The 115,343-nt window shown below is 38.4% G+C and carries 103 protein-coding genes and 2 riboswitches; of the genes, 86 read left to right on the top strand and 17 right to left on the bottom strand.

Features of this window, described 5'->3' with window-relative positions:
• Positions 1 to 105: 105 nt before the first annotated feature.
• From D3H64_RS05730 to rplS, 10 genes are all read left to right on the top strand, one after another.
• Entirely contained in the window at positions 106 to 996 is an 891-nt protein-coding gene (locus D3H64_RS05730) for a Cof-type HAD-IIB family hydrolase (protein ID WP_121565316.1), read from the top strand.
• Positions 983 to 1,993, top strand: a complete 1,011-nt coding sequence (gene ftsY / locus D3H64_RS05725; RefSeq protein WP_121565315.1) for a signal recognition particle-docking protein FtsY — start codon at positions 983 to 985, stop codon at positions 1,991 to 1,993. The genes D3H64_RS05730 and ftsY overlap by 14 nt, the downstream gene beginning before the upstream one ends.
• Before the next feature lie 371 nt (positions 1,994 to 2,364).
• Entirely contained in the window at positions 2,365 to 2,688 is a 324-nt protein-coding gene (gene ylxM, locus D3H64_RS05720; RefSeq protein ID WP_199700144.1) for a YlxM family DNA-binding protein, read from the top strand.
• Between the two features lie 23 nt (positions 2,689 to 2,711).
• Complete coding sequence (gene ffh / locus D3H64_RS05715; protein WP_121565313.1) at positions 2,712 to 4,160, top strand: signal recognition particle protein; 1,449 nt, start codon at positions 2,712 to 2,714, stop codon at positions 4,158 to 4,160.
• A 135-nt stretch (positions 4,161 to 4,295) separates the two neighbouring features.
• The gene (rpsP, locus tag D3H64_RS05710; protein WP_121565312.1) at positions 4,296 to 4,565 is read left to right on the top strand and encodes a 30S ribosomal protein S16; all 270 of its coding nucleotides are present in this window, start codon (positions 4,296 to 4,298) and stop codon (positions 4,563 to 4,565) included.
• Positions 4,566 to 4,594: 29 nt separating this feature from the next.
• Complete coding sequence (locus tag D3H64_RS05705; RefSeq protein WP_121565311.1) at positions 4,595 to 4,843, top strand: KH domain-containing protein; 249 nt, start codon at positions 4,595 to 4,597, stop codon at positions 4,841 to 4,843.
• Between the two features lie 69 nt (positions 4,844 to 4,912).
• On the top strand, positions 4,913 to 5,407 hold the full coding sequence (rimM, locus tag D3H64_RS05700) for a ribosome maturation factor RimM (RefSeq protein WP_121565310.1): 495 nt from the start codon (positions 4,913 to 4,915) through the stop codon (positions 5,405 to 5,407).
• Between the two features lie 2 nt (positions 5,408 to 5,409).
• The gene (gene trmD, locus D3H64_RS05695) at positions 5,410 to 6,168 is read left to right on the top strand and encodes a tRNA (guanosine(37)-N1)-methyltransferase TrmD (protein WP_121565333.1); all 759 of its coding nucleotides are present in this window, start codon (positions 5,410 to 5,412) and stop codon (positions 6,166 to 6,168) included.
• Between the two features lie 321 nt (positions 6,169 to 6,489).
• Positions 6,490 to 7,722, top strand: a complete 1,233-nt coding sequence (locus D3H64_RS05690; protein WP_121565309.1) for a glycosyltransferase family 4 protein — start codon at positions 6,490 to 6,492, stop codon at positions 7,720 to 7,722.
• 158 nt (positions 7,723 to 7,880) lie between these two features.
• Positions 7,881 to 8,228, top strand: coding sequence for a 50S ribosomal protein L19 (gene rplS, locus D3H64_RS05685; protein WP_121565308.1), 348 nt, complete (start codon positions 7,881 to 7,883; stop codon positions 8,226 to 8,228).
• Positions 8,229 to 8,527: 299 nt separating this feature from the next.
• Here the strand turns inward: rplS and D3H64_RS05680 are convergent, their stop codons facing one another.
• Positions 8,528 to 8,902 (bottom strand): hypothetical protein, encoded by a 375-nt coding sequence (locus D3H64_RS05680; RefSeq protein ID WP_121565307.1) that lies wholly within the window; start codon positions 8,900 to 8,902, stop codon positions 8,528 to 8,530.
• 454 nt (positions 8,903 to 9,356) lie between these two features.
• On the opposite strand from D3H64_RS05680, the gene D3H64_RS05675 reads away from it, so the two are divergent.
• Complete coding sequence (locus tag D3H64_RS05675; RefSeq protein ID WP_121565306.1) at positions 9,357 to 10,175, top strand: Cof-type HAD-IIB family hydrolase; 819 nt, start codon at positions 9,357 to 9,359, stop codon at positions 10,173 to 10,175.
• Positions 10,176 to 10,230: 55 nt separating this feature from the next.
• Entirely contained in the window at positions 10,231 to 11,199 is a 969-nt protein-coding gene (locus tag D3H64_RS05670; RefSeq protein ID WP_121565305.1) for an asparaginase, read from the top strand.
• Between the two features lie 302 nt (positions 11,200 to 11,501).
• On the opposite strand, the gene D3H64_RS05665 is transcribed toward D3H64_RS05670, so the two are convergent.
• Positions 11,502 to 12,338 carry a Cof-type HAD-IIB family hydrolase gene (locus D3H64_RS05665; protein ID WP_121565304.1) on the bottom strand — a complete coding sequence of 279 codons (837 nt, stop codon included), beginning with the start codon at positions 12,336 to 12,338 and terminating at the stop codon, positions 11,502 to 11,504.
• Between the two features lie 146 nt (positions 12,339 to 12,484).
• On the opposite strand from D3H64_RS05665, the gene D3H64_RS05660 reads away from it, so the two are divergent.
• The 9 genes from D3H64_RS05660 (at position 12,485) to D3H64_RS10220 (ending at position 23,244) form a co-directional block, all read left to right on the top strand.
• Positions 12,485 to 13,240, top strand: coding sequence for a prolyl oligopeptidase family serine peptidase (locus tag D3H64_RS05660; protein WP_121565303.1), 756 nt, complete (start codon positions 12,485 to 12,487; stop codon positions 13,238 to 13,240).
• Positions 13,241 to 13,367: 127 nt separating this feature from the next.
• Positions 13,368 to 13,664: a metal-sulfur cluster assembly factor gene (locus D3H64_RS05655; RefSeq protein WP_233554895.1), complete on the top strand. Its 297-nt coding sequence runs from the start codon at positions 13,368 to 13,370 to the stop codon at positions 13,662 to 13,664.
• 740 nt (positions 13,665 to 14,404) lie between these two features.
• A complete protein-coding gene (locus tag D3H64_RS05645; protein WP_121565300.1) occupies positions 14,405 to 15,796 on the top strand; it encodes a Y-family DNA polymerase in 1,392 nt (463 codons plus the stop codon).
• Positions 15,762 to 16,127 (top strand): hypothetical protein, encoded by a 366-nt coding sequence (locus tag D3H64_RS05640; RefSeq protein WP_121565299.1) that lies wholly within the window; start codon positions 15,762 to 15,764, stop codon positions 16,125 to 16,127. The genes D3H64_RS05645 and D3H64_RS05640 overlap by 35 nt, the downstream gene beginning before the upstream one ends.
• Positions 16,128 to 16,387: 260 nt before the next feature.
• Entirely contained in the window at positions 16,388 to 19,003 is a 2,616-nt protein-coding gene (gene clpB, locus D3H64_RS05635; protein WP_121565298.1) for an ATP-dependent chaperone ClpB, read from the top strand.
• A 346-nt stretch (positions 19,004 to 19,349) separates the two neighbouring features.
• Positions 19,350 to 19,525: riboswitch (Lysine riboswitch) on the top strand.
• 85 nt (positions 19,526 to 19,610) lie between these two features.
• On the top strand, positions 19,611 to 21,224 hold the full coding sequence (locus D3H64_RS05630; RefSeq protein ID WP_121565297.1) for a Na+/H+ antiporter NhaC family protein: 1,614 nt from the start codon (positions 19,611 to 19,613) through the stop codon (positions 21,222 to 21,224).
• Between the two features lie 311 nt (positions 21,225 to 21,535).
• Positions 21,536 to 21,874, top strand: coding sequence for a hypothetical protein (locus D3H64_RS05625; protein WP_121565296.1), 339 nt, complete (start codon positions 21,536 to 21,538; stop codon positions 21,872 to 21,874).
• Entirely contained in the window at positions 21,861 to 23,087 is a 1,227-nt protein-coding gene (locus D3H64_RS05620; protein ID WP_121565295.1) for an MFS transporter, read from the top strand. The genes D3H64_RS05625 and D3H64_RS05620 overlap by 14 nt, the downstream gene beginning before the upstream one ends.
• A gap of 4 nt (positions 23,088 to 23,091) precedes the next feature.
• Positions 23,092 to 23,244 carry a hypothetical protein gene (locus tag D3H64_RS10220; RefSeq protein WP_158589236.1) on the top strand — a complete coding sequence of 51 codons (153 nt, stop codon included), beginning with the start codon at positions 23,092 to 23,094 and terminating at the stop codon, positions 23,242 to 23,244.
• Positions 23,245 to 23,514: 270 nt separating this feature from the next.
• Here the strand turns inward: D3H64_RS10220 and D3H64_RS05615 are convergent, their stop codons facing one another.
• Positions 23,515 to 25,449 carry a fructose-1,6-bisphosphatase gene (locus D3H64_RS05615; protein WP_121565294.1) on the bottom strand — a complete coding sequence of 645 codons (1,935 nt, stop codon included), beginning with the start codon at positions 25,447 to 25,449 and terminating at the stop codon, positions 23,515 to 23,517.
• A 346-nt stretch (positions 25,450 to 25,795) separates the two neighbouring features.
• On the opposite strand from D3H64_RS05615, the gene tgt reads away from it, so the two are divergent.
• From tgt to D3H64_RS05580, 7 genes are all read left to right on the top strand, one after another.
• On the top strand, positions 25,796 to 26,938 hold the full coding sequence (gene tgt, locus D3H64_RS05610) for a tRNA guanosine(34) transglycosylase Tgt (RefSeq protein WP_121565293.1): 1,143 nt from the start codon (positions 25,796 to 25,798) through the stop codon (positions 26,936 to 26,938).
• Between the two features lie 135 nt (positions 26,939 to 27,073).
• Positions 27,074 to 27,445: a preprotein translocase subunit YajC gene (gene yajC, locus D3H64_RS05605; RefSeq protein WP_121565292.1), complete on the top strand. Its 372-nt coding sequence runs from the start codon at positions 27,074 to 27,076 to the stop codon at positions 27,443 to 27,445.
• Positions 27,432 to 27,713: a hypothetical protein gene (locus D3H64_RS05600; RefSeq protein ID WP_121565291.1), complete on the top strand. Its 282-nt coding sequence runs from the start codon at positions 27,432 to 27,434 to the stop codon at positions 27,711 to 27,713. The genes yajC and D3H64_RS05600 overlap by 14 nt, the downstream gene beginning before the upstream one ends.
• A gap of 76 nt (positions 27,714 to 27,789) precedes the next feature.
• Positions 27,790 to 28,956: a DNA polymerase IV gene (gene dinB, locus D3H64_RS05595; RefSeq protein ID WP_121565290.1), complete on the top strand. Its 1,167-nt coding sequence runs from the start codon at positions 27,790 to 27,792 to the stop codon at positions 28,954 to 28,956.
• 197 nt (positions 28,957 to 29,153) lie between these two features.
• Positions 29,154 to 30,458, top strand: coding sequence for a DRTGG domain-containing protein (locus tag D3H64_RS05590; RefSeq protein WP_121565289.1), 1,305 nt, complete (start codon positions 29,154 to 29,156; stop codon positions 30,456 to 30,458).
• A 15-nt stretch (positions 30,459 to 30,473) separates the two neighbouring features.
• A complete protein-coding gene (locus tag D3H64_RS05585; protein ID WP_121565288.1) occupies positions 30,474 to 31,436 on the top strand; it encodes a bifunctional oligoribonuclease/PAP phosphatase NrnA in 963 nt (320 codons plus the stop codon).
• A 166-nt stretch (positions 31,437 to 31,602) separates the two neighbouring features.
• On the top strand, positions 31,603 to 31,905 hold the full coding sequence (locus D3H64_RS05580) for a nucleotide pyrophosphohydrolase (RefSeq protein ID WP_121565287.1): 303 nt from the start codon (positions 31,603 to 31,605) through the stop codon (positions 31,903 to 31,905).
• 43 nt (positions 31,906 to 31,948) lie between these two features.
• On the opposite strand, the gene zwf is transcribed toward D3H64_RS05580, so the two are convergent.
• Positions 31,949 to 33,373: a glucose-6-phosphate dehydrogenase gene (gene zwf, locus D3H64_RS05575; protein WP_121565286.1), complete on the bottom strand. Its 1,425-nt coding sequence runs from the start codon at positions 33,371 to 33,373 to the stop codon at positions 31,949 to 31,951.
• A gap of 129 nt (positions 33,374 to 33,502) precedes the next feature.
• Between zwf and D3H64_RS05570 the strand changes: the two genes are divergently transcribed.
• Complete coding sequence (locus tag D3H64_RS05570; RefSeq protein ID WP_121565285.1) at positions 33,503 to 34,264, top strand: DUF1189 family protein; 762 nt, start codon at positions 33,503 to 33,505, stop codon at positions 34,262 to 34,264.
• Between the two features lie 285 nt (positions 34,265 to 34,549).
• Here D3H64_RS05570 and D3H64_RS05565 read toward each other — a convergent pair whose 3' ends face one another.
• Positions 34,550 to 35,863, bottom strand: a complete 1,314-nt coding sequence (locus D3H64_RS05565; protein ID WP_121565284.1) for a DEAD/DEAH box helicase — start codon at positions 35,861 to 35,863, stop codon at positions 34,550 to 34,552.
• Positions 35,864 to 36,027: 164 nt separating this feature from the next.
• Between D3H64_RS05565 and D3H64_RS05560 the strand changes: the two genes are divergently transcribed.
• A complete protein-coding gene (locus tag D3H64_RS05560; protein ID WP_121565283.1) occupies positions 36,028 to 38,220 on the top strand; it encodes a penicillin-binding protein 2 in 2,193 nt (730 codons plus the stop codon).
• Positions 38,221 to 38,265: 45 nt separating this feature from the next.
• Here the strand turns inward: D3H64_RS05560 and D3H64_RS05555 are convergent, their stop codons facing one another.
• Both D3H64_RS05555 and D3H64_RS05550 read right to left on the bottom strand, forming a co-directional pair.
• Complete coding sequence (locus tag D3H64_RS05555) at positions 38,266 to 38,760, bottom strand: endolytic transglycosylase MltG (protein ID WP_121565282.1); 495 nt, start codon at positions 38,758 to 38,760, stop codon at positions 38,266 to 38,268.
• Positions 38,761 to 38,770: 10 nt separating this feature from the next.
• On the bottom strand, positions 38,771 to 39,427 hold the full coding sequence (locus tag D3H64_RS05550; RefSeq protein ID WP_121565281.1) for a hypothetical protein: 657 nt from the start codon (positions 39,425 to 39,427) through the stop codon (positions 38,771 to 38,773).
• 356 nt (positions 39,428 to 39,783) lie between these two features.
• Between D3H64_RS05550 and rpmG the strand changes: the two genes are divergently transcribed.
• The 4 genes from rpmG (at position 39,784) to D3H64_RS05530 (ending at position 42,099) form a co-directional block, all read left to right on the top strand.
• Entirely contained in the window at positions 39,784 to 39,936 is a 153-nt protein-coding gene (rpmG, locus tag D3H64_RS05545; RefSeq protein ID WP_121565280.1) for a 50S ribosomal protein L33, read from the top strand.
• Positions 39,937 to 40,008: 72 nt separating this feature from the next.
• Positions 40,009 to 40,689 (top strand): rhomboid family intramembrane serine protease, encoded by a 681-nt coding sequence (locus tag D3H64_RS05540; protein ID WP_121565279.1) that lies wholly within the window; start codon positions 40,009 to 40,011, stop codon positions 40,687 to 40,689.
• Positions 40,690 to 40,710: 21 nt separating this feature from the next.
• Positions 40,711 to 41,694 (top strand): ROK family protein, encoded by a 984-nt coding sequence (locus tag D3H64_RS05535; RefSeq protein WP_121565278.1) that lies wholly within the window; start codon positions 40,711 to 40,713, stop codon positions 41,692 to 41,694.
• A 3-nt stretch (positions 41,695 to 41,697) separates the two neighbouring features.
• On the top strand, positions 41,698 to 42,099 hold the full coding sequence (locus tag D3H64_RS05530) for a rhodanese-like domain-containing protein (protein WP_121565277.1): 402 nt from the start codon (positions 41,698 to 41,700) through the stop codon (positions 42,097 to 42,099).
• A gap of 216 nt (positions 42,100 to 42,315) precedes the next feature.
• Here D3H64_RS05530 and D3H64_RS05525 read toward each other — a convergent pair whose 3' ends face one another.
• Positions 42,316 to 42,465 carry a DUF4044 domain-containing protein gene (locus D3H64_RS05525; RefSeq protein WP_121565276.1) on the bottom strand — a complete coding sequence of 50 codons (150 nt, stop codon included), beginning with the start codon at positions 42,463 to 42,465 and terminating at the stop codon, positions 42,316 to 42,318.
• 114 nt (positions 42,466 to 42,579) lie between these two features.
• On the opposite strand from D3H64_RS05525, the gene gndA reads away from it, so the two are divergent.
• The 3 genes from gndA (at position 42,580) to D3H64_RS05510 (ending at position 46,398) form a co-directional block, all read left to right on the top strand.
• Positions 42,580 to 44,019: an NADP-dependent phosphogluconate dehydrogenase gene (gndA, locus tag D3H64_RS05520; protein WP_121565275.1), complete on the top strand. Its 1,440-nt coding sequence runs from the start codon at positions 42,580 to 42,582 to the stop codon at positions 44,017 to 44,019.
• 91 nt (positions 44,020 to 44,110) lie between these two features.
• Complete coding sequence (locus tag D3H64_RS05515; protein WP_121565274.1) at positions 44,111 to 44,812, top strand: response regulator transcription factor; 702 nt, start codon at positions 44,111 to 44,113, stop codon at positions 44,810 to 44,812.
• Positions 44,812 to 46,398, top strand: coding sequence for a cell wall metabolism sensor histidine kinase WalK (locus tag D3H64_RS05510; protein WP_121565273.1), 1,587 nt, complete (start codon positions 44,812 to 44,814; stop codon positions 46,396 to 46,398). The genes D3H64_RS05515 and D3H64_RS05510 overlap by 1 nt, the downstream gene beginning before the upstream one ends.
• 241 nt (positions 46,399 to 46,639) lie before the next feature.
• Here the strand turns inward: D3H64_RS05510 and yidC are convergent, their stop codons facing one another.
• Positions 46,640 to 47,551, bottom strand: coding sequence for a membrane protein insertase YidC (yidC, locus tag D3H64_RS05505; RefSeq protein ID WP_121565272.1), 912 nt, complete (start codon positions 47,549 to 47,551; stop codon positions 46,640 to 46,642).
• A gap of 76 nt (positions 47,552 to 47,627) precedes the next feature.
• Complete coding sequence (locus tag D3H64_RS05500; RefSeq protein WP_121565271.1) at positions 47,628 to 47,906, bottom strand: acylphosphatase; 279 nt, start codon at positions 47,904 to 47,906, stop codon at positions 47,628 to 47,630.
• 108 nt (positions 47,907 to 48,014) lie between these two features.
• On the opposite strand from D3H64_RS05500, the gene D3H64_RS05495 reads away from it, so the two are divergent.
• The 12 genes from D3H64_RS05495 to queA all read left to right on the top strand — a co-directional run bounded on the left by D3H64_RS05495 (position 48,015) and on the right by queA (position 64,381).
• On the top strand, positions 48,015 to 50,375 hold the full coding sequence (locus tag D3H64_RS05495) for a DNA translocase FtsK (protein WP_121565270.1): 2,361 nt from the start codon (positions 48,015 to 48,017) through the stop codon (positions 50,373 to 50,375).
• Between the two features lie 56 nt (positions 50,376 to 50,431).
• A complete protein-coding gene (locus tag D3H64_RS05490) occupies positions 50,432 to 51,295 on the top strand; it encodes a helix-turn-helix domain-containing protein (protein ID WP_121565269.1) in 864 nt (287 codons plus the stop codon).
• A 7-nt stretch (positions 51,296 to 51,302) separates the two neighbouring features.
• On the top strand, positions 51,303 to 51,875 hold the full coding sequence (gene pgsA, locus D3H64_RS05485; protein ID WP_121565268.1) for a CDP-diacylglycerol--glycerol-3-phosphate 3-phosphatidyltransferase: 573 nt from the start codon (positions 51,303 to 51,305) through the stop codon (positions 51,873 to 51,875).
• 83 nt (positions 51,876 to 51,958) lie between these two features.
• Positions 51,959 to 53,194 (top strand): competence/damage-inducible protein A, encoded by a 1,236-nt coding sequence (locus D3H64_RS05480; RefSeq protein ID WP_121565267.1) that lies wholly within the window; start codon positions 51,959 to 51,961, stop codon positions 53,192 to 53,194.
• 58 nt (positions 53,195 to 53,252) lie between these two features.
• Positions 53,253 to 54,311, top strand: coding sequence for a recombinase RecA (gene recA, locus D3H64_RS05475; protein ID WP_121565266.1), 1,059 nt, complete (start codon positions 53,253 to 53,255; stop codon positions 54,309 to 54,311).
• Positions 54,312 to 54,460: 149 nt separating this feature from the next.
• Positions 54,461 to 56,026 carry a ribonuclease Y gene (gene rny / locus D3H64_RS05470; RefSeq protein ID WP_121565265.1) on the top strand — a complete coding sequence of 522 codons (1,566 nt, stop codon included), beginning with the start codon at positions 54,461 to 54,463 and terminating at the stop codon, positions 56,024 to 56,026.
• 235 nt (positions 56,027 to 56,261) lie between these two features.
• On the top strand, positions 56,262 to 59,066 hold the full coding sequence (gene mutS / locus D3H64_RS05465; RefSeq protein ID WP_121565264.1) for a DNA mismatch repair protein MutS: 2,805 nt from the start codon (positions 56,262 to 56,264) through the stop codon (positions 59,064 to 59,066).
• Positions 59,059 to 61,080, top strand: coding sequence for a DNA mismatch repair endonuclease MutL (gene mutL, locus D3H64_RS05460; protein ID WP_121565263.1), 2,022 nt, complete (start codon positions 59,059 to 59,061; stop codon positions 61,078 to 61,080). The genes mutS and mutL overlap by 8 nt, the downstream gene beginning before the upstream one ends.
• A gap of 121 nt (positions 61,081 to 61,201) precedes the next feature.
• Positions 61,202 to 61,636 carry a peptide-methionine (R)-S-oxide reductase MsrB gene (msrB, locus tag D3H64_RS05455; RefSeq protein WP_121565262.1) on the top strand — a complete coding sequence of 145 codons (435 nt, stop codon included), beginning with the start codon at positions 61,202 to 61,204 and terminating at the stop codon, positions 61,634 to 61,636.
• Positions 61,637 to 61,715: 79 nt separating this feature from the next.
• Complete coding sequence (gene ruvA, locus D3H64_RS05450; RefSeq protein WP_233554894.1) at positions 61,716 to 62,306, top strand: Holliday junction branch migration protein RuvA; 591 nt, start codon at positions 61,716 to 61,718, stop codon at positions 62,304 to 62,306.
• 10 nt (positions 62,307 to 62,316) lie between these two features.
• Complete coding sequence (ruvB, locus tag D3H64_RS05445) at positions 62,317 to 63,330, top strand: Holliday junction branch migration DNA helicase RuvB (RefSeq protein WP_121565261.1); 1,014 nt, start codon at positions 62,317 to 62,319, stop codon at positions 63,328 to 63,330.
• Between the two features lie 13 nt (positions 63,331 to 63,343).
• Positions 63,344 to 64,381, top strand: a complete 1,038-nt coding sequence (gene queA / locus D3H64_RS05440) for a tRNA preQ1(34) S-adenosylmethionine ribosyltransferase-isomerase QueA (protein WP_121565260.1) — start codon at positions 63,344 to 63,346, stop codon at positions 64,379 to 64,381.
• A 58-nt stretch (positions 64,382 to 64,439) separates the two neighbouring features.
• Here queA and D3H64_RS05435 read toward each other — a convergent pair whose 3' ends face one another.
• A complete protein-coding gene (locus D3H64_RS05435; RefSeq protein ID WP_121565259.1) occupies positions 64,440 to 64,634 on the bottom strand; it encodes a YjzD family protein in 195 nt (64 codons plus the stop codon).
• A 90-nt stretch (positions 64,635 to 64,724) separates the two neighbouring features.
• Here D3H64_RS05435 and D3H64_RS05430 point away from each other — a divergent pair, with 90 nt between their 5' ends.
• The 12 genes from D3H64_RS05430 to D3H64_RS05375 all read left to right on the top strand — a co-directional run bounded on the left by D3H64_RS05430 (position 64,725) and on the right by D3H64_RS05375 (position 77,723).
• A complete protein-coding gene (locus D3H64_RS05430) occupies positions 64,725 to 68,042 on the top strand; it encodes a DNA polymerase III subunit alpha (RefSeq protein ID WP_121565258.1) in 3,318 nt (1,105 codons plus the stop codon).
• A gap of 121 nt (positions 68,043 to 68,163) precedes the next feature.
• Positions 68,164 to 69,129: a 6-phosphofructokinase gene (gene pfkA, locus D3H64_RS05425; RefSeq protein ID WP_121565257.1), complete on the top strand. Its 966-nt coding sequence runs from the start codon at positions 68,164 to 68,166 to the stop codon at positions 69,127 to 69,129.
• A gap of 109 nt (positions 69,130 to 69,238) precedes the next feature.
• Positions 69,239 to 70,996 carry a pyruvate kinase gene (pyk, locus tag D3H64_RS05420; protein ID WP_121565256.1) on the top strand — a complete coding sequence of 586 codons (1,758 nt, stop codon included), beginning with the start codon at positions 69,239 to 69,241 and terminating at the stop codon, positions 70,994 to 70,996.
• 125 nt (positions 70,997 to 71,121) lie between these two features.
• Complete coding sequence (locus D3H64_RS05415) at positions 71,122 to 71,973, top strand: S1 RNA-binding domain-containing protein (protein WP_121565255.1); 852 nt, start codon at positions 71,122 to 71,124, stop codon at positions 71,971 to 71,973.
• 12 nt (positions 71,974 to 71,985) lie between these two features.
• Entirely contained in the window at positions 71,986 to 72,444 is a 459-nt protein-coding gene (locus tag D3H64_RS05410) for a Fur family transcriptional regulator (protein ID WP_121565254.1), read from the top strand.
• Positions 72,445 to 72,447: 3 nt separating this feature from the next.
• Positions 72,448 to 73,350, top strand: coding sequence for a site-specific tyrosine recombinase XerD (xerD, locus tag D3H64_RS05405; protein WP_121565253.1), 903 nt, complete (start codon positions 72,448 to 72,450; stop codon positions 73,348 to 73,350).
• A 105-nt stretch (positions 73,351 to 73,455) separates the two neighbouring features.
• Positions 73,456 to 74,283: a purine-nucleoside phosphorylase gene (locus tag D3H64_RS05400; protein ID WP_121565252.1), complete on the top strand. Its 828-nt coding sequence runs from the start codon at positions 73,456 to 73,458 to the stop codon at positions 74,281 to 74,283.
• 60 nt (positions 74,284 to 74,343) lie between these two features.
• Positions 74,344 to 74,709: a GNAT family N-acetyltransferase gene (locus D3H64_RS05395; RefSeq protein WP_233554893.1), complete on the top strand. Its 366-nt coding sequence runs from the start codon at positions 74,344 to 74,346 to the stop codon at positions 74,707 to 74,709.
• The gene (locus D3H64_RS05390; protein ID WP_121565251.1) at positions 74,710 to 75,444 is read left to right on the top strand and encodes a segregation/condensation protein A; all 735 of its coding nucleotides are present in this window, start codon (positions 74,710 to 74,712) and stop codon (positions 75,442 to 75,444) included.
• 8 nt (positions 75,445 to 75,452) lie between these two features.
• A complete protein-coding gene (scpB, locus tag D3H64_RS05385; protein ID WP_158589235.1) occupies positions 75,453 to 76,106 on the top strand; it encodes an SMC-Scp complex subunit ScpB in 654 nt (217 codons plus the stop codon).
• A gap of 1 nt (position 76,107) precedes the next feature.
• Entirely contained in the window at positions 76,108 to 76,818 is a 711-nt protein-coding gene (locus tag D3H64_RS05380) for a pseudouridine synthase (RefSeq protein ID WP_121565249.1), read from the top strand.
• Positions 76,819 to 76,947: 129 nt separating this feature from the next.
• Positions 76,948 to 77,066: riboswitch (FMN riboswitch) on the top strand.
• A gap of 84 nt (positions 77,067 to 77,150) precedes the next feature.
• Positions 77,151 to 77,723: an ECF transporter S component gene (locus tag D3H64_RS05375; protein ID WP_158589234.1), complete on the top strand. Its 573-nt coding sequence runs from the start codon at positions 77,151 to 77,153 to the stop codon at positions 77,721 to 77,723.
• A gap of 156 nt (positions 77,724 to 77,879) precedes the next feature.
• On the opposite strand, the gene D3H64_RS05370 is transcribed toward D3H64_RS05375, so the two are convergent.
• Positions 77,880 to 78,107, bottom strand: coding sequence for a ferredoxin (locus D3H64_RS05370; protein WP_121565247.1), 228 nt, complete (start codon positions 78,105 to 78,107; stop codon positions 77,880 to 77,882).
• 25 nt (positions 78,108 to 78,132) lie between these two features.
• On the opposite strand from D3H64_RS05370, the gene D3H64_RS05365 reads away from it, so the two are divergent.
• The 14 genes from D3H64_RS05365 to D3H64_RS05300 all read left to right on the top strand — a co-directional run bounded on the left by D3H64_RS05365 (position 78,133) and on the right by D3H64_RS05300 (position 93,252).
• Positions 78,133 to 79,158 (top strand): helix-turn-helix domain-containing protein, encoded by a 1,026-nt coding sequence (locus tag D3H64_RS05365; RefSeq protein ID WP_158589233.1) that lies wholly within the window; start codon positions 78,133 to 78,135, stop codon positions 79,156 to 79,158.
• Positions 79,149 to 80,561 (top strand): RecQ family ATP-dependent DNA helicase, encoded by a 1,413-nt coding sequence (locus tag D3H64_RS05360; RefSeq protein WP_121565245.1) that lies wholly within the window; start codon positions 79,149 to 79,151, stop codon positions 80,559 to 80,561. The genes D3H64_RS05365 and D3H64_RS05360 overlap by 10 nt, the downstream gene beginning before the upstream one ends.
• Before the next feature lie 106 nt (positions 80,562 to 80,667).
• The gene (locus tag D3H64_RS05355; protein WP_121565244.1) at positions 80,668 to 81,288 is read left to right on the top strand and encodes a LysM domain-containing protein; all 621 of its coding nucleotides are present in this window, start codon (positions 80,668 to 80,670) and stop codon (positions 81,286 to 81,288) included.
• 18 nt (positions 81,289 to 81,306) lie between these two features.
• Positions 81,307 to 81,966, top strand: coding sequence for a (d)CMP kinase (cmk, locus tag D3H64_RS05350; protein WP_121565243.1), 660 nt, complete (start codon positions 81,307 to 81,309; stop codon positions 81,964 to 81,966).
• Positions 81,967 to 82,078: 112 nt separating this feature from the next.
• Positions 82,079 to 83,350 carry a 30S ribosomal protein S1 gene (gene rpsA, locus D3H64_RS05345; protein ID WP_121565242.1) on the top strand — a complete coding sequence of 424 codons (1,272 nt, stop codon included), beginning with the start codon at positions 82,079 to 82,081 and terminating at the stop codon, positions 83,348 to 83,350.
• A gap of 111 nt (positions 83,351 to 83,461) precedes the next feature.
• On the top strand, positions 83,462 to 84,769 hold the full coding sequence (gene der, locus D3H64_RS05340; RefSeq protein WP_121565241.1) for a ribosome biogenesis GTPase Der: 1,308 nt from the start codon (positions 83,462 to 83,464) through the stop codon (positions 84,767 to 84,769).
• Positions 84,770 to 84,974: 205 nt separating this feature from the next.
• Positions 84,975 to 85,253, top strand: coding sequence for an HU family DNA-binding protein (locus D3H64_RS05335; RefSeq protein ID WP_121565240.1), 279 nt, complete (start codon positions 84,975 to 84,977; stop codon positions 85,251 to 85,253).
• A gap of 168 nt (positions 85,254 to 85,421) precedes the next feature.
• Positions 85,422 to 86,699: a lipopolysaccharide assembly protein LapB gene (locus D3H64_RS05330; RefSeq protein ID WP_121565239.1), complete on the top strand. Its 1,278-nt coding sequence runs from the start codon at positions 85,422 to 85,424 to the stop codon at positions 86,697 to 86,699.
• Complete coding sequence (locus D3H64_RS05325) at positions 86,683 to 87,222, top strand: YpiB family protein (RefSeq protein WP_121565238.1); 540 nt, start codon at positions 86,683 to 86,685, stop codon at positions 87,220 to 87,222. The genes D3H64_RS05330 and D3H64_RS05325 overlap by 17 nt, the downstream gene beginning before the upstream one ends.
• Positions 87,212 to 88,426, top strand: a complete 1,215-nt coding sequence (locus tag D3H64_RS05320; protein ID WP_121565237.1) for a CCA tRNA nucleotidyltransferase — start codon at positions 87,212 to 87,214, stop codon at positions 88,424 to 88,426. Before D3H64_RS05325 ends, D3H64_RS05320 begins: the two co-directional genes overlap by 11 nt.
• A gap of 41 nt (positions 88,427 to 88,467) precedes the next feature.
• Positions 88,468 to 90,732 carry an exonuclease domain-containing protein gene (locus D3H64_RS05315; protein ID WP_121565236.1) on the top strand — a complete coding sequence of 755 codons (2,265 nt, stop codon included), beginning with the start codon at positions 88,468 to 88,470 and terminating at the stop codon, positions 90,730 to 90,732.
• Positions 90,733 to 90,750: 18 nt separating this feature from the next.
• On the top strand, positions 90,751 to 91,230 hold the full coding sequence (locus D3H64_RS05310; RefSeq protein WP_121565235.1) for a hypothetical protein: 480 nt from the start codon (positions 90,751 to 90,753) through the stop codon (positions 91,228 to 91,230).
• 15 nt (positions 91,231 to 91,245) lie between these two features.
• Positions 91,246 to 92,544, top strand: a complete 1,299-nt coding sequence (gene asnS, locus D3H64_RS05305; RefSeq protein WP_121565234.1) for an asparagine--tRNA ligase — start codon at positions 91,246 to 91,248, stop codon at positions 92,542 to 92,544.
• Between the two features lie 36 nt (positions 92,545 to 92,580).
• Positions 92,581 to 93,252 (top strand): DnaD domain-containing protein, encoded by a 672-nt coding sequence (locus D3H64_RS05300; RefSeq protein WP_121565233.1) that lies wholly within the window; start codon positions 92,581 to 92,583, stop codon positions 93,250 to 93,252.
• Between the two features lie 141 nt (positions 93,253 to 93,393).
• On the opposite strand, the gene D3H64_RS05295 is transcribed toward D3H64_RS05300, so the two are convergent.
• Entirely contained in the window at positions 93,394 to 95,820 is a 2,427-nt protein-coding gene (locus D3H64_RS05295) for a transglycosylase domain-containing protein (RefSeq protein WP_121565232.1), read from the bottom strand.
• Complete coding sequence (gene recU / locus D3H64_RS05290; RefSeq protein WP_199700143.1) at positions 95,810 to 96,412, bottom strand: Holliday junction resolvase RecU; 603 nt, start codon at positions 96,410 to 96,412, stop codon at positions 95,810 to 95,812. The genes D3H64_RS05295 and recU overlap by 11 nt, the downstream gene beginning before the upstream one ends.
• Before the next feature lie 204 nt (positions 96,413 to 96,616).
• On the opposite strand from recU, the gene tig reads away from it, so the two are divergent.
• From tig to D3H64_RS05235, 11 genes are all read left to right on the top strand, one after another.
• On the top strand, positions 96,617 to 97,900 hold the full coding sequence (gene tig, locus D3H64_RS05285; protein ID WP_121565230.1) for a trigger factor: 1,284 nt from the start codon (positions 96,617 to 96,619) through the stop codon (positions 97,898 to 97,900).
• Between the two features lie 87 nt (positions 97,901 to 97,987).
• Complete coding sequence (gene clpX, locus D3H64_RS05280; protein ID WP_121565229.1) at positions 97,988 to 99,247, top strand: ATP-dependent Clp protease ATP-binding subunit ClpX; 1,260 nt, start codon at positions 97,988 to 97,990, stop codon at positions 99,245 to 99,247.
• Between the two features lie 142 nt (positions 99,248 to 99,389).
• Positions 99,390 to 99,980: a ribosome biogenesis GTP-binding protein YihA/YsxC gene (yihA, locus tag D3H64_RS05275; protein WP_121565228.1), complete on the top strand. Its 591-nt coding sequence runs from the start codon at positions 99,390 to 99,392 to the stop codon at positions 99,978 to 99,980.
• Between the two features lie 2 nt (positions 99,981 to 99,982).
• A complete protein-coding gene (dnaG, locus tag D3H64_RS05270) occupies positions 99,983 to 101,821 on the top strand; it encodes a DNA primase (protein ID WP_121565227.1) in 1,839 nt (612 codons plus the stop codon).
• A 4-nt stretch (positions 101,822 to 101,825) separates the two neighbouring features.
• Positions 101,826 to 102,968, top strand: coding sequence for an RNA polymerase sigma factor RpoD (gene rpoD / locus D3H64_RS05265; protein WP_370448452.1), 1,143 nt, complete (start codon positions 101,826 to 101,828; stop codon positions 102,966 to 102,968).
• Positions 102,968 to 103,684: a tRNA (adenine(22)-N(1))-methyltransferase TrmK gene (locus tag D3H64_RS05260; RefSeq protein WP_121565226.1), complete on the top strand. Its 717-nt coding sequence runs from the start codon at positions 102,968 to 102,970 to the stop codon at positions 103,682 to 103,684. The genes rpoD and D3H64_RS05260 overlap by 1 nt, the downstream gene beginning before the upstream one ends.
• Positions 103,653 to 104,678 carry a Nif3-like dinuclear metal center hexameric protein gene (locus D3H64_RS05255; protein WP_121565225.1) on the top strand — a complete coding sequence of 342 codons (1,026 nt, stop codon included), beginning with the start codon at positions 103,653 to 103,655 and terminating at the stop codon, positions 104,676 to 104,678. The genes D3H64_RS05260 and D3H64_RS05255 overlap by 32 nt, the downstream gene beginning before the upstream one ends.
• Positions 104,679 to 104,794: 116 nt before the next feature.
• The gene (gene pepT, locus D3H64_RS05250; protein ID WP_121565224.1) at positions 104,795 to 106,021 is read left to right on the top strand and encodes a peptidase T; all 1,227 of its coding nucleotides are present in this window, start codon (positions 104,795 to 104,797) and stop codon (positions 106,019 to 106,021) included.
• A gap of 70 nt (positions 106,022 to 106,091) precedes the next feature.
• Entirely contained in the window at positions 106,092 to 109,487 is a 3,396-nt protein-coding gene (locus D3H64_RS05245; RefSeq protein ID WP_121565223.1) for a PD-(D/E)XK nuclease family protein, read from the top strand.
• Positions 109,480 to 113,160: a helicase-exonuclease AddAB subunit AddA gene (gene addA / locus D3H64_RS05240; protein ID WP_121565222.1), complete on the top strand. Its 3,681-nt coding sequence runs from the start codon at positions 109,480 to 109,482 to the stop codon at positions 113,158 to 113,160. Before D3H64_RS05245 ends, addA begins: the two co-directional genes overlap by 8 nt.
• Before the next feature lie 89 nt (positions 113,161 to 113,249).
• The gene (locus D3H64_RS05235; protein ID WP_121565221.1) at positions 113,250 to 114,014 is read left to right on the top strand and encodes a hypothetical protein; all 765 of its coding nucleotides are present in this window, start codon (positions 113,250 to 113,252) and stop codon (positions 114,012 to 114,014) included.
• A 79-nt stretch (positions 114,015 to 114,093) separates the two neighbouring features.
• Here D3H64_RS05235 and D3H64_RS05230 read toward each other — a convergent pair whose 3' ends face one another.
• The 3 genes from D3H64_RS05230 to D3H64_RS10570 form a co-directional block, all read right to left on the bottom strand.
• Entirely contained in the window at positions 114,094 to 114,678 is a 585-nt protein-coding gene (locus D3H64_RS05230) for a hypothetical protein (protein WP_121565220.1), read from the bottom strand.
• A 323-nt stretch (positions 114,679 to 115,001) separates the two neighbouring features.
• A complete protein-coding gene (locus tag D3H64_RS10500; protein WP_158589232.1) occupies positions 115,002 to 115,175 on the bottom strand; it encodes an ATP-binding protein in 174 nt (57 codons plus the stop codon).
• A 7-nt stretch (positions 115,176 to 115,182) separates the two neighbouring features.
• Positions 115,183 to 115,343: ATP-binding protein (locus tag D3H64_RS10570; RefSeq protein ID WP_158589231.1), on the bottom strand; the 161-nt coding region annotated here is incomplete at its 5' end.

The following is a 115,343-nucleotide window of genomic DNA, read 5'->3' as shown; positions in this document are numbered from 1 at the left end:
TAAAAAGGATCTTTGACATAAAATAAAGATCAGGGAAATGAATGAATTGGAAGCTTTATGAAAGTCTTGTATGAAAAAGCAGATAAGTAAAAAGGGGAATAAGGGATGGAAGAAAAGAAACAGCTCAAATTATCGCAAGAAGAGCTGGATAAAGAATTGGCTTTAGTTGAGCTTATCGCCATCGATCTTGATGGAACTTTGCTCAATGGGAAAAAAGAAGTGACAGATGCCAATAAAAAAGCTATTTTAATGGCAAAAGAAGAGGGTATTCATATAGTTATTTGCAGTGGCCGTCCTTTACAAGGGGTGACGACCCTTCTAGAAGAACTAGAATTAATGGAGGATAAAGATTTAGTTATTACCTATAATGGTGGCTTGATCCAAGAAACCGTTAGTGGCCGTGTGTGGTCAAGACAGGGGCTATCCTATGATGAAGTAGCTGAATTAATTGATTTAGCAGAAAAAATTGAATTACCTTTAGTTGTTTTAGACGAAGAAAATGGTTACCAATTCGATACAGCAAAAGGGAAGAAGTCGGACTATCTTCAAATGATGCCTGTCTTCGATTACGAAGTGAAGGAATTGAAGGATTTTAGAAGGGATCATCATTTTTGTAAAGCTTTATTAGCTTATGAATTAGATGAATTAGATCAGGCTATTGCAAAAATTCCCGCCGAGATGAAAGAAAAATATAATATGTTTAAGTCTCGGCAAAGCTTATTCGAAATGGTGCCTAAAACGGTAGATAAGGGACAAGCTTTGAGAAACTTATCACGCTTATTGGATATGCCTTTATCTAAGATGATGGCGATCGGCGATCAAAGCAATGATTTGCCGATGCTTAGGGTATGTGGATTTCCTGTTGCTATGGCTAATGGGATCAGTGAAGTGAAAGCTGTTGCTAAATTAACGACAGGAGATAATGAACATTCTGGAGTTGCCCAAGTTATCCAACAAGTGATAGGAGCTAGGAGGAAAAAAGATGGGATTATTTGACCGTATTAAACGAGCTTTTACTGGGGGAGAAGTTGATACGCCAGAAATAGCTCTTCAAGAAGAGAAAAAGCTTCAGTTGAAGGCTTATGATCAAGGTATGGAGAAGACCAGACAAAGCTTTTCAAGTAAAATTAATGCCTTAATGGCAGATTTTCGGGCTGTGGATGAAGAGTTTTTTGAGGATTTAGAAGAATGCTTTATTTCAGCTGATGTTGGCTTTGATATGACTTTAGCTGTAACTGATGCGGTACGTGAACGGGTGAAATTAGCTAATGCGAGACGACCTGAAGAAGTGAAAGATGTTATCGTCAAAACATTGGTGGATATTTATGAACATCAAGAGACTGCTCCAGAAGCGATGAAGATGAATCCTGATGGACCAAGTGTTTTTCTCTTTGTTGGGGTTAATGGGGTAGGTAAGACGACTACGATTGGGAAATTAGCTCGCTACTATCAAAATCAAGGTCTATCGGTGATACTAGCTGCAGCCGATACTTTCCGTGCAGGTGCTATTGAACAATTAGAAGAATGGGGACGTCGAGCTAATGTACCAGTTGTTAGCGGTAAAGCCGGTGGAGATCCCGCTTCTGTTGTCTTTGATGCTCTAGATAGGGCGGAAAAAGAAAAGATCGATATTGTCTTAGTTGACACAGCAGGTCGCTTACAAACTAAAGTAAACCTAATGAAAGAGTTAGAAAAAATCAACCGTATTATTGAACGAAAAACCAAAGGGCCAGCTCAAGAAGTTCTTTTAGTTTTAGATGCAACAACTGGGCAAAATGCTTTGATTCAAGCCAAACAATTCCAAGAATCTGTGCCAATTACTGGGATGATTTTAACTAAGTTGGACGGAACTGCCAAGGGGGGCGTTGTTTTAGCTGTTCGTCAAGATATGGATATTCCAGTAAAATTTGTGGGTCTAGGGGAAAAAATTGAAGATTTACGTGTCTTTGACCCTGAATATTACATCTTAGGATTAATTAAAGATCTTTTGTAAGGGATAAATATACTTTCTACAGTAGCCTTATGGTGTTTCAAAGCTGACATAGTGAAGAAAAGATAAAGTGTAAAAGCTGAAGGCAGGATCTTCAGCTTTTTTATCAAGAATAGAGGCCAGAGAAGGATAGCTTTATATCAGTTTTTTTTAGGAAGGGATCTTGCTATTTTCTAGATCTTAAAGAGGAAGAGAAATAGCCAACATGATTTGAGTGTTGATGGTCAATCTAACTTCCTAGATCTTAAAGAGGAAGAGAAATAGCCTAGATAATTGGATAAGCTTGGCTATTTCCAGCAACTATTCAAATTTGTTATAATAAAAGGGTATAAACTGCTTTAAGGCTCTAAATGGCTAGGAATTGAGGAAGACTGATGCTGGAAAAAACCAAGACCATGAATCGCTTGCTAGATAGCTATGGAAAATTGCTAACGGACAAGCAATTGGCTTATATGCTTGATTATTATGAAGAAGACTTTTCTCTTGGAGAGATTGCAGAAAATTATAGCGTATCTCGTCAGGCGGTTTATGATGCAATAAAAAAAGCTGAGCAACTCTTAACTCACTATGAAGAAGTAGTCGGTTTTTTAGAGTTGGAAGCCCGTAAACAAGAAGCTATAAAAAAATTAAGAAGCTATCAAGAAGAAAACTATCCAAAAGATCTAGAACTTGCTACTCTTATTGATGCTTTAGGGTAATTATCATATTAAAGGAGATTATTATGGCCTTTGAAGGATTAAGTGAAAGACTACAGAATGCGGTATCTACAGTTGGAAAAAAGGGAAAATTAACGGAAGCAGATCTAAAACAAATGATGCGGGAAGTTCGTTTAGCTCTTTTAGAAGCTGACGTCAACTACCAAGTTGTAAAAAAATTCGTTAAACAAGTTAATGAACGAGCGATTGGCTCTGATGTCCTACAAGCATTATCTCCAACTCAACAAGTCGTTAAGATTGTTAATGAAGAGTTGACCGAATTGATGGGGGGACAACAAGTTGATTTAAATTTCTCTACTAAACCCCCAACGATTGTTATGATGGTCGGCTTGCAAGGGGCAGGTAAAACGACTACAGCTGGGAAAATTGCTGCCTTGGTGAACAAAGAACGTCATATGCGGCCACTTTTGATTGCGGCAGACGTTTACCGACCAGCTGCAGTTGACCAATTGAAAACGATTGGGCAACAATTAGGCTTTCCTGTCTATGAGGAAGGGACTTCTGCTAAGCCAGTAGATATTGTTCGACGAGGCTTGGAAAAAGCTGCAATGGATGGAAGAGATTTTGTCCTAATTGATACAGCAGGCCGTTTACATGTCGACCAAGTCTTAATGGACGAATTAAAGGATATTAAGGCTCTTGCTCAACCAGATGATATTCTCTTAACGGTTGATGCCATGACAGGGCAAGATGCTGTTAATGTCGCACAAGCCTTTAACGATCAATTAGGCATTACTGGTTTGGTGTTGACTAAATTAGATGGCGATACTCGTGGTGGGGCAGCCTTATCTATGCGTTCTATTACAGGGCAAGCCATTAAATTCATAGGGTCAGGGGAAAAATTGACGGATTTGGAACGCTTCCACCCCGATCGAATGGCCAATCGTATTTTAGGGATGGGGGATATGATGACCCTCATCGAAAAAGCTCAACAAGACTTTGACCAAGCTGAGGCTGAAAAGATGGCAGAAAGGATCAAAGAAAACACCTTTGATTTCGATGACTTTTTGGCACAGATGGATCAAATGGCTAATATGGGGCCTTTAGAAGATTTAATTAAACTCATTCCAGGAATGAATAAGCTCCCAGGGATTAATGATGTGAAAATGGATCCGAAAGATATGGCGCATATGCGGGCTATTGTCCTTTCCATGACCAAAGAAGAACGTAGTAACCCTGATATGATTAGTCAAAGTCGTCGAAAAAGGATTGCCAAGGGGTCAGCACGACCTCTAATGGAAGTTAATCGATTGATCAAGCAATTTAACCAATCCAAACAAATGATGAACCAAATGGCGAATGGTAACATGTCCGGTATGGAAAAACTCATGTCAGGCATGGGCGGTATGGGGGGAGGCAATGGCCTCTTCAAAGGCGATAAGTTAGCCCAACTAGCTATGAAACGCTATGCCCGTAAGGTTAAGAAATTAAAAAAGAAGCGCCACAAAAAGTAAGTGGAAAGATTGAGTAAAAGAGAATTTGGAAAAATCTTGAGAAAAAATAGCCTGTAAGGAAAAAAAGCTTTACACCTCTACTTTAATTTGATATAGTAGCAAAGTAATTAAAAATATTCTTGGAGGAATACCAATATGTCAGTAAAAATTCGTTTAAAACGCATGGGTTCTAAAAAATCCCCATTCTATCGTGTTGTTGTAGCAGATTCTCGTTCTCCTCGTGACGGACGTATCATTGAAAAAGTTGGGACTTATAACCCACTTGTTCAACCAGAAGCTGTTGTCTTGGATGAAGAAAAAGTTTTATCTTGGTTAGCTAACGGGGCTCAGCCATCTGATACAGTTCGTAACATCCTTTCTCGTCAAGGGATTATGAAGAAATTCCACGAATCTAAACAAAAATAAGCGATTGAAATAGATAAAGGGTGAGCATTATGCCAGATGTGGAAGAACTAATCTTAACGATTGTCAAGCCACTCGTTGAACATCAAGACGATGTGGAATTAAAGAGCCTTCCTGGTGGACGCTATACAGAATACGAATTATCAGTACATCCCGATGATATTGGTCGGGTGATTGGTAAAAAAGGACGCGTCGCACGTGCTATCCGTACTATTGTTTATAGTGTTCGGGCTAAGGATGGCAAGAAAGTACGTTTAACCATTTTGGATCCGAATGAGTAATGCGAAGGAGTCGAGGCGATCTGTCTCGACTTTTTTACAATCTAAAAGTTAAGGTAAGGAGGGAAATGAATGAACCGGCTGAAGCTTGGGACAATTGTTAATACTCAAGGATTGAAGGGTGAAGTCCGAGTGAAATCTGTGACCGATCAACCTGATCAGCGCTATAAGGTGGGGCAAACTGTTTATGTAGGCAATTTGCCATTAGTGATTCGGTCTTATCGGCAACACAAAAATCTTATTATAATTGCCTTTCAAGAATATCCGACAATTAATGAAGTAGAAGGCTTTAAAGGGCAAGATATATTTGTAGATATTTCTGATGAGCAAGTAGATGAAGATGAGGGACTTTATTATCATCAAATCATTGGTTTATCTGTCGAAACGACATCAGGTGACCTTGTGGGGAAAATTACTGCTATCGAATCTCCGGGAGCAAATGATATTTGGATGGTTAAAGGGGAGAAGAAAAGCTATGCCATTCCAGCTATCAAAGAGGTTATCCGTGAAATAAAACTCCAGGAAGGGAAAGTCATTATTGAAGTTATGGAAGGATTGTTGGATTAATGATGAAGATTGATGTCATTACCCTATTTCCAGAGATGATCGAAGGGGGCTTAGGCTCTTCTTTAATTCACCGTGCAGAAGAAGCTGGACTAGTTCAAATTCGCCCACGTAACTTCCGTCAATTTGCGGTTAATAAACATGGTCATGTAGATGATTATCCCTATGGTGGAGGAGCAGGAATGTTACTGCGGGTAGAGCCTTTAGTTAAAGCTATTGAAGAAGCTAAAGCAGATGCTAGAGGCAGTAAATCTTTGACTATTTTGATGGATCCAGCTGGAGAAAAGTTCGATCAAGCTATGGCCATTGATTTTTCCACTTATGACCAATTAATTTTTGTTTGTGGTCATTATGAAGGCTATGATGAACGTATAAAACCCTATGTCGATAAGGAAGTCTCTATTGGGGATGTGGTTTTAACTGGTGGGGAATTGCCAGCTATGGTGATGATCGATGCCACTGTACGTTTATTGGATGATGTATTAGGGAATGCTGATTCTACTGTAGATGAATCTCATATGGGAGGCTTGTTAGAATATCCTCAATATACAAGGCCGAAAGAGTTCAGAGGGGAAAAAGTACCGGATGTGCTTCTAAGTGGTCACCATGAAAATATTGCCAAATGGCGGCATCAGCAGTCTTTGTTAAAAACAGCCAAGAAGCGCCCTGACCTCTTAGCTAGTTATCCCTTAACGGAAGAAGATCTAGCCTTTTTAGCTGACCACGCTATCTATTTAGCTGATCAAGCTCATTCTAAGGATTGATTAAAAAGCAAAATCAGTTTTTATTCTTTAAAAAGACTTTATTGAAGAAGATTCTTTTTAAGGGGGAGTGAAGACTTGCATAAATAGGGGCTCTCGTATCGACAGCGATCAGTTTAATCATTTACTTCGAATTGAAGCCGTAATTGGCTGAAAAGTTTAGTTCTAAATTCTGCTTAAGATATCATTGGCTACAAAATCTGTCCAATTGTTGCTGCAGTAAAGAGAAAGGCTAGGTATTTTTCGCTTAGTAGAGCGCGTTCTTTTTAGAGCGACCTTTCTTTTGACAAAAAAAGTAAAGGCTTACTTTAGGAGGGGGATAACTTGAAAATTTTACATGTTATAGCGCAATTACCAATGAAAACTGGCTCAGGTGTCTATGCAAGTAACTTAATCGAAGGTTTAGAGGAAAAAGGATATGAAAATGCGGTCATTTATGGAATACAAGACCCATTTAAGGCTGAATTTAGTGAAGCTATTCAAAAGTATCCAGTGAAATTTCTAACGGAGGAATTGCCTTTTCCTATTGTTGGAATGAGTGATGATATGCCCTATACTGCCAGTCGATATAAGGATTTAAAGGATGATCGATTTTTTAGTTGGAAAAGGGCTTTTTTAGGCCAATTGGAACGAGCCAAAAAAGATTTTTGCCCAGATCTTGTTATCAGTCATCATTTATGGTGTTTAACTCGATTGGTGAAGGATGTTTTTTTTGATCGTCCGGTAATAGGGATTTGCCATGCAACAGATCTTCGTCAAGCGCAAAATAATCCACTTCTAAAAAAAGCCTACGCGAATGATTTTAGTGACCTCAGTCAGGTAATCGCTCTTAGTCAAAAGAACATTCCTTTAATAGGGAAAACTTTTGGAGTGGATCCTTCTAAAATTCGTATTATTCCAGGAGGATTTGATCAGTTGCTATTTTATGAAGCTAAGGATGAGGTGGAAAGAGAAGAGATTAAGATCTTTTATGGGGGCAAAATTTCCCATGCTAAGGGCGTTTTTGAACTAGCGGCCGCCTTTAAACAGATCAGCCAAGTTTTTGAAAAGGCGCATTTATATATTGTAGGGAATTGTAGTCAAGAAGAGGAAGATGAATTATATCAATTAGCGGGCCAAACAGATAGGATCCATTTTGCCCCAGCAGTTGAGCAAAAAAAATTTGCAGCTTATTTAAGAGAAATGGATATTTTTGCCCTAGCTAGTTATTATGAAGGAGTGCCATTAGTGGCTATTGAAGCTTTAGCTTGTGGAACTCGTGTAGTTGTATCAGCTATAGCTGGATTGATAGAAACTTTAGAGGATGATATTAATGATTCGTCTCTTATCGAATATGTAGATTTGCCAAGGATGATCGGCGTAGATGTGCCGCATCCAGAAGATATAGATGATTATATAGACCGACTAGCGCTTGCTTTAAGTCGTCAAATTATTCGCATTCAAGAAAAGGAAGTTGTTCCAAAGAAGGTCAAAGAAGCAGTAGAGGGACATTCTTTCGGACGAACCGTAAATGCTTTTAGTGATCTTATACAAGGGCTTAATTTGGAAACTAGATAATAAGTGTATGGTGAACAGGGAAAAATTAGAAATAAAGGAAAAAAGCTTTACAGATGATCTTTTCTATGATAATCTAGTTCAGTAAGTCATAAATGACTACATAAAACGCTATTCCGCTGTGAATGAGACAAGAATAGTTGTTGGAAGGAGAAACAAATATGAGTAAATTGATCGAAGAATTGACACAAAGCCAATTGCGTAGCGACATTCCTGCATTTCGTCCAGGGGATACTGTTCGTGTCCATGTAAAGGTTGTCGAAGGTTCTCGCGAACGTATTCAGTTATTTGAAGGTGTTGTGATCAAACGCCGTGGGGCTGGCATCAGCGAAACTTACACTGTTCGTAAAGTTTCTAATGGTGTTGGTGTTGAACGTACTTTCCCATTGCACACTCCTCGTGTAGCTAAATTGGAAGTTGTTCGTCAAGGTCGTGTACGTCGTGCTAAATTGTACTACTTGCGTGAACGTCACGGTAAATCTGCCCGTATTCGCGAAATCCGTCGTTAATGAAAGAAAAGCCTCCGCTGTGAAGTGGAGGTTTTTTGAATTATTATAAGCTAAATTCCCCCAAATTTATCCAATGCTCAAATGGTGGATAAATTTTGGGGGAATTTAGCTTAGTAGAAGCCTCACTAAGCACATTTTATAAATAAAAAGAGAGATAAGCACTAAAAGCCTGAGCATCTCTCTAAAAATAATATGAATAACTTTATCTAGGTTAAAAATAGCTAAAGAATCCTGACAGGAAATATCAAGTGTGTTTAGCAGTAAATGGAGCACGAAAGGCAAGTCCTATAGCAAGTGTTTTATATGTCATTTAGAATTTCTTGGAAGAGTTCTTTTACTTTCCCTTCTTCTTGAGCTTCTTCTAAAGCATCAATGGTAGCGGGATCTAAGTGAACAAGATTAGCTAAATCGCCATTAGGGAGAAGGGCAACAACAGCTTCACCATCTTGGCTTCCTTGGAAAGATCGTTCGGCATTGCCATAATGATCTTTAAATAAAGCAAGTAATTCTTTAGCCCAATGTTCACGTTTAGGGAGATAGGAACGAGCGTCTTCTTGAGAAAAGAGATAATTTTCAATGTTGATATAACGGCCACCATCGGCATATTCTTTAATAGGATATTTCTTTACTAGTTCCTCGATAGCTTCTGGTGTCATGCCATAACTATTGGACAATCACAACACCTCCTAGTTTTTTTGGCAGTACTATTCCATTTTATCATACCAATTGCCAAGTGTCAGTTTTAAATGATGAAAAAAGTTTATGAAAGCCCTTTATGATAAGGTTTTTATAAGCAATTAATGGATAAAGAAGGAATTATTGGGATTTTTAAAGAATTAAATTTTAGGAAAGAGGACTGATGGAGTGCCAGCTATAAGAGGAGATAAGCTAAACTTTTTACGGAATAAGATGAATCGCTTTCTATAAATCGCTAGATTATTGTGGTTATATAGTCTCTTTTTTTATAGGATAATGTTTAATTCAGATGATTTCTTTTCATCAGATAGTAAGTTAGTTAATTCTTTATTTTCTAGTGATATTCTCATGGATAACTTAACAAGAAAGGCTTTTCATTTTTTTAGACTTGTGGTTTACTTAGAGATGAAAAGACTTGAAGGGATGAAGTAAATGATTAAACTGATCGCTGTCGATATGGATGGGACTTTTTTAGACGAAAAAAGCCAATATAACCGACAAAGGTTCTATAAAATATATAATAAATTAAAAGATAAAGGCATACGATTTGTTGTTGCGAGTGGCAATCAATATGAACAAATCATTTCGTTTTTTAAAGAGATAGAAGATGACTTAATAATTGTTTCTGAAAATGGGGCACTAGTGAGGAATAAACAGACCAAGTTTTATCATGCAGCCATGCCTCCTGAACACTATCAATTTATTGTAGATTGGTGTCAAGGCTTTGATGATGTTGAGGCGGTGGTGAACGCTTTGCATGCATCGTATGTAGAAGAAGGCTATTCCAAGGAAGCAAAAGAATTTGCAGCAACCTATGCTTATAATCTTAAAGAAGTTACTTCTCTTTCAGCAATTGATGATACGATTTTTAAAGCCTGCTGTCATGTGCCTATAGAGCATTTAAAAGACTATATAGATGATTTTAATCGTAGAGCTCCTCAAGGATTGATTGCGGTGAAAAGTGGTCATGCTGATATGGACATGATGATCAAAGGGGTTAATAAGGCGACGGGATTGGCTCATCTGCTCAGTTTGTATGGGATTAGAGCTAATGAGTTGATGACTTTTGGTAATTCGCATAATGATCTAGAAATGATTCAATTGGCTCAATATGGATTTGCTATGGCAGATGCAGATCCTGAAGTAGTCGACGCTGCAGATTACCTTGCTCCCTCCCATTGTAAAGAAGGAGTTTTAGAAGTTTTGGATGCCTATTTAGAGACAGGAAATATAGAACGCTTTGCCAAATAATGTTTATAGGAAATAAATCTTTTGAAAATAAAGATAAAAAAAGGGGCGTAACAAAATGGCTAAGATTTTGATTATTAATACAGGTGGCACAATATCGATGAGTGCAGATCAAACGACGGGTAAGGTCGCACCGACTGATAAAAACGCCTTGGACTCTAAGACAAGTATCTTTCAACAGTATGCTGATGTAACGGTTTCGGATATCATGCAACTACCGTCACCTTTTATGACTGGAGAAAGGATGCTAGAATTAAGGGACTATATCCTTAGCCAGTATGAGCAGTATGATGGAATTGTGATCACTCATGGAACAGATACGCTTGAAGAAACAGCTTATTTCTTGGAATTGACCTTAGACTTACCTATTCCTGTTGTTGTGACTGGAGCAATGAGATCTATTAATGAAATGGGCTCAGACGGTTTAGCCAATCTTAGAAGTGCTATTTTTGCTGCTTCAGCTAAGGAATCTCGTGGTAAGGGAGTCCTTGTCGTCATGAATGAAGAAATCCATTCTGCTACCTATGTAACCAAGACCCACACAACTAATTTAGCTACCTTTAAGACACCAACGTTCGGCCCTTTAGGTTTAATATCAAAGAATCAAGTCATTTATTTCCAAGAACTTTTACGTTCAGAACATTACAGTGTAACGAGTCTGGATAAGAAAGTAGCTTTGGTTAAGGCCTACGCTGGGATGGAAAAGGATATTTTAGAAGCTATTCTTCATAATGATTACGCGGGAGTGGTGATAGAAGGCTTAGGGGCAGGTAATCTTCCACCCGCTGTTGTGCCAACTTTAGAAGAATTGCTGAAGAAGATACCTGTGATTATGGTATCGAGAGCCTTTAATGGGGTTACTGAAGATGTTTATGACTATTATGGTGGAGGTAAGCAACTTCATCAAATGGGTGTTATCTATACTTTAGGTCTATCGGGTATTAAGGCGAGGATTAAGTTAATGATTTTGCTAAATGCCAAAGAAAAAGTCGATGTCAAGGAAGCTTTCCGTCATGAGGTAGGGTAGATCAATAGCTAGTAGTTAAGGCAAACGATATTTAGGTCTATTGTGAGATAAAGAGAGAGCATGTTTTTTTAAGGTATCACAGGCTCTTATCTTTAGTGTGTTGGTATAGAGAAAAGTTAAATTTTCCCAAAACAATTGATGGTCTAGGAAGTTAGGATTACCGTGTAAGAATTATATAGAAAGTGAAGAAGCAAGATTTCCTTTAAAGTAGAAAATCTTGCTTCTTTTAAATGAATAGCTTCTTAATGAGTAGATGACATCAAGGCTGGCTATTTTTTTGGTCAGGGACTTTATCCAATTTTTTAATTGAGACAGAAGTCTAAATCGTTTAATTTGAAGTAATCGATGAGATATAAGGCGAGTCCATCTTCATCGTTACTATAAAGAGTGACATCGTCTGCTAGCTCTTTCAATGAATCAATAGCATTAGCCATTGCAACACCTCGTCCAGCCAGTTGTAGCATTTCTCTGTCGTTATCTTCATCCCCAAAAGCTAAGCTATAGCATGGATCGATATCATAGTACTCGGTGAGATGTTTGAGGGCTAAACCTTTTGTTACCCCCTTTGATACCATTTCTAGGCAAGGCATAACCCCACCCCAAGTTCTGACATCGACATCTCTTCCATAGAGGCTTAAAAGTTTGTCTCTAGTAGTGGCTTGATCTTCATCCTTTGTAAAAATGGTGACAGCAGTTGGATTAGCTTTTAAAGCCTTATCGGTCAAGATAATGGGTGGGTGTTTTTCCATGTTAGGGAAATACTCATTTTGAGGGAGATCCAAACTCGTAGAAAAAATATGGTCTTTTTCTTCTACAATGATTAAGCTACTTTTGAGTTCTTTCCTCCTTCTAGAAGTATCTAAGGCGATAAAACGATCTAAACCAATATGGTAGCTACCCTTCCAATTTGGATGATTAGGGTAGTGGCACAAAGCTCCGTTAAAATTAACCAAGGGCTGATCAATAGCAATAGTTTCATAGATGTGTTTAGCTGAACGATAGGGACGACCAGTAACGATAACAATGATATGGCCTAGTTGGTCTAAGTAACGTAAGACGTTAATTGTTAATTGGGAAACAGTGGAATCATTTGCCAAGGTTGTCCCGTCTAGATCAAGAGTAATTAAATGTCTCTGCATAGTTTTCTCCATTATTCTATTGGTTATTTATGATACAATGAGTTACACTAAGTAGAAAAATGATAGCCTAAAAATTTTAAGCATATTTGCTTTATTTTAGCATATTTTACTTACTCTTCAAGGGCTGACTGAAGGAGGAATGGAGAATGATCTGTTTAACAGAAAAAGTGTTAGAAGGGATTCCTTTAATAGAAGCTGTTAGTGATCACTTGGAAGCTTCAACTGCTTTGCCGACCATTGTCCTATTTCATGGATTTGAGAGTCGTAGAGAATCGATGATGAATTGGGCAGTAGAACTCTGCCGTTTAGGGGCTCGTGTCATAGTTCCACTTGCAATCTATCATGGAGATAGAAATCAAAAAGATGTAACTTTTGATGATTTATGGGAGATAGTTGACCAGAATACAAGAGATTGTGAAGTGATCTATTCTACTTATCATCGACAAGGGTTAATTAAGGGCTTTGCTGTTGGCGGGCAAAGCATGGGCGGAATGACAACAGTAAAATGTATGTTGGCGCATCCTTTTATAGATGCGGGAGTGTGCCTAATGGGGTGTTTAGATCCTCTTGCTTATACAGTATGGGTGAGGGAAGTCTTGGCTACTAGTATGAAAACGATGGAGGCAAGTGAGCTTTTTGCTTTATTGGAACATTTGAGAGAAGCTTCTCTTCTTGACCATCCAGAAGCCTTAAGAGGGAGGCCTTTTTATATTTGGCATGATCAAGAGGATCCTTTAGTGCCTATTCGCTATAGTAAGGATACATTTGAACGCTATAAAACATATCCAGCCTTTGCTAGGACAAGCTACCATGAAAGTAGCGGACATGGACATCATGTGCCTTTTAGCGTTCTGGCTAGTGCTAGTCAATTTTTAGCAGAACATTTGAACATGAAACACTAACGGAAATAAGGAAAGAAAGGGGTATGAATTAATGGCAGAAAAAAAGAGTAATTCTCTTAATGGAGAACGTCATGATGAGGTTAAAGAGCACATTGCAGGAGCACGGTCTAAAGAAGAAGCAGTTGAAATGCGCGAAAAACTTTTAGCAGCTTTGGAAGCGGTGATTGATCCTGAACTAGGCGTGGATATTGTTAATTTGGGGTTGATTTATGGAGTGGATTTGAATGAAGAAGGCTTGTGTGAAGTCGAAATGACCTTAACCACCATGGGTTGTCCTTTAGTGTATGTTCTAACTGATCAAGTCAATAAAGCCCTAACCGCTTTGCCAGAAGTGAAAGATACTTCGGTTAAATTAGTTTGGTATCCAGCTTGGACACCAGAACGCATGAGTCGCTATGCAAGGATTGCTTTAGGGATTCGCTAAATAAATTTAGCTTAAGACTAGAAAAACTGCCTCTTATAAAGGGCGGTTTTTCTTTTCTGAGCGCTCAAGCTCGCACTTCTGTTGTCGTGTTCGATGTCGCAGCTCCTGTGGCCTAAGTCGCTTTTTTATGCCGGGCTTATTGCCCGTCAACAAAAGTTCCTTAGTGCTCGGAGCTAACCGCGACCTCTCACACTTCTGTTGTCGTGTTTGCTTGAGCAGGAGTGGCGTCCACTTCGCTATTTATCAGCGAGCGATTGCTTCGCTCTACTGCTAAATGCTCCAGTGATCCACTCCTAAACGCTCAAGCTCGCACTTCTGTTGTCGTGTTCGATGTCGCAGCTCCTGTGGCCTAAGTCGCTTTTTTATGCCGGGCTTATTGCCCGTCAACAAAAGTTCCTTAGTGCTCGGAGCTAACCGCGACCTCTCACACTTCTGTTGTCGTGCTTGCTTGAGCAGATCGGACGTCCTCTTCGCCTTTTGTCTGAAAGGTCTTTGTTGACCTTTCGCCAAAAGTCTCCAGAGTTTCCGATCTGAGCGCTCAAGCTCACACTTCTGTGTCGCAGCTCCTGTGGCCTAAGTCGCTTTTTTATGCCGGGCTTATTGCCCGTCAACAAAAGTTCCTTAGTGCTCGGAGCTAACCGCGACCTCTCACACTTCTGTTTTTTCACAGTTTGTTCGCTTGAAAGGAGGGAGAACGTATGTTCTAATGAATATAGAACATACGTTCTCCTTTTTGGGAGGTGATTGAAGTGGAGAATATTCAATTTGATTATGCGCTAGAACCTTCTCGAGATATTTTATGTATTGATTGCAAGAGTTTTTATGCGTCGACGGAATGTGTATTGAGAGGTTGGGATCCTTTAAGGACAGAATTGGTGGTGATGAGTTATCCTAGTCATCGTATGGATCAGAGAGCTAGTGGCTTGATTTTGGCTTCGTCTCCTGCAGCTAAAAGGGCTTATGGCATAGGCAATGTCAGTCGAGCAAGGGATCTCCCCTTTCCATATCCTCCTAGTTTAAAGATCGTTCCGCCTCGTATGCGTTTATATATGAAGATGAACCAGAAAATTAATCGTATTTATAAAAGTTATTGTGATGAAGAAAATCATCATGTGTATAGTGTGGATGAAAGTTTTTTGGATGTGACGAATGTATTGAAGTTATTTCAAGTAGATTCTCCTTTTGAATTGGCTCGGATGATACAGAGAGATGTCTTTTGCCAAACGGGTATTTACACGACAGTTGGCATAGGGGATAATCCACTTTTAGCGAAATTAGCCTTGGATAATGCAGCGAAAAAGAATGCAAATATGAAGGCTGAGTGGCGCTATCAGGATGTAGCTAGGACTATTTGGAAGATTCCAGAATTGACTGATTTTTGGGGTATTGGAAAAAAACAGGCTAAACGCTTAAACAACTTGGGGATTAGAAGTATTGATCAGCTCGCTCATAGCAATTATTTTTACTTGAAAGAGAGGATGGGAGTGATTGGCGCTCAATTATATGCCCATTCTTGGGGGATTGATCGAAGTTTTTTAGGGGAGACTTACGAGCCCAAGAGTCATAGTATTGGACACCAACAAATTTTACCTAGGGATTATGATAAAAAAGAAGAACTGGCGGTTGTTATAAAAGAAATGGCTGATCAAATTGGAACTCGTCTAAGGAAAGATGGACTAAAGGCAGAAGGGTTGACTTTACAGCTTATTTTTTCAAAGGGATATATAGATGAGGGGGATAGGACTTACCTTAAAAGACATATGACTTTAGAAGCTACTGCTCAAAGAAAAGACTTGATGAAAGTAGCCATGAAAATGTTTGATTCACTTTATCGAGGACAGGTTATTCGAGCGGTTGCTTTAACTGCAGATCGTCTGACTCGGAAAGAGTACCAACAATTGGATCTATTTACGCCTATTGAGTTGATTGAACAGGCTAAGAAAGTCGATGAGATAGTTGATCGTATTAGGCAACGCTATGGATTCAAGAAATTAGTGTATGCCCATTCCTTAAAAGAAGGTGGGCGAGCTATTGAAAGAAGTAGCCTAGTGGGTGGCCATGCTGGTGGGCTGTCTGGTTTAGAGGAGGAAAAGAATTTTGGGAAAAACTGGGAAAAGCTTTATCGACTATAATGTTTATCATGACCGTCCATTTGGTGTAAAGTGGGGAACTGCTTATGCGATGGAGGAATTGCTTTCGGCCATTGAGCTAAACCATCAAGAGGCTATTGCTGAAAGTAGTTTAGAGCCGGCTATGTCAGAAGAAGAGCTAGATCAGCTACTAACAGCCGCTTATTTAAAAGGAGAAGGGGTAGTGGTGTATCTTTTGGAAAAGGATGAGTTGGATCATCATAAGAAAGTTATTATTGGAGAGGTGAGAGGAAAAGTATCCGCAGACCAATTGATGATCGGGGATCAGCTAGTCGATTTTGAAGATATTTATCGGGTAGAGCGATTAAAGTAAGGCTAGGGAAGTTGGTAAAAATTTACCATTCTTGTTAGAAGGAAGAAGTAGACCAATTAAAGTCGTGCAAGCTGAGTTTGACCTTTAAAGGGAGATAATCTAAGATCTTATACCTTAGTTTGATAGATAGCGATGATAATAGTTGATACAACAATATTCTAGGACTTAAGACGGATTTTTTTAAAATGATATTTGATTAATCTTGACCTTTGACCTTAACGTGATATACTGTAAACAAGAAGAGAAGGGAGGATGATAGGATGGCGATTGATCAAATGACAACGACAATGCAACAAGCAATGGGGGATGCCCAACAAGTTGCGATAACTCGTCACCATCAAGCGATTGATATTCCGCATCTGTGGAAGATTTTTCTACAGCCAGATCATTTTGCTGCTCGCCTTTATGAGCGGGCTGGTGTGGACAAAGATTCCTTTACTCAAGTGGTGGACCGAGCTCTAGATAGAATTCCAGAAGTTGCTGGAGAATCTGTTCAATATGGGCAAACAATGAGTTCATCTTTATATCGCTTATTAACTGATGCTGATCAAATAAAAACAAGTTTCGAGGATGAATATCTTTCAACAGAAATTGTTCTCTTAGCTTTGTTTGATCAAAAGAACTCTGACTTGACTAAGTTTTTGGAGAGTCAGGGGCTAACAAAAGAAAAATTCAAAACATTGATTGAAGAAGTAAGAGGAGGCGAGCGTGTGGTCTCAGCTAATCAAGAAGAACAATACGAAGCTTTGAAGCAATATGCCATTAATTTGAATGAGCAAGTAAAGAGTGGCAAGCAAGATCCGGTGATCGGTCGTGATGCTGAAATTCGTGATGTCATTCGTATTTTGTCCCGTAAGACTAAAAATAATCCTGTTTTAATTGGGGCTCCTGGTGTAGGGAAGACAGCTATTATTGAAGGCTTGGCTCAACGTATTGTTAGGAAAGACGTCCCAGAAAATTTAAAAGGGAAAACAATTTATTCTTTAGATATGGGAGCTTTAATAGCTGGAGCTAAGTATCGTGGGGAATTTGAAGAGCGCTTGAAGGGTGTTCTAAAAGAAGTAAAGAAGAGCGAAGGGGAAATTATTCTCTTTATTGATGAAATTCATACTATAGTGGGTGCTGGGAAGACAGAAGGATCCATGGATGCAGGGAACTTGCTTAAACCAATGCTTGCACGTGGAGAACTTCACTGCATTGGGGCAACGACTTTAGATGAGTACCGGCAATATATGGAGAAAGATAAGGCACTTGAGAGACGGTTCCAAAAGGTTTTAGTTCAAGAACCTTCAGTAGAAGATACAATAAGTATTTTAAGGGGATTGAAGGAACGTTTTGAAATTCACCATAGTGTGAATATCCAAGATAACGCCTTAGTTGCTGCAGCAGTATTGAGCCATCGCTATATTACAGACCGTTACTTACCAGATAAGGCCATAGATTTAGTCGATGAAGCTTGTGCAACCATTCGGGTTGAAATGAACTCTATGCCATCAGAATTAGACCAAGTCACCAGGCGCTTGATGCAGTTAGAAATTGAAGAAGCTGCCTTGAAGAAGGAAACTGATGAAGGTTCTAAACGGCGCTTGGAGGCTCTTAAAGAGGAATTGGCTGATCTACGTGAGGAAAGCAATAAGCTAAAGAATCAATGGGAAGTTGAAAAACAAGCGGCTCAAAAATTGCGTGATAAACGGAAAGAATTAGATACAGCCCGTCACAATCTTGAAGAAGCTGAAGCCGACTATAATTTGGAACGTGCGGCAGAATTGCGTCACGGGATTATACCTCAATTAGAACATGAACTAAAAGCTCTTAATGATAAGGGTAAGGATGAGAACGTCGAACGTTTAGTTCAAGAATCTGTTTCGGATGATGAGATTGCTCGTGTTGTTGGACGACTGACCGGTATTCCTGTTAATCGTTTGGTAGAAGGCGAAAGAGAAAAATTATTGCATTTGTCAGATGATTTGCATAAACGGGTCATTGGGCAAGATGAGGCTGTACAAAAAGTTAGCGATGCAGTTTTACGCTCAAGGGCTGGTTTGCAAGATCCAAATCAACCAATTGGCTCATTCCTCTTCTTGGGTCCAACAGGGGTAGGGAAGACGGAATTAGCGAAAGCATTGGCAGAAAATCTTTTTGATGACGAATCCCATATGGTACGTATCGATATGAGTGAATACATGGAGAAATTTGCCGTGTCTCGTCTAGTTGGAGCCCCTCCAGGATATGTGGGTTATGAAGAAGGAGGTCAATTAACGGAGGCTGTTCGGCGTAATCCTTATACTATTGTCTTGTTGGATGAAATTGAAAAAGCGCATCCAGATGTCTTTAATATTCTTTTGCAGGTTTTGGATGATGGGCGCTTAACGGACTCTCAAGGGAACGTGGTAGATTTTAAGAATACTGTCTTGATTATGACAAGTAATATAGGTTCTCAATATCTTTTAGATGGAGTAGAAGCAGATGGCAGTATTTCTGAATCCAGTCGCCAAGAGGTTGAAAAGACTTTGAAACAAACCTTTAAACCTGAATTTTTAAACAGAATTGATGATACCATCTTCTTTAGCCCGTTAACGGAAGATAATGTGACTGGGATAGCTAAGAAGATGACTAAACTTTTAGCTGACCGCTTAGAAGATAGGAACATTCACTTAAGCTTTACTGATGCGCTTTATCATTTTATTGTTGAAAATGGATATGATCCAATTTATGGGGCTCGGCCAATTGCTCGCTTTATAACGAAGGCGATCGAAACGCCATTAGCGAAAGCTATCATCAAGGGGGATGTCTTACCTGAAACAAGTGTTGAAGTGGACGTTAAAGACGGAAAAGTTAGTTTTGTCACAATAGCAGATGCTGAATTAGAAAGTTAATCGTTATAACGTAAAAAAATACTTCACTCCTATGTCAATCAAGTCCAAAGAGGTGGATCTTGTATTTTCCCTCCCTCTTTGAGAGATGAATAAAGGGAGTGAAGTATTTTGGCTTTTGAAGGATGATAGAAAGACGAGTACATAATAAATCTATTCGAAAATTAGCCGATATTTTAAAGGATTTTACCTAAATTCTTTATGGAAGGAGAAGCATTACAAATAGTGAAGGAGAAGATAAGAGGGAAAAAAGGAATAATTAGACTAGTTTATTTTTAATAAATACTTGATATTAAATTAAAAAAAAATTATAATGAATCAAAAGAAATCACTAACGCTTGAAATTAGTCGACATGATAGAGGTGCGTGTTTCATCAGTAACTTTCATCTCTGGCCAACAGATGAAGGAGAAAGGGAAACACGCCGAGGGTTAAGTTGTTGAGGCCAAAGCGACTTAATACCGGGCCGTTGTAGAATATACTGCGGACTGTCGTTCTTTCAGTAGAACGTTGAGCTGTCATGCCTTTTGGGTTTTTCTTAATGGAGAGATTCAAAAGCCATGATGCTATCATGGCTTTTTTTGGGTAAATGGAAGAAAGGAAGATTTTTCATGACCACAAATAGAAATCTCGTTGGAGCGCTGATACTGGGACTTGTTGCTATAGGAGGGAGTTATGCTGTAGCGGCAAGTGGAATACCAACTCATGCCACATTTTGGGCGCTTGTCCCGCCTATTGTCGCTATTAGTTTGGCTTTGATCACTAAAGAAGTTTATCCTTCTTTGTTTACAGGTATATTGGTTGGAGCCATATTGGCCAGTAAGGGCTCTTTAGCTAAAACAATGGATCATGTTGTTAATGACGGCTTGATAAAGGCTGTTTCTGGGACAGCAGGTATTTTTCTGTTTTTGGTTCTCTTAGGGATGTTAGTTGCCCTAATTAACAAAAGCGGGGGAACTAATGCTTTTGGAGAATGGGCATCAAAGCATATTAAATCCCGTCGTGGCGCGCAGTTTGCAACATTTTTACTGGGAATATTAATTTTTATCGATGATTATTTTAATTGCCTTACAGTAGGCAGTGTGATGCAACCTATAACCAGCCGTTTTAATATTTCTCGTGCAAAATTGGCCTATATTATTGATGCAACTGCAGCACCAATATGTATGATTGCCCCAATTTCCTCTTGGGCAGCTGCAGTTTCTGGTTATGCAGAGGGGACGGGTATGAGTGGGATTACCATGTTTGTGAAAGCTATCCCCTATAATTATTATTCTCTCTTAACTTTGGTGTTTGTTATCGTGTTAATTTGGAGAAGAGACGATTTTGGCTCTATGCTTTCCTATGAAGAAAAAGCTATTCAAGGAGAGGATAGAAGTGCCTTAGTGGAGGAAGTTGAAATACAAAAGGGCGTTGATGCAGCTCACGTATTAGACTTAGTTTTACCTATCCTAGTTTTAATTGTAAATTCCGTTTTAGCTTTAATATATGTGGGCGGATTCTTTAATCCTAAGAGCGAATTTGTAGGAAATTTTGTAGGAGCTTTTGGAAATACAGATGCGACAGTTGCCTTGCCATGGGGAGCTATGATTACACTTCTCTTTACCATATCTTATTTACTAATAAGACGAGTTCTTAATTTCGATGAAGCCATGAATTGTTTAACACAAGGTTTTAATGCCATGGTATCCGCTATGATTATTTTGACGATGGCCACTTCCTTAAAAAATATTTCTAATGAATTATTGGGAAGTGCGGAGTTTGTAGGTCATGTCATGAGCGGAGTAGCAGGGAACTTGCAACTTTTCTTACCAGTTTGTATTTTTGTTGTAGCTTGCTTGTTAGCCTTTGCAACAGGGACAAGTTGGGGAACATTTGGTATTTTGATTCCAATTGTATGCTCGATGTTTACGGTAGAAGAACCACTATTCTTTATTAGCTTATCTGCCTGCTTAGCTGGGGCGGTTTGTGGGGATCATTGTTCACCTATCAGCGATACGACGATTATGTCTTCAGCTGGTGCAGCTTGTAAGCATGTGGTTCACGTATCCACTCAATTGCCTTATGCCTTGACCGTTGCTCTCGTGTCTGGAATGTGCTATATCATTGCCGGCTTTGTTCAAAACCCCTATATACCTTTGTTAGCAGGTATTTTAATGATTGTTGGGATATTAACTTTCTTAAAAGTTAAAGCAGGTGAAGATCCGGTTCGTGCAAAATTATAAGAAATTCATCTTGATGATTTAAACTATAAAAGACGTCATTTATGTCAAAGAAGTAATAGGCTTTGACTTAGATGGCGTTTTTTATCTATTAAGACTATATAGATTAATAATTGATGATGGCTATAGAGGGAATATAGAAAATAGATGAAAAAATAAGAATAAATAATTAATAAAAAGTATAGACATCTCATTTTTTTAAGTGTATACTTTAAAAAAGTATAAAGGAGGCTAGACAAAGAGGCTTATTCATTGCTAGAGATCTAAGTGCGGAGAGTTCTGTTTTAAAAGTACCTATTATCTCTAGAAATCAATTGCTTGTAGAACTTGAGTACAAGGGGAAAAAAGTAAAAACACTCATTGATTTAGCTGCAAATAGGTCGGTTATCTCTAAAGAATTACTTCAGAATAAGGAAATAGTTCGCTGTAGAAGAACGATTGTTTTAGGAATCAATGGGATTTATTTTCGTAAAATTCCAGAACTTAGAAATGTTAGATTTAGATTTGGAAAAGCTGATATTGTGATGGCGATGATTGATGTGAAAACTTTTTATTATCAGTGGCTCTTAAAATTAGGAATAGATGCCTTTAAAAAATATAAGCTCTATTGTGATAACAAGAAAAGGGAGGTTGTGTTGATTGAATCAGAATAAGTCTAAATTAATGTTGTTAACGGGCAATGCCTTAGGCCAATTTGGAAGTAGTATACTTTCTTTTGTTTTGGGCTTGTATATACTAAAAAAGTTAAAATCAGTTCTATTATATAGTGTTTCACAAATGATTGGCCCTTTAGCGGCTTTAGTTTTGTTACCTGTTTTAGGGGCTATAGTGGATAAATATAATAAAAATAGAATTATACGTGTATCCCAAATGATTAGTTGTTTAGCTATCATTAGTTTTATCTTAATCAATCGTTTAGGATATACTCAATTCATTTCGATTGTTTTACTGCTTATTGTTTTAAAATTATCAGATCAATTTTTATCCACGACATTAAACTCAGCAACAATTAGTATAGTCCAGGAGTCTGAGATCCAATCTTTTCGATCATCCTTACAGTTGATGCAGGCGCTAAGTATGGTGCTAAGCCCTATCATTGCCGTATTTATTTACGATAAATTTGCTTTGCTTGGTGTACTGTTGGTAGAAGTAGTCATGGAATTTTTAGTTCTGGTCATTTATTGGGGAATTGATTTCCGCCATCAAGAGACGAGAGAAGAGATTAAAGAGCAGAGTCTCCTTGCACTATTTAAATCAGGAATTCGCTTCATAGCTCAATATAAAAAAATTGTCTTTGGATTGGTTTTTGTTCTAGCGATAAACTTTATACTTGGTATTGTTAACGTAGGCTTGCCATTTTTACAGCTGAATATCCTAGCTTTATCGAATAAAGCTTTTGCCATTAATGATAGTATTTTAGCTATTGGTTTATTGTTAGGATCATTACTAACAGCTAAAATCCGATCCCAAAGAACGCTTAATATTGCTAGGCATGCGATTAGCTTAATCGCTTTAGCGACATGTGTATTAGGCTTATTTTTGCAATTAAATTTATCCAAAAGTATTTGGCCAGTAGTGATAGGGGGTTATTTCTTTATTCTAGGATTAGCTATTACTACCTGCAACATTCTTATATCTAGTTGGTCAATGGTGAAGATTCCACAAGAATTTCAAGGAAGAGTTTTTGCCGTCTTAAACGCACTCACACAGGTTTCTTTACCCCTAAGTATGTTGCTATTTGGCTACCTCTTTGATCTTGCTTCTAGTGTAGATATTTTTCTGACATCAGGTATTGCTTTATTAGTTGTCACATTTTTACTTCCTGGCTTATTTGGAATCAATTTACGTAGCGATGAATTGGAGTGATAGGATGAAAGTTAATGACATCTTACGCATTCTCGCTATTTCTCAGGATGAATGGGATTATTTTTCTCGATTGCTAGATATAAAAGCTAAAGAAGCATTGATGGATCATCTGCCATTTTTAAGCAAAGATAGCCTTGTGTGTTTAGCAAAAAAATAGGAGGAAGAAATAACTACGCTTCCTTTAATTTTAGATATTGGTCGAATTATATCAATTTTTATGCAGATATTTGTAGAAAATACCTTGCTTAGGAGCTTTTAGAATACTTTTACTCTGTGAGTAACGTCAGATAGCAGTTTTTAAAACTTGTAAATAGTAATAAGTTATTAAGGTCAAGATAAAAGCACGCTTTTTACCCATTCAGATGAGTGAGTAGCAAGCGTGCTTTTGCATTCTGTTGTCTATTGAGCTTTCTAGTGTTGCGCCTATTTAGATTAAATGTTCATCCAATAGGGCTTCTAGATCGCTTAATTGTTCCTGCAGTTGCTGACCTATAGTGGTATCTTTAACCAGTTTCCTTTTAGCCACATGATCAACAACTCTTCTGGTATTTAAGACATCGATTTCGGATTCAACGGCTTTTTGTAAGGATTCAAAAGGCTTATGAGTGGCGATTTGTAAACCATAAGAGTTATACAATAAAGTATACCCAGCTATACCCGTTTTAGCTTGATAGGCCTTAGAGAATCCACCGTCGATGACAATCACTTTGCCATTTGCCTTGATCGGGCTTTCGCCTTTTATTTCTTGAACAGGAGTATGACCATTGATTAGGTGGGCATCTTCTGGTACCAAACCGAAGTCCCAAAAAAGCTTGTTGGCAAATTCTTCAGAATTTCGCCAAACATAGTAAGGGTTCTTTTCTTCTACATGGGTAGATTTATCTTTAATGTAGTATCGTTCAAAGGTCTTCATGGCTCGTTTACCAAATAAAGTAGAGCCTTCCCCTGTCCAAAGGTACCAGCAAACATCTGTAGCATAGTCATCAGTTATTTCAGGATGTTGGTAAGCATAGAAAACATATTCTCGATACTTATCCATTAAAGCACGACCTTTGTAGCAATGCCCTTCAAGGCAAACGGACATGTAGTCACGATCCTCATTCATTGGGATGCAGCCGTGCAAGAGGAGGTTACCATTGTAAATAGTATAGAGGTCACCCTTTTGGAAAAGGAAATCCATATGTTTTTTGAGTAGGGGACTATGTTGAAAGCGCCGCAATAGTCCTTCCATTAAACTATTTTCTTCGCTTGTTAACTCAAGCGGATGGTCCGGGTCAACGGTTGGAAAGTGTGATAGGTCTATAGGATGAATTTTGCCATCAATGGATATTTCTCCCTTTTTGAAATTGATGCGAGAGAGGAGGTCACGATTTTCCATTTTAAATTCTGGGCGTCGTTTGATAATATGCCCCTCTAATTTGAATTGGATGACGGCCATTGCTCGTTGGAGTTTGGCTGCTCTTTCCATTTCTTCTTGATCGAAGCTGCTTTCATAGGCATTAGATTTAGGGATAAAGTCTGGGTGAACGCTATAATATTTTTCGGCAAATAGGAAAAGAGGGCGTAAGTTAATCCCATAAGCATCTTCTAGAATACCGAGATTTTGATAGCGAGCACATATCCGAACGACATTGGCCAGGCAGACTTTAGATCCAGCATAAGCTGCCATCCAAATCATATCGTGGTTTCCCCATTGAATGTCTAAGGAATGATAGTTGATTAAGGCCTCCATTATTTTGTCTGGATAAGGGCCACGATCGTAAATATCTCCTACGACATGCAAATGGTCGATGACGAGACGTTGGATGACATAGGAAAGACAGGTAATAAATGATTTGCCATGACCTAATTGAATTATGTCATCAATTATTTGCTTATAATAAGCTTCTTTATCAGCTATGCGTTTGTCACAGTATAAAAGTTCTTCTATAATATATTGATAACGATCAGGTAAAGCTTTCCGTACTTTTGAGCGTGTGTATTTGATGGAACAAAAACGAGTAAAATCAATTAAGTGGTCAATAATAGTTGCGTAAAAGTCTTCCAATTCTTTTTTTGACCTGCTATTTTCTTCTACTAGAGCTAGCTTTTCTTCGGGATAAGCGATTATAGTAGCTAAGAGTTGTTTCTTACTTTCAGTCAGTTGGTCTTTGAACAAATCATCTATTTTTCCACGAATACTCCCAGATCCATTGCGGAGAACATGATTAAAAGCATCATATTCACCATGGATATCACTGAGGAAATGTTCTGTCCCTTTTGGAAGCTTAAGAATAGCGTTTAGGTTAATAATTTCGGTAAAGACATCTTGTTGACTTTTGAATTGACTAGCGAGATAACGCAAAAATGGACGGTAAGCCATTTAAGAACCTCCTTTTAGTAAATCTGACCAAAGTATAACACAAGTAAATAGGAAACGCTCTCAATTAAAAAGGGAAAAAGTAGAGAGAAAATAGGGCTCTTGTTGTTAGCATAAGCAATTTCCTGAAAAGGATTCACAAAAATTATTTTTCAATGAATAAAGCATGCGATGTATGGCCGTTTTCTCATTAAGCTAAGCAGGTTTTGTAGAAGAGGTGGATTAGGCGGATGCCTGACTTTTTGCTATAATATAAGGGATCAAGCAATGTCTTAAAGAGCTTGTTGTAATTTTGTGTAGAAAAGTCTAGGATTAAAGGGCTTATTTAGATAGTAGAGAGGGGAAAGATATGGAGCATGCCATAAAATACCGATTGATCAAAAAAGAAAAACATACTGGTGCACGTTTAGGGGAATTAATTACGCCTCATGGGACTTTTGAAACACCGATGTTTATGCCAGTGGGGACATTGGCGACTGTTAAGGCTGTTTCTCCAGAAGAATTGAAGGCGATGGGGGCGGGAGTCATCCTGAGTAATACCTATCATCTGTGGTTGCGTCCAGGACCAGATATTGTAGAAGAAGCTGGTCACTTACATCAATTTATGAATTGGGATCAAGCTATTTTAACGGATTCTGGTGGTTTTCAAGTCTTTTCATTAAGTGATAACCGCCAATTAACAGAAGAAGGCGTGCATTTTAGAAACCATTTAAATGGGGCTAAGATGTTTCTGTCTCCTGAAAAAGCCATTCAAATCCAACACAAGCTAGGGTCTGATATTATGATGTGTTTGGATGAATGCCCGCCATTCGATAGTACGACAGATTACATGCGACATTCGATTAATCGGACGACAAGATGGGCCGAAAGGTGTTTAAGGGCGCATGACAGACCTGAAAAGCAAGGTTTATTTGGTATTTTGCAAGGTGGCGGAGATAAGGAACTTCGTTTGCAACATGCTAAAGATATGATAAGTTTGGATTTCCCAGGTTATTCTATTGGAGGCCTTTCAGTAGGGGAACCAAAAGCTGATATGTATCGGGTTTTAGATTTCTTAACGCCAGTTATGCCAGAAAATAAGGCTCGCTATTTGATGGGGGTAGGGTCGCCTGATGCCTTAGTTGAAGGAGCTATAAGAGGAATTGATATGTTTGATTGCGTTTTGGCAACTCGTATTGCTCGAAATGGAACCTGTATGACTAGTCGTGGGCGTTTAGTGGTGAAAAATGCAAAGTTTGAACGAGACTTTACGCCGATCGATGACCAATGTTCCTGCTACACTTGCCAGCATTATACGAGAGCCTATGTTCGTCACCTCTTTAAAGCAGATGAAACTTTTGGCTTGAGATTAACCAGTATTCACAATCTTCATTTTTTATTGAATCTTATGAAACAAGTACGTCAAGCCATTCGAGAAGATAATCTTCTTGAATTTAAAGAATATTTCTTTGAACAATATGGCTTGAACGTGGAAAATCCTAAGAATTTTTAATATATAGATAGAAGGCCTTATTTTATTTGCTTAGAGAAGTAAATAAAGCCAATGGTCTAGTAACAAAGCTAGTAATTTCTTTTGATTTTTGCTAGCATAGAGATGTATTACAGTCTAATTGAGGAGTTGTTGTTGATGAATAGAACCTTATACACACTAGTTATGTACGCTTTGCTATTTTTGGGATTGTACTTTTTCCTGATTCGTCCTCAAAAGAAAAGGGTAAAAGAAGCTCAAAATATGTTGAATGAGTTAGAATTAGGGGATACTATCGTGACCATCGGAGGCCTTTATGGGGTGATTTCCGAAATTGATGAAACAGCAGGAACAATTGTTTTAGAATGTGATGGGATCTATTTGACCTTTGATCGTCGAGCTGTTCGTCAAGTCATCAGCAAAGCAGAATCTAAACGGACAACTTCTGTAGAAGATTTGAAACCTGAAGAAGACCAAGACGCTAAAAGTGAAGGATCTCCTTCTGTAGCTGATGAAGATGAACAAGACTAAAAATGAAGATTGGCCACTTCTCATGGAATGGTTGGCCTATAAAGCAAAATGTTGGCAAGCTGCAGGCCATACTGATGCCACTGTAGAGGGTTTAGAAGATTGGCTGAAGTACAAATGTCAAAAGTTAGAGAGAGGAGATTTTTCTGAATTAGTAGGAGAAATAATCCTCTTGACTCCAAACTCTTGGCATGATTATGTGGCCTTGTCTTTTCAAGTTTTAGATGTTCCTCGATTGGAGGACATGGACTTGTCTCAATTATTGTCTTAGCCAGAATGGGTCATTCTGGCTTTTTTTAGTGGCTGTATCGAACTTTTGGATAGTCTGAGAAAGGGAGCTTGTGAGCATGGAGGATAATAAAACGAATTTTCAATACGGCATCTTATCTTTTCCATTGCCAGATAAAGCCAGTCATCGACGCATTTTGCATGTGGACATGGATGCTTTCTATGCCTCAGTTGAGATCCGTGATAATAACAGTTTAAGAGGAAAGGCTGTTGTGATTGCTAGACACCCTAAAGAAACAAATGGGAGAGGTATAGTGAGTACCTGCAACTATATTGCTCGTCAGTATGGGATTCATTCGGCTATGTCAGCGCAGGAAGCCTACGAAAGATGTAAAGAGGCAGTCTTCATTCCAACACGTCATGCCTATTATCGAGAGGTAAGTCAACAAATCAGAGAGATTTTTAAGAGATTTACAGACAAGATAGAAGTGGTGTCCGTGGATGAAGCTTATCTTGATGTCACGACAAATTTTTATCAAGAAGCTTCTGCGCAAAAGATTGGTCAAAAAATTCAATATGATATTTATAAGGAATTACACTTAACTTGTTCAGTCGGCGTCTCCTATAATAAGTTCTTAGCTAAAATAGCTAGTGATTATGAAAAACCAGCTGGCCTTACCGTTATTCCAGCTGAAACAGCTGAAGAATTTCTTGAAAAATTAGCTATTGGCAAGTTCCATGGAGTAGGGAAAAGCTTGGAAAGTAAACTTCTTCAGGCAGGTGTTACTAGTGGGAAAGAGCTTAAGGCTTTGTCTTATGCTGATCTAGTGGATCACTATGGGAAAATGGGTAGAGATCTCTTTTTTCGGGTGAGAGGCATTGATAGAAGAGAGGTAAAAGCTAGTCGAAAAAGGAAATCCATTGGAAAAGAAAGAACCTTTGCCCCTATTCTCTTGACTCATGAAGAATTGTATCGAGTCATGAAAGAGATGACGGAAGAGGTTGAGGCTTTAGTCGATAAATATCAAGTGAATTATAAGACGGTGGCCATTAAGTTTCGCTATAAAGATTTTTCAACCCATAGTAAGCAAACCCCTTTTGTCTTCTGGGGAGAAAGGCGTTGGCAACTTTATCGTGTGGCAAAAGGCTTGATTGATGAAGTGATAGATGTTAATAGAGGCATCCGACTTTTAGGAGTCACTGTGATGGACTTTGATGAGCTAATTGAAGAACAGGTCAATTTGCCTTTAGACGACAAAAGAGATACAGATTTCACAAAAAAGTAACTACAGAATACGCGTATTATCTTATTTTATAATGAAGCGTAATCAAAAAAAGCATGGAACATTTTGACACATGGTGACATGCTTTTTTTTAGGTATAGGACTTATGAAATTTGACAAAAAAGTCATAGAAACTTGATAAGAAAGGGCTTTTGTTTTATGATGGATTTATCGAACATGCGAAAGCAAGGAGTAGAAGGATGTCAAAACACCATCAAATTTTAGAATATATTGAATCTCTACCAGTTGGCAAAAAGATCTCTGTTCGATCTATCGCTAAAACGATGGACATGAGTGATGGTACAGCATATCGTGCCATTAAAGAAGCAGAGAAAGAAGGCTTAGTTTCGACCATAGAACGAGTGGGAACTATTCGGATTGAGTCAAAAAAAGATCGGTTAATTGAACAATTGACCTTTGAAGAAGTGGTTAACATTACCGATGGAGAGGTTTATGGGGGGCAAGTCGGTCTTAAGCAACCCTTGGAACGTTTTGTTATTGGTGCCATGACAGTCGAAGCCATGGAACGCTATTTAATAGAGCATGGGATTATGATTGTCGGTAATCGCAGAGATGCTCAGCGCAAGGCTTTAGAAAATGGGATGGCAGTTCTCATCACTGGGGGATTTGAACCCGATCATGATTTAATCGATCTAGCGAATTTAAAGGGCTTACCTATTATTGGAACAGCCTATGATTCTTTTACCGTTGCATCAATTTTGAACAAGGCTATGATGAACCAATTGATCAAGAAAAAGGTAGCCCTTGTATCGGATATATATACTCCTTTAAAGGATACTGCAGTTTTATATCCAGATGATACAGTTAAAGATTACCATCATCTGAGTATGACGACTGGCCACTCTCGTTTCCCTGTAGTTCATCATGATAATCGTTTGATTGGTATTATTACAGCCAAAGATACAGTAGGTAAATCGAATCGCACTACCTTGGATCGTGTCATTACGAAAGATCCTGCTTATACCAAAATGACCTCTACAGTTGCTAGTGTGGCGCACTTGATGATTTGGAATAGTTTAGAATTGCTACCTGTTGTCGAGGATAAGTTAACTTTATTGGGGATTCTTTCTAGAGAAGATGTCATGAAAGCCATGCAAACCTCACAAAGGCAACCTCAAAACACCAATACTGTAGAAGAATTGGTAATGGAAAGTCTTAGTAATCCACAGCCCGATGCTATGATTTATAACTACCATGTTACCCCACAAATGACCAGTCAGATGGGCACCTTATCCTTTGGTGTCTTGTGTGAGTATGTAGCTATTGCAACGCATGAACAAGTTTTTCAAAGCTTTACCGCGCGTTCTGTGATTGATGAAATGTCAATTCACTATTTCAGAATGATTCAAATTGATTCTGATGTAAGGGTGAAATTAGGTGTTTTAAATACCTCTAGACGGGCGATTCGCTATGATGTTGATATATTTGTGAACAATGAATTGCATGCTAAAGGATACGTTAGTGTACAATTAATGGACAAGTAGAAAGTGAGAAGATGTATGACAGATACAAAAGCCTTAGAATTAGCTATTTTTCAAGCTATAGAATCTTACAATACCATTATTATCCATCGGCATGTAAGACCTGATCCAGATGCTTTGGGCTCTCAAGGTGCTTTAGCTAGTGTGATTCGAGCCACTTATAAAGACAAGGCTGTATACACTGTAGGAGAAGGAACTGCTGATTTACCTTTTATGCAAGTAGAGAGTGATGATATTTCTGAAGGTCATTACCAACAAGCTTTAGTTATCGTCTGCGATTCTGCAAACCAAGAAAGAATAGATGACCAACGTTATCTTTTAGCTGAAAAGATTATTAAAATTGATCATCATCCTAATACTGACCCTTATGGTGATATTAGCTGGGTGGATCCAAGTATGAGTTCGGCGAGTGAAATGGTCGCTAAGTGGTGTAAGGACTTCGAGGATCAATTGATTATTCCTCAAAAAGCAGCTCAACAACTCTATTATGGCATTATAGGAGATACTGGTCGCTTTCTTTACGATGCAACGAGTGATCACACCTTCGAAATGGCCGCCTATTTAAAGAGAAAAGGGGCAGATCCAGCAAGTGCCGGAAGAGATTTAGACCAAATAAGTCCAGAAGTTGCCCAATTGTTGGCCTATGTTCTTGAAGAAGCGAAGATTAGCCCTAATGGTTTGGCCTATGTGACTTTGACAGAATCACTTTTAAGGCGGTTCAAAGTTAGCGAGGCTGATTCTAGTCAAATAGTTCCTTATTTAGGGAAAATTTCTACGGTTAAAGCCTGGATTGTATTTGTGCAACAAAAAGATGGTTCAACTCGTTGTCGGATGAGGTCAAAAGGAGTAGTCATTAATGACATTGCTAGTCAATTTCGTGGGGGAGGACATCCTTTAGCGAGTGGGGCGAAAGTTTTAAATGATGAAGAGAAGAGAGCTATTATAAAAGCAGTAGACAAGAAGTTGGCTCAAGAAGTCTAAGGGATTTGTCTATTCATTTAACCAAATATAAAGAGCCATAAACATCAAGTATGGCTCTTCTTATCTGTATAAAAGAAATATGCGGAAATGATTAGCTCCTTCAACAAGAGTTAGTTTAAGAAGATTCCTTGAACTTGTAAGGATAAAGAAAGAAGAAGGCCTAAGTATGGATATAATGGAGGAAATCAATAAATTTAGAGATGAAAGGAATTGGCGACCTTTTCACAATGAAAAAGATTTAGCCCTATCTATCTGTTTAGAGGCAGCGGAATTACTGGAAATTTATCAGTGGAGGACAGCTGAAGAGGGTAATCAGGATTTGGAGCATTTGAAAGAAGAAATCGCGGATGTCCTGATATACACTTATATGATGGCTGATAATCTAGGGCTTAATAGAGATGCCATCATTCGCGAAAAATTAAAGAAGAACGCTATTAAATATCCTGTCGATGATTGTGATTTAAAATAACTAAAAAAGAGTGCTGGGATCTGCCATGCACTCTTTTATTATTTTACAACCAATATCTACCGTCTTTTTTGAGCAAATCTTGACTGGCTTTTGGGCCGTCAACAAAATCTTTGTATAAGTATAAAGGAGCATTTCCTTTTTTCCAAGCTTCCAGAAGGGCATCGATATAGAGCCAAGAAGCTCTAACTTCTCCCCAATGAGTGAAGTTTGTATTATCTCCGATCAATGCATCATGGATTAATCGCTCATAGGCTTCTGGACTAGCGGTTTTCACTTGATCAGGATGCATGCTCGATAGAGAGCTTTCTTCCAATTTGGTGGATTGGCCTTCTTCTTTGGTGTTTAAACGCAAAGTAAAACCTTCGTAAGGGGAGATATGGATGGTAAGAACATTTGGAACAGGTTGGCTCTGGCTAAAGAGGTTACTTTCTACGTTTTTGAAGACAACGTGGATAGTCGTCTCTTTTTGTGCCATCTTTTTACCTGTTCGAACATAGAAAGGGACTCCAGCCCAACGGAAATTGTTGATTGCTAATTTAGCAGCCACAAATGTTTCTGTTTGGGAGTTTTCATCTACACCTTGTTCTTTGCGATAGTCTTCATATTGCCCACGAACAGTGTTTTTTAAGAAGTCTTCCGGGCTAGGGAGTTTTAAGGCGTTGAGAACCTTTACTTTCTCAGCTCTGATATCTTGTCCGGAAAGGCTATTTGGAACCTCCATGGCTAACAAGGAAAGAATTTGAAAAATATGATTTTGAACCATATCGCGCAAGGCACCACTTTTATCATAGTAGCCAGCTCTTTCTTCTACACCTATTTTTTCACTCAAGGTAATTTGGAAATGATCAATATAGTGGTGGTTCCATAAAGAAGTGAAAATAGAATTCGCAAAGCGGACTGAAAAAATATTTTGAATCATTTCTTTGCCTAGGTAATGGTCAATACGGAAAATTTCTTCTTCATCAAAGTGTAAGGCAAGTTGATCATTCAGTTCTTTGGCTGAAGCAAAATCGTGGCCAAAAGGTTTTTCGATGATTAAACGAGTATAACCGGATGTTTCTGTAAATCCCATATGATCCAAGTAATAAGTAATAGTCCCGAAGTGTTCAGGGGCCATAGCCATATAGAATAGACGATTGCCTGCTAAAGAAAATTGTTGATCTAATTGATCAACCTTACTTTTTAAAATAGTATAATGGCTTTCGTCATGAATATCATGAGATTGATAGAAGAAATGCTCGGAGAATGCTTTTCGATCCTCTTGACTACCTGCTTCTTTAGAGATAGATTCCACAACTTTTTCTCGGAAGTAACTATCTGACCATTGGCGACGAGCTGTTCCCAAAATGGCAAAGTGCTTGTTGAGGTAGCCCTTTAGAAATAGATTATAGAGGGCAGGGTATAGTTTACGTGAAGCTAAATCCCCTGTAGCCCCAAATAGGACGATCAAGGTATGATGTTCAGACATATATCACTGGGCTCCTTTCTTTTTGATCAGTAAATAGTTTAAACAAAAAATGACGCTTGGTCAATCTTTCTTGCTTGGGAATTGCAATCTCTCACCAAGTTAGCTAAACTATTGAAGAAAGGAGATAATATGCTAAGACTAATTCGTATAATATTGATGCAACCTCATCGTTTGAATGAAGCACTAGTACAAGTGAAACCTACATATCGTCAGCTCTTTTTCCGATTAGTATTGGTAATGATGCTGCCTATTCTTGTTCAAAGCTATCAAGTGACAGAACATATAAAATCCGATATTGGGCAAATCCAGCAAACGATACCGGCTTTTACTTTAAAAAATGGTGAACTTTCTTTTAATAATCCCAAACAAAAGCCTTATGTATTTTTAGGTGATTACTTTAATTTGCTGTTTAACCCGTCTGACAAGAATGTTCGCCTTTTACATAAGGATAAACAAGCGAGTATTATTTTTACAAAAGAAAAAGTGATGATAGAGCCGGCGGGGAAAAGTTATGTTTATAAAGACTATCCTCGTTTGACAGATGGAATGTTGAGGCAGATGTTAGTGTTGCTGAAAGAAAGTTCATTCGAGTATCTCTTTTTCCTTTTGGGGATAGCCTTTGTCCTTTGCTATATTAGTATGATCTTCTTGCAATTTGTTTATCGGATGCTCTTTACTTTTATTGCGATGACTTTGGGGATGAGAGCTGCTCCATTTATTGTGCAAAGGATGACGGCTTCCTTGAGTATTTTACCCATCATACTTGTTTCTATTTGGAATTGTTTCTTCCATATGTCCTGGTCTTATTTTGGAGTAGGGCTTGTACTGTTTGCTCTAACTTGCTACTATGTCCTATTCAAGACGAGAAAATATCAGATCAAGATGAAATAAGAATCAATTATCCAAAGACTTGCTGTCATTGAAATAGATTGTATTTAGATGATGAATAAACTTCTGGATGACCGATAGAGGTCTTGATATAGAAAACTGTATCTTTCAATTGAACATCATCTTGGAGCAATCAGTTATAACTAGTAGTAAAAACGAAAGAATATAGATCAAAAAACGCATGACTCTTCTCTATGACTTTACTTTTCTAAGTGAAGTCATGTGAATCATGCGTTTATTTTGTCTATAGTTCTAGCAGCTAATCAAGAGACAAAAGGAAGTCTTAACTTACTTTCCCCTTTTCTTTCTTAATCGTCTGTTTTTCCTTTTTTCATTTTCAACTTTTAGAGTGATTTTCCGCTTGTAGCCAGGCTTAATGTTTTTCTTTTTCTTCTTAATGAAGCCACGAGTTTCAGTTGAAAGGTCATCCAAGGCTTGCCTTCGTGTTCTTTCGCGATTATCTCTTAGGCTGACTTTTACTAATTCATTATTTTTCCATTCGACATGTTGAAAGACTATACCTTTAGATTCTAGCCATTGAATATCTTTTTCGTCGTCAGGGTGGAAGAAGGTGTATGCAGTTCCTTGCAAGCCTAAACGCCCGGTCCGGCCTACTCGATGAATAAAGAATTCTAATTCTCCAGGTAAATCAACATTAACGACATGGGAAATCTCTGGGATATCCAAGCCTCTTGAAGCTAAGTCACTAGCGACGACATATTGGAAGTCTAATTGCCGAATACGCTTCATTATTCTTTTGCGTTCACGATTATCTAAATCACCATGCAAAGTGGCAACGGTCAAGCCTCGTTCTTTTAGGGCTTTTGCGACTTCATTCACTTTTTTGATAGTGCTAGCGAAAATAATGACCAAAAACGGGTGCCCCATTGTTAAGAGTTGATAGAGTAGATCCATCTCGTTATGACCTTTTGTGTGGACAAGGTAGTTGCTGACAGGACAAGCAACTTGATTTACTCCTTCTGAACGAATGATTTTTGGACGGTTCATGTATTTGTCTAAAAATTGCTGTAAGGCTTGAGGCATGGTGGCGCTAAAAGCATAGAAATGAACATTAGCTTTTAATCGACTAGCAATAGCATCTAAATCGTCTAAAAAACCCATATCCATGGTCATATCTGCTTCATCAACAACAAAATGGTCTGCGTATTGAATGAGAAGGGCGTTTTCTTTCATCAGATCTAATAGACGACCGGGTGTAGCAATGACAACATTAGGAGCTTTTTTGTTTAAACGATCGATTTGTTTTTGTTTATCCACTCCGCCAACGCAAAGTTCAATTGAAATGGCTTCTTGTCGAAAAGAGGCTAATTCATTAGCCATCTGGTAAAGTTGTTCTGCTAATTCACGGCTTGGTGAGGTAATAACTAGTTGACAATGGGGTAATTGAGGGTCAATTTGGCTCAAAAGTGGCACTAAGAAAGAGTGAGATTTCCCAGACCCAGTTTGAGATTGCCCGATTAAGGAGTGTTGCGCCAAAATTTCTGGGATAACAGCTTCCTGAATAGGGGTTAATTCTTCAAAATGAAGAGAGCGCAAAGCCTCTTGCATAAATTCAGGTAAATCGAGTTCTTTAAATTTCATTCAGTAAAATCCTTTCGCTAAAATCTTTCCTAACTAGCTTGGCCTTATAAGGGTCATTATAACATTGCCATTAAGAAATCTCAAAAGACTCTTGATCAAGCGTTTTTTTTTGCTCAATTTTTGATATACTAATCAAAGTGAACAAACAAATGAGGGACAAATACATGAACATATCTAACCGATTACGTGACCATCGAAATGATAAGCGACGTTCGCATATTCCTTTTCGATTAAATTTACTTTTTCTTATCGTGTTCATTTCCTTTTCTCTATTGATTATCCGGCTAAGCTATCTCCAAATTGTTAAGGGGACAGAATTCACTGCCTTAGTGGAGCGTACTGAGACAACAGAATCCTCTATTTCAGTACCTAGAGGCTTAATTTATGATGCTAAGGGCAGGGTAATGGTTGGGAATGAACCTAAATTATCGATCATTTATACTCGGGCAATGGATCATAGTCCAGCTAAAATTGCGGGTATTGCCAAAGATCTAGCCCAATTAATCACTGTGGATATAAAAGGATTAACCAAACGAGATCTAAAAGATTATTGGGCAGCAACACATGAAACTGAGCTACAAAAAAGAACACCTGCTTCTTTTAACCGTTTAACAGGAAGTAAACTGTATTTAGAGCAATTGAAACTTGTAAAAGATAAGGATATCCTCTATTCGGATAAAGAGAAAAATGTTATTGCTATTTTTAAAAAAATGGCGGCAGCCTATTCTTTGTCAACGGTAACAGTTAAAAATGATGGAGTGACCAATGAAGAAGTAGCTCTAGTGAACGAGAGACTGTCTCGACTGGATGGGGTGAATGTGGCAACAGATTGGACTCGTCGCTACCCAGAAGGCAACCTTTTGCGCACTTTGTTAGGGAATGTCACTCAGGAATCAACCGGTTTGCCAAGAGATAAAATGAAAGAATATTTGAATAAAGGCTATTCTTTGAACGATCGTATTGGGAATTCTTATATCGAAGAACAATACGAATCTGTTTTGTCAGGGACTAAGAAGAAAATCATTAATACAACTAGCAATACGCAAGATGTTGTGGATCAAAAAGAAGTCTATCAAGGGAAAAAAGGGGATAATTTAGTCCTTTCAATTGATATGAACTTCCAAAAACGTGTAGAAGAGATTACTGAAGAGACTTTAAGACAATTACCAAAACCTTTAGCGGATCGAGCTTATATTGTGGCGATGAATCCTAAGAATGGCGATCTTTTGGCTGTTGCTGGGAAACGTATGGCTCGTGAAGGAGAAGAATCCGAAAATGGCATTGTAGATGATGCATTAGGAGCCATTAATTCTAGCTTTGGGATGGGATCTTCTATTAAAGCTGCGACAGTATTAGCAGCTTATATGGATGGGGTGATCACCCCAGATAAGAATACGATCACAGATGAAGCGATTGTCTTCCAAGGTTCTAAACCAAAAACTTCTGTCTTTAACCGAGATGGGGGGAAGATTCCTTTAACTGATATACAGGCCTTGGAAAGGTCGTCTAACGTTTATATGATGCGCCTTGCTATGATGATGGGAGGGCAAAGTAACTATGAGCCGGGTGGATTGTTGGATATTAATCCGACAGTCTTTGATAAGTTGCGTAATTATTATGCGCAATTTGGACTTGGTGTAAAAACGGGTGTAGATCTACCGATGGAAAGCACTGGTTTTAAGGGGGTTTCAAGGGAAACTTTCTATGCGCTAGACTTTTCATATGGGCAGTACGACTTGTACACCCCCTTGCAATTAGCCAGCTATATGTCGACGATTGCTAATGATGGGGTTAGAGTATCTCCACGTTTTGTCCGATCTATTCGTGGTACCGATAAAAATGGGAATTTAGGCGCTCTAGAAACGCCTGTAGCACCTACAGTTATGAATCATATTCAATGTTCTAAAGCGATCATTGAGCATGTTCAAAACGGTCTGTATCAGGTGACTCATGGTGCAAATGGGACGGCCAATGAATTTGCAGCCTTTAATATTCCTGTTGCAGGTAAAACAGGGACTGCGGAAGCCTTTTATGATGGTCCTATTGAAGCTGAGAAAGGTCGGAATGTGATTAACTCAACTTTTGTTGGTTATGCACCTTATAACAATCCTGAGATAGTGGTAGCAGTCGTTTTGCCTTACCAAAATGCGTCAGGAGAAGATGTTTTGGCTAAAAAGGTTGCTTTAAGAGTCTTTGATTTGTATTTCAATAAAAGATGGGATCAAACAGGTGAGGATACGCCTAATCCTCTAGAAACACCTCAGCCTAACCAGGTCAATGGTAGAGGAGAGGATAATCTCAACCCGTCCTTAACAAATGGAAGCAATCCATCTGCAAATCAAACAAATGGGCAATAATAAAAGGAGGTGGGAAATCCACCTCCTTTTATGTATAAGTTAGACTTATTGTTGACCAGTAATAATAGCTCCAATTTGTTCATAAGACATTTCGTTAGACAATTTGTAAGTTCCTGGGAGAATCTTACCGTCTAATCCGTTTGATTGCATGTAATTAGTGAAGACACTAGCGTCGTCTAACAGTTTTGCTTCTGCCATGCGAGAGATAACAGAGCTAGAAGCTTCTCCTTCATTAATAGTAAAGCTTCCATCTTCGTTTAATCCCTTCGCTTTTGAGGATGAGTCATCTTTTTTATCGGATGTCCCATCTTTCTTTTTGTCAGATTGTTCTTTTAGTAGGGCGATTTCATGTTCGGCGTTTTTCTTGTAATCTTCGTATTCTTTCTTTAGGGCTTGGTATTGTTGAGAAGACTGACCAGAATCTGTATTAATGAAACGAGCAATGGGTTCTGGTAAGTATGATTTTCCAAAAAACAAAGCAGCAATAACCATAGCGGCCAATAAAAAGCCGATACCAATAGACCGAAATACAGTTTTCATAAATAGCCTCCTATTTGACCGATTGCTCTTCTAAATAATTATCAATGACCAATTGAACAGTTGTTACTGGAACGTCTAATTTATCCGCTATAGTTCCTAAAGCTTCCCCTTGATTATATAAGGAAATGATTTGATCTTTGGTTGAAGGGCCTTGATCATTTGATTCATAGTTATAGTTGTTATAAGAGTCGTCAGCAGAATAGTAGTCATCTTCGTCAGGTACAAAATCACCTTTATGGAAAATTTGCGTTGCGCTAGAGAAAGAACTTCCATCTGTTTGATCATAAGTATAATCATCGTTTAAAGAATAAGTTGATGAAGAGTTACTTGAAGGGCTATCGTAATCTTCTGCACTATATAAATCCTCATAAGTAGATGAGAAATCGTTCTTAATGTCAGTGGTATTGTCGTAGCCACCAATTTTTAATCCTTCAGGTTCGATTGTAGATTGATAAAGTTCTTTTTCGGACAAGGGTTGTTGTGGGTTAATTTGGTCTTCCAAGTCCTGAATTTGCTTTTTGAGTTGGTAAATTTCGCGATTAGCCTCCAATAAGGCTTCTTCTGCTTCGCTATCTTGGTCATCGTAGCTGTTATCTCTTAAGATGAGGGAGATAAGGAAGCATAAGATGGCAAGAATGAGTAGAACAATTATCATTGTCCATTCCATGCGGAACACCTCTTTCGTCTATTTAAAAGTAATTTTATCATAGGCTAGCCAAAAGGATAATTCAAGGGCAATTCTATGACAATTCAGTTAAATTAATCATAGCGAAAAAGCTTGTCAGAATCAAGTTTTGGACTACTTTTCAAAAAAGAATTTCCTCTATGTTGACTTTTGGTGATCTAAGCGTAGCGAGATATTTTTTTTACTTGAACTTGACTAGAGTCTAATCCAAGCTTTCAAACGAGATGAGTAAGGACTTTCTATATATCCAGTAAAAAAAGCTAGATTCTCCCCTTTAAACATGATACAATAGCGTCTGTTGAAGTATTAACCTAACGAATATTAGAGGAGGGAATAAGATGCGTACACATATTATTCTTGAATGCACAGAATGTGGCGATCGTAACTACCTAACGACTAAAAACAAACGGAACAATCCTGATCGTTTGGAAGTTAAAAAATATTGTCCAAGATTACGGAAAGTGACCTTGCATCGCGAAGTTAAAAAATAAAGCTGAAAGACGGTCACCTTGTCCGTCTTTTTCTTATAGGAATAATAATGAGATAGAAGCGGGAGTGTCGATATGAGAGGTTCTATGAATATCAAGTGGAATCATAATGCTGTCACCTCTTTCTTTTTATTGGTACAAGTGCTTGTTTTTCTTGCTATGGAGCTTGCTGGAGGGTCGACTAGTGGTCTTGTTTTGGTGTTCTTTGGAGCCAAGGTAAATAGTCTTATTGCTACAGGGCAATGGTGGAGGTTGGTCAGTCCTATTTTTTTACACATTGGCTTAGTGCATTTATTGATGAATAGTCTGACCTTGTATTATATGGGACAACTAGCTGAATCTTTTTTTGCTAGCTTTCGCTTTGCCTTACTATACTTATTAAGTGGTATCATGGGTAATGTAGCTAGTTATGCTTTTAGCCAAGATTTATCTGCAGGGGCTTCAACATCTTTATTTGGCCTTTTTGCAGCTTTTGTTCTCTTGGGATATATTTTTCCAAGGGATTATTATCTAAAAGCTGTTTCCAGAAATTTTAAAATGCTTGTGCTAATGAATGTGTTTTATGGCCTTATGTCAAATGATGTGGACAATTATGGCCACTTGGGTGGCTTTATAGGTGGTGCTTTATGGACAATCATATTTGCCTTTCCAAATAATTATCGACATGCTCGTTTGTATAGAGGTTTAGCTTTACTGGCTTATATAGCCCTTTTAGCCCTTTTGTATGCTAAGGGAAGCCAAGTATCAGGTGTTTAAGCAAAGGATAGGAGGAAGAGGATGGGAGATCAATTAATTGGCATTGACTTAGGTGGAACAAGCTGTAAATTTGCTCTTGTAACTGTTGATGGACAAATCCTTCATCAATGGGCAATTCCAACACGGATTGAAGATAAGGGACAACACATTGTTTCAGATATGATTCAGTCGATTAAAGAAGAGTTTAGTCGGAAAAATTTTGATTTAGGCAAGGTGATCGGTATTGGTATGGGGTCACCAGGGCAAATTGATCGCAAAAATAGAACAGTTATTGGAGCCTATAATTTAAATTGGCAAGAGCTTCAGTTGTTAGGTCAACAATTTGAAGAAGCCTTCCACCTTCCTTTCTTTATGGATAACGATGCCAATGTGGCGGCTTTAGGGGAACGTTGGTTAGGTGCAGGGAACCAATCTGATAACATGATTTTTGTAACTCTTGGCACAGGTGTTGGCAGTGGTTTGGTAACGGATGGACATCTTTTGCACGGAGTCCGTGGTTCTGCTGGTGAAGCAGGGCATATTACAGTTGAACGAGATAAAGCATTTGCATGTACTTGTGGGAAAAAGGGTTGTTTAGAAACGGTAGCTAGTGCAACGGGAATTGTGAATTTGGCGAAAAGGGCTTTACAAGAGACTTCTGCTTCATTTGCTGATCCTCATTTGCTAGCGTGTGGAAATGACTTTACGGCTAAAGACATATTTGATGCAGCTAAATCTGGCGATAGATTGGCTGAAGAAGTTATCGATGAATTTGCTGACTATTTAGGCCTTGCACTCAGCCATTTGGCTAACACTCTCAATCCAGAAATTGTGGTCATTGGCGGAGGGGTATCTAAGGCAGGAAATTATTTGTTGGAGAAGCTTAAGCCAGCATATGAAAAGAATCTGTTCCCGCAAGTTTTGGAATCCTCTACTCTTAAATTAGCGCAATTAGGGAATGATGCGGGTGTTATTGGGGCAGCAGCCTTAGTTTTAACAGAATTTGTTCAAAAGGAGGCTGAATAGCTGATGACCCTATTAAAATTGATTAATACTGTTTTATTGTCTGTCTTATTGTTAATGCTAATTTGGCTTTTATATTTACGTTATAAGCGCAAAAAAGTAGCTAAAATTTTGACCAGTCATGATTTCAATGAGGATTTAAGACGTACGCAGATCATTGACTTGCGTGAAGTAGATGAATTCAAGGCAGAACATATCTTAGGCGCTCGGAATATTCCATTTAGTCAGTTTAAACTGCGTTACAAGGAACTTCGGATGGATACCCCAATTCGTTTATACGGAGAAGGGATGGCACTTCCTACACGCGCGGCAATTCAATTGTATAAAGCTGGCTATCGTGATATCGCTATTTTAAAGGGTGGCTATAGCGAGTGGACAGGTAAGACAAAAAAAGCTGAACACAAATAAGAGGTCAAGCTTGTTACTAGCTTTTAAGGGGCTAAGAATTAGCTCTTCCTTAGTCCATGATGAAGAAGTATTAGATGAACCAATGCCTATGATGACAAGTGGCCAGTAGAATTTTTTGAAGTGGCTGTTTGTAATGCTTTTTTGCCTATCTATAATAAAAGAGACTAGGAGCAAGTCCTAGCCTCATCAGTAAACAAATTGCTTTAAAGTGGTCGATTAATTGAAAAATTGAGATTTTAAGGCGATAACCATAGTGATCACTAGGGTACCAAGCATGGCAAAGAGCATGAGCCAGACAACCACTGAGGTAATACGTTCCATTTTGGTTTTTGGCTTCACTTGTTTGAATTTTTTGCTACTATTCATTTTACATCCCCCTGTCAGTATTCACTCACCAATTGTACAGATTTCAAAGAGGATTGTAAATAATAATTTAAAAAAGGCAAGTAGGTATAGAATAAATACAAAGGAGTTTTGCAAATGACAAAAGCAAATATCGGGGTTGTAGGTATGGCTGTTATGGGAAAAAACCTAGCCTTAAATATCGAACGCAATGGCTATACTGTAGCACTTTATAACCGTACGGCGTCTAGAACTTTTTCTGTGGTAGAAGAAAACCCAGGGAAGAAACTTGTGCCGACAGAAACTCTAGAAGAATTCGTAGCTTCTATCGAAAAACCCCGTCGTATTATCTTGATGGTAAAAGCCGGTTTTGCAACGGATGCAACTATTCAAGCTCTTCTTCCGCTTTTAGATAAAGGAGATACTTTAGTTGATGGTGGGAATACTTTCTTTAAAGAAACCATTCGTCGTCATGAAGAATTAAAAGAATCTGGCATTCATTTTATTGGAACTGGCGTTTCTGGTGGGGAAGAAGGAGCTCTCTATGGTCCGGCTATTATGCCAGGCGGTCCTAAAGATGCTTATGAACTTATTGCTCCTGTCCTTGAAAAGATTGCCGCAAAAGCTGAAGATGGTCAAGCGTGTGTAACTTATATTGGTCCGGATGGTGCAGGTCATTATGTGAAAATGGTTCACAACGGTATCGAATATGGAGATATGCAATTAATTGCTGAAGCCTACGACTTATTGAAACGCTTATTAGGGTTATCTAATGAGGAAATTGCTGAAATTTTTGAAGAGTGGAAAACAACAGAATTAAACAGCTATTTAATTGATATTACAGCGCATATTTTGAAACAAAAGGATCCTCTAAGCGGTGAACCAATTGTGGACAAGATTTTGGATCGTGCCGGAAATAAGGGGACTGGGAAATGGACTAGCCAACAAGCTTTAGATCTAGGGACACCATTGCCACTTATTACGGAATCTGTTTTCGCTCGCTTCCTTTCTGCACAAAAATCTGAGCGTCTAAAAGGGGCAGCTGCCTATCGATCAATAGAAGTTGAAGGAAAGCAATTGAACAAGGACGAATGGATTGAAAAAATTCGTCAAGCACTTTATTTCTCAAAAATCATGTCTTACGCTCAAGGCTTTGCTCAAATGCAAGAAGCTAGCCAACATTTTAATTGGGATTTAAAGCTGGGAGAAATTGCTAAAATTTTCCGAGCTGGTTGCATTATTCGAGCTCAATTCTTGCAACGGATTACAGATGCTTTTGAAAAGCAAGCGGATTTATCTAATTTATTGTTGGATGATTACTTCAAAGCTCAAGTTTCAGCAAGTCACCAAGCTATTCGTGATTTAGTAGCTGCCTCTGTACAAGCTGGCTTACCTTGCCCATGCTTTAGTTCTGCGATTGCATACTTTGATGGTTATAGAAGTGAAAATCTCCCTGCTAACTTAATACAAGCACAACGGGATTGCTTTGGAGCGCATACTTATGAACGGACAGATCGAAAAGGCCATTATCACTTCTATTGGGATAAAGGGACAGAAGAAAAGATCTCAGAAGACTAAAACTATCTATTCACCTACTATTAAATTTATAAATTTATGATAAAATAAACGTAGGACTTTTGAAAAATAGTGAGATAAGAGGGATGTGTCTATGCCAAATCATAATTATCGCATTTTAATTATAGAAGACGAGAAAAATTTAGCTCGTTTTGTTGAGTTAGAATTGCAACACGAAGGATACGAGACTGCTGTCGCATATAACGGACGTTCTGGTTTGGATAAAGCGCTCAATCAAGATTGGGATGCTATTCTTCTTGATTTAATGTTACCAGAACTCAATGGATTAGAAGTATGTCGCCGTATTCGTCCAACTAAGGATACGCCTATTATCATTATGACAGCCAGAGATTCTGTCATGGATCGGGTAGCAGGTTTGGATCAAGGGGCAGATGATTATATCGTGAAGCCTTTTGCTATAGAAGAACTCTTAGCCCGACTTCGTTCGCTTTTCCGTCGTGTCGAAATTGAGGAAGACGTACGGGTGAATAAACAAACTGTCGTGACCTTTAAAAACTTGACGATTGAAAAAGAAAATCGTGTGGTTCGTCGTGGGGATGAAGTGATCGAATTAACCAAACGGGAATATGAATTGCTGTTGAACTTGATGGAACATGTCAATGTAGTCTTGTCCAGAGAAGTTCTTCTAGATGAAGTTTGGGGATACAAAAATGAAGTAGAAACGAACGTGGTGGATGTCTACATTCGTTATTTGAGAAACAAAATTGACCTACCTAACCAAGACAGTTATATTCAAACAGTTCGCGGGACAGGCTATGTCATGAGGGAAAGTTAATGGCTGAATCGCGTTGGTATAAAGTTAAACGCGATCGTCCGCAAGGCTTGATGAAAACATGGTGGCTGCTGTTGTCGGTTGCCATGTTTCTTCTATTTATGACGGTTTCATTGCCTATTGTTTCCGTTATGCTGAAGAATTCTTATGATAGTCAGGTGACGAGAGCGAAGGAACGAGCAAATTTCCTTGTATCTACTTTAGCAGATACAAACGTATTAACTAGTCGGACTGTCCCCGAACGCTTTCTGACATCTAATCAAGAATATTTGGAACATCTCCCTTATCCTGAAGTCAATAAAGATCGCATGCAATTTCGTGTTTACGATCGTTCAAGGAATGTGATTTTTTCCAGTATGGCTATCCCTATGGAAATGGAATTTGTTAGTTCCGATCATAGCGAAAGTGTCAATTGGCAGTCGAGGCAGGTCTATCATTTTTACGGGCCAATTTATCGAAGAGACTCCTCTATTCTATTAGGCTATTATCAGATGGTAGATTACTTAGATGGTTACCAAAATTTTAAAAAGCAGGTAGAATTTTGGTATGCCATTTCTATTGCAATAGCTTTAGGGGTTAGTGTGGCTGTAAGCTTCGTCTTGGTTAACATTTTGTTGACACCTATTAGACGCTTATCTAGAAGGATTACCTCAGTAGATGAGGAAAATATCCATAAAGTATTTATACAAGAACCTAAGCGACGTAATGAGTTTTCTGAGATCGTCTACCATTTAAATCATTTATTGAAACGTATAGCTTACTATTTAGACCAGCAAAAACGATTTGTAGAGGACGCCTCTCACGAATTAAGGACGCCTGTAGCGATTGTTGAAGGCCATTTAAAACTTTTAAATCGTTGGGGAAAAGAAGACCCTGAAATATTGGACGAGTCTCTAAAAGCTTCTTTAACAGAAATACAGCGGATGAAAAATTTGGTTCAAGAAATGCTCGATTTACAACGAGCTGACTTAGAAATGGGTAAATATCTCAATAAAACGACTGAGGTATCAGCCAAGTTAACTTCTATCCATCAAAATTTCCAAATGATTCATCCTGACTTTTTATTCTTCTTGCATAATGATTTGTCAGCCACTGTCAAAGCAGCTATATATGACAATCATTTTGAACAAATATTGGTTATTTTATTAGATAATGCTGTAAAATATTCTACCAATCGTAAAGAAGTTCATTTGTCTGCATCGACGGATGGTCGCAATGTCCTTATTGCCGTCCAAGATTTTGGTGAAGGCATGAGTCAAGAAGATCAAGAAAAAATATTTTCACGTTTTTACCGTGTAGATAAGGCGAGATCTCGGGAAAAGGGTGGGAATGGATTAGGGCTATCTATTGCCAAGCAGTTAATTGAAAATTACTCTGGGAGTATTGGAGTCGAAAGCGTTGAAAAATACGGGTCAATTTTCCGAATCTCTATTCCGATTGCTCGGCATAAAACGAGCGAAAGTGAACAGGATAAGGAGAATAGACAAGTTTATAAAAATGAAGAGTCGAGCTCTCAAAAGAAGATCGATAAAGCTTCAAATAGGAAAGTAGAAGACTCAAGTCAAAAGAAGCCAAAAGAAACCAGCTGATAAATGGAGTTTCCTCTTACTCACTATAAGTAAAAGAATAGAATTAAAAAGCAGATCAGAGTTCTTTCTGCCTTCTAAAAGTTGATCTTTAACTATAACTTTAGGAGGTATACGGAATTTGGGGTCTGCTTTTTTGCTATATACTTTTTGATAAGGGTGAAAGAGATTGATGTTGGGGTAGGCATGTAATATAAATCATACAAAAATAGGTCTCCCGATAAGGAAGACCTAAAATATAACATTACTTGCGTCTCTTTTGCTTCACGTTCCGGTTGCGACCTTGATTTAATTTCAAGGGGATGGACTGACTGGATTTTACTGACGGATGAATTGCTTTAGCTGTTTTTCTCGGTGTTTTGAAGGCAGGGTTTTCTGCAATTTCCTTATCGATAGCTTCCTTAATTCGAGGACGAAGATAGGTATTTTGAATAAAGGTTTGTAGAACCCCGATGAGCCCACCAGCGATCCAATAAATGGCTAAGGCTGCAGGTGAACTAGCGCTAAAGAACCCGATCATCATTGGACTCATCAAATTCATCATTTTCATCTGTTCACGTTGTTCTTCAGGAATAGATTGAGTCATCATTTGACTTTGCCAGTAGTAGATTGCTCCTGCAATTAAAGCTAAGAGAAGATTCTTTTGACCTAAATGGATGCCTAGGAAGCTGGCGTGTTCAAGTCCAGGTGCTAGTCGCACAGCATTGTATAAGGCAACGAATATTGGCATTTGTAAAAGTAGAGGCAGGCAACCTAAGCCACCCATCATTTTTATGCCATATTTTTTGTAAACCATGGACATTTCTTGAGAAGCTGCCATTTTTTCTTCTGGGCTAATTGCACTTTTCATGCGTTCTTGCAAGGCTTCGATTTCCGGCTTTACGCGTTGCATTTTTTCTTGAGTAACCATCTGACTCTTCATTTGAGAAAAAGTGATCGGCATCAAGATGAGTCGAACGACCAAGGTAATTAGGATGATGCTTAAACCGTAGCTCCCTGTTACTTTAGCCAAGGCTTCTATGGAATGAATGGTTGGGATAACCAATTTTTCGTAGATAAAGCCGTAAGGTTTCCCATCTTTAGTCTGCTGCATACAGGCAGTTAAAAATGGGGCAAGTGTCATGAGGGGGAGCAAGCGTTTTGCAAACTTATTCATTTGATTTCCTCGCAATCTTTTATCGTCATACAAGGGTCATAGTATCGAAATTAGGCTGAATAATCAATAGCTAAAATTATAAAATCTTAAAGTCTATCCACTTTTCTCCAAGCTTTAGGGGAAGATCCTTCACTTGATAGTGATCAACATGTCCGAATCGAGTTGGAGAAGCTATGATTTCTTGAAGAAAAAGAGCTATAGCATTATCTGGAGCAATGGCATAAATTTCTACTCCGCCATCCAGCATATTACGGACTGAACCTTTTATAGAGAGCTTATCGGCACACATTTTACTGGTGTAGCGAAAACCAACTCCTTGTACTCTGCCATAAACAATCAGATGAACACATCTCATGGAGATTCCTTCTTTCCTTTTTCCTTTCATATAGAATGACTGTAGCATGTTACCTAATAATTGGCAAGCATGGTATACTAACAGAAGTAGCGATAAAGGAGTTATATCATGCCAACTAAAAAGACAAATTCGTTAGCTAAAAGAAGACAAAGAAAAAAGAAATCTGGCCTCCAGCTTTCTAAAGAATTTATTTATTTGATTTGGTCGATTGTTTGGACGATTGGATTATTTAAATGGGGGGCAGTAGGGAAATTTATTCAGTTGTTTTTGGCTTCCATAGTTGGACAGCTGTATCTATTGGCTTTACTTGCCTTATTAGCTTACAGTATCAAAAGGGTTATTTTCAGAAACAAATCGTTTTTCTCCCCTAAAATAGTTTTTGGCTTGACTTGTTTAATCTTAGCAGCGCTGGTCTTTTTGCAAGTATCAGTGGCAAGTGATACGGCTAGGGTCAATATTTTTCAGGAAGCAGTTGGACAAGTTAGGTCGATGTGGAAGCTTGGTCGTGTTATTTCAAGCATTGGAGGCGGTTTGGCCGGGGGAGCGCTCTATAAATTGTCCTACTTTTTATTTGCTAAAAAAGGGAGTATCTTAGTGGCTTTGCTTTTGACTGCAACTGGACTTTTGACCATTGCTAATACGGACTGGAGTGATGTGATTGCGCTTATCCATCAGTTAGGTCAGAAAATAAATCAAAAGCATAGGGATAAGAAAGAAAGCCAATCAAGGTCGAGTCAGTCAAATAAGAGGAGAGATTGGATGGCTTATTTGAAGAATCTTCTTCAAACGAGCGCCAGTCATATGAAAGAAGACCAGATTCAAGCTAGTATAAGACAGGAAAAAGAAACGGAAAATACGACTTCTGAATTTGAAAAAAGAGAAGAACAAAGGCATTCATTAGACGCTTCTCGTGCCATTGATAAACTTAAAGCAGAAAGAGAAGCTTATGAAGCAGCTAGGCAACAGGATGAGGAAGAAGAAACTAAAATGATGGATAAGGAAGCTTCCATCCAAGATATTCGTCAGTTAAAAAATCCTGACTATCAATTACCTCCCCTTGACCTATTAAATCCCGTTGAAAAAACGGATCAATCTGGTGAATTTGATGTGATTGAAAAGAACATTCTTCGCCTAGAAGAAAGTTTTAGAAGCTTTGGAGTAGATGCTTCTGTTGTCAATGCCAACCTAGGTCCAGCTGTAACGAAGTTTGAAATTAAACCTGCAGTTGGAGTAAAAGTCAATAAAATTGTGCATTTAGAAAATGATTTAGCCTTAGCCTTGGCAGCGAAAGATATACGGATTGAAGCACCGATTCCAGGTAAACCTTATGTAGGCATTGAAGTGCCAAATGCTTCAATTTCAACCGTAAGTTTTAGAGAAATCGTGCAAGATGCGATGGAATCTAGCGATTTATTAACGGTTCCTCTTGGGAGAGGGGTTAGTGGGCAAACTATCTGCGCCAATCTAGCAAAAATGCCCCATTTATTGATAGCGGGTGCTACAGGTTCTGGGAAATCAGTTTGCATTAATGCGATTATTACATCTCTTTTAATGAAGACCAAGCCTAATGAAGTCAAACTGATGATGGTTGACCCCAAAAAAGTTGAGCTAGGTGTATATAATGATATCCCTCATCTTTTGACACCGGTTGTAACTAATCCCAGAAAAGCTGCTCAGGCTCTTAACAAGGTTGTATCTGAGATGGAGAGGCGTTATGAGCTTTTTGCGGCGACTGGAACAAGAAATATAAAGGGTTACAACCAAGCTGCACTATCTTATGAAAAAGAAAGCGGAGAGGCGCAAGAAGTTTTGCCTTATATTGTAGTGGTTGTTGATGAGTTAGCTGATTTAATGATGGTAGCTAGTAATGAGGTAGAAACGGCTATTACGCGACTAGCGCAAATGGCAAGAGCGGCTGGGATACATATGATTTTAGCCACACAACGGCCTTCAGTTGATGTGATCACAGGTATTATTAAGGCTAATGTCCCTAGTCGAATTGCTTTTTCTGTCTCTAGTGGTATTGACTCAAGGACTATTATTGATACAGTAGGGGCAGAAAAATTGCTTGGAAAAGGTGACATGCTATTTATGCCAATGGGCGAAAGTAAACCTAGTCGCATTCAAGGTGCGTATATTTCGGATGAAGAAGTTGAGCGGGTTGTTGATTTTGTTAAAGCGCAAGAAGAAGTGAGTTATGTTGAAGAGATGAACCCAGATCTATCGAATGATAAACAAGTGGAAGAACCAGAAGACGAACTCTTTAATGAGGTCGTAGAAAGTTTATATGGTGAAGAAAGCACCAGTATTTCTATGCTCCAAAGGAAATTTCGCATTGGTTATAACCGTGCTGCTCGTTTAATTGATGAGTTAGAAAATCGAGGATACATAAGCGGACAAGATGGAGCAAAAAAACGGAAAGTTTTACTCCAAGATCGTGAAAATAGCATGGAAAAGGGGCAAGACTAGCTAAGATTGCCCTTCTAGCTCATTTTTTGGTATAATACAAAAAAGTAGGTGATGATGTGAAACAACTAGGAGATGTCCTACGAGAGGCGAGGCTTCAAAAAGGCTTTTCTTACGACGATCTGGAGAAGATAACGAAAATTCAGAAACATTATTTAGAAGCCATCGATAGGAATCAATTGGACCAGTTACCCAGTCAATTTTATGCACGGGCTTTTATTAAACAATACGCCAAAGCCGTTAATGTAGATGGGGATTGGCTCTTAAATGCCTTTGAATCTAAAATGTCGGACTTAGCTGATGAAACAAGCGAAGAAGAAATAATCCCTTTGCCATCTAGAAGTCGAAAAGAGGGAGTTTATCAGTCTACTCTTAAATTGGTACAACAAACCATTCAAAACTTCTTGCCATTGTTCATCTTGTTATTTTTTGTTCTTATGCTTATTCTCTTGTTAATGTCAGCTTTTAATGAAACTGAGCAAAAGAAAAAAGCAGAATATCAAACAGAGCAAAAGATTAAAGATGAGACGAGTATTCAAGAAGAGAAACCATCTCTTAAAACAGCAAAAGTTAAGAAACGTGGCGAATCTGACTACATGGTTGAGTCCCAAGATGGACCTAATTTATTTCTTTCTAGCAAAGATGTCGATTTGCCTGCCAAATTAACTTTGAAGGCTAGTGAAGATGGTCAAAGTTGGATCGGTGTGAATGTGGATGGTCAGTTGCTTTATCAAGGGCTGATTGGTTATGGGCAAAGCGTAGATTTGACCATACCAAAGGGCACTACGAGCTTTTCTGTCAACATGGGTTATGCGCCAGTGGTCAATATTTCCATTAATGGGCTCCCATTTAGCCCGCCTGATGATTTTAAAGAGATGACAACGCAATATATTGAGTGGACATTGTCTAAGAAGGGTAGATGAGGGATTAGTGAATTTACCAAATAAATTAACTGTAATACGTATGGGACTTATTCCTGTTTTCTTATTGGTCATGGAATTAAGCGTTCAAAGCAATAATTTAGCGATGCCTTACCCCAATCAATTGCGCATCTTAGCAGCTGTAATTTTTGCGATTGCTAGTGCAACGGATTGGTTTGATGGGCAAATTGCCAGAAAGTATAATCTTGTTACCAACTTTGGGAAATTTGCCGACCCTATGGCGGATAAAATGTTGGTCATGTCGGCTTTTATCCTCTTGGCAGCTTTAGGTGAAGCGCCAGGTTGGGTAGTAGCTATTATTGTCTGTCGTGAGCTAGCTGTAACTGGATTGCGAACGATTTTAGTTGAGCAAGGACAAGTTTTAGCAGCTGGTAAAGCTGGAAAATGGAAAACAGCTACTCAAATGTTATCGATTATTTTCTTGATTCTGAAGGATTGGCCTTTTAGTCTGTGGCATTTCCCAATCGGAGATGTGCTCTTATATCTTGCTTTATTAGCTACCATCTATTCAGGCTATGAATACTTTAAGAATAATTGGTCTGTCTTCAGTCGATCCATGTAAGCAAAAAGTTGGGGAAATCCCAACTTTTTTAATTATGTAAATCATTTAAGTCATCTTTAGCGTAGTTTATTTTAGGAGGAAACATGAAAGCTGAAATTATAACAGTTGGGACAGAATTATTACTTGGACAAACTCTAGATACGAATAGTCAACTTATCAGCCAATATTTAAACGAGTGGGGGGTAGATGTGACTTTTCGTCAAACGGTAGGGGACAACAAACAAAGGCTTCAGGCAGCTTTTAAATTAGCCTTATCCAGGGCAGATATGGTTGTTTTATCTGGTGGTTTAGGGCCTACAGAAGATGATCTGACTAAAGAGATAGTTTCTCAAGTTTTGGGGATATCTTTATTAAGAGATTCATCCGCTATAGAAAAGATTCGACTGCACTTTGAACAAGGGCATCGCAAGATTGCTGAAAATAATTGGCAGCAAGCGGATTATCTTGAAGGAGGCTATCCATTAGAAAATAAGGAAGGTTTAGCTGTGGGGAGTTATTGGGAACAAAAAGGGAAAATAGTGGTTCTACTTCCAGGCCCCCCTAAAGAATGTCAATCTATCTTAGAGGGGGCTTTAAGAAGTCAAATGCTTGAACGCTTTAAAGGGCAAAAAGTTCTTTACAGTCGCTATATTCACCTCTATGGTATTGGAGAATCTGAAGTGGCTAGTCGATTAAGGGATTTGATTCATCAGCAATCTGATCCAACCATTGCACTTTATGCCAAACCAACGGAAGTCTGCATACGCTTGTCCACTAAAGCTTCCTCGCAAGAAGAAGCAGATGAAATTTTTAAGTCGCCGGCTCAAATCATCCAGAAAGCTTTATCTCAATTCATCTATGCAGAAGGAAAGTCAACTTCTTTAGCTAAAAAAGCCATGAAATTATTGCAAGAAAAGGATCTAAGTTTAGCGGTTGCTGAAAGTTTAACAGGGGGGTTAATGATGGGGCAGTTAACTGCTATACCAGGTGCTTCCATTGTTTTAAAAGGTGGCGTGGTGTCCTATGCTAGTGAAGTAAAAAGAGATCTACTAGGCGTTTCAAAAAGCATTATTGATGCCTATGGTGTAGTGAGTGAGCAATGCGCACGAGAAATGGCAAACCATGTAAGAAAATTATGTCGAGCAGATATTGGTATTGCTTTAACAGGTGTGGCAGGGCCAAGTCAACAGGAAGGAAAAGCAGTCGGTACAGTTTATATAGCCATTGCCTTGGCAGAAAATACCTATGTCTTAGAAAATAATTTTTCAGGGAACAGAGAGAGAATTCGCCAACATGCTATACATAAAGCTTTATTTGAACTATTACATTTGCTACAATAGATACGAAAGTATGTTCCCCTTCTTTTGCGGGGTAAAAAAGAAGTAAAGGAGAACCAGTATGGTGGATAAAGAAAAAAGAGAAAAGGCTCTAAATGAAGCGTTGAAAAAAATTGAACGAAGCTTTGGTAAAGGAGCCATTATGAAATTAGGGGAGAAGGCTGATACGAAAATATCTACAGTTTCTTCTGGCTCTCTCCAATTAGATGTTGCTTTGGGCGTAGGTGGCTATCCAAGAGGACGTATTATTGAAGTCTATGGCCCTGAATCCTCTGGGAAGACAACAGTGGCTTTACATGCTGTAGCAGAAGTTCAAAAGAGAGGCGGAGTAGCAGCTTTCATAGATGCGGAACATGCCTTAGATCCTATTTATGCTGAAAATCTAGGGGTAAATGTGGATGAATTGTTACTTTCTCAACCTGATACAGGAGAACAAGGTTTAGAAATCGCCGATGCTTTAGTGTCTTCTGGTGCGGTTGATATTGTGGTTATTGATTCGGTGGCTGCCTTAGTGCCTCGTGCAGAAATCGATGGAGAAATGGGAGATACGCATGTCGGCTTGCAAGCGCGATTAATGTCACAAGCTTTACGGAAACTATCAGGTTCTATCAATAAGACAAAAACGATTTGCATTTTTATCAATCAAATTCGTGAAAAAGTAGGGGTTATGTTTGGAAATCCAGAAACTACTCCAGGTGGTAGAGCTTTAAAATTTTATGCGACTATCCGTTTAGAAGTCAGACGAGCGGATCAAATTAAAGAAGGCTCCGAATTTATTGGGAGCAAGACTAAGATTAAAGTGGTTAAGAATAAGGTTGCTCCGCCATTTAAACTAGCTATGGTAGATATTATGTATGGGAAAGGGATCTCTCAGTTGGGTGAATTAGTGGATATGGCCGCTGATTTAGACATTATTAAAAAGGCTGGGGCATGGTATAGCTATGGCGAAGATAGAATTGGTCAAGGTAGAGAAAATGCCAAGAAATATTTAGCAGATCATCCGGATATTCAAGCGGAAATTGATAAGAAAGTACGGGAACATTATCAAATTGCAAGCGATGGTCAAAAAAATGATGAAGAGAAAAGTATAGTTAGTAAAGAAGAAGACAAAGAAGTATAAGCTATGTCTTTGCCTTGCTTATGTCTAAAGTGCTAAGTCCCTCGCCCTTTATATTGACAGATTAGGAATTTAAGGGTATCATTAACCATGTGCCTATTATAAGCATATAATGTTTGAAAACTTAAAATCACAGGGACGGAGGTGACTACATGAACGTCAACGTAATGACAGTGGCCTTCGCGATCATCACTATGATTTTAGGATGTCTAATAGGGTACTGGTTACGAAAAACGCAACATGAGAAAGAAATCTTAGGCGCTGAGAAATCTGCTGCTGGAATCTTAAATAATGCCATGAGAGATGCAGAACGGTTGAAAAAAGATGCGTTAATTGAGGCAAGAGATAAGTTACACAAGTACAAAGATGAAGCAGAATCAGAACTTCGAGAACGCCGACAAGATGTCGCTGCTCAGGAAAAGCGATTAAGTCAACGTGAAAGCAATATTGACCGGAAAGAGTCTAATTTAGAAAAACGGGAGAGCTTACTTGAGAACAAGGAACAGGCCTTTATGACGCGTACTGAAGCCTTAAAGCTTAAGGAAAAAGAAGCGGAAGACCTTGTAAATAAGCAAGCTGATGAATTAGAACGTATTTCCATGTTAACTCGTGATGAAGCTAAGCAATTAATGATGGCTACACTCGATCAAGAACTCGAACATGAAAAAGCCGTGCATATTAAAGAATATGAGCAAGAGGCTAGGGATGAAGCAGATCGCCGTGCACAATCAATCATTTTGGACGCTATCCAACGTTCTGCGGCTGATACTGTATCTGAACGAACAGTTTCTGTACTCACTTTGCCAAACGACGACATGAAGGGTCGCATTATTGGTAAGGAAGGTCGGAATATTCGAACGCTAGAAGCATTGACTGGTATTGATATTATTATTGATGAAACACCGGAAGCGGTCGTCTTGAGCGGCTTTGATCCTGTAAGAAGGGAAATCGCTCGGATGGCCTTAGAAAAATTGATCTCTGATGGGAGGATTCATCCAGCGCGTATTGAAGAAATGGTTGAAAAAGCGCGCAAGGAGATGGACGCCAAGATTCGAGATATGGGTGAAAGGGCAATTTTTGAAGTAGGGATTCAGTCTTTGCATCCAGACTTGATCAAGCTCTTAGGTAGAATGTATTATAGAACCTCTTACGGGCAAAATGTCTTGAATCATTCGATCGAAGTTGCCAAGTTGGCAGGAGTTTTAGCGAGCGAATTGGGAGAAGATCCTCAATTAGCTAAGCGGGCTGGCTTGTTGCATGACATTGGTAAGGCTGTCGATAGAGATTTAGAAGGATCCCACGTAGAAATTGGGGCTGAACTAGTCCGTAAATATAAGGAACCAGATATAGTAGTGAATGCTGTTGCTTCCCATCATGGGGATGTGCCTGCGCATTCGATTATCGCTGTTTTAGTAGCAGTGGCTGATACTTTATCTGCTGCTCGACCAGGAGCACGCAATGAATCCTTAGAAAATTATGTTCATCGATTGGAACGATTAGAAGAAATTGCTAACCAAGAAGATGGCGTTAAGAAGAGCTATGCGATTCAAGCAGGTCGGGAAATTAGGGTCATTGTTGAACCTAATAAGATTAGTGATGCTAAAGCAACCATCATTGCTAGAGATATCAAGAATAATATCGAAAACGAATTAAGTTATCCTGGACATGTTAAAATTACAGTAATTCGCGAAACACGTGCCATTGAGTATGCTAAGTAAGTTCTAAAAAGTTATCTGCTTAGATGATTTGTACGTGGTCTAGTGAATATGGACTATTTATACTTCAAGTAGTCCTTGAAATTTGGTCCAACCTCATTTAGAGGTTGGACTTTTTCTGTTCCGGCACTCACTGTAGAGTCTTCTTCCTATTAGGTTAGCGCTAGTTACTATTCATTCAAACTTTTAACTTAACTGTATTTCCGTTACAATAGACGATAAGAAAGGGGGCTTTTTGTTGGCAAAACAAACTCCAATGATGGCTCAGTATCAAGCTATCAAAGATCAATACCCTGATGCTTTTTTATTTTACAGGCTAGGAGATTTTTATGAATTATTTAACGATGACGCCTTGAAAGCATCTAGAATTTTAGAAATCACCTTAACGAGTAGAAATAAAAATTCTGAAACAAGCGTACCCATGTGTGGCGTACCTCATCATGCCGCACATGATTATATCAAAACCCTCGTCCAACAAGGTTATAAAGTTGCAATTTGCGAACAAATGGAAGATCCTAAGTTAACAAAGGGCATGGTTAAACGAGAGGTCGTGCAAGTTGTCACTCCAGGGACTTTCATGGATGATGAAGATCATCAACAAAGGAGCAATAATTATTTGCTAGCTTTTTGTCCAAGTGGGGATAGTTATGCTTTAAGTGCGGTTGATTTAAACACTGGGGAGTGGCTGGCAAGTCTTTTGACGAAAGAAGAAGTTGCTGTTGAAATTGCTACTTTAAAGCCTGCTGAAATTCTTTTACCAAAAGAAGTCGATGCTAGTTTCTTGCCATCTTTTTCTCGAGATGTTTTACTTAGTCGGACGGAATTTAAAGATAAGCTTCCAGCGATCGTTTATGAAAATGAAGAGACGCCAAAAAGCTTGAAAACGGCTTGTCGCTTGATTATGTCTTATTTAGTTCAAACCCAAATGAAGCAAATTGCTCACTTACAGCCAGTTCGCTTTTATAAGCCTTCCCAATACCTTGCAATCAGTGTTGAAGCTTTAGAACAGTTAGAATTAGTAGAAAATAGGCACCATGGTCGCCAAAAGGGGACTTTATTGGCCTTTTTAGATAAGACACAAACCGCTATGGGTGCACGTCTTTTGAAGCAATGGTTGCAAAAACCTTTAATAGACGAGAAAGCTATTAATAAACGTTATGATGCTTTGGATTTATTAATGAACAATTATTTTTCGCTTTTAGATATTGGGGAATGCTTGGGACAAGTTTATGATTTAGAAAGATTAGTCGCACGTTTGGCCATGAATGAAATAAATCCTCGTGATATGATGCGTTTATCTCAATCGCTAAAAGTTTTCCCTAAGTTACGAGAAATCTTATCGTCTATGGATAGGGCTAATGTTTTAATGGAGCATTTAGATGACTATCAAGATTTGAAAGAAGTTGCAAAAGCCATTGATACTGCCTTAGCAGATGACCCTCCAGCTATTTTCAAAAATGGAGGGGTGATAAGAGCGGCCTATAATGAACAGTTGGATCAGTATCGTGAAACCTTAGATCATGCAAATGAATGGTTGTTGGATATTGAGGAAAGAGAGAAAGAAAAAACAGGCGTTAAGAAACTTAAGATTGGTTACAATAAGGTGTTTGGCTACTATATTGAAATATCTAAAGCTCAACTAAGAGACGCCCATACGGACCATTTAGATCGGAAACAAACTTTAACGAATGCCGAACGATTTATTTCATCAGAATTAAAAGATTTAGAAACTAAAATAGTAACGGCTACGGATAATGCTTTGGCTTTAGAAGAAGAACTTTTTAATGAATTGAAAAGACGTTTATTGCCATACCGTGATTTATTGCAAAGTTATGCTAAAGATATGGCGCAATTAGATGTCTACCAAGCCCTTGCTCAAGTTGCCTTAGATCACCAGCTGGTTCGCCCGAAGATTAGCCTAAGTGACCGGACTTTAGCAGTGAAACAATCAAGGCACCCTGTTGTTGAAAGTGTCTTAGAAGCCGGAACTTTTGTTTCCAATGATGTTTGCCTTGGTCAAAATCAACGTATTCAATTGATTACTGGGCCTAATATGGCAGGGAAGTCGACCTATATGAGGCAAATAGCTTTGATAGCAATTATGGCTCAAATGGGGTCTTTTGTCCCAGCTGAAGCAGCACAGCTACCTATTTTTACCAAATTATTTACCCGAATAGGAGCTAGTGATGACCTCTATTCAGGTAAATCAACTTTTATGGTGGAAATGATGGAAACAAAGGAAGCCTTGTTGGAAGGAGATGCGTATAGTCTTTTGCTCTTTGATGAGATCGGGCGTGGGACAGCTACTTATGATGGAATGGCGCTAGCTCAAGCGATTATTGAGTATTTAGCGGAAGAGATGAAAGCTGTCGTTTTCTTTTCCACTCATTATCATGAATTGACCGATTTAAGCCAAAAGTATTCTTGTATTCAAAACGTCTATATGGAGGCCATTGAACGTAATGGTCAACTGTCTTTTAGTCACTTGGTAAAAGAAGGAGCTGCTGATCGATCTTATGGGATTCATGTCGCTCGATTAGCAGGTATGCCAGAAAAAATTGTGCAAAAGGCTGATAAAATTTTGACGCATTTGGAAGACGAGGGAAAAGACAGGCGTCAACCCATAAAAGGGCAGGAATGGGATGGAAGAAATGGCTTGAAGGGAAATATGGACGATCAAGCTGATGGGGAAAATGGTGAAGCTGATCAAGAAAATAAAAGCCTTCTTCACATTAAGACGAACAATAAAGTAGATGGATCTGTTCTAGAGAATGAAAAAACTTGTATTCAAGATTTATATAGTGAATTAATTAGAGACGATCATGGAAAGATTGAAGAGCAAAGATATGGGCAATTAAGCCTAGAAGGGCTTCAAGAGGAGGAAGTCCCACTAGAGATGAGTGCAGCTAAAGAGCGCAAATACAAGAGCAATTTTCATCGATTAGTTGGTCAGATACAGGCTATTGATTTATGGCAAATGAGCCCTATAAAAGTGCTAGAAACCATTAAGTCAATTCAGGAAGAGTGGCGAAAGTATGAGTAAAATTAAAGAATTAAGCTTGGAAATTACTAACCAAATCGCTGCTGGCGAAGTCGTGGAAAGGCCTGCCTCGGTTGTGAAAGAATTAATGGAAAATGCCATTGATGCAAAGAGTAAACGTATTGTCGTTAAGATTGAAGAAGCGGGTTTGAAAGAAATTGAAGTTATTGATGATGGGGAAGGGATGGATCGCGAAGATGCTGTAAAGGCTTTGGATCGATATGCAACGAGTAAAATCGATTCAGGGACGGATCTCTTTAGAATTCGCACTTTAGGATTTCGTGGAGAAGCTTTACCTAGCATTGCCTCAATTAGCCATGTGTTAATTGTTACCTCTAATGGAGAAGAGGGGACGGAAGTAAAAGCTGAATTTGGTCAAGTGATTTCTAAACGTGAAATAGTTAAAGCTAAGGGGACGACAATTAAAGTCAGTAAATTGTTCAATAATACACCGGCGCGTTTACGTTTTATGAAAAGCCTAAATACAGAGTTTTCTAAAATTGTCGATGTGCTTAATCGTCTTGCCTTGAGTCATCCTACTATACAATTTGAACTGTGGCATAATGGCAAATTAATGCAAAAAACACCAGGTAATGGAGAATTGATTCAAGCCATTGCTGGTATTTACCATAGCAAGACAGCTCGAACTATGCGACATATCTCTGGTCAAAATAGTGATTTTAAAATTGATGGCTATATCAGTGAGCCATTAGAAAGCAGATCCAACCGTCATTACATTTCTTGCTTTATCAATGGGCGTTACATTCGTCATTATCCTATTAGTCAGGCCATCATTAAAGGCTATGGGTCAACTTTAATGATCAATCGTTATCCAATTGCGATTTTGTCTATTGAAGCAGACCCGCTTTTGGTAGATGTAAACGTCCATCCAAGTAAATTAGATGTTCGTTTGAGTAAAGCGGATAAATTGGAGCAACTGATCATTGAAACGGTAGCTAAAGAAATCGGCAATCAAATACGTATTCCAGATACCAGTGATTGGACGCCTTTAAGTCAGCGTCAAGCAAAAGAAAGTAACGATTATGTGCCTAAAGGTCGCCAATTGGATGATTTTTGGGATAAAAAAGCTCAGGAAAATAATTCTTATTTACATGAAATAGAAGGATCAAGTCATAGAGAAGAAAGCCCTATAGGAAAGGATAGCTTCCAAGTGAATGATGCTCTAGATAGTTCTTTCTCTTCTGATGATCAATCTACTGACTATGTAAAAAAGAAAATAGATCAAGTGGATGAATCGTTTTTGCCACATGGATTAGCAGGAGTTAGTCAAGAAGTAACATCTCATTCAATCCACATGAGGGATATAGGGGGAAAAGAAGCTATTCCTTTAGGAAAAAATGAATTGAGTGAACATGTGCTATCTCACGAAGGGACAGAAAAAAATCAGGAGGAGGCAGACTTAGGCGATCTGTTAAATGAAGTTGAATATGTTGGGCAAATACATGGCACCTATCTCATTCTTCAAGCTGTAGATGGTTTTTATTTAATGGATCAACACGCAGCACAGGAAAGAATTCGTTATGAAAAAATATTAGCTTCTCTTAGCCATCCTTCTTTTGAGCAACAATATTTGCTGATACCAATAACCTTGAATTTTTCAGCAGATCAGATTTTATCTCTAGGTCATTTCCAAAAAATATTTAACGAATTTGGCCTCAAATATGAGCTATTTGGAGATCGAACTATTATTTTTCGAACTTATCCAACTTGGATGGGGAAGGTTGAGATAGAGGATGAGTTGACGATTATTGTTGATCAAATTCTTTCTGGGCAATTAACTTCTCTAGAAGATTATCGCAAGGATACTGCAGCGATGAAGTCTTGTAAGGGGGCAATAAAAGCCAATCAATTCCTATCGCACAAAGAAGTGGCAGATTTATTAAAACAGTTGGCTGAATGCCAAAATCCTTATAACTGTCCACATGGACGACCAGTTATGGTTTTCTTTTCTAACTATGACATCGAACGACTTTTTAAACGGATTCAAGACCACTAATTGGCTAGCCTGTCATGATTAATTTCTAAAAAGTAGTATCTGGCTAGACCCTAATGCATTCCTTAGCTATAATAAATAGAGACCAAACATTTGTTCAGTCTCTTTAAGGAGGAATATGATTATGGCAAAAAAAGATTATCAAAAAAATATTGATCAATTAGATGACTTGTCTTATAAAGTGACACAAGAGGCCTTTACCGAACGCCCTTTTTCTGGAGAATATGATGAATTCTTTCAAAGAGGCATTTTTGTAGATAAAGTGTCTGGAGAGCCTCTTTTTTCATCTAAGGATAAGTATGATTCTGGTTGTGGCTGGCCGGCTTTTACAAAGCCAATACAGGAGAATTCTCTGAGCGAGCATATAGATGATTCGCTTGCAATGAGAAGGATTGAAGTAAAGAGTAGGTCTGCTGAAAGTCATCTTGGTCATGTTTTTAATGATGGGCCAGTTAGCGAAGGCGGTCTCCGTTATTGTATTAACTCCGCTTCCTTACGTTTTATCCCTTATGAGGACCTGGAAAAAGAAGGTTATGGGAATTACAAGGATCTCTGCTAAAAAGAGTAGAGACAGATGGGTGTTTTTATTATGCTGCTTTAGGCGGAAGGTTCAAAGGGAAGCAAAAGGCAGGTAAAAAATGATTTATGATTATCTTAAAGGACAGTTGGTTCGTGTAAGGCCTCAAACGATTACCATAGATGTGAATGGGGTTGGTTATTTGGTTCACATGGCTAATCCTTTTCAACTATCAAATAACTTGAATGAGGAATGCTTAATCTTTATTCACCATGCTCTACGTGAAGACGATGAAAGTCTATATGGCTTTGTTGATGAAGAATCAAGGCGCCTTTTTGAACTCTTATTAAGTGTTTCAGGGATAGGGGCAAAAAGTGCTTTAGCTATTTTAGCGAGTGAGCATGTTGCGGGATTTGTGGAGGCAGTGGAATCTGAGAATCAAAAATTTCTAACAAAATTCCCAGGTGTTGGGAAAAAAACAGCAGCTCAAATTATTCTTGACTTAAAAGGGAAGTTAACTCTTCCTGAAAAAGCTCAAGAAGTGAACAAGGGCAATGAAGCCTTAGAAAGAGCCAATGAAGCCCTTAGAAGTTTAGGCTATTCTGTAAGAGAAATAGAGGCAATTCAAGCAAGATTAGAAAAAGAAGCAATGTCTGGTGCAGAAACGGAACTTCTCTTAAAGATGGCCTTTAAATTGTTATTAGATCGATAGGAGGAAACAGATGGATAAATGGATGGAACATGTGGTGGATCCTACTGTCGATGAGAGGACTGGTGAGGCAGAAGAGGAACTCACACTTAGACCTCAGTATTTGAAAGATTATATTGGTCAGCAAAAGATTAAAGATGAATTATCTGTATATATACAGGCCGCTAAACAAAGAGGAGAATCTCTTGACCACACTCTTTTTTATGGGCCTCCCGGACTTGGAAAAACAACTTTAGCTCATGTTACAGCTAATGAGATGGGGGTAAGAGTTAGAACAACCTCTGGACCTGCTATAGAGCGGACGGGAGATTTGATTGCTATATTAAGTGACCTAACTCCCGGAGATATTTTATTTATTGATGAAATTCATCGATTACCCAAGTTGATTGAAGAAACACTCTATAGCGCTATGGAAGACTTTTTTGTGGACATTGTGACTGGGTCTGGGCCTACAGCTCAAAGCATTCATTATCCTTTACCCCCTTTTACATTGGTTGGAGCTACAACGAAGGCTGGAGCTTTGTCTAGTCCTTTACGCAATCGCTTCGGTATTGTCCTTCATATGGATTATTATACGATTGAGGATTTAGAACAAATAGTGGATCGGACAGCTAGTGTTTTAGATACAAGTATTGACGAGAAAGCCAAGCATTTGATTGCCTTACGTTCGAGAGGGACGCCACGTATTGCCAACCGTTTGCTTAAACGAGTGAGAGATTTTTCTCAGGTCAAGGATGAAGATAGTATTTCTAATGACACCGCTCAAGAAGCTTTAGATATTTTACAAGTAGATGATGAGGGGTTAGATGCATTGGATCGTAAAGTCTTGCTGACCATGATTCAACATTATCAGGGAGGACCAGTTGGTTTAAGAGCTATTGCAGCTAATATATCTGAAGATGTTGAAAGTTTAGAAGATATGTATGAACCCTATTTAATTCAAAAAGGATTTATTAGACGAACCCCAAGAGGACGGGTTGTTACCGAAAAGGCTTATGCCCATCTAGGACAGCCATTGCCAAGTTGAAGGAGATATTGAAGTGACCTATACTACAGAAGATTTTGATTTCGATTTACCCGAAGAATTGATTGCGCAAACCCCCTTAAAAGATCGGTCTAGTTCTCGCTTGTTAGAAGTGAATGTGGCGGATCATAGTTACAAGGATAGAGTTTTTACTGATATTCTGGATCTCCTAAATAAAGGGGATGTTTTAGTGTTAAATGATACTAAAGTCCTTCCGGCCCGCTTACATGGAGTAAAAGAAGGGACTGGAGCGCATATTGAGTTGTTACTCTTGCACCAAGAAGAAGGGGATGTTTGGGAAGTCCTTGCTAAACCTGCAAAAAGAGTAAAAGTAGGCTCGGTCATCGATTTTGGGGATGGGGTCTTAAAGGCGAAAGTCATTGAAGAAATGGAACAAGGGGGTCGAAAAGTCGAATTTGCTTATCAAGGTGTTTTCTTGGAACGGCTCGATGAATTAGGTGAAATGCCCCTTCCGCCTTATATTAAAGAAAAATTGAAAGATCAATCACGCTATCAAACAGTTTACGCAAGGGAAGAAGGTTCTGCAGCGGCTCCAACAGCAGGCCTACACTTCACTAAGGATCTCCTTCATCAAATAGAGGCTAAGGGGGTAGAGATTGCCTATGTGACCCTCCATGTTGGCCTAGGAACTTTTCGCCCTGTGTCCGTAGATAATATTGAAGATCATGTGATGCATTCCGAATATTATCATGTGGATCAAGCCACAGTAGATTGTTTGAACCGAGCTAAAGAAGAAGGTAGACGAATTGTGGCATGCGGTACGACCTCCATTCGTACCTTAGAGTCTATCGCTTCGCTTTTCCCAGATCACTTAGAAAAAACTTCTGGCTGGACCAATATCTTTATCAAACCAGGCTATCAATTTCGATTGGTAGATGCTTTTATCACCAATTTCCATTTACCTAAATCTACACTGGTTATGTTAGTGTCTGCCTATGCCGGTAGGGATTTTATTTTGGAAGCCTATCGGCACGCTGTTGATGAAAAGTATCGCTTCTTCAGTTTTGGGGATGCTATGTTTTTACATCGATAAAAAAAGCCCTCAGTCCTTCATGTGAACGGGCTGAGGGTTTATTCTAAAAGCATAAAGCTTATTTAGGATGCTGTTTAGGCTTTCCTTGAAACCAGTGTAATAAATCAGAGATAATGACCACGAGTAGCCATTCGAGGATTGCTGTTACACAGGCTTCCGTAAAGGAATATGGAGATCCCATTAAAGAAGAGCCAAGGAAGAATGTCATTTGGGTTAAGATAAATGCCCAAACGAGTAAAACGATATATTTCATATCTATCCTTCTTTCCAATCATTCAGGTTAGTTGAACCAACCTATCCTTAAATATTCTACCGCATAATTTATGAAAAAGGAAGTGATTCTATGACGATAGCTCTTGATGTGAAAAGCCATTATTCCTTTCTATCTAGCACCTTATCGATTCCTTCATATGTGAAGGAAGGGAAAGAAAGGGGGTATAGGACTTTAGCGCTTGCGGACGATCATTCGATGATGGGAGCCATTGAATTTTATCAAAGCTGTCAAATGGAAGAGATTAACCCCATCTTAGGACTTAGAATGGCTTTATCGGTGCAGTCTATTGTTCCAGAAGTTTTATTAACGCTTCCTTTCCTTATTTTTGCCAAGAATGAAAAGGGCTACCGAGATTTATTGGAAATAGCTTCTGGATCTGACGAGGATCTTTTTTCGAAATGGATGGGTCAGGATGTGTATTCTACAGAAAATTCGGCCTTTATCATTAATCTCACTCATGAATTAAGCCAGCAAAGTTTCGAGCGTTTGGGGAATTATTTCGAGCAAAGGCAAAAAAGCCTTTATATTGGCTTGGATCCCTTTTTATTGCGAGAAGAATATATAAGTCATATTCAAAATGCTTTTAGCCAGTGGGTCTATGTCAAACCGATCGCGATGAGAAAGTTACGCTATCTAAAAGCTAATGATGGACCTGCCTTATCAGTCTTGCATGCTATCAAACGATCGGAAGAAGTCAATATACAGCAATTGAGGCCCGGTAATGATTATTTACGAGAGCCTAAAGATCTAGAGCATATTTTTGATAGTCCAATATTAGAAAAAGCGAGAATCAATTTAGAAAATCTCCTAGAGGAATGCCATGTCACTATTCCATTACATCAACAACTCTTGCCAAGATTTTTTAAAGAGGATCAAAGTCACGAATTAGCGAGTCAGAAATTAAGAGCTTTATGCCAAAAGGCTTTAGTCTTGAAAAACTGTCCTTCTAAAGACTATCAAGAACGTTTGGATATGGAACTTTCCGTTATTGACAGCATGGGCTTTTCCGACTATTTTCTAATTGTTTGGGACATTATGCGCTATGCTAGAGAATCGAAAATTATTACCTCTCCGGGACGTGGGTCAGCGGCAGGAGCTTTGGTCACCTATCTTTTAGATATCACCACAATAGATCCATTAAAGAATCATCTTCTTTTCGAAAGATTTCTTAACAAAGATCGTCGAACTATGCCGGATATTGATTTGGATTTTCCAGATCTGCGGCGTGAAGAAATCCTTCGCTATGTCTTACACAAATATGGTAGAGAGCATGTGGCTCAGATCTCAACGGTAGGTACTTTCCAAGTAAGGCAGGCGCTTAGGGATGTTGGGCGTGTGGCTGGACTTCAAGCTAAAGACTTAAATCAACTCACTAAACAAGTTCCCAATCGTTTGGGCATTACTTTATTAGAAGCTTTTAAAGAATCTGTCGGTCTTAGACGTTTGGCTGAGCAGTCCCCCTATAAAGAAATTTTGGGAATTGCTAAGAAAATTGAAGGCTTAGCTAGACATCCATCCACTCACGCAGCAGGAGTTATATTATCAGAGGCTCCCTTAATCCACTATACAGCTTTATTTCAAAAAGAAGCTGAGCAATTATCCGTTAGTCAATTGCAAATGCGGGATATAGAACAAGTCGGGTTATTAAAAATTGACTTTTTAGGCTTACGTAATTTAACCACGGTAGAACTGACTTTGAAAGCTATTAATCGAAAAAAAACATTTGCCTTGCAAGATATTCCAATGAATGATAAAGAAAGCTTTCATCTTTTTCAAGAGGGGGATACAACTGGAATCTTCCAATTTGAATCTGATGGGATTCGTCGAGTCTTAAAAGGAATGTGTCCAGAAAGCATAGAAGATTTAACAGCGGTAAATGCTCTTTATCGTCCAGGGCCTATGGAGCAAATATCTACTTTTATAGAACGTAAAAAAGGTAAAAAGCCTATCGAATATGTGCATCCTTTGCTTGAACCCATTCTTTCTTCTACTTATGGGATTATGGTGTATCAGGAGCAGGTCATGCAGGTAGCACAAGCGGTGGCAGGTTTTAGTCTAGCTCAGGCTGACCTTTTAAGGCGAGCTATGAGTAAAAAGAAGCATGACTTAATTGCCAAGCAGAAAAAAAGTTTCCTTTCTGGAGCCTTGAAGAAGGGCTTAACAGAAGAGGAAGCCGAGAAAATCTTTCAGTTTATTGAGCAATTTGCTAACTATGGATTTAATCGCTCCCATGCTATGGTCTATTCTCTATTAGCCTACCAAATGGCTTACCTGAAATGTCACTATCCTCTTGAATTTTATGCGGCTCTTTTGGAGAGCGTCTCCTTAAAATCCGATAAAGGACGTCTATACATAGCTGAGATGCGACGTCGATCTTTACAGATAAAAGGGCCTGATTTAAATAGTTCATCGCTTAAAGATAGTATAGATGGAGAGGCTATTTGTATGGGTTTGGCGAATATTAAACGTCTCCCGAGAGAGTTAATGGAACGATTGATTAGTCATAGGAAGGAATTTGGCCCTTATAAGCAGTTAGAAGATGTGGTTCTAGCTGCAGGCAAAAAATTTCTTAACGCCAGTTATTTTGAGGCCTTAATTTTATCTGGAAGCTTAGATTTTCTCGGTGAAACTAGACAAAGCCTCCTTGAAACGCTCCCATCTATTTTGCAACATGTTAGTTTTTTCGGTTACCAACTGAATTTATTAGAAGATGATCCAGAAATGTCGATTACTTATTCACATGCTGAGGAGATGCCTCTTTTAAAGCGTTTAGAAAATGAATTAGAGTATCTTGGCTTAATGGTCACACAAAATCCAGTGAGCCCTTATCAGCAAATGGCAAAAGACGAAAAATGGGGGACTCTTTTAGAGATAAGTTCTAAAAAAGCCAATTATAGTGAATGGGCACTATTTACTCTTCACCAAATAGAACGAATTAAAACGAAAACAGGTGAACTAATGGCCTTTTTAGTCATTAGTGATCAGGGCTGTTTAACTCAAGCTATTGTCTTTCCAAAACTCTATTATCGATGGATGAGTTTGTTAAAAGAAGGGCAAGTCTATTTGGGAAAATTTAAAGTCGGACAAAGCAAAGGCAGAGAAAAGAGCCTTTCCCTACAAGAAGTATCAGACATCAATGAAGTGGAAAAGGTCTATAAAGCAAAGCATACAACTCTTTATATCAACCTTCTTCCGGAAAATGAAGGAAAGGTCAATCAGATAAGACGACTCATTTATAATAATAGGGGGCAAACGCCAGTTGTTTTTGTTAAGCAACCGCAACGAATGGCTTTCCGAGATCCTAAACTATCCCATGTTTTTCTTTCTCAAAGCTTGATTAATGAATTAAAAAGATTAATAGGAGATGAAAATATCCGAATTCAGTAATGTTTTGATTAACTTTTTTTCATGAAAACGATTTAAGATAAGAAAATAAAGGACACTTCATTAAAAATTTGGTATGATACATACAGGCAAATAATGAAGTGTTAGATAAGGAGTTAAAACAATGAAAAGAATTGCTGTCTTAACTAGTGGCGGGGACGCTCCAGGCATGAACGCTGCTATCCGTTCTATTGTACGGAAGGGTATCTTTGAAGGTTTTGAAGTTTATGGCATTCGTTATGGTTTTGCTGGTTTAGTCGCCGGTGATATTCGCCGTTTGGATATTAACGATGTATCTGATAAGGTAGGCCGCGGGGGGACCTTCCTCTATTCAGCGCGCTATCCAGAATTTGCGGAAGAAGAAGGCCAAGAAAAAGGGATTGCACAACTGAAGAAATTCGGTATTGAAGGGCTTGTTGTTATCGGGGGTGACGGCTCATATAAAGGTGCTGTTGCTTTGACAAAGAAGGGCTTCCCAACTATCGGGATTCCTGGGACTATCGATAATGACATTGCCGGGACAGAATTTACAATCGGCTTTGATACAGCGATTAATACTGTTTTGGAATCTTTAGACCGCTTAAGAGATACAGCAACCAGTCACGTCCGCACTTTTATCGTTGAGGTAATGGGACGGAACGCTGGTGATATCGCACTATGGACTGGCATTGGTTCTGGCGCTGAACAAATCATTATTCCTGAACACAAATTCGATATTAAGAAGATTATTGAAGAGATCGAAGCGGGACGGAAACGTGGGAAGAAACACACCATTATCGTCTTGGCTGAAGGGGTAATGGGCGGCCATGATTTTGCTAAGCTCTTATGGGATCAAGAAGAAAACTTCCATACTCGGGTATCTGTATTAGGCCATATCCAACGTGGGGGAGCTCCAACTGCCCGTGACCGGGTTATTGCAAGTTTGATGGGTGCTAAAGCGATTGAACTCTTGAAGCAAGATATCGGTGGCGTCTGCGTTGGTTTGAAAGAAGATAAGATCATTTATGCGGATATTGTTGAAACGTTAAACGGGCCTAAACATAAGCCTATGCTTGACTTATATCAATTAAATCGCGAAATATCTTATTAATAAAGACGAAAAAGAAAGCAACTTTTTCAAATTAAAGAAGTAGTTTTTTACCAATAATAAGCAAACAATAGCTTGCTTATTAAGTAATACTGGAATAGGAGTGGCAACTTTGAAAAAAACTAAAATTGTATGTACCATTGGCCCAGCTAGTGAGTCTGTCGAAACTTTGACGAAATTGATGAATGCCGGTATGAATGTGGCTCGTTTGAATTTCTCTCACGGAAGTCATGAAGAACACTTGCAACGTATTAAGAATATTCATGAAGCAGAAGCCAAGGTAGGTAAAACTGTTGCCTTAATGTTGGATACTAAAGGTCCTGAAATTAGAACACATGACATGGAAGATGGCAAAATCCTTTTAGAAAAGGGTGCAGAAGTACGTGTTTCCATGAAACAAGTTTTGGGAACGAAAGATCGCTTCTCCATCACCTACCCAGAATTAATCCATGATGTCAAAGAAGGCTCTCGGATTTTGATTGATGATGGTTTGGTTGAACTTCGGGTTACTGGTATCGATAAAGAAAATGAAGATATCGTGGCTACAGTTGTTAACTCAGGGGTAATTAAGAATAAGAAAGGGATTAATGTCCCTGGTGTTCAAACTAAATTACCAGGCATCACAGAAAAAGATCGTGAAGATATTATCTTTGGTTTAGGACAAGATATCGATTTGATCGCAGCAAGCTTTGTTCGTAAAGCTGGCGATGTGTTAGAAATCCGCGAATTGTTAGAACAACATAACATGTCTCATGTTCTCATTTTGCCAAAAATCGAATGCCAAGAAGGCTTGGATAACATCGATGAAATCTTAGAAGTGTCTGATGGTTTGATGGTCGCTCGTGGTGACTTAGGTGTAGAAATTCCTGCTGAGGAAGTTCCAATTGAACAAAAACGTTTGATTAAGAAATGTAACATTTTAGGGAAACCTGTTATCACTGCAACTCAAATGCTAGATTCTATGCAAAGAAATCCACGTCCTACACGTGCGGAAGCAGGTGACGTGGCTAATGCCATCTTTGACGGGACAGATGCAGTAATGCTATCTGGGGAAACAGCAGCTGGTGATTGGCCAGTTGAAGCTGTGACTACTATGGCAAACATTTGTGTTCGTACTGAAGCTGAATTAAGCAATACGCATAACTTCAAGATGAAGACATTCTCTGAAACTGATGTGGCTGAAGCTATTGGTCGTTCAGTTGGTCATACTGCACGTAATTTGAAGATTGCTACAATCGTTGCCGCAACGGAATCTGGTCATACTGCACGCATGATCTCTAAATACCGTCCAAACACTAATATTGTGGCTGTTACTTTCTCTGAACGTGTTAAACGTAGCTTGATGGTTTCATGGGGTGTACAACCTTACATGGCTAAGAAACCTGCTACCACAGATGATATGTTTGAATTGGCAACCCAAGTAGCAACCAAAGAAGGTTTTGCGACTGAAGGGGATCTAATCTTGATTACTGCAGGTGTTCCTGTAGGTGAACGTGGTACAACTAATATCATGAAGGTTCAAGCTATCAACACAGAATTACTTCGTGGGAATGGTGTTGGTCGTCATTCTTATGTCGGAAAAGCTGTAATTGCTCATTCAGCTGAAGAAGCTAATAGTAAGCTGTCTGACGGTGGTATTCTAGTAGTTGAAAACACTAATAGTGACTATACAGAAGCTATTCGCCGTTCTGGTGGGGTTATTGTTGAAACTGGTGGCTTAACTAGCCATGCAGCTATCTTAGGCATTGAATTACATATCCCTGTTATTGTTGGGGCTAAAGATGCTTGCCAGTTAATCGAAGACGGTGGCTTGGTGACTATTGACCCTCGTCGTGGTATTGTTTACAAGGGTAAAACAACTGCTTTCTAATTCATATAAGTGAAAAGAAATCAAAAAATGCTTCACTACTGTTCCAGTGGTGGAGCATTTTCCTTATAAAAATAAAGAAAAAATGTGATAGAATGAAAGAAGGTAGAATCGAAAGGAGGGCGCAAATGAACGGAGAAGTAATAAATGCCTTTGTTACCGATTGGAACGATTTAGAAGTTATGGTTCAAGCGTCAGGGATTACCTATAAGGTGAACCAAGATGAATGGATTGGGTCACCAGAATTAGGGCAAGCTGTTGAAGGTTTTGCTTATAAAAATAAGAAAAATGAATGGAAACTCACTTTAACTATTCCAGAAGTCAGTAAAAGTCAATTTGCTTTTTGCCCAGTCATCGATCGCCGAAACGATCTAGGTGTTTTTGTAGATATTGGGCTAAAAGATAAGGATGTTGTCGTATCCTTAGATGATTTACCTGATGATAAGAAAGAATGGCCCAACAAAGGAGATTTCCTCTATGTCTGTTTAACGAGTGATAAAAAGGATCGACTATGGGCTAAACCAATTCGCTTAGATCAATTGAGGAAATCATTTCGTTTTGCTAGCAAGATGCTCTTGAATCAAGAAGTCTTGGCCACGATTATTGCTATTCGTCCTGCTGGAGCCTATGCCTATACAAATGATCGCAATTTCTGCTTTATTCATCCTAATGAATTTTTAGGACCTGTTCGTTTGGGGATGAGGCAAAGTGCTCGGGTTATTGATGTGAAAGCTGATGGTAGTTTAAATATTTCCTTTAAGCCACGTGCATATGAAATGATAAGCGACGATGCGGCTATGATTTTAGCTATGCTTCAACATACTCCCCATCAATTTTTGCCTTATCATGATAAATCTGATCCAGATGAAATCCGTCATGTGTTTGGGATTTCTAAGGGGCAATTTAAGCGAGCTATCGGCCATTTGTATAAGGAACGTTTCATTTCTATTGATGCAGATGGGATTCATTGTTTAATATAGGAGGAAGTTAGAATGAAAAGGCGGTCTTTGCAATCTATACAAAAGCAATTGCAGTCTTCTAGCTATAAATTAACTCCTCAACGACAGATGACTTTGCAAGTTTTGCTTGAAAAAGATGACAGCCATATGAGCGCTGAGGAAATTTATATTCAGCTGAAAAAGAAATATCCGAGTATAGGTTTAGCTACTGTTTATCGTACTTTAGATATTTTGACAGAACTCGGTGTGGTTTATAAGGTCACATTTGAAGATGGCATCTCTCGTTATGATTTAAAAATGGAGGGGAATGAGCATTTTCACCACCACTTGCTTTGTTTAGAATGTGGTCGAGTTGAAGAAATTGCAGATGATTTATTAACAGATATTGAACCTTTAGTAGAGCAAGAGTTTCAATTTAAAATTTTGGATCATCGATTGACTTTCCATGGAATTTGTCATGATTGCCAGCTAAAGAAAAAGGGAGAAGAATAAATTTTGAAGGAAAGCCTAGAAGACTTATGGCAAGATTTTCATCACTTTATGCAATTTGATCGGCAATTGAGCGATAATACTATAGTGGCCTATCGTATGGATATCGAAGCTTTTTTATCTTTTTTAAATCAAGTAGGTCTAGACCTCAAAAGTTATACAGAGGAGACTTTACTCCTCTTTTTTGCAGATAAAAATGCTAAACACTATGAAAGGGCTAGCCTATCACGATATCTTTCTAGCATTAGTCTCTGGACAGATTTTTTAGTTGAGCAAGGGATTCGGAAAAATAATCCTTGTCGCATTGTGGATTTACCTAAAAAAAGATCGGAACTACCTATCTTTTTGACAGATGAGGAAATTAATCGTTTATTGAAAGCACCGGATATTAGTCATCCCATAGGCTTTCGTGATCGGGTGATCTTTCAATTAATGTTATCGACTGGCCTACGAGTATCAGAAGTCATTGCTTTGAAACTTGACGATATCCATTTAGATGATGCTTTTATTCGAGTGATAGGGAAGGGGAATAAGGAGCGTATAGTTCCTATTACAGATGTCCTTTTAGATTGGTTAAAAACCTATATTGAAGATAAAAGACCCTTATTGGTTAAAAAATTAAATGGTATAGAGATGCATTTGTTAGTTAATCAGTGGGGGAGGCCTTTTACTAGGCAGGGCATTTGGAAAAACCTTAAAAAATATGTGCAGTTAGCTGCTATTTCTAAGAATGTGACACCCCATACGCTAAGGCATTCCTTTGCCAGTTCACTGATCCAAAATGGGGCGGATTTAAGGATTATTCAAGAATTGCTCGGGCATAGCGATATTTCTACAACACAAATTTATACTCATTTAAATACAAGTCATTTGAGACAAGTTTATCAAGATGCTCACCCAAGAAAATGACTGGGATACTTATCCATTGCTTAATCATGTATATTTTGTTGATGTGGTCTTTTAAGAAGCCTATATTGGATTGTTTTGTGGCTAGTATCTGCCTAGGAGGTTATGATGAATCCATTACTAGATAAATTACAGGCAGCTTTGGCTTATTTACAAAAAGAATTAAAAGAATTGCCTACTTTAGCTATTGTGTTAGGATCAGGATTAAATAGTTTAGAAGAAAAATTACAAGATAAACAGGTCATCCCCTATAAGTCTATCCCCTATTGTCCAAAAGCAACGGCAATCGGTCATAAAGGTGAATTATTAGTAGGGAAACTAAAAGGGCGCTCAGTTTTAATGATGAATGGCCGTTTTCATTATTATGAAGGTTATTCTATGGATGAGGTGACTTTTCTCATCAGGGTATTTGCTCTTTTAGGGGTTGAGCAACTCATCCTCACCAATGCAGCAGGTGGATGTTCCTTGAACTTTTCAGCCGGTGATTTAATGTTGATTAAAGATCATATTAACTTTTTTGGAACAAATCCCCTAATAGGACAAAATATTGACCTTTTAGGCCCTAGATTTCCTGACATGTCAGAGATATATACATTAGACTATCAAAGGCTTGCTAAAGAAGTAGCTAAAAAAGTAGGAATAAAGCTTCAAGAAGGTGTTTATATGGGGTTTAGCGGGCCGAGTTATGAAACGCCAGCTGAAATTCGGATGGCTCAAACTTTAGGGGCTAGTGCAGTAGGGATGTCTACTATTCCAGAAGCTATCGTTGCCAATCATGCAGGGATGAAAGTGTTAGGGATTTCCTGCATCACCAATTTGGCAGCAGGTTTAAAAAAACATTTGTCTCATGATGAAGTTTTGGCAACAGGCAAAAGAGTAGCAGAAGATTTTAAAGTTCTTATCGAAGGAATAGTAGAAGATCTCCCACTTTGTTAGCTTGCTATATTTTAGGGAATTTGCTATATTATCAGTATTCATAAGAAGAGTAAAAGAGGTGTGACTTTGCTAGTCAGATGCCGAGATGATCAGATGAAAATTGCTATGGGCTTATTGTCTTTTATCAGCGATTTTAAAGACTTTGATCGGTTAAACAAGCTGTGTGAAAAATATCAAAATGAAGACAACAGAGCCCTTTATCTTTGGAAAGATGAGGACACTGAGAATTTTATTGGAGTGATTGGGGTAGAATTTGACGATGAAGATGTTCTTGTTCGTCAGATTGCTGTTAATCCTTCTTTCCGACACGAAGGAATAGCACATAAGATGCTCGATGCTGTGCAGGAGATTAATCGGAAGAAAAGTTTAATGGGAACACTTGAGTTAACCTCGATATTGACCCATTGGAAGGAAGCTCCAAAGTAGATGACAATTAAATCAGATCAAATGGAAATTAGAGTGGGTCAATTTGAAGGCCCACTTGATTTATTGCTATCTTTAATTAAAGAAATGAAGATGGATATTCATGAGTTGCGAGTAGCGGAAGTCACTCAACAATATCTGGCTTATGTTCAAAAGATGAAAGATTTATCCTTAGAGATTGCCAGTGAGTATTTGGTGATGGCAGCAACTTTAATTGAGATTAAGGGACGGGAACTCTTGCCTGTTGAAGAGGAAGAACTCGACTTAGAAGATGATCCTAAAGAACAATTGATCGATCAGTTGATCTTGTATGAGCATTATAAAGCTGCTCTACCCGCTTTTCGGGAATTGGAAGAGGAAAGAAGCAAGATTCACCATAAGCAAGCGAGCGACCTATCTTCTTTTGTTGAAAAAGTCCCGCTTTCTCCTAATAGCTACGAGCTGAATGACCTTCTATTAGCCTTGACAAAAATGTCCGCAAAATGGCGGAAAAGTCAACCCATGCAAAGGACTATGGCAAAGGAACAAGTTTCTATTGAGGATTGCCTCCTAGATATTAAAGATAGACTTCCTAAGTCCGGGGAACGTATGGCTTTATCATCTGTTTTAAAGGATTGGAATAGGTCAACTCTAGTGGCATATTTTTTAGCATTCTTACAGTTGGTGAGAGAGGGTGAAGTTGTTTTTTCTCAAGATGAATTATTTGAAGAAATATGGTTGCAAAGGAAGGGAGAGTAAACAGCTTCATGAACCCCTACGCTCTTATAGATGCCTTGCTTTTTGTAGCTGGGCAAGAAGGCCTTACCGTTAAGGAATTAGCCGAAGCTTCACAATTACCTTTAGGGACAGTATATGAGGTTTTGGAGGAGATGCAAAAAGAGGATGAAAAATCCGGAATAGTTCTAGAAACTTTTCAAGACAGTTATCGCTATGCTACAAAAATCGAAGCAAATGCAGCAATAGAACGTCTAGCTCAAACTCCAGCTATGATGAAATTGACACAAGCAGCCTTGGAAACGCTCATTATTATCGCCTATCGTCAACCGGTCACACGGGTGGAAGTTGATTATATTCGTGGGGTTAATTCATCAGCTGCTTTACAAAAATTGGAATGGCATGAATTAATTGAATCTTGTGGGCGTTTAGACCAACCTGGTAGACCCAAACTCTATCAAACAACTAATAATTTTCTCCAAGTTTTTGGTCTAAATTCACTGGAAGAATTGCCAGTTTTGAAAGAAGATATCTCTCTTGAACAAGCCAAAGATTTACTCAATTTTACCCACTTTGATGAAAAGGCTCAGCAAGGTAATTTATTTGATTTTAGAGAAGATAATCTAGAAACAGCTAAAGGTAAGACATCAAGCGAAGAGGTCTTAAGAAAAGGAGAAGAACAATAAGTTGGAACGTTTACAAAAAGTTATGGCACATGCCGGTGTAGCTTCTAGAAGGAAATGTGAATCAATTATCGAAGAAGGCCGTGTAAAAGTTAATGGGCAAGTGGTTACAGAGTTAGGAGTGAAGGTTTCATCTTCTGATAGAATTACTGTTGATGACATTCCTATAGGGAAAGAAGAACGGGTCTACTATCTTTTTTATAAGCCTCAGAATGTTCTTTCCAGTGTGTCGGATGATCGGGGTAGGCCAGTTGTGACGGATTACGTAAAAGTGGATCAACGAATTTACCCAGTAGGCCGACTCGACTTTGATACGACTGGCGCACTCATTATGACCAATGACGGGGATTTTTCTCATTACATGGCTCATCCAAGCCATGAAGTGGATAAGGAATATCAAGCTACTCTAGAAGGCTTAATAACGAATGAGGCTTTGAAACAGTTACGTTTAGGTGTGCGTTTGGAACAGGGAGTGACTTCACCTGCAAAAACGAAGTTGCTTAAACGGGATCCAAAGAAAAATATATCTGTTGTCAATATCACTATTCATGAAGGATGGAATCATCAAGTTAAGTTGATGTTTCAGACAGTAGGTTTTCCGGTAAAACGACTACATCGAATCCGCATAGGTCATTTGAAATTAGATGGAATGATCCCAGGTGAATATCGAAGAATTAAACCTTTTGAGTTGAAACAATTGCGTGGTGAAGCATAAGGTTTGAGAAGGATAGGGGAAGAAATGTCTAGCTAGGAGTATGGCGACTTTCTTTCTACTTACCTTAAGGGTGTTTTCCTTGCTCTTAAGATTGCTTTGTGTTAGATTATAGATAAATAAAATATGTAGATTCGTCTTCAGGGGCGGGGTGTAATTCCCCACCGGTGGTTAAAGTCCACGAACTCTTTATAGAGCCGATTCGGTGAAAGTCCGAAACCGACAGTATAGTCTGGATAAAGAAGATGGGGTTTATTTAATGAACTCTATTTCTCTCTTGAAATGGAGTTTTTTTAGACCTTTTTCTGATGAGGAATCTCAGAGGAGGAAGAAAAATGAAACAACATAGACAATGGGTTGGGGCAAGTGTATTTGGTGCAGTGGCGGTTATTTTGATGCTCTTTCAATTCCCGCTTATCCCTGGTATTTCTTATCTCAAAGTCGATTTTTCGGATCTAGCCATTTTAAGTTCAGCGGTTATTTACGGGCCAATAGCTGGATTTGTTTCGCTATTGATTAGAACTCTACTGCACTATATACAAACTGGTGGAGATATGGGTTATCCAATAGGGGATATTGCTTCTTTAGTGGCTTCTTTGTCTCTAATCACACCGATCTATTACTTTACGTTAAAATCTTGGACAGCTAAACGTTTTATAATTGGAGCAGGCATAGGTACCTTGACACTCACATTGGTCATGGCTATTTTGAATTGGCTAGTGTTAACGCCACTTTATCTAGCTCTTTTCCATATGAATTTAGGAAATTTGAGGGAGGTCATCCTGCTTGGGGTAGTCCCATTCAATTTAGCTAAAGGCCTTGTTGTGTCAACAGCGGTCTATCTAGTAGTTGGCAAATTATTGCCACAACTAAGCCGTCGTCGCATGGAAGGTCAAGCGCATTTATAAAAAAATAATCTATTAAAAATGAAGAAGGTCAACAAGTTCATGAGCGAATTATTTATACTACTATAGTTGCTAAAGTAGTAAAGTTCATGAAGAGTTGACCTTTTTCGCCATAAAAGGCCAAAAGATAGGTTATAATAGGCATAGATAAAGCCTCAGCTATAGGTCGCTGAATGGCTTATTGCTATGTTGAATTGCTCCAACTGGGCAACGCTTTGCAGCTGTTGTTAAGAGGGTATTTTCATCAGCTTGATAGTCTTTTTTTCCTAAATTTTGATCTTTTATGATGCTAGCAATGCCCTCCTCGTCGTAAGAAATAAGTTGCTTGGCGCAGAGTTGGCATAGTCCACAGGCGATGCATTGTTCTCGATCAATTTTAAAATACATAGGATCACTTCTTTCGGAGGTAAAGATGCAATTTACTGAGTTTTTAATCGTGGGTAGTGTAAAGGAACATCCTGTTAAGATCAATACCCTTAAACATATTTTGTTAGGGAAAAGAACTTCTTTTCAACTTTTAGAGACTTTAACCAATCGTCAATTAGCTTACTTTGGTAGTTTACCATATTCAAGAAGTCAAACCTATGGAAAAGAGATGCAAGGGCTTATAGAAGAGGGTAAAATTTACCTCAAAGATCAACAATTATATTTAAGTGACACAGGCAAAAAATGCTACGAAGAATCAAAGATTTTGTATAGACTGGGAGACTATTCTTTTATGCGCTATAGCGCTATTCAAAAAAATCTTTTGGAATTTTACAAACTTTTCTTACAATATCTTTCTTATAAGAAGAAGGAGAAGCCCTTTAATCGACATATCCCAGCATCTTATTTCACCTTACAAGTTTTAAGACGCTTTTGTAAGGAGGAGCCAGACTTTGACACAGACCAGTTCTTACAGGAATTGTATACTGCTTTTGATAGTTTTTATAATGAGTGGGGAGATATTTTCTGGGGGCAAATTTCAGGTTTTGAAATAGCTGGGCTAAGTGATCAAGTGCTCAGTTATTTTTCGCCACTTATCGAGGAAAGTTCAGATTGGTTTTTTTTACAAGTACTCTTAAAGCTCGAAAGAAAATGTCCAAGCGTGAAAAAAATCAATCAATTTTTGTTAAGATTTTTCCCGCTAGTTTCGGAAACAGTTTTATCGACATCTCGATTATATAGGCAAGGAATGAGTGTGAACGACATATGCCAATTTAGGCGAATTAAGCCATCAACAGTTTACGACCATCTATTTGAATATCAATTTTTTTATCCAAACTTTACTTTTATATCTTCACACGATAAAGGCATTATTCAAGAAATTCAAAAGCTAGAAGAAGCTGGTAAGTTATCTTTTGATCAATTAAAGGAAGCTCTTTCCTATCCCAAACTGCCATATAGTTATGTTCTGTTTGCCAGAATGGAAACTAAAGGAGGGGTACCATGGATCTAAACAGATTTTTAAAAGAAAGATTTCATTATCAATCCTTTCGTAAGGGGCAGGAAAAAGTAATCAAAGGCTTATTGGCAGGGAAACACATTTTAGGGATTTTTCCAACAGGTTATGGTAAAACTTTGCTTTATCAATTCATTGGAGCTTATCAAAAGAGACCAGTTGTTATTTTTTCCCCGTTAAAAGCGCTAATGATTGATCAGGTCAATCGTCAACAACGGTTAGGTTTAGGGAAAGCCGTTGCGATTAGTTCAATGTTAACAAATCAGGAGAAAAGAATGATTTATAAGAGGAGAGAGGACTACCGTTTTTTTTATTTATCTCCTGAAATGGCCAAAAACTCTCTAGCCAAAGAATTAATCGCAAGTTTAAAGGATCCACTTCTTGTTGTAGATGAAGCTCATTGCATCTCGCAATGGGGGAGAGATTTCAGACCCGAGTATATGGATCTTTTATCCGTCAGAAAGGATTTAAACTATCCGCAAACACTAGCATTGACCGCTACGGCTACTCCTCAAGTGATTGAAGACGTGAAAGGCTTAGTTTATAGGCAAGATGAACAGGTGACATGTTTTCGTTGCCCCAATGAGGAAAAACAACTTCATCTTGCTATTATTCCAGAAGCTAAAGAAGGCTGGAGAGAAGGGGAAAAGGAAAAAGCCCTTTTAGCTACTCTGAAAGAAATTGCTTTCCCAGTCTTAATTTATACAGCCTTTCGTAAAAAAGCAGATCAGTTAGCGCAAATCTTACGAGACCATCATTACCTTGCCCTGAGTTATCATGCTGGATTATCCGATCAGGAACGTTATAAGATTCAAGATATGTTTTTAGATAATCAAATTGATTGTGTAGTTGCTACCTCTGCCTTTGGAATGGGGATAGATAAAGCCAATATAAGAACTGTGATTCATTTTCATCCAAGCCAAAGTATTGAAGCCTTCATCCAAGAGAGCGGACGTGCAGGAAGAGATGGTTTGCCTTGCCAGAGCATATCTATAGAAGATCAGGCTTATCTGAATTGGCTAGATGGTCTTTATAGGACTTACGTTAAAAACTTGCAAGAAAATACCCTCGATCTATCGCAACTCTTTGATCAAGAAGGGCAGCAATTAGTGTATGAATTTTACCAAGATAAAGGAATCAGTCCAAAAGATATTCGGCAGATTTTTATCAAGCAATACCAGTATAAGAATAAACAATTACAGATGGTAAAAGCTTATTTAAAAGGCATTGAACATCCAGAAGTGACTATGCAGAATTATTTAGAAACAGGAAAATGGATAGCGAAAGAGGGCTCAATCGTGCCGATAGAAAAGATGCAAGAGGATAAAAGCTGGCAAAGAAAGCCAATTCCGATACATTGGAAAGATCGATTCGCTTCTTTGTATGGCAAAGATGACTAATTTTTCAATTTTCAAGAAAGCTAGCAAAATGATGGTTTATTTTAAGGTATTATTCAAGTCTTTATGCTAAAATAGAACAGGATTTAGTTTTGGAGGAGGTGTCGAAATGGCAGATAAAAAGTTCAACGATGATCAACCATGGTCTTCGACTTTCGGTGAGGAAGATAACGAAGAAAAGCATCAATTTTCTCGTACGGCAAAAAACTACCAAAAAAAGGACGCGTCCCCAGTGACGACTACATTGCTAGTGCTCTTTATCTTTTTGTTTACTATTCCGATCGTTTGGTATTTCTATGATAACCATCGTTCCAATCAAGAATTAAGCTCTAAATCTTCGGAAGAAGTGATGGTATCAAAAGCTGCTGAAAATGAGCAAAGGCAAGCACTAAAAGAAAAGAAGGAAAAAGAACGTAAAGAGCAAGAAGAGGCCGAAGAAGAGCAAAAGAAGGCAGATGCTAAAGAAAAAGAAAGACAAGCTGAGCAGGCTCGATCAGAAGAACAGGCTCGTCAACAACAAAATCAACAAGATTTAGCTAAACAAAATGCTCAGTCAGAAGGCCAAGGTCAACAAGACTCTGCGGGTTACAATAATAGCTATACTGTTCAAGCAGGAGATAATTTATATCGGATTGCTGTAAATCATGGGATGACTTTAGATGAATTGAAGCAGGTCAATGGTCTAGCGAACAATGATGCGATTATTGGGATGACGTTAAAAGTGAAATAAGTTTAAGGGAGATTCTGTGTGAATATTGCGATTGATGGACCAGCCTCATCTGGAAAAAGTACTATCGCCAAAAAGTTAGCTAAAGAGTTTGGTCTAACTTATTTGGATACTGGTGCAATGTATAGAAGTTTAACCTATCTAGTTCTTTCTCATGGCCTGTCTAAAGATGATATACAAGCGATAGTTGAACTAGCTAAAACTACTCCTTGTGAGTTTAAAAAAGGAGAAGAGGGACAAGAAGTATGGTTGAATGGTGAAAATGTCACGCTAGCTATTCGAGGTCCTGAGGTTACGGCTAATGTTTCTGAAATTTCTGCCATTCCTGAAGTTCGTCAGGTTTTAGTTGATCAACAACGTGCCTATATTGGAAGAGGACGAGTGATCATGGATGGAAGGGATATTGGAACTGTTGTCATGCCGAATGCAGATGTAAAGATTTTTTTGACGGCCTCAGCAAAAGAAAGAGCCAAAAGACGTTTCAAAGAGAACCAAGAAAAGGGTTTGCCTGCAGATTACGAAGCGATTTACCAGCAAATTCTTGAAAGGGACTACTATGATAGTCATCGGGAACACTCTCCTTTGAAAAAAGCGGAGGATGCAGTGTCTATAGATACATCAACTATCGGAATTGATCAAGTCCTTGATAAGATTCGCCAGATTATTCATGAAAAGGGTTAACTTGGCTAGACCACAAGGGAATTATGTGGTAAAATGATACCATGTATGGTGTTAATTAGCCTTATCAAGCAATTGGCACAGCATGGATTGCAAATTAGGAGGAATTTTTTTTATGACAGATTTGGAACATAACGAACATGTAGATCAAACTACGCCAGAAGCTCAAACTATGGAAGCAGCCCTTGAACAAGTTCAAGAAGTGAACACTGGCGATGTAGTTAAGGGTGAAGTGCTCTCCATTCAAGATGACAAACAAGTCATTGTTGGTATTCTTGGTAGCGGGGTGGAAGGTGTTATTCCTCGTAATGAGTTAAGTGCTGCGCCTTTTGAAAACATCTCTGATGTCATTGCTGAAGGGGACGTTGTTGATTTAGTTGTCATCAAACCTAACAAAGATAAAGAAAATGGTAGTTTCTTGCTTTCTCGTAAACGTTTAGAAGCTAAAAAGATTTGGGATGACATCCAAGAAAAATTTGACAAGGGTGAAACAGTAACAGGCCCTGTTAAAGAAGTTGTTAAGGGTGGTTTGGTTGTTGACCTAGGCATCCGTGGTTTCGTACCAGCTTCTATGGTAGCAAATTACTATGTAGATGACTTCTCTTCTTACAAAGGTCAAGAACTTGAATTCAAGATTGTTGAAATTGAACCAAGTGAAAATCGTTTGATCTTAAGCCGTAAAGAATTAGCTGAAAAAGAACAACAAGAAAAACGTTCTGCTTTCTTGACAAGCGTTAGCGAAGGCGATGTTTTAGAAGGAAAAGTTGCTCGCTTGACTAACTTTGGTGCTTTCATTGATTTAGGCGATATGGATGGCTTAGTTCACATCTCTCAAATTGCTCATCAACATGTTAATCACCCATCAGATGTTTTGACTATTGGTCAAGATATTAAAGTGAAAGTCTTGTCTGTTGACGCTGAACGTGGCCGTATTTCCTTGTCTATTAAAGACTTGCAACCTGGGCCATGGGATGAATTGGCTGAAAAGGTAAATGTTGGCGATGTTTTAGATGGGAAAGTTAAACGTTTGACTTCTTTTGGGGCCTTTGTTGAAGTGATGCCTGCTGTAGAAGGTTTAGTTCACATTTCACAAATCTCTCATGAACATATTGCAACACCTCATGAAAAACTTAAAGAAGGGCAAGATATCAAAGTCAAAGTTTTAGAAATCAAAGCTGACGAACAACGTTTATCCTTGTCTATCAAAGCTTTAGAAGAAAAACCTGTTGTGGAAACAGAAAAGCCTAAACAAGAACGTCCACAAAAACCTAAAGCTAAACGCCCAGCTGCTCCAGTTGAAAGCGAAAGTGCAGACGATGAATCTGGATTTACTTTAGGCGATCTTTTAGGCGACCAATTATCTGAATTTAAAGCTGAAGATAAATAAGTCATTTATTAACGAAAGCTAAGTGAGGCAGGGAGTAATCTTTGCCTCATTTCTTATTGTAAAAGTACACTTATCAAACGATAGTATAAAGTATAAAAGAAGGAGGGACTTATGTTACCTACTATTGCGATTGTTGGTCGACCAAATGTCGGGAAATCAACCTTGTTTAACCGTTTAGCAGGAGAGCGGATTGCGATTGTTGAAGACTATCCCGGTGTTACTCGAGATAGGATTTATGCTAGGGCAGAATGGTTAGGTAAAGAGTTCAATATTATTGATACTGGCGGTATTGAATTAACTGATGCGCCTTTTATGGAACAAATTCGTTTTCAAGCTGAAACAGCTATGGAAGAAGCAGATGCGATCATTTTTGTAGCGGATGGTCAAACAGGTGTGACCATAGATGATGAACGCCTTGCGACATGGCTAATGAAAAGTAATAAACCTGTCTTGTTAGCAGTCAATAAAGTCGATAATCCTGAGCAACGTTTAAATATATATGATTTTTACCAATTGGGTCTTGGTGATCCTTATCCTGTTTCAAGTGCACATGGAGTTGGCTTAGGGGATATTCTTGAAAAGATATTCCAGCTTATACCTCTAGACATCCCAGAAGAAAAAGATGAGGATGAAATTGCTTTTTGTTTAATAGGACGTCCAAATGTAGGTAAATCCAGTCTTGTTAATCGATTGTTAGGAGAAGAAAGGGTCATTGTGTCAAATGTAGCGGGAACTACACGAGATGCCATAGATACTTTATTAGAAATGGAAGATAAACGGTTCCGTGTCATTGATACAGCAGGAATACGGCAAAGAGGTCGTATCGAGCAAGGTACTGAAAAGTATTCTGTTCTTCGGGCTATGCGGGCAATTGACCGATCGGATATTGTACTTTTGGTAATCAACGCCGAAGAGGGCATTCAAGAGCAAGACAAAAAGGTAGGCGGATATGCTCATGAAGCAGGTAAAGGTGTCGTTATCGTCGTAAATAAATGGGATGCGATCGAAAAAAATAACGATACGATGAAAGACTTTGAAGAAGATATTAGACAAGCTTTCAAATACCTGTCCTATGCGCCTATATTGTATGTTTCTGCTAAAACAGGCCAACGAACGGAAAGAATTTTACCTTTACTGGAAACTATTGCTGCTAACCGTAAACGTAGAGTGTCTTCTTCTATTCTCAATGAGTTACTAATGGATGCAATTGCAATGAACCCAACTCCTACCGATAAGGGGAGAAGATTAAATATTTTCTACATGACTCAAGTAGCCATTGAACCACCTACTTTTGTTTGCTTTGTAAATGATAAAGAATTGATGCATTTTTCCTATCAACGCTTCATAGAAAACAAAATTCGTCAGACTTTTGACTTCACTGGAACAGCTTTGCATCTATTAGTGAGAGAAAGACAATAAGGAATATGAAAGTCCTGTGAAAAGTTAATGTAAGGGGATTAAAAATCTCTATTTCAATGATTTTAGAGGCTAATTTCGTTGTCAAATCAACTATTTTATGCTAAAGTAAATAGCGAATAAAAGATGTTTTTATTCGCCAATTGACAAGTCATGTCAGTGGACCATCCGACATGGAAACATGTTACAATTGAGGAGGTGAGGACCAATGGCTAATAAAGCACAATTGATCGAACGTGTTGCTGAAATTACAGATTTGAAGAAAAAAGACGTAACAGCAGCCGTCGATGCCCTCTTTCAAGTGATTCAAGATGCACTTAAAGATGGTGAAAAAGTTCAAGTTGTAGGTTTCGGTAACTTTGAAGTACGTGATCGTGCTGCTCGTAAAGGACGTAACCCACAAACTGGTGACGAAATTGAAATTGCTGCAAGTAAAGTACCTGCTTTCAAACCAGGGAAAGCTTTGAAAGATGCAGTTAAAGCATAAGTGTACGATTGAAAGTAGCGGAATCCTTGATTTCGCTACTTTTTCCTTTCTAGGATAGAGCTTAGCTAAAGGAGAGAATGGGATCCGTCCTTTTTTCTCTTTTGGTTGAGCTTTTAAGCCCCTTTTTGCCATTTATCGTAGTCATTTAAGAGAAAGGATGTATAAGGGATGGAAGAAGTCATAGAACAAGTGAATAAGCTACTAGATCAAGAAAAATTTGAGGAGCTTGAAGGAGTGATCAAGCAACTATTGCCAAAATTCGATCAAGTGCCTTCTAAAGAAGCTATTGAACTTGGTCGAAAGCTTTTGAGCTTCGGTTATGCAGACTTGGTGAAGGAACTTTTTGATCGGCGTCCTCTTTTCTCAAATGATGAAGCTTTGTTTATGGCTCAATGGGCTTTAAACCAGCAAGACTATGATCTAGCCCGTTCCTATCTTTATGATCTCAAAGATATGGATGATCTGACAAAGTTGCAAAAACTTTATCTTGAAGCAGAAGTTTATCAAGCAGAAGGCGATCCATATATGGCCGAATTCAAACAAGAGCAGGCACATTCTCTAGAAAAAGACCTAGGCTTTGATAACCATTTAGTGGATAGCTTAGAGCAAATTGAAGAATATTTAAATAACGGGCAGTATGAAGATGCCCAACAATTACTTTCTAAGATAGATCGTTTGGACCTATCTGATGAAGAAGCGGATCGCTATCTTCTCTATCAAGCCTATTATTCAGCTCACGAAGGGGATTATACGACTGCTGTTAGGTATTTAAAGGAGATCTCTGAATCCTCCTATACGGATAGTTTATGGCGCTATCAGGCTCAATTACTTGCTCAAGATGGAAAACTAAAAGAGGCCATTCAACTTTTAAACCAAATAGAATCCACCCCAGAAGTCATGGTCGACAAAGCTATTTATGAAAATAAATTGGGGAATAGTTTGAAGGCCGAGGCAAGCTTGCTATCTGTTTTGGATGTGGATTTACTTAACCAAGAAGCTGTTCAAATCCTTGGACGATTTTATCAAGAATGGGGTTTACTAGGAAAGGCCTTGGAACTGTATCAAACTCATCTTGCTGATCATGAAGATCCTAGTCAAGAAGAATGGTTTGCGGATTACTTACAATTGCTTTTAGAATTGGAAGATGAGGAAGGCCTATTGACATTAGCGGATAACTATAATTTATCTGCTCATATGGAATACGCTTGGATACTAGCCACGGCTTACAATAAGGCTGAAGATTACGAAAAAGCAGCTAAGGCCTACGAGTTGGCTTTTGAACAGTATCAAGACGACCCAAGATTTCTTCTAGAATATGCTCTATTCTTAAGAGATGAAGGAGATAAAGACGGACTAAATCAAGTGAAAGCCTTAGCTCTTTCTAGAGGCTTAAGTGGTGAATTTTGGGACAATATTGGAGAGGGTGAGGATGATTATGTCCTGTGATGATAAGAAGCGTCAATTCTTAAAGTGGTTTTTACAACACCATCAACTTAAAGACAAGGAAAGTTTGTGGATCCTACATTATTTACTCAACCACGATTTCCTTCTATCCCGCATTCATTTTATACAAGAGGCTAGCGACTATCCTAATGGTTTAGTAATGGCAACTGAAGACATGAAGGATAGTGATTTTTACTTTTACCATCAAGGAAAAGTGTCCAAGAATCCTGAAGAGGCTTTTCAAGCCATACGTTGTAATTGGCGAGATGATTATTATATTGAATTAAGATTCCCTGATGTAGATGCCGCCTATTTATATTTTGATCTTTTTGACCAAGGCCAAGCAGAAGAGGAAGAAATACAAGCCACCTTTAAGGAACTAATGGATGAAATGCGCCGGGATCAAGAAATAAAAAAAGTGAGAACTGCTATTGACCAAGCATTGGAAAAAAATGATTTTCTTACTTTAGAAAAATTGAGTGCTCGCTTGAAAGAGTTGAAGGGTGGCTATAATAATGCAAATTAGCTTAGATATCCCTATCTTTCAAGATTCTCTTGAAGTGATGGAAGTGCTTGAAGAAGCAGGTTATGAAGCTTATTTTGTCGGTGGTTGTGTAAGGGATGCCCTTTTAAATCGGCCGATCCATGATGTCGATATCGCTACGAGCGCGCTTCCCTATGAAGTGAAAGACTTATTTCCAGTAACTATCGATGTAGGTATTGAGCATGGAACTGTATTAGTGAGACATAAAGGGCAATCATATGAAATTACAACCTTTCGATCAGAAGGGGATTATAAAGATCATCGACGCCCAGACTCTGTTACATTCGTCCGAGATTTAAGGGAAGACTTATTAAGAAGAGATTTTACGATAAATGCCCTTGCCGTAGATCGTAAGGGTCGTGTAGTGGATTATTATGATGGCCTAGGTGACTTGAAGCGTTCTTGTATTCGATGTGTTGGGCGGCCAATAGAACGTTTCGAAGAAGATGCCCTACGCTTGTTAAGAGCTGTTAGATTTCAAAGTCAATTAGATTTTACAATTGAGGCATCTACATTAGATGCTATGAGGGAAAAGGCAAAGAGTTTGTCTTATGTTTCGGTGGAACGTTTAACGAATGAGTGGCATAAAACCTTGCTCAGTAAGCACTATCAACAAGCTTTAAATACATTTATGTCAACAGGCCTTTATCAAGCTTGCCCATTAATGAAAGAGTTGAAATCAGCTATTCTTCATTTAATAAAAAATCCAATTTTCTTTGTGGATGAAGCTGATGCCTGGACAACTATTCTTTATTTGGCTCAGCTTGATAGTTCTTACACAACCCAACTACAAAAAAGCTATAAATTGTCGAATAAACTTGTCAATGGCATAAAGCATCGGCTAAAAGCACTGAGAGCACTTCAAGATGGGGAATGGACTATTTGGGATATTTACCAATACGGAGACAGTTTTAAATGGGTGATTCCTCTAGCTAAACAATTACTCCCGGAATTTCATCATGAGTCTGCCATAGATATGTATCAAAATTTACCAATTCATTCCAAAAAAGATATGGCAATTACAGGTAATGATCTTTTAAAGGCGGGCTATAGAGGTGCAGAAATTGGGAACTTTCTTGATCGACTAGAACGTGCTATAGTAATAGATAAGATAATGAATGATTTTGAAAGTGGTATGGACTGGATTGCTCGAAATAATCGAGATGGGGGAAACTCTAAGCTGTAAGTATTAAAAGAAAAAGTATCACTTGACGAGGAGGCGGAGCAATGGATGTCATCATTGATCTGGAAACAACAGGACCGGATTATGATAAAGGGGATCGTATTATTCAAATAGGGTGTGTTTTCATCGATAATGAGAAAATTGTTGATGAATTATCCACTTATGTCAATCCTCAAAGATCTATTCCTCTAGAAATAACTGAATTAACTGGCATTAGCCAAGAAGATGTCAAAAATGCGCCCTATTTTGAGGAACTAGGAGCAAGTCTGTCCAAAGTATTAGCTGGTTGCAGGGTAATTGCCCATAACGCCAACTTTGACGTCAGTTTTTTGAAGAAAAGCTTTGCTAGTCTAGGCTTTACAGATTTTAATCCAGAAATACTGGATACAGTAGAGCTCAGTCAGATTCTTTTCCCAGACCTTAGACGCTATAAGTTAGAGTTGCTAGCTCAAGATCTTGGACTAGGAGATTTTCTTGCACATTCTGCCATTGAAGATGCAAGAGTAACGGCTCAAATTTACTTGCTTTGTCGGAAGGAAATAGCTAAGTTGCCACGAATTGTGCTTAATGAACTGATTCGTCTGGGGGCAAAGAAGGATTTAAGCTCAGTAAAACTTTTCAAAGAACTTGTTCAAACAAGTCAAGCATTAGCTGATCGAGTGGATTTAGTTCGATTGTTCCCTCATGTGGTGGCTCAAAAAGCCTTAGACAATGGCAAAGATAATTTGACTATTGACGACTATTTTTCTCAGCCTTCCCTTAAAAAGTATTTGGAAGATCACTTTAGATTAGCCCAAATCGATCAACCACTTTATCAACTAGCCTTTAGAGAAGAGACATTCTTAGATACAGCAGATTTAAATGAACATAATATCTATAGCTACACACTTGAATTATTGCCTAAGGGATTACCAGTTACTGTGATAGCATCTCGACAAGATCAATTAACTGCCTTCTTGCTTTATCTAAAAAGGAAAAAGGTAAATGCTTCTGTCGCCATTCTTAATGCTCCAGAAAGTTATGTTGATCTTTACAAGGTCGAACAAATCTTATCTTCAACGGTAGATTTTACTCGTTTGGAAATTGTTGCTTTAATGGGACTTGTTGTCTGGTTAACGAAAACCAAAACAGGTGATATGTCAGGTTTGTATCGGCTATCAACCTTAAAACATCTTGCACAATCTATTTGTTGCCATCTTCAGGAGAAGGTTTCCTCTTCTTGTTTCTGGAGTCTAGCAAGCAAGGCCTCTCACCAACAAGCTATCTTAATGACACAAGTGACTTATTACCGTCTAGGTCAAGAAATGCCACCATACTTACTAGAGCGTTGGTTAGTGGGATGGGGGATGGATCAGGCTGGCAAATTGATAAGAGAAGCAGTTAGGCGGATAGCCAGCCACCATGGTGAAGGTTTATGGCCTTTTGCTGAAGTAGGAAAAGCTACAGGCTCACTTATGCAATTAGCACAAGCCCTACCAGATAATAAAATCGCTACTTCCCTAAGATGTGATAGTAGGATAAGATACCACATTGACTATGAAAATCAAACTATCTATATGGTGCCTATTCCAATGAGGGGATATTTACAAGATTGGCTCCATAATCATGTTTATCAACCGATGACATTCTTTTTCAATGGGATAGATGCCTTTAATGAATGGGAGGCCTATCAAGGCAATATTTTCCCTTTAGACATAGCTAAAAAAAGGGAAATAGCCGTTTGGGCAAAGAAAGATACTATAAGCGAAAATGAACGAGTGAAATATTTAGCAGAAGAACTAGTAGAGTGGAGGAAAGAAGATTCCAATTCAAGTATTTTAGTCATTTGTCATTCTTATGATTTTTTATGGGAATTGTATGATAAAATAAGGAAGTTAGGTCAAGAAGGCGTTATGTCACAATCTATTAGCAAAAAGGATGTTTTGATTAGGCAAATTGCTAAAGGAAATTCTGGAAAAATAGTTTTGATGACATTAAACACCTTTGAAGCCAATGCCCATCTTTTACCTGAATTTGATCGATCTGTACTCACTAAGTTGCCATTTGAATCAATTGACTCTCCGATTCAACTGATGGCGAAGGATTATTATCAATCCAGAGCAAAAGATTATTTTGCTTCTTTCCAAGTACCAAGTATGATCAAACATTTGGAAAGCTTTGTTCGTTACGCAGGACAGATCTGTGGGTCAAAAAAAGGGATCGTACTCTTTGATCCACGTTTGTTACAACAAAGTTATGGGCAAACTGTCCAAAATAGCCTAAGCCCGTTTGCTGAATTTTATCAGTTAGATGGGGGAAAAAAGCATTAACCAATAGAAAGGGTTACTATGAAACGCAAAGTAATTAATACCGCCGTCCTTGTTTTCTTGATCATGTCATTAGTGATTATTTTATCCTATAGGCAATGTCAAAAGCCATTTATAGAGGCTCAAAAGCAAGGATTATCGATTCTTACTAAGAAACACAAGATTGAAGCGATTAAAAGTTTCTATTGGTTTAATGGGAAGAAATCCTATGGGACTTTTGTGGCTAAATCTAAAAAAGAAGGCTATTTTTATAGCATTATAGACCTTCAAAATAAAAAAGAACGGATCTTTAAGCAAAAAGATCTGATCGATGAAAAAGAAGCCAAGGAGATTACCATGAATGATTTATCCTTAAAAGCCGAGGCAATTAAAGAAGCTCGTTTGGGTTTGAATGATAGCGAACCGGTTTGGGAAATCAACTATCTCTACAAAGGAAAAATGGGATATTATTATATTTCCGCCAAAACTGGCGAATGGCAAAAAAATATCAGTAACATTTAAGAAAGGGTGTAATGTATGCAGTTAATGACGATGAAAGATGCGCCTAAGCACGTTGGGGAAGTGGTTAAAGTTGGGTGCTGGTTGACCAATAAGCGGTCAAGCGGGAAAATTGCTTTCTTGCAATTACGTGATGGGACTTCCTTCTTCCAAGGGATCGTATTAAAGAATGAAGTGGGGGAAGAAAAATTCCAGGAGCTAACGTCTCTTCATCAAGAAACATCAATGATCGTTACTGGTAAAATCCAAGAAGATAAACGTTCTGCTTTTGGCTATGAACTTTTAGTGGAAGATGTTGAAGTGGTCGGTAAATCTGAAGATTATCCCATTACTCCAAAAGAACATGGTGTCGACTTTTTGATGGATCATCGTCACTTGTGGTTAAGATCCAGTCGACAACATGCTATTATGACTGTTCGTAATGAAATGATTCGAGCAACCTATGAATTCTTCAATAAAGAAGGCTTCGTGAAGGTTGATCCTCCTATTTTGACAGGTTCTGCACCTGAAGGGACCAGTGAACTTTTCCATACGGAATATTTTGACCAAGATGCCTACCTATCTCAATCTGGGCAACTTTATGCTGAAGCAGCAGCAATGGCTTTTGGCAAAGTTTTCTCATTTGGACCGACTTTTCGTGCTGAAAAATCTAAAACACGTCGGCACTTGATTGAATTTTGGATGGTTGAGCCAGAAATGGCTTTCTGTAACCACGAACAATCACTCGAAGTTCAAGAAAAATATGTGGCCTATTTAGTTCAAAGTGTTCTAGATCATTGCTCTCTTGAATTAGATACATTAGGTCGTGACAAGGAAGTTTTAAAACGTTATACAGAACTCCCTTATCCACGTATTTCTTATGATGATGCCGTTAAAATGTTAGAAGAAAATGGCTTCGATGATTTAAAATGGGGAGATGATTTCGGCTCTCCACATGAAACCTTTATTGCTAACCATTTCAGCAAACCAGTCTTTATCTGCAACTATCCTAAGAGTATTAAACCTTTCTATATGAAGAAACATCCTACTCGTGATGATGTGGTTCTTTGTGCGGATATGATTGCCCCAGAAGGATATGGTGAAATTATTGGTGGATCTGAACGGGAAACAGATTACGATACCATGTTGGCTAATGTTAAAAAGCAAGGGTTAAATGTAGCTGATTATGAATGGTATTTGGACATTTGTCGTTATGGGGATACACCTCATGCTGGCTTTGGTTTAGGCCTTGAACGTGCTGTGACCTTTATTACAGGTACTGAGCATGTCCGTGAAGCTATTCCATTCCCACGATTGCTTAACCGTATTTACCCATAAGTTTTACACTATTTTAAGTAGAGGGGGCTTTCTGTCATGCGAAATAGGGACTTGGTATTAAGCGTACCTCTAGTGTTGCCAAAATCTTGGTTGTCCTATTATCATCGTCTAGGCCTTTCTTCTGAAGCTATGATGCTTTATATACACTTGTATGCTCATCGTGAGGGAGAAAGATCCAGAGTTGATATAGCTAAACTTGCTCGAGATATGGGAATCAAAAGCATCGACTTGTTCGCTAGAATTCAAGAACTGCTGGATTTAGAAGTGATCCTCTTAAAGACAGAAGAACTGGGAGATGGTCGTCAAAGTGATTACTACGATATTTCCCCGTTTGTCGATAAGGTCATTGCTTTAGAAGAAGAAGATCAAGCAAAATTAGTTGAAGATAAAGGGCAATCACTTTTAAGAGAAATCGAACAAGAAATACGCCATTCATTGTCAGCCAAGGATATTGAGCTAGTTAATGATTGGTTGAAAGTGAATAAATATCCAGTTGAAATGGTAAGATTAGCCGTTAAAGAAACCATTATTAACCAGGCAAATAGCTTGACCTACACGGATAGAATTTTGTTGAATTGGGAAGAAAAGGGGCTTTATCGTCCAGAGGATATTAAAAGACATTTGTCCATTAAGAATCCTGTTCAATCCGCTGAATTGGAAAGCAAAAAGGAATATCCTAAAGTTCCTTTAACCAAATGGTTAAGTTGATCTTCTTAGATTTCTATACAGAATTTTATGTTTAAAAACCTAGGCTCCTAAGGGTCTAGGTTTTTAAATGCCATTATTGTAACCGCTTCATAAGAAAGAAACCGCCTCGCTCTATGGGAGAGTGAGGCGGTTTCTAATACATCATTGTTGATCGTTATTGTTATCAGGTTTATTTTCAGAATCACTTGGTTTATCCGTTGTTTCGTCATTTTTATCCTTGCTGTCTGGTTTTTCTTCAGGCACTGTATAGTTAAGCTCTGCAGAAGAGCTACCTTCTTTTTTAGTTTTAGCTGTTACTTTTATGTGTAAGACCATGCCAGGCTTAATATTGTTGACCACAACACTAGTAGATTGGTCTAAATCTTGTTTTTGGCCATTAATTTCAATGCTGTAGGTCATATCTTTTGGCCCTGTTCCGGCCCAGGATATTGTAACTTTTTGGCTTTCTGGATCATATTCTGCAGCTAAACCTACTGGAGCTTTAAATGGGTCTTCTGGTGGCTCAAGATAGGAATAAGTTTTTGGTAGGTGACCCCGAACAAAAAGTTCTGTTCGAATTAAATGACTAGGAGTGTAAGGACCTGCTAGTTGTAATGGTTGGCTCCCATAAGCAATAGCTTCTTTAACAACAGAGTGAGGTTTTTTCCAGTCATCAGGTATTTTTTCATCTGTGAGGAAATTCATCAAGTATTTGTAAATTTCTTTAGAAATTTCTTGATCAGCGTAATCTAAAGAATGACCTTTGACAAAGGGACTATCATAACCTGTCCAAACACTAATAACATCCTTTGTGGTATAGCCAACGAACCAGGAATCCGGAACATTTGGTGTACCTAATATACCTAACTTAGTCGCTTGTTCGTCAGTATAGTTGGTCGTTCCTGTTTTACCAGCTTGAGGAATATCCGGACGATTGATATTACTAGCTGTACCTCTCTTGAAAACATCCTTTAGCATATCAGTAATCATATAGGCTGTATAGGACTTCAAAACGGGTTTGTCTTGGTGTTTTGGACGAATTTTTTGCCCCTCCCGTGTAATAATTTCTTTGACAGTATAAGGCTTTTGGAAATTACCTTGATTGGCAAAAGCTCGGTAGGCGGCAGCTAATTTGATAGGGGATATTTCACCAGTAATAGCATTGGCCTCCACCAAACCATTAGCACCGTCATTCTTTAAGTTGATATCTAATTTCTTCAGAAAGGCTTCAATATTGTCAGTTCCAACATCTTGGAAAACTTTTAACGCTGGGATATTACGGGATTGGGAAAGGGCGTCTCGTATAGTTAATGGCCCCATATAACCTTTATCCCAGTTATGAATAGGAATCCCGGAGGAATATTTATAAGGTTCATCAACCACTGTATGACCAGTCGAGTAATTGAGGTATTCAATAGCAGGTCCATAAGAAGTTAAAGGCTTAATGGTTGACCCAACAGAACGTTCCAATTGAGTCGCTCTATTGTAGCCGAGAAGTACTTTTTGCCTACGTCCTCCTAATATAGCCTTAACCCCGCCTGATTTTGTATCTAAAATCGTCACAGCATTTTGAAGAGAGTCAGATGAATAGTTGATAAAGTCCTTTGAGTTCACGATGTTATAGAGATATTCTTGCAAGTCTTGATCCATAGTGGTTTTAATAACAAGACCATCTTTATAAACATCTAAACCTGTTTCTTCTTTAACTTCATCAATTAATACTTGTATAAATGAGTCGTTAATCAAATCTTTGCGTTCTTGCTCATGCTCGTGTTGAGAAACCAATCCGTCTTTAATGTTTTCTTTGCAGGCTTTTTCATAGTCGGCTTGGCTGATAAATTTCATCTTCAACATTTGACTTAGAACGAGATTGCGACGTTTGGTGCTTTCTTCCGGATGCTGGTAAGGATCATAATTGTTTGGAGCTTGTGGCATCCCCGCAATCATGGCTGTTTGAGCCAGAGATAAATCCTTTAAGGGCTTATTATAATAATAGTCGGCTGCTGTTTTTACCCCATAAATATTATTGGCCAAATAAACCTTGTTTAAATAAAGGGTTAAAATTTCTTCTTTAGTGTATTCTCTTTCGATTTTTAAGGCGAGAATAGCTTCTTGGATTTTTCTTTTTATGGTCTTATCACTATCATTAGTGGAAAATTTTGATAGTTTCACTAATTGTTGGGTAATAGTGGATCCCCCCTGAGCAACAGCTCGACTCTTTATATTAGATAAGGCAGCTCCTGCTATACGAATAGGATCGATCCCCCAGTGCGAATAGAAACGTTGGTCTTCAATAGAAATAATGGCAGCTTTCATCATTTCAGGCACTTCTTTAGCCTTGGCGATTTCTCGATTCTCCCCGCCCATTTCCGTAATAAGTTTGTCGTTTCTATCGTAAATTTTGGTTTCGATAGAGCCTTCTAAGTCTTTTTGCGTGATTTCAGGAGTGGTGATAGCATAAAAGCTAATTAGGCAAATAATGCCTAATAAGAAAGCAAGTATAGCACTGGTCACGTATAGGCGGACCTGCTTCGATTTACTGGAAGGATGACGGTGATTTCTATAGCGTTGCTGGCGGCTAGTTTTCATAGTATTCTCCTTTTATTGAAATATACTGATCCACTGCAGGAAGAAAATCTAAGCGAGGATTTACTTGCTGATGGACAAGAAAAGCTTCAGTTTGAATTTTTTCATATGGGATAGATTTTCTACCATTTTCTTTCTGATCATAATAGCTAGTGACAAAGTCAAGAGGAAGTAAATAACATTCTTGCCGTTTAGAAAAATAGACCAAGAGAAAACTAATCCCACCTTGCTTTTGGCAGGCTTTCATATGGTCTAATTGATGCGCTTTAATATTGTCTAAGGGAAAGCGAGTTAACAATTGTGTTGCTTTAGCCTCGAAATCGATATAATAGCCCTTGTAGACACCATTATAGTCGGTTGTGGAAGCTTCTTTGTAGTAGGCTTCAGTAATTTTTACAGCTGAACGTTTAGGATAGTCTACTTGAACGATTTGAATGGGCGTTGGTTTTTTATGGATGACGGCCATGCCACGGTCGAGATAAAAAAGATTGCTTTGGTTAATCATTTCTTCAAAATGCATTCCACGAGAAGAAAATGTCGGGGTATGCTTAAGGGGAATCGGACGTTTGGCCCCTTTTGGATAGCTAATACTCATTGTGTCACCCTTTCTTGCCTTATTATACCAAATCATGCAAAGAAAACAGAAGAAATCACTGTGAAATTCATTTATCTTTTACATAACATTTCGAAAAAACAGAAAAATAATGCGAGAATGCTGGCTTTATGGTTTACAAGACCCTATTTCTATAGTAAAATTACTTAGTATGCAATATTTTCATATAACAGTGGAGGTTACGTCATGTCAACGAATTTCGAAAAATTAGAAAATGGATATGGTAAACTAACATTTACTATTGATGAACAAACATCCAAAGAAGCGGTAGATCGCGTATTTAACCGTGTAAAGAAAAATTTAAACGTGCCTGGCTTCCGTAAAGGGAAAGTTAGTCGCACTATTTTTAATAAAATGTTTGGTGAAGAATCACTTTATCAAGACGCCTTGAATGACATTTTGCCAGTAGTGTATACACAAGCTATTGAAGAAGCAGGAATTGATGTTGTAGGTCAACCAGAATTGTCTATTGAAAGCCTTGAAAAGGGTAAAGAATGGACAGTTAGTGCTAAAGTCCCAGTTAAACCTGAAGTAAAATTAGGCCAATATGAAGGCTTAGAAGTTGCTAAACAAGATCGTGAAGTTTCTGATGAAGATGTGGACAAAGCTATTGAAGCAGAACGAGCAAAATTAGCTGAACTCGTCTTAAAAGAAGATGCTCCTGCTGAAGAAGGCGACACTGTAATCATCGACTACAAAGGTTTCGTAGGTGATGAAGCTTTTGAAGGTGGCGAAGCTAAAAACCATGCCTTAGAACTTGGTAGCAAGAGCTTTATCCCAGGTTTTGAAGACCAATTGATCGGTTCTAAAGAAGGCGACCAAGTGACTGTGAATGTTACCTTCCCAGAACAATACCATGCCGCTGACCTAGCTGGTAAAGAAGCTCGTTTTGAAGTAACTGTTCATGAAGTGAAGGAAAAAGAACTTCCAGAACTAGATGATGAATTCGCTAAAGATGTATCAGATGAATACGAAACTTTAGAAGACTTGAAAGCTGCGAAACGTCAAGAATTAGTTGATGCTAAAAAGGAAGCAGCTGTCGATGCTATCCAAGAAGAAGCTATTAACAAAGCTATTGAAAATGCAACAATTGTTGACTTGCCTCAAGCTATGGTAGATCAAGAAATTGACAAACAATTAGAGCATTACCTCAATAACTTGCGCCGTCAAGGGATTGATCCTGAACTATATTACCAAATCACTGGTACTAGCGAAGCTGACTTACGTAGTCAATTCGCTGCAGGTGCTGATACTCGCACCAAGACTAACTTGATCTTAGAAGCAATCGTTAAAGATAAAGCGATTGAAGTGACAGATGAAGAAGTTGAAGCAGAAATCAAGGAATTAGCTGAAACTTACGAAATGGAAGCTGAAAAAGTCCGTCAAGCCGTTTCTAAAGAAATGCTTTCTTCTGATATCAAGTTAAAGAAAGCTTTGGCCTTGATTGTTGATTCTGTCGTAGAAAAATAACTCAATCAAGCATAACAAAGATAAAGCGAACAGGCGGATGAAGGTCCGCCTGTTTTCGCCATTAAGCCCTATAGGAGAGGTGAATAAATGTCTAAAAGCAAAGAACCTATCCATTGCTCATTTTGCGGTCGGTCGCAAGAAGAAGCAGCAGGAGATATTATTGTTGGACCTGGAGTATCTATTTGTTATGAGTGTGTCGATCTTTGTAAAAAGATAATCGAGGACCAATCAGCCGAAAAAATCGATGAAGATATCTCGCTTTTAACCCCTTATGAAATTGTTGAGGGCTTGAACCAATATGTTATCGGCCAAGAAAGGGCAAAAAAAGCTCTTGCTGTTGCTGTATATAATCATTTTAAACGGATTTGTGAATTAAGAGCTACAGCTTCTAAAGCTAAGGAAGAAGAAGTCGAACTGCAAAAATCTAATATATGCTTAATCGGACCTACAGGGTCAGGGAAAACTTTTTTGGCACAAATGTTAGCGCGTATTCTTAATGTTCCCTTTGCAATTGCAGATGCTACGACATTAACTGAAGCTGGTTATGTTGGCGAGGATGTTGAAAATATCCTCTTAAAACTCTTACAAGCCACTAACTATGATGTGGAAAGAGCTGAACATGGGATCATCTACATTGATGAAATTGATAAGATTGCTCGCAAAAGCGAAAATGTGTCGATTACCCGTGATGTATCGGGGGAAGGTGTTCAACAGGCTCTCTTAAAGATTTTAGAAGGGACGATTGCTTCCGTTCCACCACAAGGAGGGCGCAAACACCCTCAACAAGAAATGATCCAAATGGATACGAGCAATATTCTCTTTATTGTTGGTGGAGCATTTGAAGGCATTGAAACCATTGTTAAGGAAAGATTAGGTGCTAAAGTGATTGGATTTGGATCAACTAGTGAAAAAGTTGATGAATCCAAAACTATTATGGAGCAAGTCATTCCCGAAGACTTAAGAAGTTTTGGCTTAATCCCAGAGTTTATTGGACGATTACCTGTGATCTCAACACTTGAAAAATTAAGTGAGGATGATCTCGTCAATATTCTGACTGAGCCAAAGAATTCATTGGTGAAACAATACAGCTATTTAATGGCTCTTGAAAACGTTGAATTAGAGTTTAAAAAAGAGGCTCTTTCTGCTATTGCTAAACTAGCTGATGAGCGTGACACTGGAGCTCGTGGCCTTCGTTCTATAATCGAAAATCTTATGTTAGAGATTATGTATGAAGTGCCAAGTAGGCCAGAAATTGCTAAAGTAGTCATTACTGAAGCAAGTGTTAAGGGAACTCGTTTACCTTTAATTTATGATAAAGAGGGGAAACGCCTTAATTTTAATAAATAGGTCAAAGGGTAATTGTGTAAACAGGTTAAATGCTTAATGCTTTTACCTGTTTACTCCTTTTGATTCTAACTCATTACTCTTTAGCGACTTTACTAGGGACTAATAGGGTATCGTCTGTTATTTTTAGGAAGAGGAGGTTTCTATGCGAATTCAAGATGCGGAATTTATTTGTTCAGCAGTTCAAGCCAAGCAGTATCCTAGTGAATTTTTACCTGAAATTGCTTTGGTGGGTCGTTCAAATGTTGGCAAGTCGTCCTTAATCAATCGGGTGACTAACCGTAAGTCACTCGCCAAAACGTCTTCTAAACCTGGGAAAACGCAGACTTTAAATTTTTATAAGATGAATCGATCCTTTTTCCTTGTAGATGTACCAGGTTATGGCTATGCCAAAGTATCAAAAAGTCAACGAGCAAATTGGATAAAAATGTTGCAAAGCTATTTGGTCAATCGTAAAAAACTTGTCTTGGTGGGGCTTGTTGTTGATTTTCGCCATATGCCTATGCCAACTGATATTGACATGGTAGATTTTCTAGCAGAATTAGACTTGCCTTTTCGGATTATTTTGACCAAGGTGGACAAAGTAAAGAAAAACCAACAAGAGGGTCAATTTCAACAAATAAAAAAAGCCTTTGCTATTCCAGATGATGACTGCTATTATCGTTTCTCAGCTATATCTGGTCAAGGCGTTGAAGCCTTAACTGATCTTTTTGCTGAGGCTATTTCGGAGACATAACCATGGGGAAAAAAATTGACCAAACTATTATAGATCAAGTTTTAGAGGCTACAGATATACTGAGCCTAGTAGAAGAATATATTGATCTAAAAAAAGTGGGTCGTAACTATTTTGGCTCCTGTCCATTTCATGAGGAAAAAACGCCATCTTTCTCTATAAATCCAGAAAAACAACTTTATCATTGCTTTTCTTGTGGTAGGGGAGGCAATGCGCTTGGCTTTATAATGGAAATAGAAAATTGCTCTTTTAGCGAAGCTTTAAAAAATTTGGCTGATCGTGCACATCTTTCTGTGGCTAATCAGATTCAAACACAGGTTAAAAGGAAGCTAAGTGTTGATCCTGCTATAGATATAATTTCCAAGGCTTCGGCTTTTTTTCATCATAGCTACCTCCACACTCAAGGCGGAGAAAAAGCTAGGGCATACGTCAAACAAAGAGGCATGTCTCTAGAATTGCAAGAGGAATTCCAGATAGGCTATGCGCCTTCAAACCGTCTTTTGTTGTCTTCTGTTCTTCCGAAAGAGGCTATCGAGGATACAGAGCTAATGGAAGCAACAGGGCTTTTTATTCCGAGAAAAGATGGAGCTTCTTCTGCAGATTGGATTAGCCGTTTCTATGACCGTCTGATTATTCCTTTACGAAATGAAGAAGGGCAGCTTGTGGGCTTGTCTGGAAGACGTTTAGGAGAGGCCAAAGAAGAAGATGCACTATCTTCTGCTAAGTATATCAATAGTCCTGAAACACGGTTATTTCATAAGAGTAAATTTCTCTTTAATTTAGATCTGGCCCATAAAGCGATTAAAAGCCAGCAAGAAGTCTTCCTTTTAGAAGGCTACATGGACGTCATTAGTGTCTACGGAGCTGGAATAAAACAAACTGTTGCTTCAATGGGGACTAGTCTAACGAGTGAGCAAGTAAAGCGTCTAAAACAACTCAGCTCTACTTTTATATTAGGTTACGATGGAGACAAAGCGGGGCAAAAAGCAACAGATCGTGCGATCAATCTGCTCCTTTCAATGGGAGTTAATGAGATATATGTTCTTCCACTGCCTCCTGGGATGGATCCAGACGAGTATATTCAACGCTATGGAGCTGAATCCTTCCAGCGTCACTACCAGCATAAACGAGAATCTTTCGTGGATTTTTATCTGAGATTCTATGCTGATCAATATAATCTCGACAATGCCCATGATAAAGAAATTTATTTAACAAAAATTTTACCTAAATTACGAGGGCAAACGCCTATAAAGCGCAATCTTGTTTTTCAGCAACTAAGTGAACTTTTAAAAGTCCCTATTCGGCTCTTAGAGGAAAGCTTTGAAGAACTTCCTCAGATAGATAAGAAGAAAATTCCTTTCAAACGGCCTCTAAAAGATGAAGTTCTTCTTCCTATGCCAGATATCTTGACAAATTACGATAGGGCTCAAAGGCAATTACTTTATCGTCTGATGTCAGACGAAGGTGCTTGGGCCATGATTCAAGGGAAGGATATTTCTTTTCCAAATGAAGATTTTCAGGTTCTCTACTGGTTTCTGGAAGATTATCATAAAACTTACCAGGCTCCTTTTCATATAGCGCATTTACTGACTTTTATTCCAGCAGGGAAACAAGCAAGCTTAGTGTCCGCTCTTATGTCAGGAGATTATCCTGGCAAGGCAAAAGAAGAAGAAATAGAAGACTTGATTCTATCCATGACCAGTGGTTATCAAGCCCAAATAAAAGTGAAACAATTGAAAGAGGCAATAGAGGAGGCAAGCCGGCAAGGCGATTTATTGAAAGCAAAAGAACTAGCACAACAATTAATTAAGACCATTAGACATTCTCAGCATTTGGAGGGATAGGATAATGACAGATAACAATAAAAAAGAAATGACTTCCAACGCATTCAAAAGAGATACTAAGACCTTAATCGCTCAAAAGAAATTATTTGGGCAAATTCTTTATGATGAATTAACGGAAAAATTAGTTACTCCTTACCAATTGAATGCTGAACAAATGGAAGATTTGATTCAAAAATTTGAAGATGCAGGTGTCTCAGTTGTGGATGTAGATGGGGGTCCAACAAAAGCCCAATTGAAGAATTCCGGTCAAGATAGTGATGAGGAATTAGATAAAACTGTCGCCGAAAATGCTGGTGTGCCTACTGGAGTTAAAATCAATGACTCAGTTCGGATGTACCTTAAAGAAATTGGTCGAGTGCCTTTGTTAACTGCTGATGAAGAAGTTGATTTAGCAAAACGTATTCAAGAAGGAGATACGATCGCTAAACAAGAACTAGCAGAAGCTAACTTACGTTTAGTTGTATCTATTGCCAAACGATATGTGGGTCGGGGAATGCAGTTCCTTGATTTAATTCAAGAAGGCAATATGGGTTTGATGAAAGCAGTTGAAAAATTCGACTACACGAAAGGCTTTAAATTCTCGACATATGCTACTTGGTGGATTCGTCAAGCGATTACTCGGGCTATCGCAGATCAAGCTCGAACGATCAGAATTCCTGTTCATATGGTAGAAACGATTAATAAATTAGTTCGTGTTCAAAGGCAATTGCTACAAGATTTAGGAAGAGAACCTACTCCAGAAGAAATTGGTGCAGAAATGGATCTGTCCACTGAAAAAGTGCGCGGTATCCTAAAAATTGCTCAAGAGCCTGTATCACTTGAAACGCCGATTGGGGAAGAAAATGACTCACATCTGGGTGATTTCATCGAGGATGAGGGGGCAACTAGTCCATCCGACCATACAACAGCTACTCTTCTTCGGGAACAATTAGATGATGTCTTAGAGCAATTGACAGATCGTGAAGAAAATGTCTTGAAGTTACGTTTTGGCCTTTCAGAAGAGCACAATAATGAAGTAAAGACTTTAGAAGAAGTTGGGAAAGTTTTTGGTGTGACACGTGAACGGATTCGGCAAATCGAAGCCAAGGCGCTCCGTAAATTAAAACATCCAAGTCGCTCCAAACAATTAAAGGATTTCTTAGAATAATGGTGACCTTATCCAAACGATTAACTAAAGTAGCAAGCTATATTAAAAAGGGCTCCTATCTTTTAGATATAGGGAGTGATCATGCCTATTTACCTATTTCCTTGATGGAAAAGGGACAGATAAAAGGGGCAATTGCAGGGGAAGTCGCGCCAGGTCCTCTGAAGCACTCTATAGAAAAGATTCAAGAAGCAGGGTTTGCATCTGTTATTGAAGGCCGCTTGGGTGATGGCTTTTCTGTCTTGAAAGTAACTGATCCAATTGATGTGGTGTCGATTTGTGGTATGGGCGGGGACTTGATGAGTAAAATTTTGGCTGAAGGAGCTAAAAACCCTGCTTTTTCATCCATTAAGCGTTTTGTTTTGCAAGCAAACGTCGGTGAAGAAGAATTGCGGAGACAAATTTCAGCCTTATCCTTGAAAATCGTTGAAGAGACTCTTGTTTATGAAAAAGGTCATGTCTATCCTATTATCGTAGCTGAGCCAAGTTTAGATGAAACTATTTTATCAGATAAAGAGTATTTTATGGGACCTATATTACTCACTAAAGCTTCAAGTGATGCCCTTGTTCTAGAAAGATATCAACGTCAATTCAAACATTGGAACAAGGTGCTTCAACAATTACCAGAAGGTCATCCCCAAGTGCTCTTGGTTAAAGTTCGATTGCAGTGGTTAAAGGAGGTTTTGGATGAAATTAAGGGACTTAATCCAACAATTTGAAGAGGCCTGTCCGATCTCTCTACGTTATAAAGATGATCCAGTTGGCTTACAAGTTGGGGATCCAGACCAGGAAATTACGAGAGTTTTAGTCAGCTTGGATGTCCGCCCTTCAATTGTCAAAGAAGCCATTGAAAACAAGATTGATTTGATATTTTCTCACCATCCACTTGTCTTTCGACCTTTGCGACATTTACGTTATGATCGGGTACAAGAAAAGATGGTTATGGATTTAATTAAAGCAGGTATCAGTGTGTATTCAGCTCATACTAATTTAGACATTGTAGCAGGAGGGATGAATGACTGGTTTGCAAAGAAATTAGGTCTCAACCATCTAGAGGTCTTAGAAAAGACCAAAGATTTACCTTTGATCGATGTCCAATTAGTCTGTTCCCTTGATATAACTAATGAGCTAGAAGCAATCGACTGGCCTGTAAAATTTAGTTTAGGGCAAAGAGATATCGAATGGTCTCAATGGATTGAGAATGGGGAATATCACTATGCTTGTACTGTCCTTGCTAGCTACCAAAATGAAATGGATGCTTTTATCCATCACTTAGCCCATGAGGGGGTATTATTATCTGTTGACGTTAGGCCTAGTCTTGATACAGAAAGTGTCGGTCTAGGGCGAATTGGGAATTTAGAAGACAGTCTACCAGCAAAAGACTTCATCCGGCTGGTCAAGCAACTCTTCAATTGGAAAAATGTTCGCTTAGTAGGGCAGGTTGATCATGTTTCTAGAGTCGCTATTTTAGCTGGTGATGGAGGCTCTTTTTATCAGCAAGCTGTATCAAAAGGGGCAGACGTCCTCATAACAGGGGATCTCTACTATCATACCAGTCATGATATAGAGTCTCTACCTTTAATGGCCATAGATCCTGGGCACTTTATGGAGGCTATTATTCGTGAAGAATTACCGATTTGGCTCAAAAAGAATTGCCCAGAATTAGAAGTCATTGCCTCAAAAATCTCGACTGATCCATTCCGCTTGGCTTAAGCTTTCTAAAAGAATTATTTTCATCTCAGAACACACTTATTGGCCTTTTAGGTGTACAATAAGTGTGTTCATTAGCTATTAAAGGATAGAAATTCGGTCACTTAGGAGGTTTATTGATGAAAGATGAATTAGTTGAACGTTTAGTCCATTACTGTACTTTTGATACGCGTTCTGATGAATCCAGCCACACTATCCCAACGACAAAAAGTCAAGTTGAGTTTTCCAAACGATTGGCGAAAGAGTTGGAAGAAATGGGGCTATCAGAAGTCTTTTACAATGAAAAGAACGGCTTTCTAACAGCAACTTTACCTGCAACAACTGACAAAAATATACCTACTATTGGTTTTATCGCCCATGTGGATACGGCAGATTTTGAAAGTAAGAATGTCTTGCCTAGAATTCATCCTAATTATGATGGCTTGAAACTGCCCCTAGATGAAGAAGCTGGCTTGTATTTAGACCCAGACGATTTTCCAAATCTTTTGAATTATATTGGGCATACAATGGTCACCACTTCAGGACATACCTTACTAGGTGCAGATGACAAGGCTGGTATTGCAGAAATCGTGACAGCAATGCATTACTTCTTGCAACATCCAGAAATTCCTCATGGGAAAGTTCGTGTTGCTTTTGGCCCAGACGAAGAAATTGGACGAGGAGCAGATCATTTTGATGTTGAGCATTTTGCTTGTGACTTTGCCTATACTCTTGATGGAGGACCAGTAGGTGAACTGCAAGACGAAACATTCCATGCCGCCAAAGCTATTATCCACTTCCAAGGTAAAAATGTGCATACAGGTACAGCTAAAGGACACATGGTCAATGCGATTGAATTGGTTCGGCAATTTTTAGATATGCTACCAGAATCCGATGTTCCTGAACGTACGGATGGAAGAAAAGGCTTCTATCACGCCACTAATTTAAATGGTTCTGTTGAAGAAATGGTATTAGATTTAATCATTCGTGATTTTGACCGAACCCTATTCAATTATCGCAAAACTTTTATTCAAGATTGTGTTGATCAAATGAATGAACGTTATCCTGGACGCATTAAACTAGATTTGTTCGATCAATATTACAATATGAAAGAAATTATTGATCAGCTTCCTCAAGTGATGTCCTTAGCAGAAGAAGCCATGAAATCTGTTGGGGTTAAAGTCTTGAAACGTCCAATTCGTGGTGGAACTGATGGGAGTAAGATTTCCTATATGGGGCTAGCTACTCCGAATATTTTTGTCGGAGGAGAAAACTTCCACGGCCGCTTTGAATTTACTTCAGCTGAGTCTATGGAAAAAGCCGCTCAAGTCGTTATTGCCATTATTGAAAAAGCCGCCCAAGTTTAGATAAAAGTTTGCTTCTGAATATTCTGTTCAGGAGCTTTCTTTTTCATAAGTCAAGTTTAAGGAGGGAGCCATGTCTCTTCAATTGTATCGCCATCCCATTACGGATCAAGCAGAAACTTATTATATAGATCGGCTAAAAGCTGGTATTCAAAACAAGAAAGAATGGATCATTTTAGTCCCTGATCATATTAAATTTGAAAGTGAAAAACAAATTATTCAAAGACTCAGTGAGGATTCCATTTCAGCTTCCTTCAACATAAAAGTCTTATCCATTAGTCGCTTTATTTGGTATCTCCTGAGAGGCAATCCTATACTAGAGAAAATTTTACCTGCTAAAAGCTTAATGAATATGTTGATGGCAAAAGCACTAACAGCTTGTCAAAACGATTTGAGGGTTTTAAAGAGGTCAGCTCAATATCCTACTTTTGTAAGGTCCTTGGTCGAACTCTATCAGGAATTTTATAAAGGTCAAATTGATCTGGCAAATTTAGAAAAACTAGGGAATGGGAAAAGTTTTTTATTAAGTGAGAAATTACATGATCTACAAATGATTTTTCGCTATTATGAAGAACATTTGCCTAATGTTATAGCTCAACAGGACCAATTAATGCAGGCCGCTAAAGAACAAATGAAGTTGACAGAGCAGGGGATTGAACGAGTAATCGTGAGCCACTTTTACCAATTTTCTTCTATGGAAGAAGATTTTATTCTCAGTTTAGCTGAGGTTCTCCCCGTTGATTTATATATAGCTCATCAGGAAGATCAAGGGGCAATCGAAAAAAGCCATCCCCATTTTTCAGCTTTCTATCCTTCTTATAGAAGTTTAGATCGCTTAAAAAGACTGGCTCACGAACGGTCTATCCCCCTTACTGTTTATGATTTATTAGCTAGGAAATCTGATAGTCTTGTTCAACTTATTCAAGGATTTATTTCAAATAAGTTTCTTAGAGTAAAAACATCTGCATTAGCCATTTCTTCATTTAATCAAGCCAAGCATGAATTAAGAGCAATATTTAAAGAAATAAGGCGTTTAGTGAAAGAGGAAAAGGTTCGCTACCGAGATATTATTTTAGTAACTCGTCATTTGGAAGATTATCGGCAACTGGCGATGGAATTAGCCATTCAATATCATATCCCACTTTTTATCGACCAGGCAGAAAAAATGGTAGATCATCCACTCAACCAATTGATTTTAGGCTTAGAAAAAATGTGTCGGCCTTACTATACCGGAAAAGACTTGATTCACTGTTTACGGTCTGGACTTTTTTCCTTAGATACTTATACTCCTGGAAGCGAGGAATGGTTACGCCAAATTGACCATTTGGACAATGTTTTGCTAGCTTTTGGCGTAGATAGTTTTCATCCTCTTCTATTAGAAGATCCAGCTCAGGACGAAGATTTGGCTAATATTTTAACAGATATGAGTCCAGAAGAACGAAAAAAACTGTATGATGACTATCAAGCTATTCGCCAAATTTTCGATGATTTCCGTCAGCAACTCACAGCTAGAAACAATCTATCAGATATGGCAAAAGTTTTCTATCAATGGTGTGAGACTTATCAAGTCCGTGAATGGTGCAATGCTTGGCGTGAATGGTCAATAGAATCTGGTGATTTAGAAAGAGCTAAACACGATGAACAAGCATGGGATCTATTGATTCATCTCCTAGATGAAATGGCTGAATATGGGCAAGAAGGTAAGCTAGAAGCCCACCATTTTTTCCAACTATTGAAGATGGCTTTCCAGGAATCGACCTATCAGTTAATTCCATCTCGGATTGATGGTCTAAGCCTGACCAATCTCGATGCTATTCAATTTGGGCAGTATTCTTATGGCTTTTTCTTTGGCCTTTCTGATGATGTCTTACCTTCAGGACAAAGTCAAAAATCCTTATTGGATCATAAAGACCGTGATATTATAAAGGAGCACTTAACAGCGCAACAACAATTAAAAGATTTGAAGACTGACCAATTAGCATCAGAAAGCTATAAATTTGCGCTTGCCCTTTCTCATATCAATAAAAAAATATTCTTATCTTACCATGAAGAAAAAATCGATGGGACTATCTTACGACCATCCCCTTATCTATCTCATCTTGAGAGCTTAGTCGATGGGGCAGTTGATAATTTGAGGGATACAATAGACAATTTCCTTGATCAGGGGGATATCCTAGATTGGGTATTAGAGAATCCCAAAAATCTGCCTCAATTATTAAAATTGCTGCCAAAAGGTCCTTTGCTGGATCGTTTAAAGAGCCTTGAAAGATCAAAAGAGTGGACCAATCTTCCAGAAAATATTGGGAGTGATTTAGCTCATCAGATTTATGGAAATAGGCTTAAGATGTCAGTGACTCAACTGGAATCCTATTTCATGGACCCATTCGCCTATTTTTTGACTTATGGACTCAAATTGAAAGAACGCCCAATTTTTGCCTTAGATGCCTTAAAAAGAGGTAGCCTCTTCCATGATTCCCTTAAAAATGTCTATGATCAGATAGAAAATTGGCAATCGGATAATCATCAAAAGCTAGTAGATACGATTAATCGTTATTTGAATCAGGAAGAAAACCTGCTTGTTCGTGCTTATCAGAGGACGGCTTATTCCAAATTTTTACTCGAACAGATTCGCCACAGTCTTCTCTCCCTAGTGAGGGTACAGGATTTACAACAAAAAAGCTTTATCCCACACGCTATCTATACAGAAAAAAGCTTTGGAACAGGAGATAAAGATTCCTTACCAGGCTTAAGTTTGCATCTTTCTGGATCTGATCAGCTCATTTTAAGGGGGAGGATAGACCGAGTAGATCGTTTCCAAGTGAATCAAGACTCTTACCTGCTTGTGACGGACTACAAGTCAAGTCCAAAAGACCTTCGCCTAAGTGATCTTGTTCAAGGGTTAAATCTTCAATTGATAGCCTACATGGATGTATTGCTTCATCAAGATCAGAAAGCCTATTTTTTAGGGGCAGTTTATTCTCCATTGCAATATCCATTTGTCCTTCATCAAAAGGAGATGTCAGAAGAAATGAGAGAAAGACAGTCATTAGCAGAAATACGGCCGAAAGGTTTTGTCCTAGCAGATCCTGATCTATTAAAAGCTGTAAATCCTGGAACTGATGTGGGGCAGTCTTCTTTGAGTTTGCCTTTCCGACTAACGAATACTGGCAGTTTAAACCAACAGCAAAAGGCCTCACTTCTCAGTTTAGAAGATTTTTCTCTTATCAGAGACTATAGTTTATATTTAATGAAAAATGCAGGCTTAGATATTTTAAGTGGCCAAATTAAAATGCAACCCCTTAAGGAGCAGACATTTGTCGATACGATAGCTACTGGTAAATATTTCCCAATCAGTTTATTTGATCCAAGTCAAATGGGAAATCGCTATCGTCTAATAGATAGACAAGCCAAAGACGATCCGTTGAAATTTATGAAAAGCTGTTTAGAAAGAGGTGACAGCCATGACTAATTCATCTATTCCACCAAAACCAGAAAGCTCAAAATTTACAAACAGCCAATGGCAAGCCATCTATCAATCTGGATCGGATCTTTTAGTTTCAGCATCAGCTGGATCTGGCAAAACGACTGTTTTAGTGCAACGAGTTATGGAAAAAATACTGTCAGGTATTTCTATTGACCGTTTGCTCATCGTCACTTTTACTGAAAAAGCAGCCAAAGAAATGAAAGAGCGGATTGAAAAAGGCCTTCAGGAGGCTTTAAACACTGCTAGAGGGCAGGAGGCTCATTATCTTAAAGGGCAACTACTGGCTCTTCCAGATGCCTATATTTCGACCCTACACGCTTTCTGCAAAAGACTAATAGACCAGTATTATTTTTTGCTGGATATTGATCCACAATTTAGCCTAGTAACGAAAGATTCTCAGTTAAATCTCTTTAAAGAAGATGCCTGGACTACTTTACAAGAAGAAGGCTATCAATCAGACATGGCTTTTATTCAACTTGCCCAAGAATATGGCTCTCATAAAGGGGATAATGATTTTCGCTCGATGATTGAATGTTTAGATACTTTTTCTCGGGTAACACCAGATCCAGATGCTTTTTATGACCATGCCTTAGAAGCTTATCAAGGGATTGAAGATTGCCAGATTTTCGGTGAATCTATCCTCTATCAAAAATATTTACTAGCCTATTTAGAGGATGACCTGCTAGGAATTTTCCAGGAAGCCGAACAGCTGAATCAACTGTCTCAAGGAATTTCTGGAAGTTTAAAAAAATGGATGCTTCATCCACCAGCTCTTCGTCAATTGATAAAAGACGTCATCCATGCCTTAAAGCTCAATAATTTTGATCTCGCCTATCAACTGATACAAAAAATAGGTCAAGAGAATTTAAAGACGCCTGTCCTTAGCAAAAAAATGAAAGAATCAGAAGATGCTCCGACATTAGAAAACATGCAAAAGCTGTCAAAATCCATTTTACAATCCTTGAAAAGATTGAAAGAACAGGTATTCTTTGAAGATGGAGCAGGGCATTTAGAGATCCTGCGCTTGACGAAAATAAAGGCTGAAAAAATGATCTCTCTTGCCAAACGCTATCGTCAGATTCTAAAAGAAAAGAAGAGACAGCAACATGCTATTGATTTTTCGGACCTAGAGCACTTTGCTTTAGAACTGCTTTCCATTGATATGGTTAGGGATCTACTAAAAGAGCAATATAATGAAGTTATGGTGGATGAATATCAAGATATTAATCCTTTACAGGAAGCTATAATACAGGCTGTTTCTCACCATAATCGTTTTATGGTAGGGGATGTCAAACAATCTATATATGGTTTCCGATTAGCTAATCCTTATCTCTTTTTGAATAAATACGAACGCTATCAAAGGGATGAAAAAGAGGGGAAGCTTATTATTCTTGCCGAAAACTTCCGTTCTTCTCCAGAAGTTATTGGATCAGTCAATCAGGTTTTCAGGGCTATCATGGATAAAAAAGTGGGGGATATGGCTTACGATAAAAAAGCCGAACTAATTGCCGGTTTACAAGCAGATAAGAATGATGATTTAGAGACAGAACTTATTTTGGTCGATAAGCCTAGCGAAACATTGGAAGAGGACATGATGGAAGACTTTGATTGGACGAACTCTTCTGATTTTCATCTGTTATGCTCAAGAATTTCTGACTTGGTGGCCAGTAAAAAAGCTTCTTACAAAGAAATAGCTATTCTTTTACCTAATCGGAATCGTCTGGAAGACTTGGAGAATATAGCAAGTAAGTGGCAAATACCTTTGATTTCTGATAAAGCAGAGGATTATTTCAAAAGAACTGAAGTGGCCATTGTCCTCTCTCTACTGCAAGTCATCGATAACCCTTACCAAGATATTCCATTAGTAAGTCTTATGCGTTCACCCATATACGGTCTTAAAGAAAAGGCTTTATCTCACATACGAAGTCGGTCAAATGCAAAAGCTTTTTACCAAGCTGTTTGTGATTTTGCTCATGAAGACCTATCAAAAGAAGATCCTCAAGTTCAGCAATATCAACAACAAGTTCTCCTATTATTGAGTGATTTAACGAAATGGCGCAATCTATCTCACCAAGAATCACTAGTGGGCTTATTAAGCCGAGTGTATAGGGATACTCTTTTTAAAGAACGTGTAGCCTTAATGCCAAATGCAGACAAACGGGTTCAGAATTTAGAAGCTCTACTTGTTTATGCCTCGGACTTTGAAAAGTTAGGCTCTTTAGGCCTTTCTCGTTTTATTACGCATTTGAATGAGATGATCTCTTACGATGAAGATTTATCGTCATCCTCTAAGGAGATTAGTGAAAGCATCGATGCTGTCCGAGTAATGACCATTCATGGGAGTAAGGGTTTAGAATTCCCTTATGTCTTCTTAATGGGACTTGATAATCGTTTCCGTTTCTATACTCCCAAAACGCCATCCACTTCAAAGAAAAATAGACTATTTCTATCCTTTGAAGATGGAATAGCCTTAGATCTTATTGATGAGGAGAAAAAAATCATTTATCCTTCTCTATTGAAAACCATTTTACAGCTAAGACAAGATAAAAAAATCTTAGCTGAAGAAATGAGAAAACTTTATGTGGCTATGACTAGAGCGAAGAAAAAACTCGTAATGATCGGGCAAACTGACCCTAAAAAACGAGTCGAATATGCAGAACGTCGCCTAGAAAATGACCAATTAAGTGCCTACCATCGCCTGCATGCTACTTCCTTTTTAGATTGGTTAGCCCCTGTTGCCTACCACACTAACTTTTCTTTAGAAATTGTCGATGATATATCTTCTTCTATTAGTCAATGGCTACAGCAAATTGCTGGTCGTAAGGAAGACCTGCTAGCTGAAAGCAAAAAAGAGGACTCAAGTGAAAAAGATCATAGCAGCCAAAGCTTATTACAGATGGACTGGGCTAGTCTACTTGAACAAGTCTATCCACATCAAGTGGCTGCACAAACAACGGCTTATCAAGCTGTCTCAGAGATAAAACAGATAGTGGTTGATCCTGATGAATTAGAACTAGAGCCAATAGAAAGTATTGCTTGTTCTCTATCTAATCGTTTTAGACAGCCAATGGAGTCCAGTCCTGCATTTGCCAGTGAAAGCCAACTAACTCCAACAGCAAGAGGGAGTTTGATTCATGAACTATTTAAAAGATGGGCTTTACGATGCCTACCCCATCCCCCACAAGATAAAGAAAAAGAATTCAAGCTTATTTATCAGGAACTAGCTCTAGGCAAAAAAGGCCTAAGTAGTGATGAACAAGTCCGACTTTTAAATTTCTTTGATAGACATATTCAGGGCTTTTTAAAGGACCCACTGGATCATTTACATGTGGAAGAAGCCTTTACCCTTGTTTTGCCGGCTAATAGGCTCTTTAACGAAAGTGATCTAGAAGAGAATGACCAGCTACTTATTCACGGGATTATAGATCTTTTTATAGAAAAAGAGGATGGTCTCATTCTTCTTGACTATAAGACTGATCACTTAAAAGGAAAAACTCTAGAAGAATATGCCAAGCGCTATATACCACAACTATCTGCCTATGCTATTGCCTTAGAAGCAGCCTACAAAAAGCCCGTAATAGCTTGTTATTTGGCTTTTACTGAAGCGGATCAATTACTTCCTATAGCTGTTCCACATCTTTTTAAAGGGTCTTACTAAAAGTTCTCGAGCCTTTAAGTATTTCATATTGTTGCTTATTTTTATTGATGTTAAAATATGGTTACCGTGGCTTATAGAGGAGGGAAACTATGCGATTCCATTTGAATTATTTGGGGCAAATGTTATGGGGAAATCATAAATATTATTCTAGCAACAAAAGAAAGACTAGACATATGTGTATGGTTCTTACTTCCCTTTGCCTTATGCCTTTCTTCTTTAATGTGGAGCAGGCTTCCAACAAAATCGTGTTTGCTGATGAAGTAAACTCAGGCAATCCTATCAATCACCCAGCAACTTATCCAGAATCCTATATCAACGGTCAGCCCAAAGAACAACTCAGCAAAAAAGGGGAAAAAAGAGGCTATCCGGCTAATACCCTCTATCTAAAAGATCATGAATTCTCTTATGTTGATATGGAAGGTCTTTCAGGGGAAGGAGATGATTTCAATCGGCTAGTAGAGACTTTGAATAGCCATATCGTCATTACCGGCAAAAATGGACTACGAGCAGTTTTCGGTCATTATAACCATCAAAACCTCTCCAGCGATTTCCAATTTACTATCGTTCCACGAATGAAATTGATCGAACCTGGTTCTATAGCCATAATCACGGACAAAGATGGTTATTCAAAGGGATATGAATTCACTAATATTTTTTCCTTTGTCCGTCATACTCAGCAAAAGCAGTATTATAACGGGTATTTAATCCCATCACTTGTTTTTGACGGGACTAAAGACAAGCGAGAAATGATCTATTTACAATATTGTCGTGGAGATATTGTGACAACAGGGCCGGCAGAAGACGGGGGATTAGATTCCCTCCTAATTGCAAATTTTGGCTACCGTATATGGTAATTCAAGTATTTTAATTGGAGAAAAACTCCTAGTTCAGGCAAATTGCTTGCGGTGAGCTAGGAGTTTTTTTATAAGAGAATTATTGAAAATCTAAGCTTAATACTTGCTTACTGCCATAGAGAGCTATTTGTAATTGCGAATTACTTGCCTCTTCTGGGACAAGTAAAGCCACTTTTAATTTCTTTTCCTTGTTTTCAATAACTTGCGCATTTAAAGATTCTTTGGCTAGAAGGGCAGGAGTACGTAATTTTTGGTCTAATATACTACCATCAGATTTCTTAGAATAAAATAGCAATTGTGACCCCTGCAAAGGCTGTCCTTTAGTGAGTCGTTTTATTTTAAGGGTAAAAATAGCCCATTGTGTCCCAACAGGAGGCTTTTCTTGAAATGGATCATTCTTATGTATCTCATTAAAAGCCTCTTTTCCAAGAGTAACCTGTACAATTTGCCCTGAAATTGTTTCACCTTTTGTCTTACCTTTTAAAATCCAAGGATCCTTCAAATGTGGGTTTTTCCCCTTTTGGGCCGCTGTAATGGAGGATTGCCTTCCTATACTTGGAACATGTAAAGTTTTACTGAGGACAAAAGCCAAACTAAGGCAGGCAACTAGTAGTAATAGCCAGCTGTTTAAAGAAGAGTGGGGTGATTTTACTTTTTTTCTCATAGTAATACTCCTTTCAAGAACGATAGGACAAGATAATATAAGCCACTCATTTATTATAGCTTATTTAAAGACTGATCTAAAAAAATTATTGGCTTGAAATTGTAAGAGAAAATTTGTTTAGAAAGAAACTCCTGACTTTGACACTTGAAAAATAAAAAAGCGAGTATATATGTTGATTTAACAACGTTTATACTCGCTTTGCTTTTTTTGACCTGTATATACTAGAGTTTCACTTCTGTGTGTTTGGCAATTAAAAAATCAACCACTATGGCAATTAAAATCCAATCAGTGTGGCCATTAAAATCCAGCCACCCCTTCGTTATTTATTGCATGGATGAATGCCTTAAGCGATAACTATCTCTCTCATGCATAATGAGTAAGCCGTGATGAACCATGCGATCCAAAATAGCGACGGCTAGCTTCTGATCATAGAAGATCGTATTCCATTCATTGAATGGTAAATTGGTGGTTAAAATCACACTCATTCTCTCGTACAATTGGAAATCACTTCAAAAAGCATTGGGGTTCCAGTCGTTCAAATGGAAGATAGCCCCATTCGTCTAAAATTAAGAGCGTAGCTTTTTCTAATCTTTTCCAAAAATGGTCTTCTTTTCCCATTTTCTTTAACTCAACGAGATGGTTGACTAACTTACTGGTTTTGTAAT

Source organism: Atopobacter sp. AH10 (genome assembly GCF_003664595.1).
Taxonomy (GTDB): Bacteria; Bacillota; Bacilli; order Lactobacillales; family Aerococcaceae; genus Atopobacter.
Note: the sequence above shows the minus strand (reverse complement) of the source record. Positions and strands in the feature narration are given on the sequence as shown.

Excerpts from the sequence above, each read along its gene's own strand:
- D3H64_RS05435 (WP_121565259.1), bottom strand. The coding sequence starts at position 64,634 with ATGAAATATATCGTTTTACTCGTTTGGGCATTTATCTTAACCCAAATG.
- D3H64_RS05480 (WP_121565267.1), top strand. The coding sequence starts at position 51,959 with ATGAAAGCTGAAATTATAACAGTTGGGACAGAATTATTACTTGGACAA.
- trmD (WP_121565333.1), top strand. The coding sequence starts at position 5,410 with ATGAAGATTGATGTCATTACCCTATTTCCAGAGATGATCGAAGGGGGC.
- D3H64_RS05375 (WP_158589234.1), top strand. The coding sequence starts at position 77,151 with ATGAAACAACATAGACAATGGGTTGGGGCAAGTGTATTTGGTGCAGTG.
- D3H64_RS05670 (WP_121565305.1), top strand. The coding sequence starts at position 10,231 with ATGGCTAAGATTTTGATTATTAATACAGGTGGCACAATATCGATGAGT.
- D3H64_RS05370 (WP_121565247.1), bottom strand. The coding sequence starts at position 78,107 with ATGTATTTTAAAATTGATCGAGAACAATGCATCGCCTGTGGACTATGC.
- D3H64_RS05260 (WP_121565226.1), top strand. The coding sequence starts at position 102,968 with ATGGTGACCTTATCCAAACGATTAACTAAAGTAGCAAGCTATATTAAA.
- ruvB (WP_121565261.1), top strand. The coding sequence starts at position 62,317 with ATGGATAAATGGATGGAACATGTGGTGGATCCTACTGTCGATGAGAGG.
- D3H64_RS05390 (WP_121565251.1), top strand. The coding sequence starts at position 74,710 with ATGACAATTAAATCAGATCAAATGGAAATTAGAGTGGGTCAATTTGAA.
- D3H64_RS05565 (WP_121565284.1), bottom strand. The coding sequence starts at position 35,863 with ATGAAATTTAAAGAACTCGATTTACCTGAATTTATGCAAGAGGCTTTG.
- D3H64_RS05630 (WP_121565297.1), top strand. The coding sequence starts at position 19,611 with ATGACCACAAATAGAAATCTCGTTGGAGCGCTGATACTGGGACTTGTT.
- D3H64_RS05410 (WP_121565254.1), top strand. The coding sequence starts at position 71,986 with ATGAAAAGGCGGTCTTTGCAATCTATACAAAAGCAATTGCAGTCTTCT.
- ftsY (WP_121565315.1), top strand. The coding sequence starts at position 983 with ATGGGATTATTTGACCGTATTAAACGAGCTTTTACTGGGGGAGAAGTT.
- D3H64_RS05585 (WP_121565288.1), top strand. The coding sequence starts at position 30,474 with ATGACAGATACAAAAGCCTTAGAATTAGCTATTTTTCAAGCTATAGAA.
- D3H64_RS05535 (WP_121565278.1), top strand. The coding sequence starts at position 40,711 with ATGGGAGATCAATTAATTGGCATTGACTTAGGTGGAACAAGCTGTAAA.
- D3H64_RS05665 (WP_121565304.1), bottom strand. The coding sequence starts at position 12,338 with ATGCAGAGACATTTAATTACTCTTGATCTAGACGGGACAACCTTGGCA.
- tgt (WP_121565293.1), top strand. The coding sequence starts at position 25,796 with ATGGAGCATGCCATAAAATACCGATTGATCAAAAAAGAAAAACATACT.
- D3H64_RS05510 (WP_121565273.1), top strand. The coding sequence starts at position 44,812 with ATGGCTGAATCGCGTTGGTATAAAGTTAAACGCGATCGTCCGCAAGGC.
- D3H64_RS05495 (WP_121565270.1), top strand. The coding sequence starts at position 48,015 with ATGCCAACTAAAAAGACAAATTCGTTAGCTAAAAGAAGACAAAGAAAA.
- tig (WP_121565230.1), top strand. The coding sequence starts at position 96,617 with ATGTCAACGAATTTCGAAAAATTAGAAAATGGATATGGTAAACTAACA.
- rny (WP_121565265.1), top strand. The coding sequence starts at position 54,461 with ATGAACGTCAACGTAATGACAGTGGCCTTCGCGATCATCACTATGATT.
- rpoD (WP_370448452.1), top strand. The coding sequence starts at position 101,826 with ATGACAGATAACAATAAAAAAGAAATGACTTCCAACGCATTCAAAAGA.
- ruvA (WP_233554894.1), top strand. The coding sequence starts at position 61,716 with ATGATTTATGATTATCTTAAAGGACAGTTGGTTCGTGTAAGGCCTCAA.
- gndA (WP_121565275.1), top strand. The coding sequence starts at position 42,580 with ATGACAAAAGCAAATATCGGGGTTGTAGGTATGGCTGTTATGGGAAAA.
- D3H64_RS05525 (WP_121565276.1), bottom strand. The coding sequence starts at position 42,465 with ATGAATAGTAGCAAAAAATTCAAACAAGTGAAGCCAAAAACCAAAATG.
- rpsA (WP_121565242.1), top strand. The coding sequence starts at position 82,079 with ATGACAGATTTGGAACATAACGAACATGTAGATCAAACTACGCCAGAA.
- clpX (WP_121565229.1), top strand. The coding sequence starts at position 97,988 with ATGTCTAAAAGCAAAGAACCTATCCATTGCTCATTTTGCGGTCGGTCG.
- scpB (WP_158589235.1), top strand. The coding sequence starts at position 75,453 with ATGAACCCCTACGCTCTTATAGATGCCTTGCTTTTTGTAGCTGGGCAA.
- recU (WP_199700143.1), bottom strand. The coding sequence starts at position 96,412 with ATGAGTATTAGCTATCCAAAAGGGGCCAAACGTCCGATTCCCCTTAAG.
- D3H64_RS05500 (WP_121565271.1), bottom strand. The coding sequence starts at position 47,906 with ATGAGATGTGTTCATCTGATTGTTTATGGCAGAGTACAAGGAGTTGGT.
- D3H64_RS05325 (WP_121565238.1), top strand. The coding sequence starts at position 86,683 with ATGATTATGTCCTGTGATGATAAGAAGCGTCAATTCTTAAAGTGGTTT.
- rpsP (WP_121565312.1), top strand. The coding sequence starts at position 4,296 with ATGTCAGTAAAAATTCGTTTAAAACGCATGGGTTCTAAAAAATCCCCA.
- addA (WP_121565222.1), top strand. The coding sequence starts at position 109,480 with ATGACTAATTCATCTATTCCACCAAAACCAGAAAGCTCAAAATTTACA.
- pepT (WP_121565224.1), top strand. The coding sequence starts at position 104,795 with ATGAAAGATGAATTAGTTGAACGTTTAGTCCATTACTGTACTTTTGAT.
- yihA (WP_121565228.1), top strand. The coding sequence starts at position 99,390 with ATGCGAATTCAAGATGCGGAATTTATTTGTTCAGCAGTTCAAGCCAAG.
- ylxM (WP_199700144.1), top strand. The coding sequence starts at position 2,365 with ATGCTGGAAAAAACCAAGACCATGAATCGCTTGCTAGATAGCTATGGA.
- D3H64_RS05295 (WP_121565232.1), bottom strand. The coding sequence starts at position 95,820 with ATGAAAACTAGCCGCCAGCAACGCTATAGAAATCACCGTCATCCTTCC.
- D3H64_RS05540 (WP_121565279.1), top strand. The coding sequence starts at position 40,009 with ATGAGAGGTTCTATGAATATCAAGTGGAATCATAATGCTGTCACCTCT.
- msrB (WP_121565262.1), top strand. The coding sequence starts at position 61,202 with ATGGCAAAAAAAGATTATCAAAAAAATATTGATCAATTAGATGACTTG.
- D3H64_RS05230 (WP_121565220.1), bottom strand. The coding sequence starts at position 114,678 with ATGAGAAAAAAAGTAAAATCACCCCACTCTTCTTTAAACAGCTGGCTA.
- D3H64_RS05255 (WP_121565225.1), top strand. The coding sequence starts at position 103,653 with ATGAAATTAAGGGACTTAATCCAACAATTTGAAGAGGCCTGTCCGATC.
- D3H64_RS05590 (WP_121565289.1), top strand. The coding sequence starts at position 29,154 with ATGTCAAAACACCATCAAATTTTAGAATATATTGAATCTCTACCAGTT.
- D3H64_RS05730 (WP_121565316.1), top strand. The coding sequence starts at position 106 with ATGGAAGAAAAGAAACAGCTCAAATTATCGCAAGAAGAGCTGGATAAA.
- rpmG (WP_121565280.1), top strand. The coding sequence starts at position 39,784 with ATGCGTACACATATTATTCTTGAATGCACAGAATGTGGCGATCGTAAC.
- pfkA (WP_121565257.1), top strand. The coding sequence starts at position 68,164 with ATGAAAAGAATTGCTGTCTTAACTAGTGGCGGGGACGCTCCAGGCATG.
- D3H64_RS05430 (WP_121565258.1), top strand. The coding sequence starts at position 64,725 with ATGACGATAGCTCTTGATGTGAAAAGCCATTATTCCTTTCTATCTAGC.
- dnaG (WP_121565227.1), top strand. The coding sequence starts at position 99,983 with ATGGGGAAAAAAATTGACCAAACTATTATAGATCAAGTTTTAGAGGCT.
- rplS (WP_121565308.1), top strand. The coding sequence starts at position 7,881 with ATGAGTAAATTGATCGAAGAATTGACACAAAGCCAATTGCGTAGCGAC.
- zwf (WP_121565286.1), bottom strand. The coding sequence starts at position 33,373 with ATGTCTGAACATCATACCTTGATCGTCCTATTTGGGGCTACAGGGGAT.
- D3H64_RS05310 (WP_121565235.1), top strand. The coding sequence starts at position 90,751 with ATGAAACGCAAAGTAATTAATACCGCCGTCCTTGTTTTCTTGATCATG.
- D3H64_RS05550 (WP_121565281.1), bottom strand. The coding sequence starts at position 39,427 with ATGGAATGGACAATGATAATTGTTCTACTCATTCTTGCCATCTTATGC.
- D3H64_RS05600 (WP_121565291.1), top strand. The coding sequence starts at position 27,432 with ATGAACAAGACTAAAAATGAAGATTGGCCACTTCTCATGGAATGGTTG.
- clpB (WP_121565298.1), top strand. The coding sequence starts at position 16,388 with ATGGCGATTGATCAAATGACAACGACAATGCAACAAGCAATGGGGGAT.
- D3H64_RS05330 (WP_121565239.1), top strand. The coding sequence starts at position 85,422 with ATGGAAGAAGTCATAGAACAAGTGAATAAGCTACTAGATCAAGAAAAA.
- D3H64_RS05660 (WP_121565303.1), top strand. The coding sequence starts at position 12,485 with ATGATCTGTTTAACAGAAAAAGTGTTAGAAGGGATTCCTTTAATAGAA.
- D3H64_RS05570 (WP_121565285.1), top strand. The coding sequence starts at position 33,503 with ATGCTAAGACTAATTCGTATAATATTGATGCAACCTCATCGTTTGAAT.
- D3H64_RS05580 (WP_121565287.1), top strand. The coding sequence starts at position 31,603 with ATGGATATAATGGAGGAAATCAATAAATTTAGAGATGAAAGGAATTGG.
- rimM (WP_121565310.1), top strand. The coding sequence starts at position 4,913 with ATGAACCGGCTGAAGCTTGGGACAATTGTTAATACTCAAGGATTGAAG.
- D3H64_RS05335 (WP_121565240.1), top strand. The coding sequence starts at position 84,975 with ATGGCTAATAAAGCACAATTGATCGAACGTGTTGCTGAAATTACAGAT.
- D3H64_RS05675 (WP_121565306.1), top strand. The coding sequence starts at position 9,357 with ATGATTAAACTGATCGCTGTCGATATGGATGGGACTTTTTTAGACGAA.
- D3H64_RS05320 (WP_121565237.1), top strand. The coding sequence starts at position 87,212 with ATGCAAATTAGCTTAGATATCCCTATCTTTCAAGATTCTCTTGAAGTG.
- D3H64_RS05355 (WP_121565244.1), top strand. The coding sequence starts at position 80,668 with ATGGCAGATAAAAAGTTCAACGATGATCAACCATGGTCTTCGACTTTC.
- mutL (WP_121565263.1), top strand. The coding sequence starts at position 59,059 with ATGAGTAAAATTAAAGAATTAAGCTTGGAAATTACTAACCAAATCGCT.
- D3H64_RS05705 (WP_121565311.1), top strand. The coding sequence starts at position 4,595 with ATGCCAGATGTGGAAGAACTAATCTTAACGATTGTCAAGCCACTCGTT.
- D3H64_RS05245 (WP_121565223.1), top strand. The coding sequence starts at position 106,092 with ATGTCTCTTCAATTGTATCGCCATCCCATTACGGATCAAGCAGAAACT.
- yajC (WP_121565292.1), top strand. The coding sequence starts at position 27,074 with ATGAATAGAACCTTATACACACTAGTTATGTACGCTTTGCTATTTTTG.
- D3H64_RS05365 (WP_158589233.1), top strand. The coding sequence starts at position 78,133 with ATGCAATTTACTGAGTTTTTAATCGTGGGTAGTGTAAAGGAACATCCT.
- D3H64_RS05235 (WP_121565221.1), top strand. The coding sequence starts at position 113,250 with ATGCGATTCCATTTGAATTATTTGGGGCAAATGTTATGGGGAAATCAT.
- ffh (WP_121565313.1), top strand. The coding sequence starts at position 2,712 with ATGGCCTTTGAAGGATTAAGTGAAAGACTACAGAATGCGGTATCTACA.
- der (WP_121565241.1), top strand. The coding sequence starts at position 83,462 with ATGTTACCTACTATTGCGATTGTTGGTCGACCAAATGTCGGGAAATCA.
- D3H64_RS10220 (WP_158589236.1), top strand. The coding sequence starts at position 23,092 with ATGAAAGTTAATGACATCTTACGCATTCTCGCTATTTCTCAGGATGAA.
- D3H64_RS05400 (WP_121565252.1), top strand. The coding sequence starts at position 73,456 with ATGAATCCATTACTAGATAAATTACAGGCAGCTTTGGCTTATTTACAA.
- D3H64_RS05360 (WP_121565245.1), top strand. The coding sequence starts at position 79,149 with ATGGATCTAAACAGATTTTTAAAAGAAAGATTTCATTATCAATCCTTT.
- D3H64_RS05315 (WP_121565236.1), top strand. The coding sequence starts at position 88,468 with ATGGATGTCATCATTGATCTGGAAACAACAGGACCGGATTATGATAAA.
- asnS (WP_121565234.1), top strand. The coding sequence starts at position 91,246 with ATGCAGTTAATGACGATGAAAGATGCGCCTAAGCACGTTGGGGAAGTG.
- D3H64_RS05300 (WP_121565233.1), top strand. The coding sequence starts at position 92,581 with ATGCGAAATAGGGACTTGGTATTAAGCGTACCTCTAGTGTTGCCAAAA.
- dinB (WP_121565290.1), top strand. The coding sequence starts at position 27,790 with ATGGAGGATAATAAAACGAATTTTCAATACGGCATCTTATCTTTTCCA.
- yidC (WP_121565272.1), bottom strand. The coding sequence starts at position 47,551 with ATGAATAAGTTTGCAAAACGCTTGCTCCCCCTCATGACACTTGCCCCA.
- D3H64_RS05655 (WP_233554895.1), top strand. The coding sequence starts at position 13,368 with ATGCGCGAAAAACTTTTAGCAGCTTTGGAAGCGGTGATTGATCCTGAA.
- D3H64_RS05515 (WP_121565274.1), top strand. The coding sequence starts at position 44,111 with ATGCCAAATCATAATTATCGCATTTTAATTATAGAAGACGAGAAAAAT.
- recA (WP_121565266.1), top strand. The coding sequence starts at position 53,253 with ATGGTGGATAAAGAAAAAAGAGAAAAGGCTCTAAATGAAGCGTTGAAA.
- D3H64_RS05615 (WP_121565294.1), bottom strand. The coding sequence starts at position 25,449 with ATGGCTTACCGTCCATTTTTGCGTTATCTCGCTAGTCAATTCAAAAGT.
- D3H64_RS05555 (WP_121565282.1), bottom strand. The coding sequence starts at position 38,760 with ATGAAAACTGTATTTCGGTCTATTGGTATCGGCTTTTTATTGGCCGCT.
- D3H64_RS05530 (WP_121565277.1), top strand. The coding sequence starts at position 41,698 with ATGACCCTATTAAAATTGATTAATACTGTTTTATTGTCTGTCTTATTG.
- D3H64_RS05415 (WP_121565255.1), top strand. The coding sequence starts at position 71,122 with ATGAACGGAGAAGTAATAAATGCCTTTGTTACCGATTGGAACGATTTA.
- D3H64_RS05560 (WP_121565283.1), top strand. The coding sequence starts at position 36,028 with ATGAACATATCTAACCGATTACGTGACCATCGAAATGATAAGCGACGT.